This window comes from Pseudomonas sp. B21-036, assembly GCF_024748925.1.
Taxonomy (GTDB): Bacteria; Pseudomonadota; Gammaproteobacteria; order Pseudomonadales; family Pseudomonadaceae; genus Aquipseudomonas; species Aquipseudomonas palmensis.
In genome coordinates, this window is the sequence record NZ_CP087178.1 from 2,330,023 (window position 1) to 2,445,365 (window position 115,343).

99 protein-coding genes and 1 tRNA gene (2 of these 100 only partly in view) are annotated in these 115,343 nt (G+C 65.6%); 56 read left to right on the forward strand and 44 right to left on the reverse strand.

Annotated features, from left to right (window positions below):
- The 4 genes from LOY33_RS10410 to LOY33_RS10425 all read right to left on the reverse strand — a co-directional run.
- Positions 1-2,647: the 5' portion of an efflux RND transporter permease subunit gene (locus LOY33_RS10410; RefSeq protein WP_054914324.1), read on the reverse strand. It extends 533 nt beyond the left edge of the window; the window shows 2,647 of its 3,180 coding nt (coding positions 1-2,647); the start codon lies at positions 2,645-2,647; the stop codon falls past the left edge of the window.
- Between the two features lie 12 nt (positions 2,648-2,659).
- Positions 2,660-3,892 (reverse strand): multidrug efflux RND transporter periplasmic adaptor subunit MexE, encoded by a 1,233-nt coding sequence (gene mexE, locus LOY33_RS10415; protein ID WP_043864073.1) that lies wholly within the window; start codon positions 3,890-3,892, stop codon positions 2,660-2,662.
- A gap of 198 nt (positions 3,893-4,090) precedes the next feature.
- Positions 4,091-5,404, reverse strand: coding sequence for an MFS transporter (locus LOY33_RS10420; RefSeq protein ID WP_104572569.1), 1,314 nt, complete (start codon positions 5,402-5,404; stop codon positions 4,091-4,093).
- Positions 5,405-5,474: 70 nt separating this feature from the next.
- Positions 5,475-6,785, reverse strand: a complete 1,311-nt coding sequence (locus LOY33_RS10425) for an L-fuconate dehydratase (protein WP_043864071.1) — start codon at positions 6,783-6,785, stop codon at positions 5,475-5,477.
- 101 nt (positions 6,786-6,886) lie between these two features.
- Here LOY33_RS10425 and LOY33_RS10430 point away from each other — a divergent pair, with 101 nt between their 5' ends.
- The 8 genes from LOY33_RS10430 (at position 6,887) to LOY33_RS10465 (ending at position 16,424) form a co-directional block, all read left to right on the forward strand.
- A complete protein-coding gene (locus LOY33_RS10430) occupies positions 6,887-7,834 on the forward strand; it encodes a LysR substrate-binding domain-containing protein (protein ID WP_054914325.1) in 948 nt (315 codons plus the stop codon).
- Between the two features lie 38 nt (positions 7,835-7,872).
- Positions 7,873-8,844, forward strand: a complete 972-nt coding sequence (locus LOY33_RS10435) for a LysR family transcriptional regulator (protein WP_043864069.1) — start codon at positions 7,873-7,875, stop codon at positions 8,842-8,844.
- 158 nt (positions 8,845-9,002) lie between these two features.
- The gene (locus LOY33_RS10440; protein ID WP_043864068.1) at positions 9,003-10,553 is read left to right on the forward strand and encodes a UxaA family hydrolase; all 1,551 of its coding nucleotides are present in this window, start codon (positions 9,003-9,005) and stop codon (positions 10,551-10,553) included.
- 36 nt (positions 10,554-10,589) lie between these two features.
- Positions 10,590-12,176 carry an aldehyde dehydrogenase (NADP(+)) gene (locus LOY33_RS10445; RefSeq protein WP_258662568.1) on the forward strand — a complete coding sequence of 529 codons (1,587 nt, stop codon included), beginning with the start codon at positions 10,590-10,592 and terminating at the stop codon, positions 12,174-12,176.
- Positions 12,169-13,227, forward strand: coding sequence for an Ldh family oxidoreductase (locus LOY33_RS10450; RefSeq protein WP_054914328.1), 1,059 nt, complete (start codon positions 12,169-12,171; stop codon positions 13,225-13,227). Before LOY33_RS10445 ends, LOY33_RS10450 begins: the two co-directional genes overlap by 8 nt.
- Positions 13,228-13,253: 26 nt before the next feature.
- Entirely contained in the window at positions 13,254-14,471 is a 1,218-nt protein-coding gene (locus LOY33_RS10455; protein ID WP_123753253.1) for a fumarylacetoacetate hydrolase family protein, read from the forward strand.
- An 86-nt stretch (positions 14,472-14,557) separates the two neighbouring features.
- Positions 14,558-15,871 (forward strand): MFS transporter, encoded by a 1,314-nt coding sequence (locus tag LOY33_RS10460; protein ID WP_054914329.1) that lies wholly within the window; start codon positions 14,558-14,560, stop codon positions 15,869-15,871.
- A 172-nt stretch (positions 15,872-16,043) separates the two neighbouring features.
- A complete protein-coding gene (locus LOY33_RS10465) occupies positions 16,044-16,424 on the forward strand; it encodes a hypothetical protein (RefSeq protein ID WP_043864065.1) in 381 nt (126 codons plus the stop codon).
- A gap of 46 nt (positions 16,425-16,470) precedes the next feature.
- Here the strand turns inward: LOY33_RS10465 and LOY33_RS10470 are convergent, their stop codons facing one another.
- The 6 genes from LOY33_RS10470 to LOY33_RS10495 all read right to left on the reverse strand — a co-directional run bounded on the left by LOY33_RS10470 (position 16,471) and on the right by LOY33_RS10495 (position 22,235).
- The gene (locus tag LOY33_RS10470) at positions 16,471-17,691 is read right to left on the reverse strand and encodes a zinc-dependent alcohol dehydrogenase (protein WP_116053687.1); all 1,221 of its coding nucleotides are present in this window, start codon (positions 17,689-17,691) and stop codon (positions 16,471-16,473) included.
- A 74-nt stretch (positions 17,692-17,765) separates the two neighbouring features.
- Positions 17,766-18,560 carry a DUF3618 domain-containing protein gene (locus LOY33_RS10475; protein WP_258662572.1) on the reverse strand — a complete coding sequence of 265 codons (795 nt, stop codon included), beginning with the start codon at positions 18,558-18,560 and terminating at the stop codon, positions 17,766-17,768.
- Positions 18,557-18,985: a phage holin family protein gene (locus LOY33_RS10480; protein ID WP_078481157.1), complete on the reverse strand. Its 429-nt coding sequence runs from the start codon at positions 18,983-18,985 to the stop codon at positions 18,557-18,559. Before LOY33_RS10480 ends, LOY33_RS10475 begins: the two co-directional genes overlap by 4 nt.
- A complete protein-coding gene (locus LOY33_RS10485; protein WP_258662574.1) occupies positions 18,985-19,566 on the reverse strand; it encodes a hypothetical protein in 582 nt (193 codons plus the stop codon). The genes LOY33_RS10480 and LOY33_RS10485 overlap by 1 nt, the downstream gene beginning before the upstream one ends.
- A gap of 185 nt (positions 19,567-19,751) precedes the next feature.
- Entirely contained in the window at positions 19,752-20,225 is a 474-nt protein-coding gene (locus LOY33_RS10490) for a hemerythrin domain-containing protein (protein ID WP_043864060.1), read from the reverse strand.
- Between the two features lie 219 nt (positions 20,226-20,444).
- A complete protein-coding gene (locus LOY33_RS10495; RefSeq protein WP_043864059.1) occupies positions 20,445-22,235 on the reverse strand; it encodes a thiamine pyrophosphate-requiring protein in 1,791 nt (596 codons plus the stop codon).
- 176 nt (positions 22,236-22,411) lie between these two features.
- Here LOY33_RS10495 and LOY33_RS10500 point away from each other — a divergent pair, with 176 nt between their 5' ends.
- Both LOY33_RS10500 and LOY33_RS10505 read left to right on the forward strand, forming a co-directional pair.
- A complete protein-coding gene (locus tag LOY33_RS10500; protein ID WP_244988720.1) occupies positions 22,412-23,452 on the forward strand; it encodes a GlxA family transcriptional regulator in 1,041 nt (346 codons plus the stop codon).
- Between the two features lie 124 nt (positions 23,453-23,576).
- A tRNA-Gln gene (locus LOY33_RS10505) sits at positions 23,577-23,651 on the forward strand.
- Positions 23,652-23,806: 155 nt separating this feature from the next.
- On the opposite strand, the gene LOY33_RS10510 is transcribed toward LOY33_RS10505, so the two are convergent.
- A complete protein-coding gene (locus tag LOY33_RS10510) occupies positions 23,807-25,036 on the reverse strand; it encodes a DUF3422 domain-containing protein (RefSeq protein ID WP_054914334.1) in 1,230 nt (409 codons plus the stop codon).
- A 5-nt stretch (positions 25,037-25,041) separates the two neighbouring features.
- Positions 25,042-25,644, reverse strand: coding sequence for a TetR/AcrR family transcriptional regulator (locus LOY33_RS10515; protein ID WP_054914335.1), 603 nt, complete (start codon positions 25,642-25,644; stop codon positions 25,042-25,044).
- Positions 25,645-25,741: 97 nt separating this feature from the next.
- On the opposite strand from LOY33_RS10515, the gene LOY33_RS10520 reads away from it, so the two are divergent.
- The 9 genes from LOY33_RS10520 (at position 25,742) to LOY33_RS10560 (ending at position 37,682) form a co-directional block, all read left to right on the forward strand.
- Positions 25,742-26,491, forward strand: a complete 750-nt coding sequence (locus LOY33_RS10520) for an SDR family NAD(P)-dependent oxidoreductase (protein ID WP_043864056.1) — start codon at positions 25,742-25,744, stop codon at positions 26,489-26,491.
- Positions 26,484-27,242: an SDR family oxidoreductase gene (locus tag LOY33_RS10525; RefSeq protein WP_078481155.1), complete on the forward strand. Its 759-nt coding sequence runs from the start codon at positions 26,484-26,486 to the stop codon at positions 27,240-27,242. The genes LOY33_RS10520 and LOY33_RS10525 overlap by 8 nt, the downstream gene beginning before the upstream one ends.
- Before the next feature lie 160 nt (positions 27,243-27,402).
- A complete protein-coding gene (locus tag LOY33_RS10530; protein ID WP_043864054.1) occupies positions 27,403-29,478 on the forward strand; it encodes a hydantoinase/oxoprolinase family protein in 2,076 nt (691 codons plus the stop codon).
- 40 nt (positions 29,479-29,518) lie between these two features.
- Positions 29,519-31,171, forward strand: coding sequence for a hydantoinase B/oxoprolinase family protein (locus tag LOY33_RS10535; protein WP_236171901.1), 1,653 nt, complete (start codon positions 29,519-29,521; stop codon positions 31,169-31,171).
- Positions 31,172-31,174: 3 nt separating this feature from the next.
- The gene (locus LOY33_RS10540) at positions 31,175-32,377 is read left to right on the forward strand and encodes an aminotransferase class I/II-fold pyridoxal phosphate-dependent enzyme (protein ID WP_043864052.1); all 1,203 of its coding nucleotides are present in this window, start codon (positions 31,175-31,177) and stop codon (positions 32,375-32,377) included.
- 33 nt (positions 32,378-32,410) lie between these two features.
- Positions 32,411-33,223 carry an NAD(P)-dependent oxidoreductase gene (locus LOY33_RS10545; protein ID WP_043864051.1) on the forward strand — a complete coding sequence of 271 codons (813 nt, stop codon included), beginning with the start codon at positions 32,411-32,413 and terminating at the stop codon, positions 33,221-33,223.
- Positions 33,224-33,256: 33 nt separating this feature from the next.
- Positions 33,257-34,453 (forward strand): FAD-binding oxidoreductase, encoded by a 1,197-nt coding sequence (locus LOY33_RS10550; protein ID WP_258662577.1) that lies wholly within the window; start codon positions 33,257-33,259, stop codon positions 34,451-34,453.
- 27 nt (positions 34,454-34,480) lie between these two features.
- The gene (locus LOY33_RS10555; RefSeq protein WP_258662578.1) at positions 34,481-36,166 is read left to right on the forward strand and encodes a thiamine pyrophosphate-binding protein; all 1,686 of its coding nucleotides are present in this window, start codon (positions 34,481-34,483) and stop codon (positions 36,164-36,166) included.
- Positions 36,167-36,230: 64 nt separating this feature from the next.
- The gene (locus tag LOY33_RS10560; RefSeq protein ID WP_043864048.1) at positions 36,231-37,682 is read left to right on the forward strand and encodes an NAD-dependent succinate-semialdehyde dehydrogenase; all 1,452 of its coding nucleotides are present in this window, start codon (positions 36,231-36,233) and stop codon (positions 37,680-37,682) included.
- 27 nt (positions 37,683-37,709) lie between these two features.
- On the opposite strand, the gene LOY33_RS10565 is transcribed toward LOY33_RS10560, so the two are convergent.
- Positions 37,710-38,435, reverse strand: a complete 726-nt coding sequence (locus tag LOY33_RS10565) for a FadR/GntR family transcriptional regulator (RefSeq protein WP_043864047.1) — start codon at positions 38,433-38,435, stop codon at positions 37,710-37,712.
- A gap of 363 nt (positions 38,436-38,798) precedes the next feature.
- On the opposite strand from LOY33_RS10565, the gene LOY33_RS10570 reads away from it, so the two are divergent.
- From LOY33_RS10570 to LOY33_RS10590, 5 genes are all read left to right on the forward strand, one after another.
- Positions 38,799-39,947: a branched-chain amino acid ABC transporter substrate-binding protein gene (locus tag LOY33_RS10570; RefSeq protein ID WP_052504315.1), complete on the forward strand. Its 1,149-nt coding sequence runs from the start codon at positions 38,799-38,801 to the stop codon at positions 39,945-39,947.
- Between the two features lie 143 nt (positions 39,948-40,090).
- The gene (locus LOY33_RS10575; protein ID WP_043864046.1) at positions 40,091-41,029 is read left to right on the forward strand and encodes a branched-chain amino acid ABC transporter permease; all 939 of its coding nucleotides are present in this window, start codon (positions 40,091-40,093) and stop codon (positions 41,027-41,029) included.
- 12 nt (positions 41,030-41,041) lie between these two features.
- Entirely contained in the window at positions 41,042-42,283 is a 1,242-nt protein-coding gene (locus LOY33_RS10580) for an ABC transporter permease subunit (RefSeq protein WP_236176178.1), read from the forward strand.
- Positions 42,280-43,053, forward strand: coding sequence for an ABC transporter ATP-binding protein (locus LOY33_RS10585; RefSeq protein ID WP_054914344.1), 774 nt, complete (start codon positions 42,280-42,282; stop codon positions 43,051-43,053). Before LOY33_RS10580 ends, LOY33_RS10585 begins: the two co-directional genes overlap by 4 nt.
- A gap of 2 nt (positions 43,054-43,055) precedes the next feature.
- On the forward strand, positions 43,056-43,772 hold the full coding sequence (locus tag LOY33_RS10590) for an ABC transporter ATP-binding protein (protein ID WP_088514428.1): 717 nt from the start codon (positions 43,056-43,058) through the stop codon (positions 43,770-43,772).
- Positions 43,773-43,779: 7 nt separating this feature from the next.
- Here LOY33_RS10590 and LOY33_RS10595 read toward each other — a convergent pair whose 3' ends face one another.
- On the reverse strand, positions 43,780-44,454 hold the full coding sequence (locus tag LOY33_RS10595) for an SOS response-associated peptidase (protein ID WP_078481144.1): 675 nt from the start codon (positions 44,452-44,454) through the stop codon (positions 43,780-43,782).
- Between the two features lie 92 nt (positions 44,455-44,546).
- Positions 44,547-45,731, reverse strand: a complete 1,185-nt coding sequence (locus LOY33_RS10600) for an acyl-CoA dehydrogenase family protein (RefSeq protein ID WP_258662580.1) — start codon at positions 45,729-45,731, stop codon at positions 44,547-44,549.
- Between the two features lie 246 nt (positions 45,732-45,977).
- On the opposite strand from LOY33_RS10600, the gene LOY33_RS10605 reads away from it, so the two are divergent.
- On the forward strand, positions 45,978-46,943 hold the full coding sequence (locus LOY33_RS10605) for an ABC transporter substrate-binding protein (protein WP_213085786.1): 966 nt from the start codon (positions 45,978-45,980) through the stop codon (positions 46,941-46,943).
- A 14-nt stretch (positions 46,944-46,957) separates the two neighbouring features.
- A complete protein-coding gene (locus LOY33_RS10610; protein ID WP_253086918.1) occupies positions 46,958-47,920 on the forward strand; it encodes an aliphatic sulfonate ABC transporter substrate-binding protein in 963 nt (320 codons plus the stop codon).
- A gap of 191 nt (positions 47,921-48,111) precedes the next feature.
- Here the strand turns inward: LOY33_RS10610 and LOY33_RS10615 are convergent, their stop codons facing one another.
- A complete protein-coding gene (locus LOY33_RS10615) occupies positions 48,112-49,695 on the reverse strand; it encodes a rhodanese-related sulfurtransferase (protein ID WP_258662581.1) in 1,584 nt (527 codons plus the stop codon).
- Positions 49,692-50,300, reverse strand: coding sequence for a cysteine dioxygenase (locus LOY33_RS10620; RefSeq protein WP_123753128.1), 609 nt, complete (start codon positions 50,298-50,300; stop codon positions 49,692-49,694). The genes LOY33_RS10615 and LOY33_RS10620 overlap by 4 nt, the downstream gene beginning before the upstream one ends.
- A gap of 253 nt (positions 50,301-50,553) precedes the next feature.
- On the opposite strand from LOY33_RS10620, the gene LOY33_RS10625 reads away from it, so the two are divergent.
- The 4 genes from LOY33_RS10625 (at position 50,554) to LOY33_RS10640 (ending at position 54,744) form a co-directional block, all read left to right on the forward strand.
- Positions 50,554-51,636: an LLM class flavin-dependent oxidoreductase gene (locus LOY33_RS10625; protein ID WP_078481137.1), complete on the forward strand. Its 1,083-nt coding sequence runs from the start codon at positions 50,554-50,556 to the stop codon at positions 51,634-51,636.
- Between the two features lie 83 nt (positions 51,637-51,719).
- Complete coding sequence (locus LOY33_RS10630) at positions 51,720-52,220, forward strand: tripartite tricarboxylate transporter TctB family protein (protein WP_235593657.1); 501 nt, start codon at positions 51,720-51,722, stop codon at positions 52,218-52,220.
- 10 nt (positions 52,221-52,230) lie between these two features.
- Positions 52,231-53,733: a tripartite tricarboxylate transporter permease gene (locus LOY33_RS10635; protein WP_258662582.1), complete on the forward strand. Its 1,503-nt coding sequence runs from the start codon at positions 52,231-52,233 to the stop codon at positions 53,731-53,733.
- A 36-nt stretch (positions 53,734-53,769) separates the two neighbouring features.
- Entirely contained in the window at positions 53,770-54,744 is a 975-nt protein-coding gene (locus tag LOY33_RS10640) for a tripartite tricarboxylate transporter substrate binding protein (RefSeq protein WP_043864034.1), read from the forward strand.
- A 39-nt stretch (positions 54,745-54,783) separates the two neighbouring features.
- On the opposite strand, the gene LOY33_RS10645 is transcribed toward LOY33_RS10640, so the two are convergent.
- From LOY33_RS10645 to LOY33_RS10660, 4 genes are all read right to left on the reverse strand, one after another.
- A complete protein-coding gene (locus tag LOY33_RS10645) occupies positions 54,784-55,674 on the reverse strand; it encodes a LysR family transcriptional regulator (RefSeq protein WP_054914352.1) in 891 nt (296 codons plus the stop codon).
- Positions 55,675-55,763: 89 nt separating this feature from the next.
- Complete coding sequence (locus tag LOY33_RS10650) at positions 55,764-58,163, reverse strand: response regulator (protein WP_258662584.1); 2,400 nt, start codon at positions 58,161-58,163, stop codon at positions 55,764-55,766.
- A 9-nt stretch (positions 58,164-58,172) separates the two neighbouring features.
- Entirely contained in the window at positions 58,173-58,634 is a 462-nt protein-coding gene (locus tag LOY33_RS10655) for a response regulator (protein WP_043864031.1), read from the reverse strand.
- Between the two features lie 18 nt (positions 58,635-58,652).
- Positions 58,653-60,908 (reverse strand): ATP-binding protein, encoded by a 2,256-nt coding sequence (locus LOY33_RS10660; RefSeq protein ID WP_054914354.1) that lies wholly within the window; start codon positions 60,906-60,908, stop codon positions 58,653-58,655.
- 295 nt (positions 60,909-61,203) lie between these two features.
- Between LOY33_RS10660 and mqo the strand changes: the two genes are divergently transcribed.
- The gene (gene mqo / locus LOY33_RS10665) at positions 61,204-62,850 is read left to right on the forward strand and encodes a malate dehydrogenase (quinone) (protein WP_058540324.1); all 1,647 of its coding nucleotides are present in this window, start codon (positions 61,204-61,206) and stop codon (positions 62,848-62,850) included.
- 34 nt (positions 62,851-62,884) lie between these two features.
- On the opposite strand, the gene LOY33_RS10670 is transcribed toward mqo, so the two are convergent.
- The 8 genes from LOY33_RS10670 to LOY33_RS10705 all read right to left on the reverse strand — a co-directional run bounded on the left by LOY33_RS10670 (position 62,885) and on the right by LOY33_RS10705 (position 70,114).
- The gene (locus tag LOY33_RS10670) at positions 62,885-64,252 is read right to left on the reverse strand and encodes a sensor histidine kinase (RefSeq protein WP_058540323.1); all 1,368 of its coding nucleotides are present in this window, start codon (positions 64,250-64,252) and stop codon (positions 62,885-62,887) included.
- Positions 64,249-64,911 carry a response regulator gene (locus LOY33_RS10675; protein ID WP_054914356.1) on the reverse strand — a complete coding sequence of 221 codons (663 nt, stop codon included), beginning with the start codon at positions 64,909-64,911 and terminating at the stop codon, positions 64,249-64,251. Before LOY33_RS10675 ends, LOY33_RS10670 begins: the two co-directional genes overlap by 4 nt.
- 11 nt (positions 64,912-64,922) lie before the next feature.
- A complete protein-coding gene (locus LOY33_RS10680; protein ID WP_258662586.1) occupies positions 64,923-65,567 on the reverse strand; it encodes a tetratricopeptide repeat protein in 645 nt (214 codons plus the stop codon).
- The gene (locus LOY33_RS10685) at positions 65,564-66,373 is read right to left on the reverse strand and encodes an SDR family oxidoreductase (RefSeq protein WP_258662588.1); all 810 of its coding nucleotides are present in this window, start codon (positions 66,371-66,373) and stop codon (positions 65,564-65,566) included. Before LOY33_RS10685 ends, LOY33_RS10680 begins: the two co-directional genes overlap by 4 nt.
- Complete coding sequence (locus tag LOY33_RS10690) at positions 66,360-67,031, reverse strand: TenA family transcriptional regulator (RefSeq protein ID WP_210014125.1); 672 nt, start codon at positions 67,029-67,031, stop codon at positions 66,360-66,362. The genes LOY33_RS10685 and LOY33_RS10690 overlap by 14 nt, the downstream gene beginning before the upstream one ends.
- A complete protein-coding gene (locus tag LOY33_RS10695) occupies positions 67,028-68,509 on the reverse strand; it encodes an AMP-binding protein (protein ID WP_054914360.1) in 1,482 nt (493 codons plus the stop codon). Before LOY33_RS10695 ends, LOY33_RS10690 begins: the two co-directional genes overlap by 4 nt.
- Positions 68,499-69,176, reverse strand: a complete 678-nt coding sequence (locus tag LOY33_RS10700) for a thermostable hemolysin (protein WP_258662591.1) — start codon at positions 69,174-69,176, stop codon at positions 68,499-68,501. The genes LOY33_RS10695 and LOY33_RS10700 overlap by 11 nt, the downstream gene beginning before the upstream one ends.
- A gap of 119 nt (positions 69,177-69,295) precedes the next feature.
- Positions 69,296-70,114, reverse strand: coding sequence for a LysR family transcriptional regulator (locus LOY33_RS10705; protein ID WP_054914362.1), 819 nt, complete (start codon positions 70,112-70,114; stop codon positions 69,296-69,298).
- 101 nt (positions 70,115-70,215) lie between these two features.
- Between LOY33_RS10705 and LOY33_RS10710 the strand changes: the two genes are divergently transcribed.
- A complete protein-coding gene (locus LOY33_RS10710) occupies positions 70,216-70,941 on the forward strand; it encodes an SDR family oxidoreductase (protein WP_043864027.1) in 726 nt (241 codons plus the stop codon).
- Between the two features lie 18 nt (positions 70,942-70,959).
- Here LOY33_RS10710 and LOY33_RS10715 read toward each other — a convergent pair whose 3' ends face one another.
- The 6 genes from LOY33_RS10715 to LOY33_RS10740 form a co-directional block, all read right to left on the reverse strand.
- A complete protein-coding gene (locus LOY33_RS10715) occupies positions 70,960-73,464 on the reverse strand; it encodes a TonB-dependent receptor (protein WP_258662593.1) in 2,505 nt (834 codons plus the stop codon).
- Positions 73,465-73,590: 126 nt separating this feature from the next.
- Entirely contained in the window at positions 73,591-74,571 is a 981-nt protein-coding gene (locus LOY33_RS10720; RefSeq protein WP_054914364.1) for a FecR domain-containing protein, read from the reverse strand.
- A 55-nt stretch (positions 74,572-74,626) separates the two neighbouring features.
- Entirely contained in the window at positions 74,627-75,124 is a 498-nt protein-coding gene (locus tag LOY33_RS10725) for an RNA polymerase sigma factor (protein WP_043864025.1), read from the reverse strand.
- Between the two features lie 147 nt (positions 75,125-75,271).
- Positions 75,272-75,802 (reverse strand): cupin, encoded by a 531-nt coding sequence (locus LOY33_RS10730; protein ID WP_258662594.1) that lies wholly within the window; start codon positions 75,800-75,802, stop codon positions 75,272-75,274.
- Positions 75,803-75,893: 91 nt separating this feature from the next.
- The gene (locus LOY33_RS10735; RefSeq protein WP_054914367.1) at positions 75,894-76,724 is read right to left on the reverse strand and encodes an alpha/beta fold hydrolase; all 831 of its coding nucleotides are present in this window, start codon (positions 76,722-76,724) and stop codon (positions 75,894-75,896) included.
- A 146-nt stretch (positions 76,725-76,870) separates the two neighbouring features.
- Positions 76,871-78,730, reverse strand: a complete 1,860-nt coding sequence (locus LOY33_RS10740) for an ABC transporter ATP-binding protein (protein WP_054914368.1) — start codon at positions 78,728-78,730, stop codon at positions 76,871-76,873.
- Between the two features lie 220 nt (positions 78,731-78,950).
- On the opposite strand from LOY33_RS10740, the gene LOY33_RS10745 reads away from it, so the two are divergent.
- Together LOY33_RS10745 and LOY33_RS10750 are read left to right on the forward strand one after the other, a co-directional pair.
- Positions 78,951-79,736 carry a PhzF family phenazine biosynthesis protein gene (locus tag LOY33_RS10745; RefSeq protein ID WP_043864020.1) on the forward strand — a complete coding sequence of 262 codons (786 nt, stop codon included), beginning with the start codon at positions 78,951-78,953 and terminating at the stop codon, positions 79,734-79,736.
- 81 nt (positions 79,737-79,817) lie between these two features.
- Positions 79,818-80,036, forward strand: coding sequence for a hypothetical protein (locus LOY33_RS10750; protein WP_258662596.1), 219 nt, complete (start codon positions 79,818-79,820; stop codon positions 80,034-80,036).
- 45 nt (positions 80,037-80,081) lie between these two features.
- Here the strand turns inward: LOY33_RS10750 and LOY33_RS10755 are convergent, their stop codons facing one another.
- On the reverse strand, positions 80,082-80,957 hold the full coding sequence (locus tag LOY33_RS10755; protein WP_052504313.1) for a helix-turn-helix domain-containing protein: 876 nt from the start codon (positions 80,955-80,957) through the stop codon (positions 80,082-80,084).
- Between the two features lie 218 nt (positions 80,958-81,175).
- Between LOY33_RS10755 and LOY33_RS10760 the strand changes: the two genes are divergently transcribed.
- The 7 genes from LOY33_RS10760 to LOY33_RS10790 all read left to right on the forward strand — a co-directional run bounded on the left by LOY33_RS10760 (position 81,176) and on the right by LOY33_RS10790 (position 88,345).
- The gene (locus LOY33_RS10760; RefSeq protein ID WP_213607376.1) at positions 81,176-82,030 is read left to right on the forward strand and encodes a hypothetical protein; all 855 of its coding nucleotides are present in this window, start codon (positions 81,176-81,178) and stop codon (positions 82,028-82,030) included.
- A gap of 163 nt (positions 82,031-82,193) precedes the next feature.
- Positions 82,194-83,429, forward strand: a complete 1,236-nt coding sequence (locus LOY33_RS10765) for an MFS transporter (protein ID WP_258662597.1) — start codon at positions 82,194-82,196, stop codon at positions 83,427-83,429.
- A 186-nt stretch (positions 83,430-83,615) separates the two neighbouring features.
- Positions 83,616-84,446 (forward strand): dihydroorotate dehydrogenase electron transfer subunit, encoded by an 831-nt coding sequence (locus LOY33_RS10770; protein ID WP_229590188.1) that lies wholly within the window; start codon positions 83,616-83,618, stop codon positions 84,444-84,446.
- Positions 84,446-85,381: a dihydroorotate dehydrogenase gene (locus LOY33_RS10775; protein ID WP_043864015.1), complete on the forward strand. Its 936-nt coding sequence runs from the start codon at positions 84,446-84,448 to the stop codon at positions 85,379-85,381. Before LOY33_RS10770 ends, LOY33_RS10775 begins: the two co-directional genes overlap by 1 nt.
- Positions 85,378-86,634 (forward strand): Zn-dependent hydrolase, encoded by a 1,257-nt coding sequence (locus LOY33_RS10780; RefSeq protein ID WP_258662600.1) that lies wholly within the window; start codon positions 85,378-85,380, stop codon positions 86,632-86,634. Before LOY33_RS10775 ends, LOY33_RS10780 begins: the two co-directional genes overlap by 4 nt.
- Complete coding sequence (locus LOY33_RS10785; RefSeq protein ID WP_258662603.1) at positions 86,631-87,989, forward strand: dihydroorotase; 1,359 nt, start codon at positions 86,631-86,633, stop codon at positions 87,987-87,989. The genes LOY33_RS10780 and LOY33_RS10785 overlap by 4 nt, the downstream gene beginning before the upstream one ends.
- Positions 87,990-88,015: 26 nt before the next feature.
- Positions 88,016-88,345 (forward strand): hypothetical protein, encoded by a 330-nt coding sequence (locus tag LOY33_RS10790; protein WP_054914373.1) that lies wholly within the window; start codon positions 88,016-88,018, stop codon positions 88,343-88,345.
- A 39-nt stretch (positions 88,346-88,384) separates the two neighbouring features.
- On the opposite strand, the gene LOY33_RS10795 is transcribed toward LOY33_RS10790, so the two are convergent.
- Entirely contained in the window at positions 88,385-89,287 is a 903-nt protein-coding gene (locus LOY33_RS10795) for a LysR substrate-binding domain-containing protein (RefSeq protein WP_058540305.1), read from the reverse strand.
- 148 nt (positions 89,288-89,435) lie between these two features.
- Between LOY33_RS10795 and LOY33_RS10800 the strand changes: the two genes are divergently transcribed.
- From LOY33_RS10800 to LOY33_RS10845, 10 genes are all read left to right on the forward strand, one after another.
- On the forward strand, positions 89,436-91,019 hold the full coding sequence (locus LOY33_RS10800; RefSeq protein WP_210014135.1) for an amidohydrolase: 1,584 nt from the start codon (positions 89,436-89,438) through the stop codon (positions 91,017-91,019).
- A gap of 93 nt (positions 91,020-91,112) precedes the next feature.
- A complete protein-coding gene (locus tag LOY33_RS10805) occupies positions 91,113-92,849 on the forward strand; it encodes an amidohydrolase (protein WP_043864009.1) in 1,737 nt (578 codons plus the stop codon).
- 14 nt (positions 92,850-92,863) lie between these two features.
- Complete coding sequence (locus LOY33_RS10810; RefSeq protein ID WP_100632656.1) at positions 92,864-93,865, forward strand: GTP-binding protein; 1,002 nt, start codon at positions 92,864-92,866, stop codon at positions 93,863-93,865.
- Between the two features lie 186 nt (positions 93,866-94,051).
- Positions 94,052-95,653 carry a 5-guanidino-2-oxopentanoate decarboxylase gene (locus tag LOY33_RS10815; RefSeq protein WP_258662604.1) on the forward strand — a complete coding sequence of 534 codons (1,602 nt, stop codon included), beginning with the start codon at positions 94,052-94,054 and terminating at the stop codon, positions 95,651-95,653.
- Positions 95,654-95,699: 46 nt separating this feature from the next.
- The gene (locus LOY33_RS10820) at positions 95,700-96,506 is read left to right on the forward strand and encodes an ABC transporter ATP-binding protein (RefSeq protein WP_054914376.1); all 807 of its coding nucleotides are present in this window, start codon (positions 95,700-95,702) and stop codon (positions 96,504-96,506) included.
- 80 nt (positions 96,507-96,586) lie between these two features.
- Positions 96,587-97,363, forward strand: a complete 777-nt coding sequence (locus tag LOY33_RS10825; RefSeq protein WP_116053755.1) for a transporter substrate-binding domain-containing protein — start codon at positions 96,587-96,589, stop codon at positions 97,361-97,363.
- A 36-nt stretch (positions 97,364-97,399) separates the two neighbouring features.
- Positions 97,400-98,113, forward strand: a complete 714-nt coding sequence (locus LOY33_RS10830) for an ABC transporter permease (RefSeq protein WP_043864005.1) — start codon at positions 97,400-97,402, stop codon at positions 98,111-98,113.
- 10 nt (positions 98,114-98,123) lie between these two features.
- On the forward strand, positions 98,124-98,813 hold the full coding sequence (locus LOY33_RS10835) for an ABC transporter permease (RefSeq protein ID WP_043864004.1): 690 nt from the start codon (positions 98,124-98,126) through the stop codon (positions 98,811-98,813).
- 44 nt (positions 98,814-98,857) lie between these two features.
- Positions 98,858-100,039, forward strand: coding sequence for a pyridoxal phosphate-dependent aminotransferase (locus LOY33_RS10840; RefSeq protein ID WP_043864003.1), 1,182 nt, complete (start codon positions 98,858-98,860; stop codon positions 100,037-100,039).
- A gap of 21 nt (positions 100,040-100,060) precedes the next feature.
- Positions 100,061-101,521 (forward strand): aldehyde dehydrogenase family protein, encoded by a 1,461-nt coding sequence (locus LOY33_RS10845; protein WP_258662607.1) that lies wholly within the window; start codon positions 100,061-100,063, stop codon positions 101,519-101,521.
- A 315-nt stretch (positions 101,522-101,836) separates the two neighbouring features.
- Here LOY33_RS10845 and LOY33_RS10850 read toward each other — a convergent pair whose 3' ends face one another.
- From LOY33_RS10850 to LOY33_RS10880, 7 genes are all read right to left on the reverse strand, one after another.
- Complete coding sequence (locus tag LOY33_RS10850) at positions 101,837-102,145, reverse strand: hypothetical protein (RefSeq protein ID WP_054914380.1); 309 nt, start codon at positions 102,143-102,145, stop codon at positions 101,837-101,839.
- Positions 102,146-102,177: 32 nt separating this feature from the next.
- Positions 102,178-102,591, reverse strand: a complete 414-nt coding sequence (locus tag LOY33_RS10855) for a hypothetical protein (RefSeq protein ID WP_054914381.1) — start codon at positions 102,589-102,591, stop codon at positions 102,178-102,180.
- 51 nt (positions 102,592-102,642) lie between these two features.
- Complete coding sequence (hxsA, locus tag LOY33_RS10860) at positions 102,643-103,251, reverse strand: His-Xaa-Ser repeat protein HxsA (RefSeq protein WP_054914382.1); 609 nt, start codon at positions 103,249-103,251, stop codon at positions 102,643-102,645.
- Entirely contained in the window at positions 103,248-104,477 is a 1,230-nt protein-coding gene (gene hxsC / locus LOY33_RS10865) for a His-Xaa-Ser system radical SAM maturase HxsC (protein ID WP_258662610.1), read from the reverse strand. Before hxsC ends, hxsA begins: the two co-directional genes overlap by 4 nt.
- A 5-nt stretch (positions 104,478-104,482) precedes the next feature.
- Positions 104,483-105,970, reverse strand: a complete 1,488-nt coding sequence (hxsB, locus tag LOY33_RS10870) for a His-Xaa-Ser system radical SAM maturase HxsB (protein ID WP_258662612.1) — start codon at positions 105,968-105,970, stop codon at positions 104,483-104,485.
- A complete protein-coding gene (hxsD, locus tag LOY33_RS10875) occupies positions 105,967-106,266 on the reverse strand; it encodes a His-Xaa-Ser system protein HxsD (protein ID WP_054914385.1) in 300 nt (99 codons plus the stop codon). Before hxsD ends, hxsB begins: the two co-directional genes overlap by 4 nt.
- Before the next feature lie 342 nt (positions 106,267-106,608).
- A complete protein-coding gene (locus LOY33_RS10880) occupies positions 106,609-107,523 on the reverse strand; it encodes a LysR family transcriptional regulator (protein WP_043863986.1) in 915 nt (304 codons plus the stop codon).
- 198 nt (positions 107,524-107,721) lie between these two features.
- Between LOY33_RS10880 and LOY33_RS10885 the strand changes: the two genes are divergently transcribed.
- The 5 genes from LOY33_RS10885 to pgm form a co-directional block, all read left to right on the forward strand.
- Positions 107,722-108,744 carry a zinc-dependent alcohol dehydrogenase family protein gene (locus LOY33_RS10885; protein ID WP_043863985.1) on the forward strand — a complete coding sequence of 341 codons (1,023 nt, stop codon included), beginning with the start codon at positions 107,722-107,724 and terminating at the stop codon, positions 108,742-108,744.
- Between the two features lie 547 nt (positions 108,745-109,291).
- Positions 109,292-110,701 (forward strand): hypothetical protein, encoded by a 1,410-nt coding sequence (locus LOY33_RS10890; RefSeq protein WP_082405692.1) that lies wholly within the window; start codon positions 109,292-109,294, stop codon positions 110,699-110,701.
- A gap of 71 nt (positions 110,702-110,772) precedes the next feature.
- A complete protein-coding gene (locus LOY33_RS10895) occupies positions 110,773-112,425 on the forward strand; it encodes a VRR-NUC domain-containing protein (RefSeq protein ID WP_078481719.1) in 1,653 nt (550 codons plus the stop codon).
- Positions 112,422-114,683: an ATP-dependent DNA helicase gene (locus tag LOY33_RS10900; protein ID WP_258662617.1), complete on the forward strand. Its 2,262-nt coding sequence runs from the start codon at positions 112,422-112,424 to the stop codon at positions 114,681-114,683. The genes LOY33_RS10895 and LOY33_RS10900 overlap by 4 nt, the downstream gene beginning before the upstream one ends.
- Before the next feature lie 95 nt (positions 114,684-114,778).
- A protein-coding gene (pgm, locus tag LOY33_RS10905; protein ID WP_258662621.1) for a phosphoglucomutase (alpha-D-glucose-1,6-bisphosphate-dependent) crosses the window boundary here: on the forward strand, positions 114,779-115,343 show its beginning. It continues 1,076 nt past the right edge of the window; the window shows 565 of its 1,641 coding nt (coding positions 1-565); its start codon is at positions 114,779-114,781; its stop codon lies off the right edge, out of view.

The following is a 115,343-nucleotide window of genomic DNA, read 5'->3' on the forward strand; positions in this document are numbered from 1 at the left end:
GCGCGGTGTTGCCGGCCAGGATCTGCTGATAGGTCAGCTCGGTCCATTCGAAGGTCATGCCGTTGGGCAGCTCTTCCTTGAGCAGTTTTGCCATGGCCTGTTCGGCCTGGCCGGAGCTGTAGCCGGGTGCTGCGCCACCGTTGATCTCGGCGGTGATGAAGCCGTTGTAGTGCATCACGCGGTCCGGCCCGGAGGTGTCGCTGACCTTGATGAAGGTCGCCAGCGGGATCATCTCGCCCTGGTTGTTGCGCACCTTGAGCTGGCCGATCTGCTCGGCATCCAGGCGGAACTGCTGCTCGGCCTGCACGTTGACCTGGTAGGTACGGCCAAAGCGGTTGAAGTCGTTGGCGTACAGCGAGCCCAGGTAGATCTGCAGGGTGTCGAAGATATCGTTGATCGCCACACCGTGGGTCTTGGCCTTCTCACGGTCGATGGCGGCATCCACCTGCGGCACATTCACCTGGTAGCTGGTGAACAGCCCGGCCAGCTCCGGCACGTTGTGGCTCTTGGCGATGATGTTCTGGGTTTCCTTGTACAGCGCCTCGTAGCCCAGGTTGCCACGGTCTTCGATCTGCAGGCGGAAACCGCCGATGGTACCCAGCCCCTGAACCGGCGGTGGCGGGAAGATCGCGATGTAGGCTTCCTGGATGTCGGCGTACTGCGCGTTCAACGTGGCGGCAATCGCCGCGGCCGACTGGCTGGGGTCCTTGCGCTGGTCGAACGACTTGAGTGCGACGAACACGATGCCGCTGTTGGGGCTGTTGGTGAACCCGTTGATCGACAGGCCCGGGAAGGCGATGGAATCGGCCACACCCGGTTGCTTGAGGGCGAACTCGCTCATCTTCTTGATGACCGATTCGGTGCGGTCAAGGCTGGCCGCATCCGGCAGTTGCGCGAAGGCCACCAGGTACTGCTTGTCCTGGGCGGGCACGAAACCGGTCGGGGTGGCGGCAAAGCCCATCCAGGTCAGCACCATCAGCCCGGCGTACACGAACAGGGCGATGCCGCTGCTGCGGATCACGCGGCCCACGGTGCCCACGTAGCCATGGCTGGCACGCTCGAAGAAGCGGTTGAACGGCTTGAACAGCCAGCCGCCGAGCAGGCGGTCGAGCAGTTTCGAGAAGCGGTCCTTGGGGGCGTGATGGCCCTTGAGCAACACCGCAGCCAGCGCCGGCGACAGGGTCAGCGAGTTGAACGCCGAGATCACCGTGGAAATCGCGATGGTCAAGGCGAACTGCTTGTAGAACTGCCCGGTCAGGCCGGAGATGAACGCTGCCGGGATGAACACCGCGCACAGCACCAGCGCGGTGGCGATGATCGGCCCGGTCACTTCGCTCATGGCGCGCTTGGTCGCCTCCAGCGGGTTGAGCCCCAGCTCGATGTTGCGCTCCACGTTCTCCACCACCACGATGGCGTCGTCCACCACGATACCGATGGCCAGCACCAGCCCGAACAGCGACAGCGCGTTGAGCGAGAAGCCGAACAGGTGCATCACCGCAAAGGTGCCGATCAGCGAGACCGGTACCGCCACCAGCGGGATGATCGAGGCGCGCCAGGTCTGCAGGAACAGGATCACCACCAGCACCACCAGGATCAGTGCCTCGAACAGGGTGTGCACCACCGCTTCGATCGAGCCGCGCACGAACACGGTGGGGTCATAGACGATGCTGTAGTCCATGCCCTCGGGGAAGTCCTTCTTCAGCTCGGCCATCTTGGCGCGTACTTCGTCGGAGATCTCGATGGCGTTGGAGCCAGGGCGCTGGAAGATCGGGATCGCCACCGCCGGCTGGTTGTTGAGCAGCGAACGCAGGGCGTACTGGCTGGAGCCCAGCTCCACCCGGGCGATGTCCTTGAGGCGGGTGATTTCACCGTCGGCGCCGGAGCGGATGATGATGTTCTCGAATTCCTCTTCGCTCACCAGGCGGCCCTGGGTGTTGACCGACAGCTGGAAGCTGGTGGCCCCGGGGGCGGGCGGCGAACCGAGCTGGCCGGCGGCCACCTGGCGGTTCTGCTCGCGAATGGCAGCCACCACGTCGCTGGCAGTCAGGTTGCGCGAGGCGGTCTTGTTCGGGTCCAGCCATACGCGCAGCGAGTAGTCGCCCATGCCGAACAGCTGCACGTCACCCACGCCACCCAGGCGAGCCAGCTCATCCTTGATGTTGAGGATCGCGTAGTTGGACAGGTAGAGCATGTCGTAGCGGTTGTCCGGCGAGGTCAGGTGCACCACCATGGTCAGGTCGGGCGAGGCCTTGTCGACGGTGATACCGATACGCGTGACTTCCTCGGGCAGCTTGGGCTGGGTGCGGGTCACACGGTTCTGCACCTGCACCTGCGCGTTGTCCAGGTCGGTGCCCAGGGCGAAGGTGATGGTCAGGGTGATCTTGCCGTCGGCGGTGGACTGCGAGGACATGTACAGCATGTTCTCGACACCGGTGATGGCCTGCTCGAGCGGCGCGGCCACGGTTTCGCCGATCACCTTGGGGTTGGCACCGGGGAAGTTGGCGCGCACCACCACGGTGGGCGGTACCACCTCGGGGTATTCGCTGATCGGCAGCTGGAACAGCGAGATGCTGCCGGCGATCAGGATCAGCAGCGACAGCACGGCGGCGAAGATCGGCCGGGTAATGAAGAACTGGGAAAAATTCATCGGTCTGGTCCCTTAACCGCGTGGTGCCGCGGCACTGGCGAGCTTGACCGTGACCGGCTTGCTCGGGGTGCTGGCTTCCAGGGCCTGGCGTTGCTGGGCGAGGGCGGCGAGGGTGGTATCGCTGGCCATCGGGGTTTCTTCAGGGCTGACCGGCGAGCCAGGGCGTACACGCTGCAGGCCCTTGACCACGATGCGGTCTTCCTTGCTCAGGCCGCTGCGCACGATACGCAGGCCTTCGAGTTTGGGGCCCAGCTCCACGGCGCGGTAATCGGCCTTGTTGTCCTTGTCCATCACCAGCACGAACTTCTTGCCCAGGTCGGTGCCCACGGCCTCGTCGTTGATCAGCACGGCCGAATAGGTGGCGCTGCCGACCAGTTTCAGGCGCGCGTACAGCCCGGGGGTGAACTGGCCGTCGCTGTTGTCGAACACCGCGCGACCGCGAATGGTGCCGGTCTTGGGGTTGACCTGGTTGTCGACGAAGTTCATCTGGCCCAGGTGCGGGTTGCCGGTTTCGTTGGACAGGCCCAGGTACACCGGGGTGCTCTGGCCGCGCTGGCCGTCGCGGGCCAGCTGGGTGTACTTGAGGTACACGCGCTCGTCGGCGTCGAAGTAGGCGTAGACCTTGTCGGTGGACACCACGCTGGTGAGCGCGGTGACATCGGCGGTGACGATGTTGCCGGCGGTGAACTCGGCGCGGCTGACACGGCCGCTGATGGGCGCGGTCACGCGGGTGAAGCTCAGGTTCAGCCTGGCCAGGTCCAGTTGCGCCTGGATCGCGGCCACCCCGGCGCGGGCTTCGGCGGCGGCACTGGTGCGCGACTCGGCGAGTTCGGCGGAAATCGCATTGCTGCTGCGCAGGCGCTCGCCGCGCTGGGCTTCGGTCTGGCTACGGGTGGCGGTGGCGCGGGCTTGTTGCAGTTGGGCTTCAAGTTGGCGTACCTGAGCCTGGAACGGGCGCGGATCGATCTGGAACAGCAGGTCGCCTTTCTTGACCTGGGCACCTTCGGTGAAGGCTACCTGGTCGATCTGGCCGGAAACGCGCGGGCGTACTTCGACGGTTTCGGGGGCTTCGAGGCGGCCGGTGAACTCGTCCCATTCGTTGATGGGCTGCTCCAGCACCTTGGCCACCGTGACTTTCGGCGCACCGGGCGCTTGCGGGGCCTCCGGGGTACGACCACAGGCACTCATCACCACCAGTGCCAGGGCAGCAAGGGGATAGCGCAAGGGTTTGAGTGAGTGTTCCATGGATAGATCCGCCAATGTATTGAGAGTGGGCGGATTCTGCGATTTGTAACTATTAACAACGAATCGAATGGGGCGAAGGTAACTATCATTCGGAATGATATGAACACCATCGCGGGTCAAGCCCGCTCCTACACGGACCGCGATGATCCTTGTGGGAGCGGGCTTGACCCGCGATGCAGGCAGCGCCGATTCGAGATGTCAGGCCTGAACCTTCTCCTCCTGCCCCTGACGCAACCGCGTGCTGATCAGCGCCGCCAGCACCAGCAGGCCGGCGATCACCCACAGCCCGTTGCGCGTGCTGCCGGTGGTCTGCTCGATCAACCCCATCACCGACGGCCCGACGAACCCGCCGAACAGCCCGCACATGGTCACGAACGCCAGCCCCGCCGCCAGTGCACTGCCGCTCAGGCGGCTGGACGGGAACACGAAGATGATCGACTGCACCACGAACAGCATCAGCGCCGTCAGCGAAAAGCCCACCAGCCCGATGAACGAGTTGGAGAACGAGGCAATCACCAGCCCCGCCGCCATGGTCAGCAAGCCGAAGAACATGATCATCCGGCAGCGGGTGGGGGTGGTGGCCAGGCGCGGGAAGGTCGCGGCGCCAATGGCGGCGGCAATCCACGGTACCGAGGTCAGCAGGCCGATCTGGAACGGCGACAGGTTGCCATAGGTGCCGATGATGCCCGGCAGAAAGAAGATCACCGTGTAGATGGTGATCTGGTGCACGAAGTACACCGCGATCGCCAGCCAGATCTGCTTGTCGCGAAACATCTGGCTCAGGCGGGTCTGTGGCGGCGCGGCGGCTTTTTCGGCGCTCAGGCGCTGCTCGATGTCGCGCTTGTCGGCCTCCGACAGCCATTTGGCCGAGGCCGGCCCGTCAGGCAGTTTCTTCCACACCACATACGCCAGCGCCACCGCCGGCAGGCCTTCGATCACGAACAGCCACTGCCAGCCATGCCAGCCCAGCAAGCCGTCCATCTGCAGCAACGCACCGCCCAGCGGCCCGCTGAGGATGTTGGCCAGGCACACGCCCAGCAAAAAGTAACCGGTGGCGCGTGCCCGCTGTTCGCGGTCGAACCAGTAGGTCAGGTACAGCATCACCCCCGGGAACAGCCCGGCCTCGGCCACGCCCAGCAGCAGGCGCATGATGTAGAACGAGGTCTCGCCCTGCACGAACGCCATGCCCGCCGACAGCAGGCCCCAGGTGATCATGATGCGGGTGATCCAGAAACGTGCGCCCACCCGGTGCATGATCAGGTTGCTCGGCACCTCGGCCAGCGCGTAGGTCAGAAAGAACAGCCCGGCGCCGAGGCCGTAGGCAGCGGCCGACAGCCCCAGGTCGATGCCCATGCTGGCCTTGGCCAGGGCAATGTTGGTGCGGTCCAGAAAGCTCATCACGTAGACGATGACCAGCAGCGGCAGCAGTTTGCGCAGCAGCAGGCTGTTCAGGCGTTGTTCGGCAGGCACGGCGGGCGCGGCCGCCGCTGTCGCGGTATTGAGGATTGTCATTATTGTTAACCCCGGTATTGATGGTGCGGCCCGCCGACGCGCAGGGCGCGGCGGCGGGCTTGGGTGTCGATCAGGTGCGGGCGATGTCCAGCCACACCGGGCCGTTCGGGTACTGGTAGCGCTCCAGGGTGTCGGCGTGCATCTCGATGCTGTAGCCGGGGCGCAGCGGTGGCATGTAGCGGCCGCGGCGGATCACCACCGGGTCGATGAAGTGCTCGTGCAGGTGGTCGACGTATTCCAGCACGCGGTTGTGCAGCGAGGCCGAAACGCCGATGTAGTCGAACAGCGCGATATTCTGCACGTATTCGCACAAACCCACACCCCCGCCATGCGGGCACACCGGCACGTCGTACTTGGCCGCCATCAGCAGCACGATCAGCACCTCGTTCAGCCCGCCCAGGCGCGCCGCGTCGAGCTGGCAGAAGTCCAGCGCACCGGCCTGGAACATCTGCTTGAACATCACCCGGTTGTGGCAGTGCTCGCCGGTGGCCACGCCGATCGGCGCGATGCGCTGGCGAATGGTGGCATGGCCGAGGATGTCGTCGGGGCTGGTCGGCTCCTCGATCCACAGCGGTGCGAAGGCGGCCAGGCGGCGCATGTTCTCGATCGATTCGTCCACGCCCCACACCTGGTTGGCGTCCATCATCAGGGTGCGTTCCCAGCCCAGCTCGTCACGCAGGATGCCGGCGCGGCGAATGTCGTCTTCCAGGTTGGCGCCGATCTTCTGCTTCACGTGGGTCCAGCCATCGGCCACGGCCTCGCGGGTCAGCTGGCGCATCTTCTCTTCGCTGTAGCCCAGCCAGCCCGGTGCGGTGGTGTAGCCCGGGTAGCCTTCGCGCAGCATCTGCGCCTCGCGCTCGGCCTTGCCCGGCGCATTGCGGCGCAGCAGGGCGATGGCTTCCTCGGGGGTGATCACGTCGGTGACGTAGCTGAAGTCCAGGCAGCGCACCAGCTGCTCGGGGCTCATGTCGGCCAGCAGCTTCCACACCGGTTTTTCTTCGTGCTTGGCCCACAGGTCCCACACGGCATTGATGATGGCGGCGGTGGCGAGGTGGATCACGCCTTTTTCCGGGCCCAGCCAGCGCAGCTGGCTGTCGCCCACGGTGAAGTTGTGCCAGAAGGCGCCCATGTCGGCGGTGATCTCTTCCAGGGTCAGGCCCACCACCATCGGTGCCAGCGACTGGATCGCGGCCACGCAGATCTCGTTGCCGCGGCCGATGGTGAAGGTCAGGCCGTGGCCTTCCAGGGGGCTGTCGGTGTGCAGCACCACGTAGGACGCCGAATAGTCCGGTGCGCTGTTCATCGCGTCGGAGCCGTCGAGCGACAGCGAGGTAGGGAAACGGATATCGCGAACGCTCAGGTGGGTAATTCGAATGCTCATGGCGGGCTCTTGTTCTCGGTGACCACTTGGAGACCCGACTGTAGGTTGCCGAGCGATACGTGCATAATCGCGGTTTCCTAACCAGGGATACCGAATTCGATATGTCTGCGAGCCCTGAAGCCGATCCGCTGCTGCCACGCAGCCTCGGCGCGCTGAAAATTTCCAGCCGCCAGATCACCTTGCTCAACGCCCTGGGCGAGTTCGGCAACCTGCGCCGCGCCGCAGCGGCCATGCACACCACCCAACCGGCGGCGAGCCTGCTGTTGCAGCAGTTGGAGGAGCGCCTGGGCGTACGCCTGTTCGAGCGCCTGCCCCGGGGCATGCAGCCCACCCTGTATGGCGAGGTGATGATCCGCTATGCCCAGGGCGCGCTGCACGAGTTCGAGCACGCCCAGGCGCAGATCGCCGAACTGGCCCGCGGTGCCATGGGCCTGGTGCGGGTAGGCACGGTGATGGGCCCGGTGCCGCGCCTGCTGACCGGCGCGGTGCTGGCCTACAAGCGCGACCACCCCAAGGTGCGCATCAGCATCGAGGTGGGCACCAGTGATACCTTGCTGCCGGCGCTGCTGCGCGGCGACTTCGACGTGGTGCTCGGGCGCCTGCCCGACCAGGGTGACAGCCAGGACCTGGACATCGAGCTGTTCGACATCGGCGAGCAGATGCGCGTGATCGCCAGGGCAGGGCACCCGCTGGCCGGCGCCGCGGCGCTGCAGCTGGCCGACCTGGTCAGCCTCACCTGGATCCTGCACCCGCTCGGCAGCCCCATGCGCCGGCGCGTGGAAAGCGCGCTGCAGGCCGGCGGCATGGTGCAGTCGCTGGACATCGTCGAGACCGCCTCGATCCTGGCCACCACCGCCATGCTCGAAGCCTCCGACATGATCGCGGTGGTGCCCAACGACGTGGCCGAGCATTATGCGCGCTATGGCATGGTCGCCATCCTGCCGGTGGAGCTGCCCATCAGCATGGTCAACCTGGGCCTGCTGACCCTGCGTTCGCGCCCACGCTCGGTGGCGCTGAACACCCTGCTGCATTACCTGCGGGCGCAATGACATGACCTGCGCCGCCACCTTCAGGAGGCACTGAGCCGATGCCCTCGGACATTACCCATTCCAGCTTCTGCAACTGGGTGCGCTTCAAGCACCTGGTGCTGATCGACACCCTGGCGCGCACGCGCAACATGCACGCCACCGCCTCGCGCATGAACCTCAGCCAGCCGGCCCTGAGCAAGATGCTGCGCGACCTCGAGGAGCAGTTCGGCTTTGCCCTGTTCGAACGCCTGCCGCGCAGCATGCCGCCCACCGAGCTGGGCGAGTACGTGGTGCGCTATGCGCAGAACGCGCTGGCCGACTCGCACACCTTCGTCGACCAGGTCAATCGCCTGCGCAAGGGCGGGCACGGCTTCATCAAGGTGGGCGGCATCTTCGCCGCCACCTCGGTGGTGCTGCCCCAGGCCATTGCCGCGATCAAGGCGCGCAGCCCGCTGCTGTCGATAGAAGTGGTGGAGCAGTCCAGCGACTACCTGCTGGCGATGCTCGAACAGAACAAGCTCGACCTGATGATCGGGCGCTTCACCGAACCGCGCTTCGCCCAGTTGTTCGACTTCCAGGCACTGGAGCCGGAGCCCTTCTGCCTGGTGGTCAACAGCAGCCACCCGCTCAACCAGCTCGAGATCACGCCGCTGGAGGCCCTGGGCGACTGGCCGTGGGTGCTGTACCCGGTCGGCACGCCGATCCGCGACCGCCTGGAGCGGGCGTTTCGCGCTGCCAACATCGCCACCCCCGCCGACAGCGTGGATACCATCTCGATGCCGATGTTCCTGCAACTGCTGCAGTCGGGGCCGATGATCGCCATGCTGCCGCGCTCGATGGTGGCGGCGCAGCTGGCCAGCGGTCAGTTTCGCGAGCTGCAGACCCCGCTGCACCTGGCACCGCTGGAGTACGGCATCATCACCCGCAAGGACCAGCCGCTGACCGGCTCGGCGCAGGTGTTCGCCGATATCCTGCTGGACTTCGCCCGCCAGCGCCGTCAAGCCGAGGGTCATAAAACGATCTATAAATGAAACAAGAATTCGCACTTCGATAACCCAGGGTTATCGCTTGATCGGATCATCTCATTGGGAATACGCCGGCCGGCTCCTTACAGTTGGTGCAGATTCGCCCGCACAAGACGGGCGTGATGCCATAACAAGAAGCTTGCCGTAGCGCCCTGAGAGGTCCCATGCACCTGATTGCCAGAACCCGCAGCAGCGAAGACCCTGCGGTCATCCGCCTCAACCCGCTGGACAACGTGCTGATTGCCCGCCAGGTGCTGCCCGAGGGCCTGCACCTGGACGCCGAGGCGGTCACCGTGCGCCAGTCGATCCCTTCGGGGCACAAGGTGGCCAGCCAGCGCGTGGAGCAGGGCGAGGCGCTGCGCCGCTATGGCCAGATCATCGGTTTTGCCTCGCAGCCCATCGAGGCCGGCGAACACGTGCATGTGCACAACGTGGAGATGGGCGACTTCGCCCGTGACTACGCCTTTGGCGAAGACGCCCACAGCGTGCCGGCCAGGGAAGCCTTCTTCGAAGGCATCGTGCGTGCCGACGGGCGGGTGGCCACCCGCAACTACGTGGGCATCCTGACCTCGGTGAACTGCTCGGCGACCGTTGCGCGCGCCGTGGCCGACCATTTTCGCCGCGATATCCACCCCGAGGCGCTGGCCGACTACCCCAACGTCGATGGCGTGGTGGCCCTGACCCACGGTGCCGGTTGCGCGGTCGACCCCAGCGGCGAAGCCCTGGGCCTGCTGCGCCGCACCCTGGGCGGCTATGCCGTGCACCCCAACTTCGCCGCCGTGCTGATCATCGGCCTGGGCTGCGAGACCAACCAGATCGAAAGCCTGATGCAGACCCAGGGGCTGACCGCCGGCGCCCAGTTGCGCGCGTTCACCATCCAGGGCATTGGCGGCACCTCCAAGACCATCGCCGCCGGTATCGAGCAGGTCAAGGCGCTGCTGGCCGACGCCAACCAGGTGCGCCGCGAGCCGGTCAGCGCCCGGCACCTGATCGTGGGCCTGCAATGCGGCGGTTCCGACGGCTATTCGGGCATCACCGCCAACCCCGCGTTGGGCAATGCGGTAGACCGCCTGGTGGCCGCGGGCGGCACCGCGATCCTGTCCGAAACCCCTGAAATCTACGGCGCCGAGCACCTGCTGACGCGCCGTGCGGTCAGCCGCGAAGTGGGCGAGAAGCTGATCGCGCGCATCCACTGGTGGGAAGACTACTGCCAGCGCATGAATGCCGAGCTCAACAACAACCCCTCGGCCGGCAACAAGGCCGGCGGCCTCACCACCATTCTTGAAAAATCCCTGGGCGCCGTGGCCAAGGCCGGCTCCAGCAACCTGGTGGACGTGTACCAGTACGCCGAGGCCGTGCGCGCCAAGGGGCTGGTGTTCATGGACACCCCCGGCTACGACCCGGTGTCGGCCACCGGCCAGGTCGCCGGCGGTGCCAACCTGATCGCCTTCACCACCGGTCGCGGTTCGGCCTACGGCTGCGCCCCGGCGCCGTCGATCAAGCTGGCCACCAACAACCGGGTGTTCGAGCACCAGGAAGAAGACATGGACGTGAACTGCGGCGGCATTGCCGACGGTTCCACCAGCATTGAAGAACGCGGCGCCTACATCTTCGAACAGATGCTGCGCATCGCATCGGGCCAGCGCAGCAAGAGCGAGCAACACGGCTACGGGCAGAACGAGTTCGTGCCGTGGCAGATCGGCGCCGTGACCTGATTGACCTTTCCGCACCCTTACAGAGGCGAAATGCACATGAGCTTTTCCGGACACAACTTCATCGCAGGCCAGCGCAGCGCCCTGGGCGACACACTGGTCTACAGCGTCGACGCCCACACCGGCGAACGCCTGCCGGGCGGTTTCCACCAGGCCACCCTGAGCGAAGTCGACAGTGCCGTTGCCGGTGCCAGCGCGGCCTTCCCGGTGTTTCGCAGCCTGCCGGCCGTGCGCCGGGCCGAATTTCTCGACGCCATTGCCGATGAACTCGACGCCCTGGGCGAGGACTTCGTGGCGCTGACCTGCCGCGAAACCGCGCTGCCAAGCGCACGCATCCAGGGGGAGCGCGGTCGCACCAGCGGCCAGATGCGCCTGTTCGCCAAGGTGCTGCGCCGTGGCGACTTCTACGGTGCGCGCATCGACCAGGCGCTGCCCGAGCGCACGCCGCTGCCACGTCCGGACCTGCGCCAGTACCGCATCGGCGTGGGCCCGGTGGCGGTGTTCGGCGCCAGCAACTTCCCGCTGGCATTCTCCACCGCTGGCGGCGACACCGCCGCAGCGCTGGCAGCCGGTTGCCCGGTGGTGTTCAAGGCCCACAGTGGCCACATGGCCACTGCCGAGCGCGTGGCTGAAGCGCTGCTGCGTGCGGCCGACAAAACCGGCATGCCGGCCGGCGTGTTCAACATGATCTTCGGTGGCGGGGTGGGCGAGGCGCTGGTCAAGCACCCCGGCATCCAGGCCGTGGGCTTCACCGGTTCGCTCAAGGGCGGCCGTGCCCTGTGCGACATGGCGGCGGCGCGGCCGCAGCCGATCCCGGTATTTGCCGAGATGTCGAGCATCAACCCGGTACTGGCGCTGCCGCAGGCACTGGCCAGCCGTGGTGCGCAGATGGCCAGGGAACTGGCCGCCTCGGTGGTGCAGGGCTGTGGCCAGTTCTGTACCAACCCGGGCCTGGTGCTGGGCATCCGCTCGCCGGCCTTCACCACCTTCATCGAGCAACTGGGCGGCCACCTGGCCGAACAGGCGCCGCAGACCATGCTCAACGCCGGCACCCTGGCCAGCTATGGCAAGGGCCTGCAGGCACTGCTGGCGCACCCCGGCATCCAGCACCTGAGCGGCCAGGCACAAGCCGGCAACCAGGCCCAGCCGCAGCTGTTCGGCGCCGATGTCAGCCTGCTGCTGGAACACGACGAGTTGCTGCAGGAAGAGGTGTTCGGCCCCTGCACCATCGTGATCCAGGTGGCCGACGACGCCGAGCTGCTGCGCGCCGTCAGCGCCCTGCGTGGCCAGCTCACCGCCACGCTGCTGGCCGACGGTGACGACCTGCCGGCCTTCGCCCAGCTGTTCTGCGTGCTCGAAGACAAGGTCGGCCGCGTGCTGGTCAACGGCTACCCCACCGGTGTGGAGGTGTGTGACGCGATGGTGCACGGCGGCCCGTACCCGGCCACCTCCGATGCCCGCGGCACCTCGGTCGGCACCCTGGCCATCGACCGCTTCCTGCGCCCGGTGTGCTACCAGAACGTGCCCGACGCGCTGCTGCCGGACGCCCTGAAGGACGCCAACCCGCTGGGTATCCAGCGCCTGGTCGATGGCCAGTACAGCCGCCAGGGCCTGGGCGATGTCTGAAGCCCGGCGCTACGACACGGCCACGCTGACCCGGTTCGTCGAACAGTTGTTCGAGGGTGCCGGGGCCGACGCCGAGGTGGCCCGGGTGGTGACCCGCGTGCTGCTCGAGGGCGAGCTGCTGGGGCACCGCACCCACGGTCTGAACCTGGTCAGCCGCTATGTCGGTGGCGTACAGCGCGGTGAGGTCAAGGCACGTGCCGCCGACCTCGAACACCTGCAGGGCAGCGGCATCGCCACGCTGTTCGACGGCCACTACGTGCTCGGGCCGTACTGCGTGGAGCGAGCCCTGGCATGCGCCGCGCAGGGTGCCCAGGCGCAGGGTATCGGCATCTCGGTGGTGCGCCGTGCCTCGCACATCGGCTGCCTGGCGGCCTACCTCAAGCCCTACACCGACCGTGGCCTGGTGGCCCTGCTGTATTCCTCCGACCCGTCGGTGGGGCTGGTGTGCGCCCAGGGCGGCATCGACCCGATCTACACCCCCAACCCGATTGCAGCGGGTATTCCGACCCAGGGCGAGCCGATCCTGCTGGATGTGAGCATGTCCAGCGTCACCCTGGGCCTGGTGGGCCAGTGCCGCGATGCCGGCACCACCTTGCCCCACGCCGTGCTGATGAGTAACGACGGCACGCCGAGCAACGACCCGCGCGACTTCTTCACCACGCCCCAGGGCAGCCTGCTGCCATTGGGCGGGCAGGCCTTCGGGCACAAGGGCTTTGCCCTGGCCCTGCTGGTCGAGGCGCTGACCTCGGGCCTGGCCGGGCACGGGCGCAAGGACGCGCCGCAGCAGTGGGGCGCCTCGGCCACCGCAGTGGTGATCGACCCGCGCTTCTTCGGCGGGCTTGAGGCCTTTACCGCCGAGAGCAGCTTCCTTGGCCAGTTGGTGCTGGCCAGCCGTCCGCTCGACCCGCAGCGCCCGGTGCGCCTGCCGGGCCAGGCCGGGCTGAAACTGCGCGAGCAGGCGTTGCGCGAGGGCCTGGGCCTGTCGCCGGCGGTGCTCGATGCGCTGAACCAGACCGCTGCGCAGTTGCAACTTGCGCCGCTTTCGCAATGACCGACCACCACAACAAGAGTGCACACATGACCAACCAGAACCAGGCGCACGCGCCTCTCGCACTGAGCAACGATCTCGCCGTGTTCGCCACCGGCAGCTGGGTAGGGCGGGTGTGGCTGCCCGAGCAGGGCCCGGCCGTGGTGCTGGTCAGGGCCGGCGCCGTGCATGACATCAGTGCCCATGTGGCCACCGTCTCGGCCCTGCTCGAACAACCCGACCCGGCCGCCTACCTGCGCGCACTGCCGCTGGGCGAGGCGTTGATCGAGCTGCCCGCGCTGCTGGCCAACAGCGACCCGCAGCAGCGCGATGCGCGCCTGCCATGGTTGCTGGCCCCCATCGACCTGCAGGCGGTCAAGGCCGCCGGCGTGACCTTCGCCGCCAGCCTGCTGGAGCGTGTGGTCGAAGAGCAGGCCAAGGGCGACCCGGCCAAGGCCGACGCGATTCGCGACACCCTGGTCAGCCGCATCGGCGCCGACCTGTCGCGTATCGTGCCCGGCTCGGCCCAGGCCGAAGAACTGCGCGTGCTGCTGGTGGAGCAGGGCATGTGGTCGCAGTACCTGGAAGTGGGCATCGGCCCGGACGCCGAAGTGTTCACCAAGGCCCAGCCGTTGTCGGCGGTCGGCCACGGCGCCGATATCGGCCTGCACCCCAAGTCCAGCTGGAACAACCCCGAGCCCGAGGTGGTGCTGGCGGTGTCGAGCAACGGCACCATCCACGGCGCCATGCTGGGCAACGACGTGAACCTGCGCGACTTCGAAGGGCGCAGCGCGCTGCTGCTGTCCAAGGCCAAGGACAACAACGCCTCGACCGCCCTCGGCCCGCTGCTGCGCCTGTTCGACGAGACCTTCAGCCTGGAGGACGTGCGCGCCGCCGAAGTCGACCTGCGCGTCGAAGGCCGGGATGGCTTCGTGCTGCAGGGGCGCAGCTCGATGCGCCAGATCAGCCGCGACCCGGTCGACCTGGTGCAGCAGACCCTCAACGAGAACCACCAGTACCCCGACGGCCTGGTGCTGTTTCTGGGTACCCTGTTCGCGCCCAAGCAGGACCGTGACCAGCCCGGCAGCGGTTTCACCCACAAGCTGGGCGATGTGGTCACCATCAGCAACCCGCTGCTGGGCAGCCTGTGCAACCGCGTGACCACCAGCGACCAGGCGCCACAATGGGCATTCGGCCTGCGTGCGCTGATCGAAAGCCTGAGCCGTCGTGGCTTGCTGGAGGTGGCAGTGACTGCACGCCAGCCCTGAGCGGGCGTGCGTATTCCAGGGATGACGTGTGGATGAAGGATCGCCTCGGCGTTTGACGCTGCAACAACAATAATAAAGGCCATCAGATGAACGCACTGAAGAAGTACCAACGCATCACCGTCGTGTTTCTGCTGTTGATCGGCATCGTCAACTACCTGGACCGCAGCGCGCTGTCGATTGCCAACACCTCGATCCAGCGCGACATGCTCATCAGCCCTTCGCAGATGGGCATCCTGCTGTCGGCCTTCTCCGTGGCCTACGCCTTTGCGCAGTTGCCACTGGGCCTGATCATCGACCGCCTGGGCAGCAAGATCGCCTTGGGCGCCTCGTTGCTGGCCTGGTCGGTGGCGCAGTCGCTGTGCGGGCTGGTCAACAGCTTTGGCGGTTTCATGGGCCTGCGGGTGCTGCTGGGGATCGGCGAGGCGCCGATGTTCCCCTCGGCGGCCAAGGCGCTGTCGGAATGGTTCGACGCCAACGAGCGGGGCACGCCGACCGGCATCGTGTGGTCGTCGACCTGCCTGGGGCCGTGCCTGGCGCCACCGTTGCTGACGCTGTTCATGGTCAACTTCGGCTGGCGCGGGATGTTCATCATCACCGGCGTGATCGGCATCGTGCTGGCGCTGTGCTGGTTGACGTTCTACAAGAGCAAGGCCAGGTACCTGGCCGAACTGGCGGCGCAGGGCCAGGCGCTGCCAAGCGAACAGCCGGCGCCGCGGGCTGACGCGGTGCAGGCGCCCAAGGCGTCGTACTTTGCCGGCTGGCTCGACCTGTTCAAGCACCGCAGCACCTGGGGCGCGGTGCTGGGCTTCATGGGCGTGATCTACATGCTGTGGCTGCACCTGACCTGGCTGCCGGGCTACTTCGAGCGCGAGCACGGGCTGAACCTGTACGACACCGCGTGGGTGGTATCGCTGGCCTATGGTTTCGGCGCGGTGGGCACCATCGTGGCGGGGCGGTTCTGCGACCTGCTGGTACGGCGTGGCATGAGCGTGCTGGCCAGCCGCAAGTTCAGCGTGATCACCGGGCTGGTGCTGGCGGCGCTGTTCACCTTGCCGCTGTCGTATGTGAGCGGGTTGACCGGGTGCGTGATACTGCTGTGCCTGGCGCTGTTCAGCATCAACATGGCCAGTGCCACGGCGTGGATGATCGTCAACACCATCGTCGACAGCCCGCGGGTGGCCTCGTTTGGTTCGATCCAGAACTTTGGCGGCTACATTGCAGGGTCCGTGGCGCCGATCGTGACCGGGTTCAGCATCCAGTATTCGGGCTCGTTCAATACCGCGTTCATGATCAGTGCGGTGGTGGCGCTGTGCTCGGCGCTGGCGTACTTCCTGTTGCTCAAGGCGCCGATCGGCGGGGCGGATGAGCCGGCGGGGCAGATGGCCGGGGCTACCCAGTAGGACAGGTGGCGAGCGCTTCGCGCTCGTTCGCTGGCGTGCCAGCGAAGAGGCCGGTGGTCTTCGCTCCTCTGCCATTCATCCACCCAATCGCACCCTGGCGCACCCGGGCCCTCAAACCCCCTGAATGGCCCGTGACACGGGCCCGCATTCAACCGGATCGAGGGTGAGCACCATGCCCCAGGGAAGCAAAGCCAAGTACACCGCCGAGCAGAAACGCAAGGCGCAGCACATCGAAGAAAGCTACGAGCAAAAAGGCACGCCCAAAGCCGAGGCCGAGGCGCGTGCCTGGGCCACGGTGAACAAGCAGTCTGGCGGTGGCGAGAAAAAGGGCGGCTCAGGTCGCAGCACCCCGGCCGGCGAAAAGCACGCCGCTGCCTCCGACTCGGCCAAACGCGCCGCCAGCACCCGCGCCGGCCACGCGCGCACCTCCACCACCTCGTTGGCCAGCCAGACCAAGCAAAGCCTGCTCAAGGAGGCGCGCAGCAAGGACATCAAGGGGCGCTCGAGCATGACCAAGGCGCAGCTGATCGAAGCGCTGCACGCCCACCACTGAACCCGCCCGACGCTGACCGGCGAGGCTGCCGGCCAGCGTCACGGGCTCAGGCCACCACGCCGTCGTCGACGATGGCCATCGGCAACTCGATGCTGCTGTCGCCAGGCGTGAGGATGACCTTGCGGCACTCCTGCTCCTTCTTGTCGAAGATCCTGTAGCCCTCGGCCGCCTGCTCCAGCGACAGGCGGTGGGTGATGATGGTTTCCGGCGTGAGCGCGCCGGTTTCGATGTAGCCCAGCAGTTCGGGCAGGTAGCGCTGCACGTGGGTCTGGCCCATGCGAAAGGTCAGGCCCTTGTCGAACGCATCGCCGAACAGGAAGCCGTGGATGAACCCCGAATACACCCCCGGCACACTGACCACACCGCCGCGCCGGGCTGCCGCGATGCACTGGCGCAAGGCCTTGCCGCTGCTGCCCTCGAGCTTGAGCGCGGCCAGTACGGTTTCGGTGGTGCTGCCCTTGGCCTCGAAGCCCACCGCATCGACCACACCATCCACCCCGCGCATGCCCGGGGTCTGGCGGATGATGGTATCGGCCGGGTCGTCGTCATCGTCGAAATTGATCGGGATCACGCCATACGCCTGCTGCGCATAGGCCAGCCGGTAGGGGTGGTGGTCGACCATGAAGATGCGTTCGGCGCCGAGCATCCGCGCCACCGCCGCGCACAGCAGCCCGACCGGCCCCGCGCCGTAGATGGCGAGGCTCGAACCCTGGCCGATCTCGGTGTTCTTCACCGCCTGGAAGGCCGTGGGCAGGATGTCGGACAGAAACAGCACCTTCTCGTCGCTCAGCGTGCCCGGCACGCGGAACGGACCGGTGTTGGCCTTGGGTACGCGCACGTACTCGGCCTGGCCGCCGGGTACGCCACCGTACAGGTGGCTGTAGCCGAACAGCGCTGCGCCAGAGGGGATGAGCTTCTTGTTGAGGATCGCCCCGCGCCCGGTATTGGTGGTCTCGCACGCGGCGAACAGGTCCTGCTGGCAGAAGAAACAGCTGCCGCAGGCAATCACGAACGGGATCACCACGCGATCGCCCGGCTGCACCGCGGTCACCCCGGTGCCGACTTCCTCGACCACGCCCATGAACTCGTGACCGAAGATATCGCCGTCTTCGACCGCCGGGATCTTGCCGCGGTACAGGTGCAGGTCCGAGCCGCAGATGGCGGTGGCGGTCACCCGCAGGATCAGGTCGTCGGGTTCTTCCAGAATGGGGTCGGTAACGGTATCGACCCTGACGTCGTGGGCGCCGTGGTAGGTGAGTGCTCTCATGGTCTCTCCAGCTTCGCGTAAGTAGGTGCAACACAGAGGGGCGCGCCCCGGCGCACAGGGCGCCGGGGCGACACTCAGGGCCTGAAGCCCAGGCCGTCGGACAGGTCGGCAGGCCCCTCGCGGGGGGCCTGCGCGGCAGCTGCCGGCGCGCTGGCGTCGGCGTTGTGCACGGCCTGGGTGGCGTCGGCGTACAGCGCCTTGCCGGTGCGGGTAACCTTGTCGGCCAGGGCATCGCGGGTTTCGCCCATCAGTTCGTCCTCCTTGCGCGTGCCGGGCAATGCCGCGCCCAGGGCCGCGCCGAGGGCGATGCCGATGGCGGCCAGCACCAGCGGCTGGTCCTTGAGCAGGTGGTCGAACTGGCCCTTGAGCTGCGCGGCCTGGGCCTGCACCCGGTCGCTGGCGTGATGCGCGGCCTGGCGCACCTTGTCGGCCGAGCTGCCCAGGCTGTCGCCGGCGTCGCGCGCCTTGTCGTGGGCCACGTCCGAGGCGTGGTGCAGGTGCTCGCCGGCCTGGGCCATGGCGCCCTTGATGCCGCTGGCAGCGTCGCCCAGCGTGTCGGCCAGGCCGCTGCCGCCAAAGGTCGGGGAGCCGGGTGAGAAGGGGCGGTTCTGGTTCAGTGCCAGCCACGCCAGGCCCACGCCGGTGAGCACGGTGGGCACCGGGTTGTTCTTCAGGGTGGTCCCCAGGTTCTGGAAGAACTCGCCGCCGTTGCCCTTGAAGTACGCCATGCCCTGGTCGATCAGCTGGCCGGGGGTGAGGCGGTGTTCCAGCGAGTCCACCAGGTGGCTGATGCTGGCGCGCTTGGCGTCGATCTCCTGCTCCAGGGTTTCCGGGCTCTTGTGCGATTCGGCTTCGAATGAGGTGCTCATGAGACTTTCCTCTTCAGTGCGTCCTTGTCCTGTTGCAGGGCATGCAGGGTGCGGTCAGGGGTGAGGTTGGACGGGTCGAACTGCTTCTTGCCGGCCTGCAGCATCATGAAGCCGATGACCAAAGTCACCGCGCCCACGATCAGCGCCGCCAGCCAGGGCGCGACCACGTAGGCCAGGCCGTACACCGCCGCCATCAGCAGGATGATCAGGCCCGCCAGCAGCACCATGGCGCCGCCGGCCACGGCGGCTGTACCGGCCTTGAGGGTGGTCAGGCTGCGTTGCAGTTCGGCCTTGGCCAGTGCCAGCTCTTTGGTGAACAGCTCGGGCACTTCACGGGTGAGCTGGCGCAGCAGGCTGCCGATGCTGGTGTTGTCGTGCTCGCCCGGTGGCGCGGGGGGCAGGGTATCGAGTGGGTCGCGTTCCATCACACACCTCCCTTGAAGCTGTCCAGGGTGTTGGGGCCATCGGCCAGGGTGCGGCCGAGCGGGTCGGCGGGCACGGGGTTGTCGCGCAGCGGCGGTACCGAGCTCTGGTAGGGCGCGCTGGCACCGTAGGCCTGCGTGGGGGGGCCCGACGCGGTCGGGTGGCTGCTGCTGGCGCGCAGAAAGCGCGACAGGCCAAAGCCGATGGCGACGCTGCCGGCCAGGAACAGCGTGGGGTTGTCGCGGGCCAGTTGCGCGCCCTTGTGCACCAGGTCCTCGATGCTGTTGTCGCGGACCTGGTCGGCAAAATCGCCCAGCCCGCTGGCCAGTTGCGCCATGTACTGCGCCAGCCCGAGGGAATCCTTGCCTTCAAGGGCCGAGGCTGCCGACTGGGCGCCTTCGACCAGCGAGTCGAGCTGTTCGGCGGCCAGGTCGCGATACTGCTCGTACTGTCTGGCGCCGTGTTCCCTGGCGTCGTCGAGCAATGCCCCGGCGTCTTCGGCCAGGGTGTGCAGGTGTTCCTGCGGGGTGCCCTGGGGCGACTGCGAGGCGTCGCCGTGGGCCGACTGATCAGTCCCGTTCATTGTGGTTCTCCCTTACGTTCGGATAAACGCCGGGCACACTGCGCTGATTGCCAAGCACTGTTTTACGGACTCTCAGGCGGATGACGATGGACGTGGCGGCAGAGTTCAAGGCAAGTGACAGGTGACTGCCAAGGGCACGACCAAAGGTGGGGCGGGCCCGCCCGGCGGCGGGCCTGGGGAAGGGGTCAGTGGCTGGTGGTATTCTTGAGGGCCTTCATGTAGTTGGCCTTGAACGCCTGCATCTGTTCGCCAAGGGCCTCGAGTTCGGCCTTTTTCAGCAGCTTGCGGGCCTGCGGGAACATCTCGGACTCTTCTTCCTCGATATGGTGTTCGAGCAGCTCTTTCACCACCTTCACGCGGCCGGTGAACTCCGGGGTCGACGGGTCGGTGGTCTTGAGGTCGGGCAGCACCAGGGAGTCGACGGTGCGGTGCTCTTCCTTGGCCTCGTAGTACATCACGTCCTGTTCCTTGCCGCCGGCCTGCTTGAACGCCGGGTAGAGGATCTGCTCCTCGATCTCGGTGTGCACGGTGATTTCCATCTCCAGTTCGGCAAGCAGCTGGGTGCGCGTCTTGACGCCGCGCTCGGTGGATGCGCTCAGTTTTGCCAACAGGGCCTTTACGCGCTTGTGATCGGCTTCGAGCAGTTCAATGGCATTCATGGTGATCTCCGGTGGCGGGTACGGTGGCGTGTTCGCCTCGGTAGTCGTTGCATCAACGGTGCCAGCCTGCACCGCTGGAAAAACCTCGCTGAATCAACGGCGTCGCCCGCGCATGGGCAGCGTCAGGCTTGCAAATTGCCCGAAACGGCCACCGGATCATGCAGTTTGGATGAAGGCACACTGCCCACGCTGCCTCAGCGAAGTGGCGTGGGCATGCAATCAGCGCTTGCGCTTGGGCAGCACCGCGCTGAGCACCTGCTTGGCGGTCTGGGTGATCACGCCGGCTTCGTCGGGGTCGCCCTTGAGCAGGGTGGTGGCGAAGTTCTTCGCCTGTTGCACGGTGATGTGCGGCGGCAGGGGCGCCACGTTGGGGTCGGTCTTGAACTCGATCAGCACCGGGCAGTCGCTGGCCAGGGCCTGCTCCCAGGCGGCGGCAACGTCTTCTTCACGCTCGACGAAAATGCCCTTGAGCCCGATGGAGATGGCAAACAGGTGGTAGGGCACGTCGGGAATGTTCTGCGAAGCCTCGAACTTGGGGTCGCCCTCCATTACCCGCTGCTCCCAGGTGACCTGGTTGAGGTCCTCGTTGTTGAACACCGCGCAGATCCAGTTCGGGGTCTGCCACTGACGCCAGTACTTGGCCACGGTGATCAGCTCGGCCATGTTGTTCATCTGCATGGCGCCGTCGCCCACCAGCGCGATCACCGGGCGCTCGGGGTGGGCGAACTTGGCCGCGATGGCGTAGGGCACGGCCGCACCCATCGAGGCCAGGCCGCCGGACAGCGAGCACTGCATGCCGCGACGGATCTTCAGGTCGCGGGCGTACCAGTTGGCGCACGAACCCGAGTCGCTGGTGATGATGGCCTGGTCGGGCAGCCGCGGGGACAGCTCGTGCACCACCCGCTGCGGGTTGATCGGGTTGGCGCTGACCAGGGCGCGTTTTTCCAGGGTCTTGTCCCAGCGGGCGCGCCAGCCTTCGACCTTCTTGCGCCAGCTGCGGCTGGTCTTGCTGTCGAGCAGCGGCAGCAGGGCGCTCAGGGTTTCGGCCGCATCGCCCACCAGGTTGACCTCCATCGGGTAGCGCAGGCTGAGCATGTCGGGCTGGATGTCGATCTGCACCGCGCGGGCCTGGCCCTCCTTGGGCAGAAACTCGGCGTAGGGGAAGCCCGAGCCGATCATCAGCAGGGTGTCGCACTCCTGCATCAGCTTGTAGCTGGGCTCGGTGCCGAGCAGGCCGATGGCGCCGGTGACCCAGGGCAGTTCGTCGGGCAGGGCGGCCTTGCCCAGCAACGCCTTGGCCACGCCGGCGCCGAGTTTTTCGGCCACGGCGATGACCTCGTCGGTGGCGTTCAGCGCGCCCGCACCAACCAGCACGGCGACCTTCCTGCCCGCATTGAGGATGTCGGCGGCGCGTTGCAGGTCGGCCTCGTAGGGCACCACCCTGGGCTTGCTGTAGCCGACGCCCGAATGCAGGGTGCCGTGGGCACGGGCGGGTTCTTTATAGGGCAGGTCCTGCAGGTCGTTGGGCAGGATCACCGCCGTGACGCGGCGCTCGCCCACCGCCGTGCGCACGGCACGGTCGATCAGGTGGCGTACCTGGGAGGGTTCGGAGGCCTGCTGCACGAAGGCGCCGGCCACGTCCTTGAACATCGACAACAGATCCAGTTCCTGCTGGTAATGGCCGCCCAGCGCGGTGCGGGCCTGCTGGCCGACGATGGCGAGCACCGGCATGTGGTCCATGCGCGCATCGTAGAGGCCGGTGAGCAGGTGCGAGGCGCCGGGGCCGGAGGTGGCGATGCACACCCCCAGCTCGCCGGTGAACTTGGCATGGGCTGCGGCCATGAACGCGGCCATTTCCTCGTGCCGCGCCTGGATGAATTCGATCTTGCCCCGGGCCCGGTCGAGCGCGCCGAACACGCCGTTGATGCCATCGCCAGGGTAGCCGTAGATACGTCGCACGCCCCATTGATACAGCCGCTCAACCAGGAAGTCGCCCACTGTCGTCGTCATTCGATCCCTCACGTTTACAAGTGATAGTCAGAGGTCTGGACCGGGCGCGCGCGCAGAAAGTTTCAACTGTCGAGCGTGGCGACGACTATCGCGGCGGGGGCATTTGAAGGCATATTGCCGTGCCACCCGGCGTGCGCTGCACGCTTTACCAGAACAACCAGAAGAGGCAGAACGTGGTGCAACGGCGGCAGTTCAGCGGTGCCCTGCAGGGCTCGAACCTGCGTTTTGTAGGCGGGCAGGGTCACGGCAGCGGGCCCCGAGCGCGGGTGGGCTTTGTGCTGCTCGAACATTTTTCGTTGCCGGCCTTCACCCAGGCGCTCGATACCCTGGTCACCGCCAACCTTATCCAGGCCGATGCCTTCGTCACCACCACCTTCAGCCTTGACGGTGCCTCGGTGGTCAGCGACCTGGGGCTGGTGATCTGCCCGGATGCGCCGCTGGGTTTGAAGACGCTCGAAGGCCTGGACCTGCTGGTGGTGTGCGGTGGCCTGCGCACCGTGCTGCGCCCGCTGCCGGAGCTGGCGCTGTTGCTGCAACGGGCTGCGCAGGTGGGGGTGGCGTTGGCGGGGCTGTGGAATGGTGCCTGGTTTCTGGCCCAGGCCGGCCTGCTCGATGGCTACCAGTGTGCGGTGCACCCGGAGAACCGTGCAGCGCTGGCCGAGCTGGCCAGGCATAGCCAGGTGACAGGGGAGAGCTACACGGTGGACCGAGACCGCCTGACGGCGGGCAGCCCGGCGGGGGCGTTCAACATGGTGCTGGAATGGATCGGCCAGCGTCATGGGCGTGGCCTGGTGGATGCCGTGGTCGATATCCTGGCCTACGAGGCCTCGCGCTTTCGCCGGGTGCAGCCGACCGTGCACCAGAACATGAGTGCGCCGCTGCGCGAGGCGATCAAGCTGATGGGGGCCAACCTTGAAGAGCCGCTGAGCCAGGTGCAGTTGGCGCAGTATGTGGGGTTGTCCCGGCGTCAGATCGAGCGGCTGTTCCAGTCGCAGCTGGGGACCACGCCGGTCCGTTACTACCTGGAGTTGCGCATTACCGAGAGTCGCCGGTTGTTGCAGCACTCGGACCTGGCGTTGATCGATGTGGCCCTGGCGTGCGGCTTTGTTTCGCCCAGCCATTTCAGCAAGTGCTACACCTCTTTTTATGGGTACGGCCCGTCGAAGGAGACGCGATTTGGCTGTGTGAACGGGCCGCAAAAGCCGGATATGCCGTAAGCCATGCGGTAACCACCTGTTTTTTCGTTATTTTTTATCGTTGGGGGCTTCCCTGACGAAGCGAAAGTTGGTACATTTCCGCTCATTCCTGCCGAGGCCTTTCATGGGCCTCCAGTTGCATCACAGGGGCGTCGCCAAGCGGTAAGGCAGCAGGTTTTGATCCTGCCATGCGTTGGTTCGAATCCAGCCGCCCCTGCCATTTTTCTCGTATCAACCTTCCCCAACTATCAAAAAAACTGCTTTATTGCGGTCGGCTTCCGTTCGTGCTGCGTTTCGCTGCCGGGCCAGCGGCGCCAAGGCTGCAGGCCATGGCGCTCGGTTTAAACAACGCAGGTTCAAACGCTGGTCGCAGGGCTAGTGATCGTTGTGCTTGACCTTGCGCACCCGCACCAGAATCAACCCCAGCACGCCGATGGCCAGTGGCGCCATGCCCAGCAGTGCGTCCCGTGCGCTGACCTGCAGCCCCATTACCGTCAGGCCTGAATAGATCAGCTTGAACAGGTTGAGCAGGTAGTAGGTGATGGCGATGATCGACAACCCTTCCACTGCGCGCTGGATCTTGATCTGGGTGTCAGCGCGGGTGCTCAGGCTCTTGAGGATCTCCGCGTTCTGCTCCTCCATTTCCACCTGCACCCGTGCCTGCAGCAGGTCGCCCAGGTTGGCCACGCTCTTGGCCAGCTGGTCCAGGCGCTGTTCGGTCACGGCGCAGTAGCGCACCGTGGGCTTGAAGCGCCGTTCGATGAAGATACCCAACCGCTGGCAATCGCCCAGGTGGCTTTCGCGCAGCTCGCCCAGGCGCTCGAACACCAGTTGCGCATAGGCCTGGGTGGCGCTGAAGCGGTGGCGGGTCTTCGCGGCGCTGCGCACCATCTGCGCCGACAGCCCGGCAATGTCGCCCAGCAGTGCCTTGGCGTTGCCCGGCTGCGGGTCGGCGTTGCGCTCGGACAGGCTCACCAGGGTTCTGTCGTAGGCATTGAGCTCCACGCTCAGGGCCTTGGCGGTGTCCAGCGACAGCGAGGCCATCATGCGGTAGGTCTCGATCTCCAGCAGGCGCCGGATCATGCGGCCCTGGCGGTAGGCATTGAGGCGCCTGTTGACGAACAGGAAGCGGTTGGTGCCGTCCTCGCCCAGGCGAAAATCGCTCCATACCCGCGCATCGCCCCCGCCAATGCACGAGCCGCACGGGTCCTTGAAACCGTAGCGCGACAGCTCGCCGGCAAATGCCGCGTCGTTGTGCACCATGATCTGCACGGCATTGATCAGGTACGGCAAAAAGGCATCGACCCTGTCCATCAGCAGCGCGGGCAGGGGCTGCCAGGCCGGCGTCTGCTCGGTGGTGGTGACCACCAGGGTGAGGGTGACGAACTCGGCGTGCCGTTCCCATTTCAGGGCGTGGCCTTGCAGTCGGGTGATGCCCTGCACGGCGCCTGGGCTCACCGGCTCCGGGCAGCACTGCTGCAGCAGCGCCTCGCAACGTGCGTCGTCGCTGAGAAAGGCCAGGTGGTAGACGTGGGCGGGCTCGTCGAAGTACAGCGAGGGGCGGGCGTGCAGCTCGTTGTGCAAGGTCTTGCGCTGTGGGTGCATGTAGATCAGGCCATGTTGGAATTGTTCTTGGCGCTTTCGATGATGCCCGTGACGAAGGTGATCAGGGCCTGGGTCAGGCCCTGTTCGCTGACCTGCACCCCGCGCCACTGCGCGTGCCCGTACAGCATGCCGATGACGGCATGGGTGACGAGGCCGATCGCGCCTCCCTGGCGCCCGTCGCGTGCACACTCGCTAGCAATGATGCCGCTCAGGATCGACGCATGGCTGCGGTTGAGCGCGTCAATCTGCAACTGCTGTTCGTGGGACAGGTTGACGTACTCGCGAGTCACCAATTGCACGCGATGGGCGTGCGCCAGGTTGAACCGCACAAACGCCTGGACGAAGCGCTGCAGGCGTTCTTCGGGGGTTCTGGCGCCTTTCATGCAGCGTTTTGTGTCGAACACCAGGTCGGCCAGGGTCGACTCGATCAGCTCGAACAACAGGCACTGCTTGTTCTCGATGTGGTGGTACAGCGAGCCGGCACGCAGGCCCAGATGGCTGGCCAGGTCGCGCAGGCCGATGGCCTGGTAGCCGCGGGTGGCGAACAGTTCGGTGGCCGCGTCGAGCAGGCGGTCCCGGGGCGAGCAGGCAGTAGCGGCAGCGGGCATGGCGCAGTCCTGTATGGGCATCGAGCGGGGCAAATTCGGTTTGACCAAATGTAAGACAACAGGCATCTTACGTAAAGACTAATGCGCGGAGGTGGTTATGGAAGGTCAGACGGTCGTAATCGTTGGCGGGGCTTCGGGTTTGGGCCTGGAGACCGCCAGGTTGATGGTCAAGCGTGGGGCACGAAAAATCGGCTTGATCGATCGCAATGAGCAGTTGATGGCCGAGGCGGCAAGCACCTTGCGCGCCCTGGATTGCGAGGTGGCCACGGCGGCGGCGGACATTTCGCGCCAGGCCAGCGCCCATGCAGCCTTCGGGCAGGTCGTCGAGGCGCTGGGGCGGGTGCACTGCCTGGTCAACAGCGCGGCGATCTACCCGCGCCAGGACATCTTCGAGATCACCGACGAAGAGTGGGACCTGGAAAACGCGGTCAACATCAAGGGCACCTACCACATGATGGTCGCCGCCGTGCGCCACATGCAGGGCTTCGTCGCGGCGCCGCAGGTGACCGGGCGCATCGTCAACGTGACCTCGGTGGACGCCTTCAAGGCGCACCCGCAGAACGCCCACTATGCCGCCACCAAGGCGGCGGTGGTGAGCCTGACCAAATCCTTCGCCCAGGCCTGTGCCAAGGACCAGATCCTGGTCAACTCGGTGGCGCCGGCCGGCTTTGCCACCGAGCGCGCCCGCCAGCTGGGTTTTCTCGGCGAGCTGGCCGCCGCCAACCCGCTGGGCCGCGCGGCGGAACCTGCAGAGATCGCCGAATGGATCGTGATGATGGGCAGCAGCCGCAACAGCTATGCCACGGGTGAGAACGTGATTGTCAGCGGGGGTTACATCTATGCCTGAAGCAGCCGCATTACCGGCGTCCTACCGCTGTGCACTGGTGACCGGTGCCACCAGCGGCATCGGCAAGGCCATCGTGCTGGCCCTGCGCGATGCCGGCCTGCAGGTGATTGCCGTGGGCCGCAGCCGCGAGGCGCTGCAGGCGCTGGGCCAGGAGCAGGGCGTGGTGACGGTGGAGGCCGACGTGCGCCAGGCCGACGCCTTTGCCCAGGTGCTGAGCCAGTACCCGGTGGACGTGCTGGTCAACAATGCCGGGGTGCTGTCGAGCCGAGCCGCGTTCCAGGACATGGACCCGGCCGAGATCGACACCATGCTCGACATCAACCTCAAGGCGCCCCTGCACCTGACCCGTCAGGTGCTGCCGGGCATGGTGCAGCGCGGCCATGGCCACCTGTTCTTCATCGGCTCGAGTGCCGGGCGTGCGCCGCACCCCGGGGCGGCGGTGTATGGTTCGTCGAAGGCCGGCATCAGCCTGTTCTGCGACGCGCTGCGCTGCGACCTGCTGGGCAGCGGGGTGCGGGTGACCGAAATCGCCCCGGGTCGCGTGCAGACCCAGCTGTACCGCACCGCCATGGGCATGCAGGCCGCGGGCAGCGAGCTGTATGACGGCTACGCCTCGATCATGCCCGAGGACATCGCCCAGCTGCTGCTGGCGGCCTTGCGCCTGCCCGAGCAGGTGGACGTTTCGCGTCTGGAGGTGTTCCCCACGGCCCAGGCCGTGGGCGGCGCGCGGATGGTCAAGACGCTCGGCTGAGGCAGGCGGTGCCGGTGCGCACGGCGCATCGGCACGCCAGCCCGGGCGAGGGTGGAAAAGCGTGGTGTTAGTGCTTGACCACCTGTAAGACAACATATAACTTACATTAAGCCCGCCAACCAGTCGGGTGTGACAAGCACAAGAATTCAGGGGAACGACGATGACTGCTACAGCATGCCGAGTCGGCGTGGACATAGGTGGGACCTTTACGGATATCGCGCTGGATGTCGGCGGGGTGTTGCACTCGACCAAGATTCTGACGGACTACGCATTGCCCGAGCGTGCGATCCTCACGGGTGTGCAGGCGGTCGTCGACGCGGCAGGCCTGAAGCTGTCGGATATCGAGCAGCTGATCCACGGCACCACCCTGGCCACCAATGCCCTGATCGAGCGCCGCGGCGCGCGCACTGCGTTCATCACCACCGAAGGTTTTCGCGACACGCTGGAGATGCGCACCGAAAACCGCTTCGAGCAGTACGACATCAACATTGCGCTGCCACCGCCGCTGATCGAGCGCGAGCACCGCTACACCCTGCGCGAGCGCCTGGACGTACGCGGCAACGTGCTGATCGCCCCGCAACAGGCCGATATCGACGCGCTGGTGCAGCGCATCGGCGAGGGCGACTACCAGAGCGTGGCCATCGGCCTGATCCACAGCTACATCAATGGTGCCCACGAGCGCCTGTTGCGCGACGCCCTGCAGGCGCGCCTGCCACACCTGTCGATTTCGATCTCCAGCGAAGTCTCGCCGCAGATGCGCGAGTTCGAACGCTTCAACACCGTGTGCGCCAACGCCTACGTCAAACCCCTGATCAAGTCGTACCTGGACCGCCTGGTGGTCACCCTCAAGGCCGCCGGCGCCGATTGCCCGGTGTTCATGATCCATTCCGGCGGCGGCATCATCTCGGTGCAGAGCGCCGCCGAGTTTCCGGTGCGCCTGGTGGAGTCGGGCCCGGCGGGCGGGGCGATCTTCGCCGCCGACATTGCGCGCAAATACGCGCTCGACGCGGTGGTGTCGTTCGACATGGGCGGCACTACGGCCAAGATCTGCCTGATCGAGAACCAGGTGCCCAAGACCGCCAAGACCTTCGAGGTGGCGCGCACCTACCGCTTCAAGAAGGGCAGCGGCATGCCGATTTCCATCCCGGTGGTGGAGATGGTCGAGATCGGCGCCGGCGGCGGTTCCATCGCCAGCATCGACAGCATGCGCCAGATTCGTGTGGGCCCGCACAGCGCGGCGTCCGAGCCGGGCCCGGCCTGCTATGACCGCGGTGGCCTTGAGCCGACCATCACCGATGCCAACCTGCTGCTGGGCCGCCTGGATGCCGACAATTTCGCCGGCGGCGCGCTGCGCCTGTCGGTCGACAACGCCGCCAGCGCGGTGGACCGGGTGATCGGCCAGCCGCTGGGCATGGACCCGCGCACCGCAGCCTTCGGCATCTGCGAAGTGGTCGACGAGAACATGGCCAACGCCGGCCGGGTGCACGCGGTGGAGAGCGGCAAGGACATTGCCGACTACACCATGATCACCTTTGGTGGCGGTGGCCCGCTGCACGCTGCGCGCCTGTGCGAAAAGATGGGTGTGTCGCGCTTTCTGGTGCCGGCCGGTGCCGGGGTAGGGTCGGCCATCGGTTTTCTGCGTGCGCCGTTCGGCTATGAAGCGGTACGCAGCGCCTTCGTGCGCCTGGCCGAGTTCGAGGCGGGGCAGGTCAATGCACTGATCGACGACATGAAGGCCGAGGCCCTGGGCTTCCTGCGCCAGGGCATGCCCGAGGGCGAGCCGGAGATGGAGTGCACCGCGTTCATGCGCTACGTCGGCCAGGGCTGGGAGATCCCCGTGAGCCTGCCGTTCAAGGCTTTCAGCAACAGCGACACGGCGCAGTTCAAGACGCTGTTCGAGGCGGCCTACACGGTGTTCTTCGGCCGCCCGATCGAAGGCCCGGACGTGGAGATCGTCAGCTGGTCGGTCAAGGCCAGTTCGCCCTTGCCGCCCGTGGCGCTGGCCAGCCAGGTCAAGGCCTCGCACCGCGCCCACGAAGTGGCGCGTCGCCAGGTGTTCGACGTGGTCGCCGGCGGTTTCGTCGATGCCGGCATCTACCAGCGCGAAGCGCTGCAGGCCGGTGCGCGCATCGATGGCCCGGCGATCATCGCCGAGCGCGAAACCTCGACCTTCGTGTCGTCCTCGTTCACCGCCACGGTCCAGCCCGACGGCTGCCTGCTGGTCGTCCGGCGCTAAGCCGCATTCGTTTGGAAGGCGATAACCCATGAGCGAAACAATGATCGATATTCAAATGCAGGTGATGTGGAACCGCCTGGTGTCGGTGGTCGAAGAACAGGCCCTGACCCTGATCCGCACCGCGTTCTCCACCAGCGTACGCGAAGCCGGCGACCTCTCGGCCGGGGTGTTCGATCGCGCCGGCAACATGCTGGCCCAGGCCGTTACCGGCACCCCCGGCCACGTCAACACCATGGCCGAGGCGGTGGTGCACTTCATCAACGACATCGGCCCGGACAACATCTTCGAAGGCGACGTGTACGTCACCAACGACCCGTGGAAGGGCACCGGGCACCTGCACGACATCACCATCGTCTCGCCCTCGTTCTACAAGGGCCGGCTGATCGGCTACTTCGCCAGTACCGCCCACGTGGTGGACATCGGCGGGCGCGGTTTCGGCCCGGATGCCCGCGAGGTGTACGAGGAAGGCCTGTTCATCCCGATCATGAAGCTGTTCGAGCGCGGCCAGGTGAACCGCGACCTGATCAACATCCTGCGCAACAACGTGCGCGAGAACGACCGCGTGGTCGGCGACTTCTACGCACTGTCGGCCTGCAACGAGACCGGGCACAAACGCCTGCTGAGCATGCTCGACGAGTTTGCCCTGGACGACCTGGAGCACATCGGCGGGTTCATCCTGGAGCACAGCCGCCGCGCCACCCTGGAATGCTTCAAGTCGCTGCCCCATGGCACCTACCACAACAGCATGACCCTGGACGGCTACGACGTGCCGGTGACGCTGGCTGTGACCCTGACGGTGGGCCCGGACGGCATTCTCACCGACTTCAGCGGCACCTCGGGCATGAGCCAGTTCGGCATCAACGTGCCGCTGGGCTACGCCAAGGCCTATGCCTGCTACGGGCTCAAGTGCATCGTGGCGCCGGAGATCCCCAACAACAGCGCCTCGCTGGAGCCTTTTGCGGTCACTGCGCCCGAGGGCTGCATTCTCAATGCCAAGCACCCGGCGCCGGTATCGGTACGCCATGTACTGGGCCACTTCGTGCCCGACCTGGTGCTGGGTGCGCTGCACAAGTGCCTGCCCGGCCAGGTGCCGGCCGAGGGCGCCAGCGCACTGTGGAACCTGCACCTGAGCGTGCGCCCGCTGGACAGCAACCCGACCGGGCGCAACGCCGAGATGCTGATGTTCAACAGCGGCGGCATGGGCGCGCGCTCCGGCATGGACGGCCTGAGCGCCACTGCGTTCCCCAGCGGCGTGCACACCATGCCGGTGGAAGCCACCGAACAGGCCGGCCCGGTGGTGGTGTGGCGCAAGGAACTGCGCGAAGGCTCTGGCGGTGCCGGCCTGCTGCGCGGCGGCCTGGGCCAGGAAATCGAGGTGTCGGCCGCCGAAGGCTACAGCTTCCGCTTCAGCGCCATGTTCGACCGCATCCAGTACCCGGCGCGTGGGCTCGAGGGGGGCAAGGAGGGGGCCCAGGGCTACGTGGGCCTGGACGACGGCACCCTGCTGCGCGGCAAGGGCCAGCAGTTCGTGCCGGCCGATCGGCGCCTGGTGCTGCGCCTGCCGGGTGGCGGCGGTTACGGCGACCCGCGCCAGCGGCCACGCCACGAGGTGGCGCGCGACCTGCGCTTTGGCTACATCAGTGCCAGCCAGGCACGCGACGACTACGCCTTCGAACCCGGCCAGGAGGGCTGACCCATGGACTTTCAGAGTGCCCGTGTGCGGGCGGTGAAAAGCTCGCCGAGCATGGCGGTATCGGTGCTGGCCAAGCAGATGCTGGCCAAGGGCGAGCCGGTGATCAACCTGAGCCTGGGCGAACCGGACTTCAATACCCCGGCCCACGTGATCGAGGCCGCGCACCAGGCGATGCTCGAGGGCAACAACCACTACACCGCGCCCAATGGCCTGGAGGTGCTGCGCCAGGCCATCGTCGACAAGTTCGAGCGGGAAAACGGCCTGCGCTACGCACTGGACGAAATCTGCGTGGGCAATGGCGCCAAACAACTGTTGTTCAATGCGTTTCTCGCCACCCTGGAGCAGGGCGATGAAGTGCTCACGCCAGCGCCGTACTGGGTGTCGTACACCGACATGGCGATGCTCAACGGTGGCGTGCCGAAGGTGGTGCCGTGCGGCGCCGAACACGGCTTCAAGCTGGATGCCGCGCGCCTTGAGGCCGCCATCACCCCGCGTACCCGCTGGCTGATGCTGAACTCGCCGAACAACCCCTGCGGGGCGATCTACAGCCGTGAAGAGTTCGCGGCCCTGGGCGCCGTGCTGGAGCGCCACCCCCGGGTGCTGGTGATCTCCGACGAGATCTACGAGCACATCGTGCTGGGCAGGCAGCCGTTCGTGTCGTTCGTCAGCGCCTGCCCACACCTGCGCGAGCGCACCCTGCTGATCAACGGCGTGTCCAAGGCCTACGCCATGACCGGCTACCGCCTGGGCTATGCGGCCGGGCCACGCGAGCTGATCGTGGCAATGAACAAGACCCAGTCGCAGACCACCACCTGCCCGTCGACCATTTCGCAACTGGCGGCTGCTGCGGCGCTCAACGGCCCGCAGGATTTCGTGCGCCAGGCCAATCGCGAGTACCAGGCCCGAGGGGCGCTGGTGGTCGAGGGCCTGGCGGCCATCGAGGGGCTGAGCCTGCAGATGCCCGAGGGCGCGTTCTATGCCTTCCCGCAATGCGCCGCGTTCATCGGCAGGCGCACGCCGGACGGGCAGGTGATCGAAACCGACGCCGACCTTGCCAGCTACCTGCTGCGGGTGGGCAAGGTGGCCACGGTGCCGGGCTCGGCCTTTGGCCTCGAACCCTACATTCGCCTGTCGTTCGCCACCTCGCGCCAGGAGCTGGAGCAGGCCCTGGGGCAGCTGCGCGATGCGTTCGCGGCGCTGGCCTAGTAACGACAAACCGACTTTCACGAGGTTTCAAGCATGAGCAAGCCGTTCAAACGTTTGTTGATCACCGGTGCAGCCGGCCGCCTGGGCAGCGTGTTGCGCAAGCACATGCAGGCCTTTGCCGACGAGCTGCGCCTGACCGATATCGCCGACATGGGCAGCGCCGCGCCGCACGAAGAGCTGGTGCGCTGCGACCTGGGCAACCTGGCCGATGTGCTGCCGCTGGCCGAGGGCGTGGATGCCATCATCCATGCCGGCGGCGTGCCGGTGGAGGACACCTTCGCGGCGATCCTCAACGGCAACATCGTGGGCACCTACAACATCTATGAAGCGGCGCGCCAGCATGGCGTCAAGCGCGTGATCTACACCAGCTCCAACCACGCCATCGGCTTCTATGACCGCACCGAAACCATCGACGCCAGCGCAGCGCACCGCCCCGACAGCCTGTACGGGGTGAGCAAGTGCTTTGCCGAGGACCTGGGCCGCTACTACTGGGACAAGTTCGCCATCGAGTCGGTGAACCTGCGCATCGGCTCCTCGTTCCCCGAGCCGCTGGACCGGCGCATGCTCGCCACCTGGCTGTCGTTTGCCGACTTCGCGCAGCTGTGCGAGCGCTCGCTGCTGGCGCCACGGGTCGGCCACATGATCGTGTACGGCATGTCCGACAACCGCGAAACCCTGTGGGACAACCGCCTGGCGTCCTCCCTCGGCTACGTGCCCAGGGACAGCGCCGACGACTACCGCGAGAAGGTCCTGGCCGAGCACCCGCCGCTGGACCCGAACGAGCCGGCAGCGCGCTACCACGGCGGCAACTTCGCCGGCGCCGGCCACTTCGAAGACCCGAAATGACCTTTTCCGAGCACTTTTGAAGAGACCCCAGCCATGGCTTCGACAGCAACAAAGCAGCATTACGATGTGGTGATCGTCGGCGGTGCGGTGAATGGCAGCGCCACCGCGTACTTTCTGGCCAGCAACCCGGACTTCACCGGCTCGGTGCTGGTGGTGGAGCGCGACTGGACCTATGCCCAATCGGCCACGGCGTTGTCCAGCAGCTCGATCCGGGTGCAGTTCTCCAACCCGATCAACATCCAGATCTCGCGCTTTGGCGCGCAGTTCATCCGCGACTTCCCCGAACTGATGGCGGTCAATGGCGACAGGCCCGACCTGGCCTTCAAGGAGAACGGCTACCTGTTCCTGGCCGACCAGAAAGGCTTCGACGTGCTCAAGCGTCTGCACCAGACCCAGCTGGACAACGGTGCCGACGTCACGTTGCTGGACACCGAGGCGCTGATCCGCCGCTTCCCGTGGGTCAACCCGGACAGCCTGGCCGGCGGCACCTATGGCGAGAGGGACGAGGGCTGGTTCGACAACTACGGGATCATGAACGGCTTTCGCAGAAAGGCCCGCAGCCTGGGCGTGGAGTATGTCGAGAACGAAGTGGTCCAGGTGCTGCGCGAGGGTGATGTGATCACCGGTGTGCGCCTGGGCGATGGCCAGTTGATCGGCTGTGGCCAGCTGGTCAACACCGCCGGCACCCGTGGACGCCAGGTGGCGCGCCTGGCCGGGCTGGACATTCCGGTGGAGGCGCGGCGCCGTTCGCTGTTCGTGTTCGACTGCCATACGCCGCTGCCCGGCACCGTGCCGCTGACCATCGACCCCACCGGGGTGTTCTTCCGCCCCGAAGGCCACCTGTACCTGGGCGGCACCTACCCACGCCACGACCCGGAGGTGGATTTCAGCGACTTCGACGTGATGCACGACGAATTCGAGGAAGAGGTGTGGCCGGTGCTGGCCGAGCGTGTGCCGGCGTTCGAGGCGATCAAGGTGGTCAACGCCTGGGCCGGGCACTACGACTTCTGCGTGCTCGACCACAACGCCATCGTCGGCCCCCATGACCAGGTGCGCAACTTCCTGTTCTGCAACGGTTTCAGTGGCCACGGCCTGCAGCAGGCACCGGCCATCGGCCGCGGCCTGAGCGAGCTGATCATCTACGGGGGCTACCGCACCCTGGACCTGAGTGCCCTGAGTTATCAACGGGTGATCGAGAATCGTCCTTTCCTGGAAGACTCGGTCATCTGACCGCGCCGCCTGATGGAGAACAACAAGATGAACACTGACAACAACGGGCTGCGCACGGGCGGGCAGGTGCTGGTCGATGCCTTGCGCATCAACGGCGTGGAACGCGCGTTCTGCGTGCCCGGCGAGAGCTACCTGGCGGTGCTCGATGCCTTGCACGATGCCAGGGACGACATCGAGCTGATCGTGTGCCGCCAGGAGGGCGGCGCCGCCTACATGGCCGAAGCCTACGGCAAGCTCACCGGCAAGCCGGGTATCTGCTTCGTCACCCGCGGGCCGGGGGCGACCAATGCCTCGGTCGGCGTGCACACCGCCTTCCAGGACTCCACGCCGATGATCCTGTTCATCGGCCAGGTGGCCCGCGACCAGGTGGAGCGCGAAGCCTTCCAGGAGATCGACTACCGCCGCATGTTCGGCCAGATGGCCAAGTGGGTGGTGGAGGTCGACGATGCCGCGCGCCTGCCCGAGCTGCTCAGCCAGGCGTTCCACCGCGCCACCAACGGCCGCCCCGGCCCGGTGGTGGTGGCCCTGCCCGAAGACATGCTGACGGATCGGGTGGCAGTGGCCGATGCCGGCCCGGCCCGGCGGATCGAAGCGGCGGCGGCATCTGCCGACCTGCAGCGCCTGCAGGCTCTGCTGGGCGAGGCACAGCGCCCGTTGGTGGTGCTGGGCGGTGGCGGCTGGACCGCCGCGGCGGTGGCCGATGCGCGGCGCTTCATCCAGGCCCAGAACCTGCCTGTGGCGGCTTCGTTCCGCTGCCAGGACCTGTTCGACAACACCTTGCCCCAGTACGCCGGCGACCTGGGCCTTGCCGCCGGCCCCGAGCTGGTGGAGGCGGTGAAAAGCAGTGACCTGCTGCTGGTGATCGGTGCACGCCTGGGCGAGATGAGCACCGGCGGCTATGCCCTGGTGGACATTCCGGTGCCCAGGCAGGCGCTGGTGCACATTCACCCCGGCATCGAGGAACTGGGCCGGGTGTACCAGCCGACCCTGGCGATCAACGCCGGCATGCCGACCATCGCCGCGCAACTGGCGGCGCTGGCGCCGGTCAAGCCGCAGGCATTCGCCGAGTGGGTACAGCGCCTGAACAGCCGCTACCGGGCCAACTTCGAATGCCCGCGTTCGCCCGGTGCGGTGCAGATGAGCGAGGTGATCGCCTGGCTCAACCAGCACCTGGCCGCCGACAGCATCATCACCTGCGGTGCCGGCAACTACACCGGCTGGGTGCACCGCGGCTACCAGCACCAGGCGTTTCGCACCTTGCTGGGGCCCACCAACGGCTCGATGGGCTATGGCGTGCCGGCGGCGATTGCGGCCAAGCTCACCGCGCCGCAGCGCAGCGTGGTGGCGTTCGCCGGTGATGGCTGCTTTCTGATGAACGGCCAGGAGCTGGCCACTGCCGCGCACTATGACGCCCGGGTCATCGTGGTGGTGGTGAACAACGGCATGTACGGCACCATCCGCATGCACCAGGAGCGCAGCTACCCGGGGCGGGTGTCGGGTACCGACCTGCACAACCCCGACTTCGCCGCGCTGGCACGGGCCTATGGCCTGCATGCCGAAACGGTGAGCGCCACCGAGCAGTTCGCGGGTGCGTTCGAGCGTTGCGAGGCGTCGGGCAAGCCGGCGCTGATCGAGGTGCAGATCGATCCCGAGGCGCTGACCCCGCGCATGACCCTCAGCCAGATCCGCGAAAAGGCCCTGGCGTCGCGTTGACCCTCCAGGCGGGGGCAGGGTCTGCCTCCCGCCGTTTCCCCCATTCCCCTGCGAGCCCATCAGCATGAACCTTGCCGATCCTGATCTGCTGCGTGAACGTTGCTATATCGATGGAACCTGGGTGGGCGCCGACAGCGCCCGCAGCATTGACGTGACCAACCCGGCCACCGGCCAGCGCCTGGGTGGCGTGCCGCGCATGGGCGCCGACGAAACCCGCCGCGCCGTGCTCGCCGCCCAGGCGGCGCTGCCGGCCTGGCGCGCCCTCACCGCCAAGGAACGCGCCAGCCGCTTGCAGGCGTGGTTTCGCGAAATTCTCCTGCACCAGGAAGACCTGGCGCGCATCATGACCGCCGAGCAGGGCAAGCCCCTGGCCGAGGCCCGTGGCGAGATCGCCTTCGCCGCAGCCTATGTGGAGTTCTATGCCGAGGAGGGCAAGCGCCTGTATGGCGACGTGATCCCCTCGCCGCAGGCCGACCGGCGCCTGCTGGTGACCAAGGAGCCGATTGGCGTGTGCGCGGCGATCACGCCGTGGAACTTCCCGGCGGCGATGATCACGCGCAAGGCCGCCCCGGCCCTGGCGGCCGGGTGCACGCTGGTGCTCAAGCCCGCCTCGCAGACCCCGTTCAGCGCCCTGGCGCTGTGCGTGCTGGCCGAACGCGCCGGCATACCGCGTGGCGTGCTCAACGTGGTGACCGGCGACTCGGCCGCCATCGGTGGCGAACTGACCGCCAACCCGGTGGTGCGCAAGCTGTCGTTCACCGGCTCCACGCCCATCGGCATCCAGTTGCTGCAGCAGAGCGCGGCCACGGTGAAGAAGGTGACCCTGGAGCTGGGCGGCAACGCACCCTTCATCGTGTTCGACGACGCGGACCTTGAAGCGGCGGTGGAGGGCGCACTGGTAGCCAAGTTCCGCAACAGCGGGCAGACCTGCGTGTGCGCCAATCGCTTCTACATCCAGGACGGCATCTACGAGCGCTTTGTCGAGCGTTTTGCCCAGCGGGTCGGCGAGCTGGTGGTGGGCGAGGGCAGCCAGGCCGGCACCACCGTCGGCCCGCTGATCGATGCCAAGGCCGTGGCCGGGGTCGAGGCGATGGTGAGCGACGCACTGGAGGGTGGTGCGCGACTGGTCGCCGGTGGCCGGCGCCACCCCCTTGGCGAGGCGTTCTACCAGCCCACCGTGCTGGCCGAGGTGACACCGGACATGCGCGTGGCCCGCGAGGAGATTTTCGGGCCGGTGGCGCCGCTGTTTCGCTTTCACAGCGAAGAACAGGTCATCGCCCAGGCCAATGCCACCGAGTTCGGCCTGGCCTGCTACCTGTATGCACGGGATGTGGGGCGGATCTGGCGGGTCTCGGAGGCCCTGGAGTACGGCATGGTCGGCGTCAATGTCGGCGTGCTGGCCACCGAGGTCGCACCGTTTGGCGGTGTGAAGTCATCGGGGCTGGGGCGCGAAGGCTCGCGCTACGGGATCGAGGATTACCTCGAGATCAAGTACGTGTGCCTGGGCCTGGGCTGACCCGCCAGGGCAGGGCGACAGCGCCGCTCAGTCGCCGCTGTCGACCAGGCGCTGGTAACGCGACAGGCTTTCTTCCAGGTGCTTGCGCACCGCCGAACGGGCGGCGTTGACGTCGCCCATGCTGATGGCCGAGAGAATCGCGCCGTGTTCGCGGCCGATCTTCTTGATGTGCGCCAGGCGGTTCTTGCCGGTGGACTGGCCGTGCTTGAGGTTGAGGTCGAAGATGATGTCCGGGCCCAGGGCTTCGAGCAACTGCGGGAAGTGCGGGTTGTTGGTGGCGCGGGCAATCGCCAGGTGGAACTCGAAGTCGGCACGGGCCTCTTCCTCGAGGTTGGAGCCATCCAGCGCGTTGAAGCGGTCGAAGGCCTCGGTGATCTGCGCCACGCTGGTGGGGCTGCGGCGCTCGGCGGCACGCGCGACCGACTCGGTCTCGATGCCCAGGCGCAGTTCCAGCACGTGGGCGGCGGCGCGCACGTCATCGACTGCGGTGCTCAGGGCAAAGCCCAGGCGCTTGACGTCCTGCTCGACCACGAATACGCCTACACCCTGGCGGGCGATCAGCCGACCGCCCAGACGCAACGAGGCCACGGCCTCGCGAATCACAGGGCGGCTGACGCCGAATTCCTTGCACAGCTCCTGTTCGGACGGAAGCTTCTGCCCCGGCCCGTATGTGCCATTGTCGATCCGGTTGGACAGCTCGTGGATCACTGTCTCCGCCAGATTGGCCCTGCGCGTTCCAAACGACGCATTCATAGTTGTGTAGCTCCTGAAACTGATGTGCTCATCACGATGGATTGAATGGTTGAACAGGTTGGCGCATCCGTCAAACGCGATCTGCGTCGATTTCACCCGACCCGCTAAAAACCCGAAGTAGCGGCGAAAATGTAGCCATATGTTATCAAACATCTGACTTGTTATGGTGCAAGCGCCTGATTCTACTGCAATCCCATGCCTCGTTAAGGTGCATGGATCAAGGCGTGCGTGGCTTTTGTCAGCATTTTCATTTTCCTCAAGCATACACCCATTGACAGTTGCCTGCTGACTGTTATCTTACAAGTGCGCCGGCGAGGTTGGCCAGGCGTGTGCAGTTCGTCCAATGATTACTGGGAGCTGAGAATGAATAAGAACAACCGGGGTTTGACCGCCCTTGCTGCACTGATGGCAACACTGATAGGGGCTGGCACGGCGAACGCGGCGGACACCCAGCTGGTACGGATCGGCTTTGCCGGCCCGCTGACCGGGCCCTCTGCGCACCAGGGGCTGGATGTGGAACATGGCGTGAGCATCGCCATCGAAGAGGCCAACCAGCAGCAGTTGAAGCTGGGCGACAAGGTGGCCCAGTTCAAACTGGTGTCCGAGGACGATGTGGCCGACCCGCGTACCGGTACCGCCGTGGCGCAACGCCTGGTGGATTCGAAGGTGGCGGTGGTGATCGGGCATTACAACTCGGGCACCAGCATCCCGGCCTCGAAGATCTACGCCGATGCCGGCATCCCGCAGATCTCGCCGTCGGCGACCAACCCGGCGCTGACCCGCCAGGGCATCAAGACCGTGTTTCGCGTGGTCAACGACGACGCCACCCTCGGCCGCTATGCCGGCAACTACCTGGTCAAGACCCTGCAGGCCCAGCGCATCGCGATCTTCGACGACCGCACCGCCTACGGCCAGGGCCTGGCCGACGAAGTGACCAAGGCGGTCAAGGCCGCCGGTGGCAACGTGGTGGTACGCGAATACACCAACGACAAGTCCACCGACTTCAATGCCATCCTCACCACCGCCAAGTCGCAGAAGGTCGATGCGGTGTTCTTCGCCGCCCTCGACTACCAGGCCGCCCCCATGGCCAAGCAGATGAAGAACCTGGGCCTGAAGGCCAGGTTCATGAACATCGGCAACCTGCCCAACGACGAGTTCAAGAAGATGGCCGGCAGCGCCGCCGAGGGCGTGTACGCCTGGAACTACGGCACCCCGTTGCTGGAGATGCCCAAGGGCGCGGCGTTCGAGCAGAAGCTCAAGGCCAAGTTCGGCACGGGCGTGGTGCAGTCCTCGCCGGCGGCGTACGACGCCACCTGGGCGGCGATCACCGCCATGGTCAAGGCGCAGTCGGCCGACCCTGCCGTGTACCTGCCGGTACTCAAGAGCGAAAGCTACGAGGGCGTCACCGGCACCATCGCATTCGATGAATTCGGCAACCTGAAAAGCCCGGCCGCCACGGTGTTCCAGTTTGCCGACGGCGGCTGGAAAACCCTCTCGGTCGAGCGCGACTGAGCCGTTGCTCTACCTCGAATAACAAGCGGGCCGCCCGGCTCGCAACAATAAGAAGCGTTCATTTCTGACCTGCCAGGCATGCCGCCGCGTCGCTGTTGCCAGCGCACGCGGTGAGCGACAACGCAGTTTTGAGGATTCAGCTCGTGGAAGGCAATTTCGATATCTTGTTGCAGCAGGTCCTCAACGGCCTGGTGCTGGGCAGCATCTATGCCCTGGTAGCCCTGGGCTACACCATGGTCTATGGCATCATCGGCCTGATCAACTTCGCCCACGGCGAGGTGGTGATGGTGGGCGCCATGGTGACCATCTCGGTGCTGAGCATGCTCGCGGGCATGGGCTTTGCGCCCGGCATCCTGACCCTGCTGCTGGCGATCATGGTGGCGGCGGCGGTGTGCATGCTGATGGCCCAGGGCATGGAGAAGTTCGCCTACCGGCCCTTGCGCAAGGCCCCGCGCCTGACCCCGCTGATCCTCGCGATCGGCATCTCGATCGCCTTGCAGAACCTGGCGATGATGATCTGGGGGCGTGGCTACAAGACCTTCCCCGAAGTGGTCGAAACCCGCCCGATCGAGGTGTTCGGCGCCACCGTCACCAACGTGCAGATGAGCATCATGATCATCTCGGTGGTGATCATGCTGGGGCTGTGGCTGCTGGTCGACAAGACCCGCCTGGGCAAGGCCATGCGCGCCACCGCGCAAAACCAGGAAGTGGCCGGGCTGATGGGTATCAACATCAACCGGGTGATTTCCGCGACCTTCCTGATCGGTGCCGGGCTTGGCGCCATCGCCGGGGTGATGCGCGCGGTCAACTACGGCCAGGCCGACGCCTACATGGGCCTGCTGCTGGGGCTCAAGGCCTTCTCGGCGGCGGTGCTGGGCGGCATCGGCAACCTGTTCGGGGCCATGGCCGGCGGGCTGCTGCTGGGCCTGATCGAGTCGCTGGCCGCCGGCTACACCGGCCACCTCACCGGGGGCTTCCTGGGCGCCAACTACCAGGACATCTTCGCGTTCGCCGTGCTCATTCTGGTGCTGCTGTTCCGACCCAACGGCCTGATGGGCGAACGCCAGGCCGACCGGGCCTAGGAGGCAACGCACATGAAAAACCAAACCGCACAGTACCTGCTGCTGATCCTGGCGTTCGTGGCCTTGCCCTTCGTCGTCGACAGCATTCCGTTCCTGGGGCCCACCTGGGTACGCATCCTCGGCTTTGCCATGCTCTACGTGCTGCTGGCACTGGGCCTGAACATCGTGATCGGCTACGCCGGCCTGCTCGACATGGGCTACATCGGCTTCTACGCCATCGGCGCCTACCTGTATGCCTTGCTGGCCTCGCCGCACCTGAACATGGCCGGCCTGGTGGACGGCGTGCTGAACTGGCCGCTGTGGGTGATCATCCCGCTGGCAGCGATTGCCGCGGCCATCTGCGGGGTGCTGATCGGCGCCCCGGTGCTCAAGCTGCGCGGCGACTACCTGGCCATCGTGACCCTGGGCTTTGGCGAGATCATCCGCATCTTCATGAACAACCTCGACCAGCCGGTGAACATCACCAACGGACCGCAGGGCATCAGCAACATCGCACCCTTGCACATCGACGGCGGGGCCTGGTCGCATGCCGCAGGGCAGGCGCCCGAGGCGCTGCTGTCGCTGCAGACCTCATGGAGCCTGTTCGGGCTCAAGGTCACCCCGGTGATCAGCTACTACCTGTTCTTCCTGGTGGTGGTGATCTTCGCCATCGTGCTGTCCAAGCGCCTCGAAGTCTCGCGCATCGGGCGGGCCTGGATGGCCCTGCGCGAGGACGAGGTGGCGGCCGAAGCCATGGGCCTGAACAAGCGCAACCTCAAGCTGCTGGCATTTGCCATGGGCGCGACCTTTGGCGGGGTGTCCGGGGTGCTGTTTTCCAGCTACCAGGGCTTCGTCAGCCCCGAGTCATTCACCCTGATGGAGTCGATCATGGTGCTGGCGATGGTGGTGCTCGGCGGCATGGGCTCGATTCGCGGCGTGGTGCTTGGGGCGTTGATCCTGTCGGTGATGCCCGAGGTGTTCCGCGACCTGGTCAACTGGATACAGCCGTTCGTGATGGACAACGTGACCTTCGTCAGCCGCGAGGTGCTGCGCAACGTGCTGGATGCCTCGACCCTGCGCATGCTGGTGTTCGGCCTGGCGCTGATTCTGGTGATGCGCTACCGGCCCGAGGGCCTGTGGCCGTCCAACCGACGCCGCGCCGAGCTGCATGAAGGCGACCCCGAGCCCACCCCGGCGGCGACCGCGCTGAGCACCACGGTGCCCGCGAGCACGCCGGCCTTCGATCACCCGGCCCAACAGGCGGACAAGGTATGAGCGACGTATTACTGGAGCTGCGTTCGGTCAGCAAGTTCTTTGGCGGCCTGCAGGCCCTGCACGGCATCGACCTGTCGATCCGGCGCGGCGAGATCCGCGGCCTGCTGGGCCCCAACGGCGCGGGCAAGACCACCCTGTTCAACGTGCTTACCGGGCTGTACCGGGCCGAAGAGGGCAAGGTCGAGTTCGACGGCAAGCCGCTGAACATCAGCAAGCCGCACAAGGTGGTAGAGGCGGGTATCTCGCGCACCTTCCAGAACATCCGGCTGTTCCACAACATGACCGCGCTGGAAAACGTGATGATCGGTCGCCATGTACGCACCCGCTGCGGGGTGTTCGGGGCCGTGTTCCGCACCCCGGCCTGCGTGCGCGAAGAGCGCGAGATTCGCCAGGCTGCGCGGCACTGGCTGGCCTACGTGGGCATCGGGCACCTGGCCGGGGAGCTGGCCAAGAACCTCTCCTACGGCGACCAGCGGCGTCTGGAAATTGCCCGCTCGCTGGCCACCGAACCCTTGCTGATTGCCCTGGACGAACCGGCGGCCGGCATGAACGCCTCCGAGACCGAAGGCCTGCGCCAGCTGATGTGCAAGATGAAGGCCGACGGCAAGACGGTGCTGCTGATCGAGCATGACGTGAAGCTGGTGATGGGCTTGTGCGATCACGTCACCGTGCTGGAATTCGGCAGGAAGATCGCCGATGGCCTGCCGGCCGATGTGCAAAGGGACCCTCGGGTAATCGAGGCCTATCTGGGTTCGGAGGCGGTGGCCTGAACATGAAGAACATTCTTGAAGTACGCGACCTGCAGGTGTCCTACGGGGCCATCCAGGCGATCAAGGGCATCGACCTGCACATCCGCGAGGGCGAAATGGTCGCGCTGATCGGCGCCAACGGCGCCGGCAAGACCACCACCCTCAAGACCCTGGCCGGCCTGCTCAGCCCGGTGGCCGGGCAGATCACCTTCGATGGCAAGGCGCATGCGGCGATCAAGAGCTACGACCTGATCCGCCAGGGCCTGGCGCTGGTGCCGGAAGGCCGCGGGATCTTCCCCAAGCTGACGGTGTACGAGAACCTGGAGATGGGCGCGTTCTCGCGAACCGACGGCAAGGACGCGATCCAGGCCGATATCGAACGCATGTTCGGCATCTTCCCGCGGCTCAAGGAGCGCGCCTTTCAACTGGCCGGCACCATGTCGGGCGGCGAGCAGCAGATGCTGGCGATTTCCCGGGCATTGATGGGCAGGCCCAAGCTGCTGTTGCTCGACGAGCCGTCGATGGGCCTGGCGCCGATCATCGTGCAGAAGATCTTCGAAACCATCGTCGAGGTGGTCAAGGGTGGCGTGACCCTGCTGCTGGTGGAGCAGAACGCCAGGCTTGCCTTGCAGACCTGCCAGCGCGCCTATGTGATCGATGGCGGGCGCATCGCGCTGGAAGGCCAGGCCAGCGACCTGCTGCACAACGAGCAGGTGCAGAAGGCGTATCTGGGCGAGTAGGCGCCGTTCAGGGGTGCCGGCGCTGCACCAGGGCCGGGCCCTGGTTGCGACTGTTGCCCACGGCGCTGTCCACGGGGTACCACTCGAACACCTGGGCGGGCTCGGCGAGGTCCAGCAGCAGCTGTTCGGCGTATGCCTTGGAGGTGGCGGGGTCCAGCCAGTGGCGTGCCGCATCTGCAGCCAGCACCACCGGGCGCCGGTCATGCACATCCAGCAGGCCGCCCTGGCTGTCGGCCGTGATGATCACGCAGCCGTCCTGTTCGCCGGGTGGGTCGCCCAGCTGGCCGATGGCCGCGCACAGGGCAGGGCGTCCATCGCGGCGGCGGATCAGGTAGGGCTGCTTCTTAGGCCCGCCTTCATCGACCCATTCGAACCAGTTGTCGACCGGCACGATCAGCCGGTGCGGCCAGATGGCGCGAAAGAACGGGCCGTGGGCCACCTTCTCGACGCGGGCATTGATCGGTGCCGGCTTGTCCTGCGCCCAGTGTGGCCGCCAGCCCCAGCGCAGCAGGTCGGCGTGCAGGGTGTCATGCTGCACGCCGAGTACCGCCAGCTGGGTGGTGGGGGCCACGTTGTAGTGCCCAAGCGGCGCATCGCCCACGCGGTTGACCAGTGGGTTGGGCATGCTCAGGGCGTCCACGAACTCGTGGATGCCGTGGTACTGGCTCAGTCGTCCGCACATGTGCACCTCCGCCGGCAGGCCTGTTTGAGCATAGGCCGATTTGGAGAGTGGCGGTGCGTGGCCGGTCGGCCGCTGTCAACCGGGGGCGAGGGTCACGGCGCTTCCTGGCTCAGCGCCGAGCGCCCGGCACTGTGGAACACCACGTCATCCTGCGGGGTGTGGATGCGGCTGCACAGCACGTTGCGGTAGTGCCGCTCCAGCGGGTTGTGCCGCGAAAGCCCTGGGTTGCCGCTGGCCTCGATGGCCAGCTCCACGGCCTGGATGGCGTTGTGCGTGACCAGTTGCTTGAGCTGCCCGGCGTGCTGCGCGGTGACCTGGCCGCTGGCCGCGGAGTCGAGCAGGTTGCGGTTGGCGAACAGCAGGGTATCGATGCGCCCGACCCGCTCCTGAAAGCGCGGCAGGCTGGCCAGCGGCTGGCCGAGGTTGGACGGCACCCGCTCGCGCAGGAAGCTCACCAGCCAGTCGCGTGCGGCCTGGGCCACGCCGTCGTAGAGGCTGGCCAGCAGCACCGCCATCCACAGCTGAGCTTCGCCATCGAGCTCGGCGCGCGGTGCGCTGGCCGGGCTGACGGCCACGGCGTGCTCCAGCGGCAGCAGCACATCGTCGAACTCGACGCGGTGGCTGCAGGTGGCACGCATGCCCAGGTGATCCCACTCATCGACGATGCGGATGCCGGGGCTGTCCTTGTGCACCAGAAAGCCGCCCACCAGCGGGTCGGCATCGTCGCTGCGCGCCCACACCAGGTACCAGCTCAGGCCGTGGCTGCCGGTGGAGTAGAGCTTGGTGCCGGACAGGCGCCAGCCTTCGGCGGTACGCCGCGCGAGGGTTGCGGGCAGGCCGCCACGGGCCGGGGTGCCCAGCTCGGGTTCGACCCTGAAGGCATTGATCAGCGCGCCGTGCTCCACCGCTTCGCGGGCCAGGCGCTGGCGCAGCGACACCGGCCAGCGCTGGTCGTCCTGCAGGCGCACGTGCTGCAGGTACTGCATGACCAGAATCAGTGCGGTGGAGGGCTCGCCCTTGGCCACGGCGGCCACCACCTTGCGCGCGGTGGCGAGGTCGGCACCGGCACCCCCCAGCTCGCGCGGCACGGTGAGCGCGAGCAGGCCATGGCGATGCAGCAGGGCAAAGTTGGCGGCGGGGAAGGCACCGCTGCGGTCCACCTCGGCGGCGCTGGCGGCCAGCTCGCGGGTCAGGGTAAACAGCAGTGGGTCCAGGTCGGCCAGGGCAGGGGCCGACTCGATCGAACGGTACGGCGCGGCAATAGAAGACAGGCTCATCAGGCACTCATCGCAGAAAATCCAGGGAGCACCCGGGGGTGCCGTCGTCCCGCCCCGAGTTGTGTGTGCAGATCGGCGGGCTTATGACCGTATGCGTTAAACTTTCTGATGTAAAATTCTTTATGGTTATAAGCTAATGGCGATAATTAAACGTTATTTGCATATTAGGATATTCATAAAATGCACTTCACTGATTTATGACGAGCCGGTAGAGTCGCTCTACAATCGCCTTCAGGAGTGCACTGCATGCCACCCATTTCACGACTTCTCGCCCTCGCTGGCGCCTTGCTGCTGGCCGGGCAGGTGCTGGCCGAACCGCGTATCGAACTGCGTATCGGCGACCAGAAGGGCAACATGCGTGCCCAACTGGAGGCCGCCGACGGGCTGCGCGACCTGCCGTATGACATCAAGTGGGCGGAGTTTCCGGCTGCCGCGCCGCTGGCCGAGGCGCTCAATGCCGGCGCGGTGGACGCCGGCATCATCGGTGATGCGCCGCTGCTGTTCGCCCTGGCGTCCGGCGCGCAGGTCAAGGCGATTGCCGTGGACAAGTCCGACGCCTATGGCACGGCGGTGCTGGTGGACCCCGGGTCGGCGCTGCACGCGGCGGCCGACCTCAAGGGCAAGCGCATCGCCACCGGGCGCGGCTCGATTGGCCATTACGTGGCGCTCAAGGCGCTGGCCAGCGCGGGGCTGAGCGAGAAGGACGTCGAGTTCCGCTTCCTTGGCCCGGTGGATGCCAGGATGGCCCTGGCCAACGGTTCGGTGGATGCCTGGGCGACGTGGGAGCCCTACACCGCGCTGGCCGAAACCACTGGCCAGGGCCGGGTGCTGGTCAATGGTCGCGGCTTGTCCAGTGGCAACAGCTTTCTGGCGGCGACCGACAAGGCGTTGGCCGACCCGGCCCGGCGCGCGGCCCTGCAGGACTACCTGGCGCGCCTGGCCAAGGCCCAGGTGTGGGCCAACCAGAACCTGGACAGCTACTCCAAGACCCTGGCGCAGATCATCGGCTTCCCGCAGGACGCGGCCCGGCTGCAGTTCGAGCGTCGCCAGTTGCGCTGGCAGGTCGTGGACGCCGGCACCATCGCCGAGCAGCAGGAAACCGCCGACTTCTACCAGGCCCACGGCCTGATTGCCCAACGTCTGGACGTGGCGCCGACCTTTGCCGGCGGCTTCGTGCTGCCCGCCAGGGTCGCCGTGACCCAGGCCCACTGACAGGAGCTGACCCCATGCAACCGTTCAAACGTCTGCGACAACTGGCCATCGGCGCGCTGCTTGGCGCCAGCCTGATCGGTAGCGCCAGCGCGGGGCAAACCCTGCGCATCGGTTACCAGAAATCCTCGACGCTGCTGATTCTGCTCAAGGCCCAGGGTACGTTGGAGCAGCAGCTGGCGCAGCAGGGCATACAGGTCAGCTGGCATGAGTTCGCCAGCGGCCTGCCGCTGCTGGAGGCCCTGAACCTGGGCAATGTCGATGTGTCAGCGGATGTGGCCGACACCGTGCCGGTGTTCGCCCAGGCGGCGGGGGCGCGGTTGACCTATTTTGCCCGCGAGACGCCATCGCCACTGGCCCAGGCCATTCTGGTGCCGGCGGATTCGCCGCTGCACAGCCTGGCGGATCTCAAGGGCAAGAAGGTGGCGGTGACCAAGGCCGCGGGGAGCCATTACCTGTTGATACAGGCCCTGGCCAGGGCCGGGTTGACCTTCAGCGATATCCAGCCGGCCTACCTGATCCCGGCCGATGGCCGTGCGGCGTTCGAGAACCGCAAGGTCGATGCCTGGGTCACCTGGGACCCGTTCGTGGCCAGCGCCCAGCGCCAGCAGCATGCGCGGGTGCTGAGCGATGGGCAGGGGCTGGCCAGTTACCAGCGTTACTACCTGGCGGGCAGCGATTACGCCAAGGCGCATCCGCAGGTGCTTGAAACTGTATTCGGTGCGTTGCAGAAGGCGGGGCAGTGGACCAAGGCCAACCCCACGCAGGCGGCGCAGGTGCTGGGGCCGTTGTGGGGCAACCTGGATGTGGCCACGGTGGAGCAGGCCAATGCGCGGCGCAGTTACGACGTGCAGTTGGTGAAGCCGGAGCATCTGGCCGAACAGCAGCAGATTGCCGATGTGTTCTTTGCCCAGGGTCTGTTGCCGCGCAAGGTGGATGCGGCGGCGGTGTCGTTGTTCCAGCCAGTGGCAGGGCGCTGATTGCGGCTCGGCGGGTGAGGGCTGCCTGATCCACGGTGGGTTCAGGTTGTACGAGCGCTTCGCGCTCGATTCGCCGGCAAGGCCGGCGCCTACTGTGCTTGTGCCCGAAGCAAGCAGGAGCGGGCCTTGCCCGCACCTGCGTATGCGGCCTGTCGGCCAGGGGCAGACCTGATACGGTCTGCTCAGGAGGTTCAGATCACCCGGAACCCATGGGTGCCATCACGCCCCAGCTGCGCCACCAACCCGAACTCCCAATCCAGGTACCCCTGCATCGCCTCACGCGGGTTGTCGGTGCCTTCATACGGCCGGCGGTAACGGTCGCTGCGCGGCACCGCCAGGTGCGTCTCGCCCGACTCCAGCGGCCGCCCCTCGGCAATCCAGCGGCCCGTACCACCCTCCAGCACGAACACCGGCACTCGGGTCAGGCGTTGCAGGTCCTGCGCCGCAAACCGCGCCAGCAAGCTGCTGCCGCAGGTCAGCACGTAACGTCCCGCCACCGGCAAGCGCTCCAGTGCCTGCTCCAGCTGTGCCCTGATCGCCCAGTGCGCACCCGGTATGTGCCGCTGCACGTAATTGGCACTGGTGGTGAAGTCGAGCAGCACCGTGTCGGCGTCGGCCTGCCACTGCACCAACTGCTCGGGGTCGATGGTCGAAGGCTGCGGCAACGCCGGCAACGGCGGCTGCCAATCACCCGTTTCGCTGAAGTCGCCTGCGCCCAAGCCATCGAGCACCGCCACCTCCCAGCCCATCTGCGCCAACCACGACGCACTCATGTTGGCACGCACGCCATCGTCATCGATCAGCACGATGCGCGCCCCGCGCACACTGGCCACATGGTCGGTTTCCTGCATCAGCTGACCACCCGGCGTCGAGCGGCTGCCTGGCAGGTGGCCCCGGGCAAATTCCTCGGGGGTGCGCACATCGAACACATAAGTACTGCGATCGGCCTGGGCGCGCCACGCCGCCAGCGTCTGGCTGTCCGCACGCACGACGCCGGCCTTGTCGGCCACGGCCCGGGCCTGTTCGGCGGCGCGCTGCCGGTTGGCCGGGCTCACGTCGCCAAAGCGCCGCGATTGGCCATGGGCCAGGGTCTGCCCCGCCAATGTCCAGCCAATGGTGCCGTTGCGCAAAGCCGATACCGGGTTGGGAATGCCGGCGTTGACCAGCGACTGGGTGCCGATGATGCTGCGGGTGCGCCCGGCGCAATTGACGATCACGCGGGTGGCCGGGTTCGGTGCCAGCTCGGCCACCCGCAGCACCAGTTCGGCACCCGGCACGCTGATGCCGCCCGGAATGCTCATGGTCTGGTATTCGTCGAAGCGACGCGCATCCAGCACCACCACGTCGGCCTTTTCGTTCAGCAGTGCGTGCACTTCTTCGGCCGCCAGCGAAGGGGTGTGGCGCTGGCTTTCCACCAGTTCGCCAAACGCCTTGCTCGGTACGTTCACATCCTGGAACAGCTCGCCGCCGGCCTCGCGCCAGCCGGCCAGGCCGCCTTCGAGCAGGGCCACGTCGCTGTAGCCAAGTTGACCCAGGCGCTGGAGCGCAATCTGCGCCAGGCCCTCGCCATCGTCATACACGGTGATCGGTGTATCGCGCCGGGGCACTCGCGCGTAGATTTCGATTTCAAGCCTGGACAGCGGGATGTTGGCCGCGAACAGCGGATGTTCCACGGCGAAGGGCGCTTCTTCGCGCACATCGATCAGGGCCAGTTCATGCCTGGCCAGCAAGTGCTGGCGCAGGTGGGCGTAGGTGCGGGTGGTCGGGGTGCTCATGGCGCAAGGTTCTCTTTTGACAGGTCCCACAGATTGGGCAGTTGGGTGTTGGAATAACCGGAAATGAAGGGTTTCTCGCTGCCGTCGGCCAGGTACACGGCACGCCTGACCGCGCCGATGTTGGCGCCGTACACGTGGATGCTGATCGACACCTGGTCGTCGAAGGCATTGCTGACCTGATGGATGTCGCCGATGCGCGGCGACACCGCCTCGACCTGGCCGCGCTCGAGGCGCACCGGGCTGCCGGACGGCAGCAGCGCGCCGTGCTCGTTGCGGGCAAAACCCTGGGCGTATTCGGCGCCGCGCAGCATGCCGATCAGGCCCCATACCCGGTGGTCGTGGACCGGCGTGGTCTGCCCCGGCCCCCACACGAAGCTGACGATGGAGAAGCGTTGGCGCGAATCGCAGTGCAGCAGGTACTGCTGATAGCGTTCGGGGCTGGGCTGGGCCAGCTCTGGCGGCAGCCAGTCGTCATGGGCCACCAGTTGCTGCAACAGGCGCTGGCCATCATCGAGAAGGGCCGCTTCATCGGTTTCTCGGTCGAGCAGGCTGGCCAGTTCGTCGATGAACTGACGCAAGCGGTCCAGGCGAAGGGGGTCGGTCATGGTCGGGGCTCTGGCTACGGTTTCGAATCACCCTAGCAACCGCCTGATGATTCTCAAAATTCAAATTGAGCATAAGCTAATATGCGCAAAGTGAATTTTAAAGCTGTTTCGATATAAATCATTTTTTATATTAGGTTATGCCTAAAATGAATTTCACAAGGGGTGGCGGGCTCGGTAGCTTATAAGCGTTCGTTTTGAAGAAAGAACCTTCTATAACCAATAAGCTTTCTTCGCCCTCTTCAAGGAGCCCCCCATGAGCGTTCAATTCATCGGCATGATCGGCCACCGCCTGTCTTCGGAGACCCTCGATCCGGCTGGCCCGATCTTCGACAAGGCGTACATCACCCGTTTTGCCCAGGTGCACGAGCAGGCAGGCTTCGACCGGATTCTGGTGGGGTACTGGTCGGATCAGCCCGACGGCTTTCTGGTCACGGCCCTGGCCGGGCTGGCGGCGCCGCGTATCGGCTTTCTGCTGGCGCATCGCCCCGGCTTCGTGGCGCCGACCCTGGCCGCGCGCAAGCTGGCAACCCTCGATCACCTGCTCGACGGACGCCTGGCGCTGCACGTGATCAGTGGCGGCAATGACGGCGAGCAACGCAAGGACGGCGACTACCTCGACCACGACCAGCGCTATGCGCGCAGCGACGAGTTTCTGGAGGTGGTGCGCAAGGTCTGGACCCAAGACACCCCCTTCGATCATCACGGCACCTTCTACCAGGCGCAGAACGCCTTCTCTGCCATCAAGCCTGTGCAAAAGCCGCACCTGCCGGTGTTTTTCGGTGGTTCTTCGGCGGCGGCCCTGGAAGTGGCCGGCAAGCATGCCGATGTGTTCGCGCTGTGGGGCGAGTCGCTGGAGCAGACCCGCGAAACCATTCAGGCAGTACGTGCCCAGGCGGCCTTGCACGGGCGGCAGGTGCAGTTCAGCGTGTCGTTCCGGCCCATCATCGCCGATACCGAAGCTGCGGCCTGGGCCAAGGCCGATGCCATTCTCGATACCGCTCGCCAGCGCCTGGAGCGCGCCGGCCCGGTGGTGGCCAACAAGCCGCAGAGCGTCGGTGCGCAGCGCCTGCTGGACACCGTGGCGCAAGGCGAGCGCGTGGATGAGCGCCTGTGGACCGGTATGGCCGCACTGGTTGGCGGGGGGCACAACTCCACCGCGCTGGTGGGAACCCCCGAGCAGGTGGCCGATGCCTTGCTGGCGTACTACGACCTGGGCGTGACCACCTTTCTGATTCGCGGGTTCGACCCGATCAACGACGCCGCCGACTACGGCCGCGAGCTGATCCCGCTGACCCACGCCAAGGTCGCGGCGCGCCAGGCACAACGCAGCGCCTGAACGGCGCAGCTACCCCAACCCCACCCCGAGACCGCACGCGCGGATCGCCTTGCCTTGTGCCGTACCGGCACCTGGAGACCTGCGTGCGAGATGCTCTGCAACGGGCCGCCACTGCGCGCCCGCATTCCCTGACCCTGAACCTCGATGCCCGCGAAGTGCTGGCCGGCTGCCTGTTCCTGGGCTTCGGCCTGACCGGGCTGCTGGTGGGCAGCGCCTATGCCAGCGGCACGGCGATGCGCATGGGCGCAGGCTACTTTCCCTGGCTGGTGAGCCTGGCCCTGTGCGGGCTGGGCGTGGCCTTGCTGGTGCGCGGCCTGTGGCTGGGCCGCGAGAAGGTCACGCTGGGCGGGTTGTTCATCGTCCGCCCGGCGCTGGCCATCAGTGCCAGCGTGGTGGCGTTCGCTCTGCTGCTGCCCAGCCTTGGCCTGGCGCTGGCGACCCTGTGCATGACGCTGCTCAGCGGCCTGGGCCGGCACAAGGCGCACCTGGGCGAACTGCTGGCGGTGGGCAGCGCGCTGGGGCTGTTCAGCGTGCTGGTGTTCGGCTACGGGCTGGGCCTGAACCTGCCGGCCTGGCCTGTCTGAGGAGCGACCCATGGAGCTGTTGGCACACCTGGGTATCGGCCTTGAAGCCGCCTTCACCCTGAACAACCTGCTGTACTGCCTGATCGGTGTGACCCTGGGCACGCTGGTGGGGGTGCTGCCCGGCCTGGGGCCGGTGGCCACCATCGCCATGCTGCTGCCGATCACCTATGGCCTGAGCCCGGCGGCGGCGCTGATCATGCTGTCGGGCATCTATTACGGCGCCCAGTACGGCGGCTCGACCACGGCGATCCTGGTCAACCTGCCGGGCGAGTCGTCCTCGGTGGTGACCTGCCTGGACGGCCATGCAATGGCACGCAAGGGCCGGGCCGGGGCGGCCCTGGCCATTGCCGCGATCGGTTCGTTCATCGCCGGCAGCCTGTCGATCCTGCTGCTGGCCGCTGCTGCCGCACCGCTGGCCGAGGTGGCGCTGAAGTTCGGCCCGGCCGAGTACTTCTCGCTGATGCTGCTGGGCCTGGTGGCCGCCGTGGTGCTGGCCCAGGGCGACGTGCTCAAGGCCGTGGCCATGACCCTGCTGGGGCTGCTGCTGGGCCTGGTGGGCACCGACGTGAATTCCGGGGTGGAGCGCTTTACCTTCGGCCTGCCCCAGTTGAGCGACGGCATCAGTTTCGTGGTGATCTCGATGGGCATCTTCGGCATCGCCGAGATCATCGCCAACCTGGAGCGCAGCCGCGGTCAGCCGCCCCAGGTGGCGCGGGTGGGCAGCCTGATGCCGACCCGCGAAGACTACCGGCGCAGCTGGAAGCCGATGCTGCGCGGCACCGGCCTGGGCGCGGTACTGGGCGTGCTGCCGGGGGGCGGGGCGATGCTGGGCGCGTTTGCCTCGTACATGGTCGAAAAGCGTATCGCCAGGCACCCCGAGCGCTTCGGCCAGGGCGCCATCGAGGGCGTGGCCGGGCCGGAGTCTGCCAACAACGCCGGGGCGCAGACCTCGTTCATCCCGATGCTGGTGCTGGGCCTGCCTTCCAACGCGGTGATGGCGCTGATGGCCGGGGCCATGATGATCCACGGCATTGTGCCGGGCCCGCAGGTGATCGACGAGCGCCCCGAGCTGTTCTGGGGGCTGATCGTGAGCATGTGGACCGGCAACCTGTTGCTGCTGGTGCTCAACCTGCCGCTGGTGGGGATCTGGGTGCGGCTGCTGTCGGTGCCGTACCGCCTGCTGTACCCGTCGATCCTGCTGTTCTGCTGCATTGGTGTGTACAGCGTCAACAACAGCCTGTTCGACGTGCTGCTCACGGTGGCGTTCGGGTTGCTGGGCTACCTGTTCATCAAGCTGCGCTGCGAGCCGGCGCCACTGCTTCTGGGCTATCTGCTCGGCCCGTTGATGGAGGAGAACCTGCGCCGGGCGATGCTGCTGTCGCGGGGCGACCCCACGGTGTTCGTCACCCGGCCATTGAGCCTGACCCTGTTGATTCTGTGCGTGCTGGCGGTGGGGCTGATGCTCATCCCGCGGGTGCGCGCCACGCGTCATGTGGCCTTCAGTGAAGACTGAGGGCTGCTTCAACCCTGACTGTTCCAGGACCTTTGCATGAAAATCATCCTACCGCTCAAGTTTGCCCTGGCCGCACTGGCCCTGGGCGTTGCCGCACTGGCCCAGGCCGATACCTACCCGAGCCGCGCCGTGACCCTGGTGGTGCCGTTCCCGCCGGGCGGCGCTGCCGATACCGTGGGGCGCTACTACGCCGAGCAGTTGTCGGCCTCGCTGGGCCAGCCGGTGGTGGTCGACAACAAGCCCGGTGCCGGCACCGCAATCGCCGCCGAGGCCGTGGCCAAGGCCAAACCCGATGGCTACACGCTGTCGCTGGCCACCGCCGGGCAGCTGACCATACTGCCCAACCTGCAGAAGGGCCTGCGCTACGACCCGCTGCAGGACTTCACGCCCGTGGCGGTGCTGGCCTCGGTGCCCAACGTGGTGGCCGTACCGGCTGCCAGCAAGGTCGACACGCTGCAAGCGCTGATCGACCAGGCCAAGGCGCGCCCGGGCGCGTTGAGCTATTCGTCGTGCGGCAACGGCACCCTGTGCCACCTGTCCGGGGAGTTGCTGAAGAACCTGGCGGGCATCGACCTGCTGCACGTGCCGTACAAGGGCAGTGCGCCGGCGGTCACGGCGGTGCTGGGCGGCGAGGTGGATGTGGCGGTGGATACCCTCACCGTGCTGGCCCCGCAGATCCAGGCCGGCAAGCTCAAGGGGCTGGTGCTCAGCAGCGCGCAGCGCTCGCCGTTGCTGCCAGGGGTGCCGAGTGCCAGCGAGGCAGGCCTGCCGGGGTTCGAGGCATCGGGCTGGTTCGGCCTGGTGCTGCCCAAGGGCGCTTCGCCGCAGCTGGTCGAGCAGTTGAGCGCGGCGATTGCCGCGATTGCCCAGGCGCCGCAGACCGCCGAGCGGTTCGCGCAGAACGGGATCAGCGTCGAGCACAGTACCCCGGCGGGGTTTGCCAAGCTGATTGCCGATGACGGCGCACGGTGGGGCGAGGTGATCCGGGCGGGCAACATCACGCTGGAGTGAGGCCCGCTGCCTTGGCTGATGCGGGGCAGGGCGGGGCTGCTACAGCGCCAGCCGCTGCGCCGTGACGCTGCCGAACAGCTCCACCGGCTCCTGCAGGTTGCCCAGGTAGCTGGGGTGAAACAGCCACAGGTCGACCTGGGGCTTGAAGTCGCTGACGTTGACCACTTCAAGCAGGTCGCGATGACGGCTGGCGGCCAGCAGCGGCTCGGGCACCAGCCCCAGGCCCTGGCCGTTGGCGACCAGGCCCAGTTGCAGTTCGGTGCCGAAGGTTTCCAGGTTGATCTGCAGCGACAGCCCCTGCTCGCTCAAGGCGCGCTGCAAGCCGGCGCGAAACCCGCAGCCGTCGGGGTTGAGCACCCAGCCCTGGCTGTAGCAGTCCTTGAGCTTGTAGCTGCGCTTGCTGGCGCTGCCCTTGGCGGCCACCACCCGCAGGTGCATGCGGCCGATGGAACGGCTGGCGATGCCTTCGGGGAAGATCTTGCCGGAGGGGAACAGCGCGGCGGCCGCATCCAGCTCGCCGTTTTCCATCCTGGCGATCAGCGCGCTGCCCCAGCCGCTGGCGACCTGGGTCCGCAGCTCGGGGTAGGCCTGGCGAATCTGCGCCAGGGCATCGAGCAGCACCACATCGCCGATGGTCTGCGGCACGCCCAGGCGCAGGGTGCCGCTGGGCGAGCCGTGGCTGGCCACCAGCTCGCGCAGGGTGTCGATCTCGCGCAGGATGGCCTTGCACTGTTCGTACACGCGCCAGCCCATGGGCGTGGGCTTGAGCGGCTTGGTGTTGCGGTCAAGCAGGTTGGTGCCCAGGTCTTCCTCGAAGTTCTGCACGCGTCGTGTGATGGCCGGCTGCGTCAACTGCAGCGACTGCGCCGCAAGGTTGGTCGACTGGCAGCGGATGACGGCGACGAAGGCGTCCATGTCATCGATCTTCATATTCGGCTCTCACATAGTCTGGCGTTGAAAAATGTCATTCAAGAATAATCTTTTTTGCTCGGCCAGGTAGAAAGCGTGTACAGGTTTTTTCAACGCGCCAGCGCTGCCCAGATCTTGCTGCGCAAGTCGCGCTCGCTGAACGGCTTCTGGATCACCGTCGAATGGCTCAGCCCCAGCACGTCGGTATTGGCATAGCCAGTCACGAACACCACCGGCAACTGCGGGTAGGAGCGCTTGACCAGGGCCGCCAGCTCGCCGCCGGTCATGCCGGGCATGGCGTAGTCGGTCAGCAGCAGGTCGATCTCGGGGCTCAGCATGTTCAGTGCATCCGGGCCGTTGCGCGCCTGCACCACCTTCAGGCCAAACGATTCCAGCAAGGTGGCCGTGAGGGTACGCACGGTGCTGTCATCGTCCACCAGCAGGATGGTCGAGCCCAGCGGCTGATGCGGTTCACTCACCGGCGAAGGGCTGGGCAGCACGGCCACGGCGTCGCCCTGGATCCGCGGCAGGTACACGCTGACCGTGGTGCCGACATCCAGGGTGGTTTCGATGCGCACCCCACCACCGGACTGCTTGGCGAAACCGAACACCTGGGCCAGCCCCAGCCCCGATCCATGCCCCACCGGCTTGGTGGTGAAGAACGGCTCGAAGGCCCTGAGCAGGGTGTCCTCGTTCATGCCGCTGCCTGAGTCGACGATGGAGAACACCACGTAGTGGCCGGGTTCCGGGTCTTCGGGCCGCAGGGGCGCGGCCTCCACGGTGACGTTGTGGGTACGCAGCAGCACCGAGCCGGGCCCGTTGGCCATGGCGTCGCGGGCGTTGATGATGAGGTTGAGGATGATCATCTCGGTCTGGGTCAGGTCCGCCGAGGCGGTCCACAGGTCCGGGGCCAGCGACATCTCTACCCAGATATTGGCCCCCAGCGCCTTGTTCAGCAGGCTCTGCATGCCGCGCACGGTGGCGTTCAGGTCCACGGGGCGCGGTTGCAGGCGCTGGCGGCGCGAGAACGACAGCAGCTGGGCCGTGAGCCGGGCGCCACGTTCACCGGCGTCGGTGATGTGTTCCAGCCGGGTGCGGGCCTTGTCCAGGTTGCCGCGGGCAATGTCGCGCGTGGCAAAGGTCGCGCTGGTGAGGATCACCGTGAGCAGGTTGTTGAAGTCGTGGGCCACTCCAGCCGTCAGCTGGCCGACCACTTCCAGGCGCTGCATCTGCTGCAGCGTGGCTTCCACGCGTTCCTTCTCGTCGATCTGTTCGCGCAGGCGCTTGTTGGTGGCGGCCAGTTCCTCGACCACCGCACGCTCATCGGTGATGTCGCGCACGGCGGCGTACATCAGGCCGTTCTCCGGCACGATGGTCCAGGACAGCCACCGGTAGTCGCCGTTGGCGTGGCGCATGCGGTTGACGAAGCGGGTCGATACGTTGCCGCTGGCGATGCTGCGGGTTTCCTTGATGGTGGCGTCCAGATCGAGGGGGTGGATCAACTCCCACAGGCGCAGGCTGCCGATCTGGTCCCGCGACCAGCCCAGCGCCGCCTCCCAGGCCGGGTTGAAGTTGATCGGGGTCATGTCGAAGCGCAGCACCCCCAGCAGTTCACGCGACAGCTCCCAGGTGCGGTCGCGCTCGCGGGTGCGTTGCTCTACGCGCTCGCCCAGGGTTTCGGTCAACTGCACCAGGGCCTGGGTGGCGACCTTGCGCTCGCTGATGTCCTGCATCACCCCGCTGAAACGCACGCAACGGCCATCCTTGAACAGCGAACGGCCGTTGGAGTTGATCCAGCGCAGGCGACCGCCCGACAACTGCACGCGGTATTCGGCATGGAACACCGATTCGCAGCTCAGGGCCTGCTCGACCTTGGCCCGCAGCATAGCCCGGTCGTCGGGGTGGCAGTGCTCCAGCACCTGGTCAAGGTGCAGGTTGCAGCTGGGCGTGACTTCGTACAGGGCGCGGCAGCGCTCGTCCCACAGCACCGAGCCGCTGGGCACGCTCAGTTCCCACACGCCCATCTCGGCAGCCTGGATGGCCAGGCGGGCGCGGGTCTCGACCTCTTCGAGGGCGTTTTCCGCAGCGCGGCGCTTCTCGCGTTCGCGCACTTCGAGCACGGCGCGGCGGATGGCCTTGGGCAGCACCTTGAGGTTCTGCTTGAGCACGTAGTCGACCGCGCCCAGGCGCATGGTCTCCACCGCCTGCTGTTCGCCGAAGATGCCGGACAGGAAGATGAACGGCGTTTCCGGGGCCGCCCGCTGGGCCACCTCGAGCACCTGGATGCCCGACGAGGAGGGCAGCAGGTAGTCGCACACGATCACGTCGAAGGTGTGCTGCTGCATGGCCTCGCAGGCGCCGATGTGATCGTGCACCACCACCGGGTCGACCTGCAGGCCATAGCGCTCCAGCGTCAACAGCGTGAGCTCGACGTCGTGGGTGCTGTCTTCGATCAGCAGCAGCTTTATTCTGGGGAGCGGCGTCGGCGCTCCGGGCTCTCGTCTAGGCATGTCTTGTCATCATGACTTGGGGCGACGCACGACCCGGGTGGAACCGGGCGGTGGCTCGTTGAGCACGGCCCAGAAAATCCCCAGGTCGGAGATGGCGCCGACGAACTCCTTGAACTCCACGGGTTTGACCACGTAGGCATTCACGCCCAGCTGATAGGCGCGGTCCAGGTCCGGCTCTTCGCGGGACGAGGTCAGCATCACCACCGGAATGCTGCGCAGGTCGGCCGAGTCGCGCACCTGTTCGAGCACCTCCAGGCCATCGACCTTGGGCAGCTTGAGGTCGAGCAGCAACACTGCCGGGTTGCCTTGCGGGCGGTCGGCATGGCTGTTCCTGCGGAACAGGTAGTCCAGCGCCTCGGCGCCGTCGCGTACCACGATCACCTCGTTGGCCAGCTGGCTGCGCTCGAGCGCGAGCAGGGTCAGTTCGAGGTCGTTGGGGTTGTCTTCTACCAGGAGTATCGGTTTGAGCATGGAGCGCCCTCGTGTGGGTCATGCAGTGGGCATGAGGGTTTTCTTTGGAAGTGAAAAATAGAACGTCGCGCCCTGGTCCGGGACACCGTGGGCCCATACCGTGCCACCATGGCGCTCGATGATGCGCCGCACATTGGCCAGGCCGATGCCGGTGCCTTCGAACTCCTCCATGCGGTGCAGGCGCTGGAACACGCCGAACAGCTTGTTGGCGTACTGCATGTCGAAGCCGACGCCGTTGTCGCGCACGCTGATCACGTGGGCGTCGTCGCGTTCCTGCACGTCGACCTCGATCAGCGCCACCGGCCGGCCGCGGGTGTACTTGATGGCGTTGGCGATGAGGTTGCGCAGGGCCAGGTGCAGGAAGGCCGGGTCGGCCACCACGATCGGCAGGGCGTTGAAGGTCCAGCGGATGTCGCGGCCCTCGTAGTCGGGCAGCATCTCCAGCTTGATGGAGGCGACCATCGCCGACAGGTTGACGTCGGACAGGTGCATGGCGCACCGGCCCATCTGCGAGAAGCTCAGCAGGTTGTCCACCAGGGTGCCGGCGAACTTGGCGGAGTTCTCGATGGTGCCCAGAAAGCGCAGGCTGCGCTCGGACATGTTGGCGCCTTCGGCATCGCTGAGCAGCTCGGCGTAGCCGGCGATATGACGCAGCGGCGCGCGCAGGTCGTGGGAAACGCTGTAGGAGAAGGCTTCCAGTTCCTTGTTGGTCTTTTCCAGGGATTCGGACAGTTGCGCCAGTTCTTCGGCCTTGCGCAGCACGATGCCGAGGATGGCCTGGCGCAGCTCCTGCACGCCCTCGATTTCGCTGGGGTCCCAGGGGGTCGAGAAGCCTTCGACGATCTGCTGCCACTGCTCGAAGCTTTCGCGCGGGTTCAGCGAGCCGCTCTGGGCGATGCTTTTTTCCGGGCGGCCGGCCCAGTGCACCACCTGGGACTGCTGGGGTTTGAACCAGATCAGGTAATGCGGGTGCAATTCGGAAATGGACACGGCAAGGATGCCGCTGGCCATGTCGGCCAGCCCTGCCAGGTGCGGGATATCGCGCCCGGCGTTGTCGGTATGGAACACCTCGGCGTCGCCGCGGGCGGTCAGCCAGCCCACCAGGGCCATGATCCGCGCCTGGGGCGGGGTGTGCCCGTAGGTGTCGCAGCCGGTGCTGGACACCACTGCGGCACCGGCGGCGCCGACGAAGTCGGTGAAGATGTCGGGCAGGGCGCGCAGGCCCAGGCGCACGCTGTCCTGGTCGGCGATGGCGCCCAGCAGCTGCACGATGCGCTGGCGGATCTCGAGCATGCGCGCGTGGCGCAGGTGGGCTTCGCGGGTCTCGATCTGCAGCGACAGCACCCGGCCCAGCAGTTCGCAGGCGGTACGCACCTGAAAGCTCACGCTGCGCGGCGTGCGGTGATGACACGACACCAGCCCCCACAACCGGCCCTCGACCACGATGGAAACCGACATCGAGGCCCAGGTCTGCATGTTGCGCATGTATTGCAGGTGCACGGGCGAGACGCTGCGCAGGGTCGAGAAGCTCAGGTCCAGGGGTTGGCCGGTGAGCAGGTTGGCGGCCGGCAGCAGGCGCGCCGGCTGGTAGTCGGCATCCTCGATCACGCGGATGCGGTTGGCACAGTACAGCGCCCGGGCCTGCGCCGGGATGTCCGAAGCAGGGAAGCACAGGCCCTTGTAGCTGGGGTAGTCGTCGTCGACCAGCTCGGCGTTGACCAGCCCGTTGCCCTCGGTGTCGAAGCGGTAGGACTTGACCCGGCCGAACCCGGTCAGGCGCTTGATCACGCGCACCGCCCGCTCGCACAGCTCGTCGATGCTCTCGCTGTCCGGTGCGCCGCCAACGAAGGAGCGCACCAGCGGGTACAGGCGCGAGCTTGGCGCCGGCACGGCGGCCGGGCGCTGGAATTCGGCGATCAGCACCTGGTCGTGGCGGTGCAGCATCATCGGCAGGCGCTGCGCCTGCTGGCCGATCAGAAACTGTACGTCGGCCACGTGATAGGGCTGGGACTGGTCTTCGTCGAGTTCGCCCAGCTGCTCGACGAAACTGCAACCGTCCTGCACCACCGCATCGAAATGCACGCCCAGCAAGGCGTCGATCTCCACCCCCAGCCAGTCCGGCAGGTTCTCGCTGACCTGGCGGATCAACATGGCCGGCTCCTGCACCACGACCATGAACCCCTGGGGCTGAATGCTGCCGGGGGTACGGATCTGTTCACGGGCGCAGTTGGCCAGGGCGATCTGGAAAGCGTCGCTGGGGTGGGTGGTGGTCACAAGATCCCTCCTGAAGGCGTGTTGGCAGGCCGTGCAGGGGAAGGGCACAAGCGATCCCGGCCAAGTGTAGAAAGCGCGGACAAGGTATCAAATCCTGTGGTTTCACGATGCTAAAACTGATCCTTAGCTGATGAATTGGTTCAGTTTGATAGCGTTTTGCCCGTGCCCTGGCGCCGCCGCGGCCCGATCCAAGGGAACCCCACTGACTGCATCGGGTCGCTTGTACGGCTTGTCATGCGCGATCCATGAGCCACACTCACTGGATCGTCTCGTAATGCAATTGGGGGGATATGCCATGAAGTTCGCAAGGAACGTGGCCACATTGGGCCTGGCCGTGTCACTGGCGGCCGGCCAGGCGCAGGGGGCGGAATCGAAGAAGGTCGATGTACTGCTGGTGGGGGGCGGCATCATGAGCGCCACGCTGGCAATCTGGCTCAACGAGCTGGAGCCGGGCTGGTCGATGGAGATGGTCGAGCGCCTGGACGGGGTGGCCGAGGAAAGCTCCAACGGCTGGAACAACGCCGGCACCGGGCACTCGGCGCTGGCCGAGCTGAACTACACGCCCGAGGACAAGGACGGCAAGATCAACATCACCAAGGCGGTGGAGATCAACGAGGCGTTCCAGGTGACGCGCCAGTTCCTGGCCTGGCAGGTCAAGAACGGGGTGCTGAAGAACCCGCGCTCGTTCATCAATTCCACGCCGCACATGAGCTTCGTGTGGGGTGACGACAACATCAGTTTCCTCAAGCGCCGCTACGAGGCGCTGCAGGCCAGCCCCCTGTTCCGGCCGATGCAGTACTCCGAAGACCCGGCGCAGATCCGCAAGTGGGTGCCGCTGATGATGGAGGGCCGCGACCCCAACCAGAAGATCGCCGCCACCTGGACGCCGATCGGCACCGACGTGAACTTCGGCGAGATCACCCGCCAGTTCGTGGCGCACCTGCAGCAGCAGGAGAATTTCTCGCTCAAGCTGTCCAGCGAGGTCGAGGACATCCGTCGCAATGACGACGGCTCCTGGCACGTGGAGTACAAGAACCTCAAGAGCGGCGAGAAGTCGACCGCCGATGCCAAGTTCCTGTTCATCGGTGCCGGCGGCGCGGCGCTGCCGCTGCTGCAGAAGTCCGGCATTCCCGAGGCCCAGGACTACGCGGGCTTCCCGGTGGGCGGCTCGTTCCTGGTCACCGACAACCCCACCATCGCCCAGCAGCACATGGCCAAGGCCTACGGCATCGCCGCCACGGGCGCGCCGCCGATGTCGGTGCCGCACCTGGATACCCGGGTACTCGATGGCAAGCGGGTGATCCTGTTCGGGCCGTTCGCGACCTTCTCCACCAAGTTTCTCAAGGAAGGCTCGTACCTGGACCTGTTCTCCAGCATGACCACCCATAACCTGTGGCCCATGACCAAGGTGGGGATCGATCAGTTCGACCTGGTGCAGTACCTGGCAGGCCAGCTGATGCAATCGGACGACGACCGCTTCGAGGCGCTGCAGACCTACTTCCCCCAGGCCAAGAAGGAAGACTGGCGCCTGTGGCAGGCCGGGCAGCGGGTGCAGATCATCAAGCGCGACAAGGAAAAGGGCGGGGTGCTCAAGCTGGGCACCGAGGTGGTGAGCGCGGCCGATGGCAGCATTGCCGGGCTGCTGGGCGCATCGCCCGGCGCATCCACGGCGGCGCCGATCATGCTCGAAGTGCTGCAGAAGGTGTTCAAGGACAAGGTCGCCAGCCCGGCCTGGCAGCAGAAGCTGCACCAGATCGTGCCCAGCTACGGCACCCACCTGAACGACGACCCGGCCCGGGTGCAGCAGGAGTGGGCCTACACCAGCGAGATACTGCAGCTTGCGCCGCCACCGGGCATCGATACCCAGGCGCCGCAGCAGTCGCCGGCCACCGACCCGATCGGCCAGAAGCACAGCGACTCGGACCCTGACCTGGCGCCATGACCGTCGATGGCTACCTGTCAGCGGGGCGGCGGGTTCAGTCCAGCGCAATCTCCAGGGTTGCGCACAGCCCGCCGGTGGCCATGTTCTCCAGCCGGACCTGACCGCCCAGCCGCATGGCGACCGCTTGGACGATGGCCAGGCCAAGGCCGGCGCCCTGTGCATTGCCACGACTGTAGAAGCGTTCGAACAGGCGCTCGCGTTCAGCTTCGTCGATACCAGGCCCCTCGTCCTGTATCGACAGCACGAAATGCGTCGGCTGGCGGCTCAGGCGAACGCTGATGATCCCTCCCTCGGGGGAGAAGTTCGCGGCATTGGTCACCAGGTTGTTGAGTGCGATATCGATCGCCCCGCCATCCACTCGGGCAAGGTAGTTGCCCGGGGCGGCCTCGAACACCAGTTCAAGGCCCTGGTCCAGTAGCCATGGGGTCATCTGCACCAGGCTGTCGCGCACAGTGTGTTCAAGGTCGATTCGCGGGGCATGGGCATGACCCGGCTGCGGTTCAAGGCGTGCCATGGTGAGCAGCTGGTTGACCAGCCGGCTGGCGCGGTCCACCCCGTGTATCAGGTGCGCCAGCGATTCACGGTGCTCCTGTTCGGTCCCGGCCTCCTGCAGGTTTTGCGCGTGCACCCGCAGGACCGCCAGGGGCGTACGCATTTCATGAGCCGCGTCGGCAATGAAGCGGCGCTCGCGTCCCAGCACTTCCTGGATCTGCGCCAGCATGCGGTTCAGCGCGGCCTGCATCGGTTCGAGTTCTGCAGGCAATGGCATCAGTTGCAGAGGTTCAAGCGACCCTGAATGACGGGCACGCAGGGTGGCTGCCATGTTGGCCAGGGGTTTGAGCCCCCAGCCAATGGCCAGCCAGACCATTGCTGCCAGGATCAGGCTGCCGAGCATATTGGGCCACAGGGTGTGGCGTACGATGCGGTTGACCAGGTCAGTGCGTACGTCGTCGCGCTCGCCCACCCAGATCCGCACCTGGTTGATTTTGTCTTCGAGCAGGAAGGCGCGCCACTGCCGGCCATGCAGGTCATGCACGTCACTGAAGCCCGGTGCCGACGGTGGCGAGGTGAAGGCAGGGGCGCTGTTGGTATGTACCAGCACCTGGCCCTGCGCATCCCACACCTGAAACGCGATCTTGCTTTCATAAGGGTGGCCGTCAAGCCTGGGTGTGGCTTCGCTCAGGGCCTGGTTGAACGCCTGGTACAGTTCGGTGTGTTGGTCGCCAGCCAGCGGCATGCGCATGACGCCCTGCAGAAGCCGCGCGTTCTGGGCCAGTTGTGCGTCATACACCTCGGCTATTTCATGGTTGCTGTCATGCAGGTTGAAGGCGCTGAGAATCATCAGGCCGGTAAGCATCAGGCCGATGATCAGGGTCAGGGTACGGCGTCGGATCGACATCATCGGCGCTCCTCCACCAGATAACCCACGCCGCGTACGGTTCGGATCAGGTCGGCGGAGAATTTTCTGCGCAGGTGATGGATGTGCACCTCCAGGGTGTTGCTTTCTGCTTCTTCGTTCCAGCCGTAAAGCAACTGGGTCAACCGCTCGCGGGTCATGACACGCCCCGGCGGTGAAAGCAGCTCATGCAGCAGCTGATATTCCTTGGGCGTCAGGGGCACGTTCTGCCCATGGAAGGACACCTGCTGAGTGCCGGGGTCCAGGCTGATGCCTGCATGCTCGATTCTTGCCTTGGCCCGCCCGGCGCTGCGGCGCAGCAGGGCCCGCAGGCGCGCCTTGAGCTCCGCCAGGTCGAAGGGTTTGATCAGGTAGTCGTCGGCACCTGCATCCAGCCCGGCAATGCGGTCTTCGGTGGCATCGCGCGCGGTGAGTATCAGCACCGGCAGGGTGGAGCCGCTATGACGCAGGCGACGCAGCACCTGGAGGCCGTCCATACGCGGCAGCCCCAGGTCGAGCACCGCCAGGTCGAAGGTTTCACTGAGCAGCGCATGCAGGGCGCTGCTGCCGTCCCGGAGCCAGTCGACGGTGTAGCCTTCGCGCCCCAGGGCCTGATGAATGCCTTCACCCAGGGCCACGTCATCTTCTATCAGCAGCAAGCGCACGGTGACTCCTGTCAGTCGAGTTTCTTGTCGATGTCCGCCAGCAGCGCGTTGATTTCATGGCGACGTCCGCTATCGGCGATTTCACGCCCTGGCCTCGGGGTGGCTTGCAGTGCCTTGAGCAAGGCTGCCCTGGCCTCGGGGTAACGCTTTTGACGGTAGAGGTGATCGCCCCAGAAGTACAGGCTGTCGATGCCATCGGGATTGATCAGCAAGGCCTGCTTGAGCAGCTGTTCGGCCTTGTCGGCGTCACCAAAGCCGATTGGCCAGCCTGGTACGCGATCATACAGGGCTGCAAGGCTGGTGTAGGCGGAGCCCTGCAGCGCCCTGGAGTCCAGCGTCAGCGCCTTTTCAAGGTCGGCCTTGGCCGTCTTGGCCTTGCCCAGCGCGCCCAGCCCGCCCTGCGCACCGGCCCAACTGCTGGTGACGATGCCCGACCAGATCCAGGCTTCAGCCGTGGTCGGACGTTCCCGGGTAAACGCCGAGGCCTGGCTGGACAATTGCTCGAAGGCTGTCGCGCGTTGGTCTGGCGGCAATTGGTATTGGATGTGTGCCCAGCTTTGCTGAAGCATGTTCAGGCGTTGCTGGTCGGCATTGTCCAGGGCCCAGGCGCCTTGGCTCAGGCCCCAGACCAGCAGGCAGGTGGCAATCTTTTTCATGGTTTGGGCGGCTCGCGGTCGGTCTTGTGGCTGAGGCGGCGGATCAGTGGCAACTGCTTGCGCAGACCGCGGTCCACCAGGTGCGGCAGCAGGTTGTTCAGGCGCACGAAAAAACGCTCCTGCCAACCCAGGTAAAGGTCGCGCCGATCACCGGCAATGGCGTGAATCACGGCGCTGGCCACGGTTTTCGGATCATCGACATTGGCCTTGAGGGCAACGTTCAGGGCCTGCGCCGCCGGGCTGTTCATGGGGGTGCGGGTGGCCCGCGGGGCGACGTACAGGACGTTGACCCGGGTGTCGGCCAGTTCCCGGCGCAGCGCTTCGGAAAACCCGCGCAGGGCGAACTTGCTCGCGCAGTAGGCCGCGTAGCCGGGGTAGCCGATCGAACCGTAGGTAGACCCGACATTGACCACCATGGCGCTGTCGGCCTGTTTGAGCAGCGGCAACAACAGCCTAGTCAGGCACATGGGGGCACTGATATTTACTGCCAGCATGGCATTGATGTCACTGTCGTCCAGTTGCTCGAACATGGCGAAATGGTTCACGCCCGCAGCATTGATCAGCAGGTTCGCGCCGCCCAGGGCCTGGGCCGCGTTGAGCACCTTGCGCCTGTCCACGAGAAAGGTCAGGTCGGCGCCCATCCAGGTCAGTTGCGCGGGGTACTCTTGCAGCAGCGATTGCAGGGGTTCGGCATGCCGGGCCACCGCCAGCACGCGGGCGCCGTTGGCGCAAAGGGCGGCGGCTATGGCCAGGCCGATCCCGCCACTGGCACCGGTCAGGACCACGCGGGCGTTAGACAGGCGCATGCTGTGCTCCATCGTGCGGCAGGCCGCGAAACATGTCGGCATACAGGCGGTAGACCACGCGCGACGCATCGATCACCGCGGCCTGGTCATCAGGGGCCTGCAGGGTGTTCATCAAACGGCGATAGGTCTGCATGTGCTCGAGGTCCAGCGAGCCATGGGAACTGAGGTAGCTGAAGGCGGCCTCCGGCAGCGCCAGGCGCGCGCGGATGCTGTGCGCGGCATGGGTGGCCAGGGCGATACTGGTACCTTCCAGCACATTGACCATGCCGAACAGCCCTACCGGGTTGCCCCGCGCGATCAGGTCGTAGAGGTAGGCGACCATCAGCTCGATCGGCAGTGAAGGCCGACCTTCGCGCACGGCATCGCTGTCACCGCCGCAGGCAGCAATGTCGTTGAGTATCCATTGCTCGTGGCCATACTCCTCTTCGATGTACTCGCACACGGCTTTGCGCAGCCACTCCAGCCGCGAGGGCAGGCGGGCGCCGCATGCCATCATCAAGGGTACGGTGTGACGCACATGGTAGTAGGCCTGGGCCAGGAAGGCCTGGTAGCTATCGAGGCTGACCTTGCCTTCGAGGGCATCGCGAATCACCGGCAGGCTGAACAGCGCATGGCGTTGCTGATGGGTTGCTTCTTGCAGCGTGTCGAAAAAGCTCATGGTCGGGTAGCCTCGCAGGCAAGGGGGTCGGTGAGTTGGGAGCGGTAGCGCTCGACGATGGCATCGCGGCGCGGGCGGCCATTGGCCGTGAGCAGGCCATTGGCGGTCGTGAACGGTTGTTCCAGGCGCGTCCAGCGATGCACCTGGGCGTAATCGGGCAGGGCCTGATTGGCCTGGGCCACGGCCGCTGCCAGTTCGGTGTCGGTGCAGCCCGGTTGATGTGGCCACAGCAATGCGTGGTTGTAAGCCATGGCTTCGCCATAGACGAAGGCCTGGGCGAACACCCCTCGCTGGGTCAGTTCGGCTTCGACCCATTCGGGGTTGATGTTGCGGCCGAAGCTGGTGACGAACTGGTGTTTCTTGCGCCCCTTGATGTACAGGAACCCTTCGGCGTCCAGCTCGCCCAGGTCACCGCTGGGCCACCAGGCGTCGGTGTGCGGCGGTTGGCCCAGGTAGCCGAGCAGGGCCGAGCCCTTGATCAGCACCTCGCCGTCTTCGGCCAGCCTGACCTGCAGGTGGGGCAGTGGCTGACCCACGCTGCCGGGGCGATGGGCCTGTGGCCGGTTCAGGCACACCACCGAGGCGCATTCCGACAGGCCGTAGCCTTCATACACCGGCAGGCCGATGCGCTGCGCGCGGATCAGCAGTTCGGTGGCGACCCTGGCCCCGCCCACCGCGGCAAAGCGCAACGTGCGCGGGTCGAAGGCGCGCTGTTCAGCGGCGCTGACCAGCACCAGCAGCAGTTGCGGCACCAGGATCAGGCTGTGGGGCGCACGGTCGGCGAGGGTGCCGAGCAGGCGCGCAGCATCGACGCCACTTGCGCCCTGGATGCCCAGAGCCGCCAGGCTGGGGACACTCACCGTGGCCCCGGCCATCAGCGCGGCGTAGCCACCCAGGTTCTCCAGCAGGATCGCCAGCGGCAGCAGGGTCAGGTGGTGCTGTGGCGCGGTGATTCGGCTGGCCTGCTCCAGCGCCCGGGCAACGCGCAGCATGCTCTCGGCGCCCAGGCATACGCCCTTGGGGGTTCCGGTGGTGCCGGAGGTGAAGGTCAGCTTGGCGGTGCCCTCGGGCATCAGGTCGGGCCCCGACCATTGCCTGCGCCAGAACGCGCCGTCTTCGACATAGCCGCACGCCAGCAGTTCGGGGGCCAGGGCCGGCTCGGCAATCACCAGGCTGGCCTGGCTCTGCGCCAGGCAATGGCTGCGCTGTGCGGGGCTGAAAAAGGGCGGCAGCAGCACGCAGGTCACGCCTGCAAACAGCAATGCCAGATCCCACAGCATGGCTTCCACACCGTTATCCAGGGCCAGTGCCACGACCCTGGCCGACTCATCGCGCAGGCGTTGCTGGCGGTACTGCACCTCGGCCTGCAGCGTGGCGTAGTCCAGCTTCAACTGGTCGCCCCACAACGCAATGGCGTTGGGCGTGTGTTCGGCGTGCCTGCGCAGCACCTGTTCGAAATGCTGCAGTTCAGGCGACATGACAGGCCTCCCCGGCGGCGGTAGGCAGGCCCAGGCGTGTGTACACGCCCATGTTGCGCAAATGGATGAAGCCTGCACGGATGTTGCCAACATGCACCTGGGGCTGGCTCTGGTAGTAGCTGCCCCAGTTATGGCGTTCTTCGCCCAGGCGCAGGGGGTCGGCCGTGCACAGCCTCACTGGCTTGAGCCCAAGGCGGTGGAAGCTGTTTACCAGGCCGATGCTGCCGGTGAACGCTACCCATTCCAGACCGCCCATGGCCAGCAGGTAGGTAACGGCAATGATGCTCAGGCGCGCGCTGCCGGTATCGGCGGCCGCCAGGTTGCCGACCTCGACGATGGCGCTGCGATCGACAGGGTTGTTCTCGGTGGCGCTGATCAGGGGGGCGATCGGCTCGTCCAGGTAGCGCTCCAGAAACAGCGCCTCACTGCTGGCCAGCCGCACACCGGCCACGGCGCACAGCGCGCCGGAGGCATCGCTGATGCCGAACAGCTGCGGCATGAACTGTGCGATATGCGCACCATGGGCCTTGCGAAAGCGCTGCTGGATGAAGGCCTCGTAGGCCGGGCGCAGGCTATCGCCGGGCAAGGCCCTGGCAAGGCTCATCACCGAACCGCCTGCGGCTGCGAAGTGCAGGGGCAGGGGGATGTTCCAGTCAGAATCGGGCATCGATCACGCCTCCCAGGGTGTGTGTCGGGAGGAGTATCCGAGGCAATTCTTAACGGAGTCTGAAGATCGCGAAAACAGCCAGCGGTCCGTTCAGACCGCGGCTTTCGATGCCTGTCGCATCATTGCCAGGTACCGGCCGGGGCGTCGCGCAGCGCGGCGTGCAGCAGGCGCAGCACCGGGTGCTCCAGCGCAGTGCCGCTGTAGCACAGGCCCACCCGGCGACTGGGTAGCGGGCTGTTGAGCGCATGCACCTGCACCCCTTGTGCCGCGCTCACCAGCGAGTGCGGCAGCGCCGCCACGCCGACCCCGGCCGCCACCAGCAGCAGCGACTGTTGCAGCGAGCCGCTGCTGGCCACCGCCGACGCGGTGGAGTTGCCATACAGCGCCATCAGGCGCTGGTGGGAGGGGTGTTCGGGGCAGATGACCCAGGGGTACAGGCTGGTGACCGTGCCCGGCTGCCTGCCGGCTGCGCTCACCAGCACGAACGGGTCGTCCCACACCGGCAGGAACAGCTCGTCTTCGCAGCACTGTTCTTCCACCGCCAGGCGCGCATCGCCGGCACAGCCCTCGTGCAGCGTGATGTACAGGTGCGCCACCACCTGGTGGGCAAAGCGCAGAAACGCAGCGACCTGCGCGGGACTCAGGTCCGGCTCGATGCCCAGGCTCAGGTGCTGGCGCGCATCGCTGGTGCGAAAGCGCTGGCGCAGGGCCTCGGCCTCGCTGACCAGCGCGCAGGCCTGCGGGTACAGCGAACGCGCCGCCTCGCTCACCTCCACCCCTCGCGACTGGCGGTTGAACAGGGTGGCGCCCAGGGCTTCTTCGAGCTGGCGGATGGTCACCGACAAGGTCGGCTGGCTGATGCACAGGCGCTGGGCGGCGCTGGTGATGTTGCGTTCTTCGAACACCGCCACAAAGGCTTTGAGGTGCCGGATATCCATAGGTAAGGCCGATGTCTGCAAGAGGAATTAAGCATTTTATCTGCTGTGGGCGGCACTATACGCTTTGCGTCATCTGATAAACCAATGACGGAAGCACTTTCATGAACAAACCCCTGATCATCGTGACCGGCGCCAGCTCGGGCATCGGCGAAGCCGTCGCGCGCCTGTTCTCTGCCCAGGGCCACCCCCTGCTGCTGCTGGCCCGGCGCGTGGAGCGCCTGCTCGCACTGGGCTTGCCCGCCACCCTGTGCAAGGGTGTCGACGTCACCGACCGCGAGGCGCTGCTGGCTGCGGTGAAGGAGGCCGAGGCGCAGTACGGCCCGGCCGATGCGATCGTCAACAATGCGGGTGTGATGCTGCTGGGTGATACCGCCACCCAGGCCCCCGAGCAGTGGGAGCGCATGCTGGATGTGAACGTCAAGGGCCTGCTCAACGGCATCCATGCGGTACTGGGCGGCATGATCGAACGCAACCACGGCACGGTGATCAACGTCGGCTCGGTGGCCGGGCGCAAGACCTTCCCCAACCATGTGGCCTACGTGGGCACCAAGTTTGCCGTGCACGCGATCTCGGAAAACTTGCGCGAAGAAGTGGCGGCGCACAACGTGCGGGTCATCACCATCGCGCCGGGTGCGGTGGAAACCGAGCTGCTCGGCCACACCACCGATGAGGCGATCAAGTCCGGCTACCAGGACTGGAAGGCCGGCATGGGCGGTGTGGTGCTGTCGGCGGACGATGTGGCCAATGCGATCCGCTACGCCTACGAACAGCCTCAGGGCGTGTGCATCCGCGAGATCGTGCTGGCGGCGACCCGCCAGCAGGCCTGATGGCGTGCGCGTTGCGCGTCAGAAACTGTACCTGACGTTGAACATCACGTTGCGCGGGTCGCCGTAGTAGACCGAGTAGTAGTTGCCGATGCCGCTGTAGTACGTCTTGTCGAACAGGTTGTTGAGGTTGGCCGACACCTTCAGTTGCTTGCTCACGTCATACGCGGCCATCAGGCCGACCACGCCGTAGGCGTCCTGGAAGAACTTGTGGCTGGGCAGCGCCACGTCGTTGACGTCGTCGTAGAAGGTGTCGTCGACGAAGTAGGTGCGGCTCTGCCACTGCCAGTTGCCGCCCACGGTGAGCTTGTTCAGCTCGGCCGGTAGGCGGTAGCTGGTGGCGACCTTGAGCAGGTGCTGGGGCTGGTTGGTCGCCACGCGCCGGTGATCGGCGTCGTAGGAGGCCTGATAGACGTAGCCGGCGTTGATGTTCCAGTCGGGCAGGATCTCGCCGGACATTTCCAGCTCCACACCGCGGGTGGTGGCGCCCTGCACGGCGCGCATCACTTCATTGCCGAACTCCCCGGTGGTGCCGGTCGACTGCGCCAGGTTGTCCTGCTTGAGCTCGAACAGCGCCAGGCTGGCATTCAGGCGACGGTCGAAATACTCGCCCTTGATTCCCACTTCGTAGCTTTGCCCGGTGAGCGGGTCCAGCGGCTTGTTGTCGGCACCCCGGTTGTAGGGCTGCGGCTTGAAGATGTCGGTGTAGCTGGCGTACACGGTGTGCTGGTCGTCGAGGTCGTAGGTGATGCCGGCATAGGGGATCACTTCACCGGTGTCGCGGGTGGCGGTGCGGCTGCTGCGCGGCAGCGCGTTGATGCTGTCCAGGCTCCACGCGTAGTCGGTGACCCGCGCCCCCAGCACCAGGTTGAGTGCGTCGGTGGGCTTGAGCACGACCGCAGCGTAGCCGACCTTCTGCGTGGTCTTGATATCGAAGGTCGACCACCAGGCCCAGTCGGTGGGGTAGGCGGCGTTGTTGTTCCAGTCGAAGGCATCGGGTGCCACGGCGTCGGTGCTGCCGTCGGTACGGTCCGATTGCGCGGTGGTGTGGGCATAGGTGTAGCCCACCACAAGGTCGTGGCTTCTGCCCAGCAGCGAGAACGGGCCCTTGGCGTAGATATCGAAGGACTTCTCGTCGGTATCGGTGTTGAACTTGGCCGCACCGCCCGGGTAGTAGCCGTGGGCGACGCTGTTGTCGTTCGGGTCGACATGGGCGGTGGCCAGGCCTGCGATGATCTCGCGCGAGGCATAGTTGCGGTAGCTGGCGGTGGCCTTGAGCGACCACTCGTTGTCGAACTGGTGATCGATGCTGGCGAATGCGCGCTGGGTGCGATGGTTGCGGTAGGCCCACTTGTCCGCCGGGTTGGTGGAGCGCGAGAAGCGCACCGGCGTGCCGTTCTTGTAGAAGGCCGGCAGGTGGGTGGTGGAGGACGCGTCGTTGTCGTTCTGCTGGTACTCGTAGCCCACGCTCAGCACGGTGGCGTCAGACAGGTCGCCGTCGAGCACGCCGTAGAAGATGTCCTGTTGCTGCTTCTGGTAGTCGATGAAGGTGTGCTGCTGTTCACGGGCCGCGACGAAACGCCCGCGCAGGGCGCCGCTGTCGAGCAGCGGTCCGGACACGTCCAGCTCGGTGCGGTAGTGATCCCACGAGCCTGCGCCGGCGGACACATGGCCCTGAAACTGGGCAGTGGGCCGCTTGCGCACCAGGTTGATCACCCCCGACGGGTAGCCGATGCCGTTGACCAGCCCGGTGGCACCCTTGAGCACCTCGACGCGGTCGTAGATCACCGAGTTGGTGATGCTGTAGTTGTCGCGCAGGTTGCCGGCGTCGGTGCTCAGGCTGGGCACGCCGTCATACTGGAAGTTCTGGATCTCGAAGCCGCGCGAGTAGAAGGTGAAGCCTTCGGAGTTCTCGCGGTTGACGGTGATGCCCGGGGTTTGCTGCATCACCTCGGACAGGTTGTTCAGGCCCTGGTCGTCCATCTGCTGGCGGGTGATCACGCTGATCGACTGCGGGGTCTTGCGCAGCGACATGTCCAGGCGCGTGGCGGTGCTGGTCTGCCCGGTGGTGTAGGAGCCGCTGCCCTCGGTGGTGCTGCCCAGGCTCCAGGCGCTGTTGATGGTGGTGGCACCCAGTTCGATGTTGTTGCCGGCGCTGTCTGGCAGCGGTACCAGGTACAGGGTCGAGGCGTCACTGCGCCCGAAGGTGAAGCCGCTGCCGGCCAGCAGTTGGGCCAGGGCCTGATCGGCGGAGTAGCTGCCCTTGACCGGTGCGCTGCGCAGGCCGGCGTCCAAGTTGCCGTCGAGCATCACGTTCTGCCCGGTCTGCTGGCTGAACACCAGCAATGCCTGGCGCAGATGCTGGGCGGGGATATCGAATGCCGTGTGCACGCTGACCGCCCCTGTACCGGGCGCGGGCACCTGGGCCTGGGCCGGTTGTGCCAGCAGCGCGCAACTGATCGCGGCGCCCAGCGCCGACATGCGCCAGCATGAACCCTGGGGGAACAACGTCTGGGGTGTTGCCATTTCCTTGACTCCTCGGCAGAACGACTTCGCCTGTTTGCGAATGGGTTTCATCTGCTGGTGATGACGCACGAGGAGTGCAAATGTCTGATGGGTACTGCAAATAATTTTCAATCAGCCATCGGCGGGTCAGGCAGGGCGGATGATGGTCACCAGGTCGGTGTAGCGGCTCAGGCGGATCGGCAGGGTGCGCGCCAGCACATCGAGCATCTGCTCTGGGTGCTGGCGATTGAGGATCAGGCTCACCGGGCGTGCCGCCAGGCGCTCGTCGGCGATGAAGATGCGGCCCTCGCGCCAGCGCTGCAGGTGATTGACCACCTTGGCCAGGGGCGTGTCGAAGAACACCAGGCTGCCGTTGCGCCAGGCCAGCACCTGGTCGAGTTCGGCGCGCTGCACCGGGCCGAGCCCGGCGGCGCCGAAGGTCACGGCCTCGCCCTGGCCCAGTTGTGCCTGCTGGCCGGGGATTTGCACCCCGGCATTGTGCTCACTGACGGCCAGGTCGGCGCTGCCGGCGTCGCAGGACAGGCAGAACGCACCCTGGTGGCTGACCACGGTGCCGGCCTCGGTGTCGATGCGCAGCGGGCGGGTATCGGCGGCCACCTTGAAATAGGCCTGACCACGCAGCATGCGCAGGCGCCGCGTGGTGCCGGAAAAGTCGAGGTCCAGGGCGGTGTTGCCGGCCAGTTCGATCACGCTGCCATCGGGCAGGCGCTCGGTGCGGGTTTCACCCACGCGCGTGTGCAGGTCGGCAAACGACAGGCCGTCGCCCTTGAGCCACAGCGTGGCCGAGCCGGTGGCCACTGCGGCGGTGCACGCCGCCATGGCCAGTTGCATGAAGCGCCGCCGCGAGACGCCGCGGGCCTTGGGGGCAGGCGGCGCCTGCACGGCAGGCAGCTCGGCGGCCAGGGCCCACAGCGCTTCGAGTTCCAGGTAGGCCTTGGCATGGCGCGGGTCGGCCAGCATCCACTCAAGCCATTGCTCGTGCTCGGCCTGGCTGGCCGAGCCTTCGAAGATCAGCGCGAACCAGGCGCAGGCCTGCTGCGAGATGGGGTCGGCCTGGGGCTCGTCGGGCGAGGCCGGGGCCGGCGTGGGGAAGGGCGGTTCAGCCATGGGTCGGGTCACTGTGCGGGCGGTGAGGTGTACAGGGGCGCATGATAGTCCACTCTCACTCGGACATGCCCAGCTTGAGCAATTCCAGTGCCCGCACCATGCGGCTGTAGGCGGTCTTGGGCGAAATGCCCAGGCGTTCACCGATCTCCACGTAGGTCAGGCCTTCGCCGCGCGCTAGCAGAAACACCTCGCGGCAAGGCTCGGGCATGCGCTGCATCACGCGGTTGAGCGTGGCCAGCTGGTCCTGGGCGATCACCGTGCGTTCCAGGCTCGGGGTCTTCTGCTCCAGCGCCTGCAGCTCGGTGGGCTCGACCACCTCGCCCTTGCGGTGGCGCTCGCGACGCAGGTAGTCGATGAACAGGTTGCGCGCGCACAGAAACAGGTATGCGCGAAAGTTGTCGATGGGCGTGCGCCCCAGCTGTTCGGACAGGCGGATGAAGGTTTCCTGAGTCAGGTCTGCGGCGGTGTCCTTGCAGCGCACCTGACGATTCAGGTAGTCCTGAATTTCTTCACGGTGGGCAAGGTACAACGCCTTGAGGTCTGCGCTTGACACGAAACACCTGCGAGCTGGGGGTCAGGGAGCGCAGGAAGATAACAGGAATTAATATCATTTAAAACAACGCGGCCGAGGCGCTGGGGTAGCGTCTCTAGCGGTTCGGGAGCAATCGGGTCTGGGCCCGCTGGAGCCAGACGCTGCCCTTCAACGCTGGTTGAGCCAATGCTGCTGGTAGGTCCCTTGCGGGTCCTGCACCGGGCCGTGATCGGGAAAGGGCAGGTTGGCGATGCACGCAAGCTGGGCCTGGGTTGGCGCTTCGCGTCGGATGTCTGCGTGCTGCCCGGGCGGGTAGGCCCCCACCACCAGAAAGCCCGGGCTGCAATCGAGTTTGCAGTGGCCCGTGCCGGCGGGCAGCAACAGCACATCGCCTGCACTCACCTGTACTTCGCGGCCCCGCGGGCCGCCCAGCATCAGCCTTGCCTGGCCACACACCACGCCGAGCGCTTCGTGGCCCTCGGTGTGGTAGTGGTGGTAGGCGTAGATGCCATCGCGCCATTGCGCCGGCCAGCCATTGGCCTCGAAAGTGCGTTCGATTTGCGCCGCCGGATCACTGCCATGCAGCGCAATCGCGTGGGGGTAGATCAGCACCGGCAGCCGGGTATTGTTGGGCACCCAGTCATCGGGTTGCAGCCTCAGTACCTGCGAGGCCGTTGAAGGTGTGTGTCGAGTGTTCATGGTCGACCCTCGGCGATGAAGCCGGGGCGGCATCGGGTTGCCAGCCCGGCGTGGTGAGAGGGAGGGGCAGGTGGATGCCTGCCCCGGTCGTCTAGCTTCGCAGGAACGCGAGCAGATCGGCGTTGATCGTGTCGGCGTCGGTGGTCGGCATGCCATGCGGCAAGCCCGCATAGGTTTTCAGGGTGCCGTTCTGCAACAGCTTCGCTGACCGCGGCCCTGAGTTTGCATAGGGCACGATCTGGTCATCGTCCCCGTGCATCACCAGGACGGGAATCGTGATGCGCTTGAGGTCGTCGGTGAAGTCGGTCTGGGAGAAGGCCACGATCCCGTCAAGGTGTGCCTTGGCGCAGCCCATCATGCCCTGGCGCCACCAGTTCAGGATGGTACCCTCGCTGGCGTTTGCGCCTGGGCGGTTGTAGCCATAGAACGGGCCCGACGGCAGGTCATGGTAGAACTGTGCGCGGTTGGCCTTGAGCTGCGCCTGCAAGTCATCGAATACCGACCTGGGCAAGCCGTCCGGATTGTTTGGGGTCTGGACCATCAGCGGTGGCACGGCACTGATGAGGGCAGCCCTCGACACACGCTCCTGGCCATGGCGAACGATGTAGCGGATCACCTCGCCGCCGCCGGTGGAGTGCCCCACGTGGGCTGCACCCTGCACGCCAAGATGGTCGACCACGGCCGCAACGTCGTCCGCATAGTGATCCATGTCGTGCCCGTCCCACACCTGGCTGGAGCGCCCGTGGCCGCGGCGGTCGTGTGCGACGACCCGGTAGCCGTGATCAAGGAAGAACAGCATCTGCGCATCCCAGTCGTCGGCACTGAGTGGCCACCCGTGGTGAAAGACGATCACCGGGGCATCGCGTGGGCCCCAGTCCTTGTAGAAGATCTCGACACCGTCCCGCGTAGTGACATACCCCATGTTCGTGGCTCCCGAGTGAAGTGGAGGGCGTGGTCAGTATCGTGTTGTGATCATGACCAGGTGAACAAAGTGCAGATCAGCGGATGAACGGCCTGCGCCGACGCTGCGATAGCCGTTGACCACGGACCATCGCAGGCTTGTACGGCTCAGTCCTGATGCATGGCCTGTGCTACCCCCTGATCCTCACCCAGGAACCCGCCACTCTGGTGATGCCACAGCTGCGCATAGGTGCCATTTCTGGCAAGCAACTCGGCGTGGGTACCCTGCTCGATGATGCGCCCGTCATCCATCACCACCAGCCGGTCCATGGCCGCAATGGTGGACAGACGGTGGGCGATGGCGATCACGGTCTTGCCCTGCATCATCTCGTCGAGGCTCTCCTGGATGGCCACTTCGACCTCGGAGTCGAGCGCGCTGGTGGCTTCGTCCAGCAGCAGGATCGGGGCGTTCTTGAGCATCACTCGGGCGATCGCGACGCGCTGGCGCTGGCCTCCCGACAGCTTGATGCCGCGTTCGCCCACCAGGGTGTCGTAGCCGCTATGGCCTTGCTGGTCGCTCAACTGGCTGATGAAACCGTCGGCCTGGGCACTGGCGGCTGCGCTGCGGACCTGTTCGTCGGTGGCGTCGGGCCGGCCATAGGCGATGTTGTCGCGAATGGAACGGTGCAGCAGCGAGGTGTCCTGGGTGACCATGCCGATGGCGCTGCGCAGGCTGTCCTGGGTCACATGGGCGATGTCCTGCCCGTCGATGCGGATCTGGCCGCTGTCGACGTCATAGAAGCGCAGCAGCAGGTTGATGAGCGTGGACTTGCCCGCGCCGGAGCGCCCCACCAGGCCGATCTTTTCACCCGGGCGAATGCTCAGGCTCAGGCCGTCGAGCACCTGGCGCTCGCCGTTGTAGTTGAAGCTCACCTTGTCGAAGGTGACCGCGCCGCCGCGGGTCTGCAGCACCTTGGCGTCCGGGGCATCCTTGACCTTGGGGCCGCGGGTCAGTGTGGCCATGCCGTCCTGCACGGTGCCGATGTTCTCGAACAGCGAGGTCATCTGCCACATGATCCAGTGCGACATGCCATTGATGCGCAGCGCCATGGCGGTGATCGCCGCCACGGCACCTGCGCCGACCTCGCCCTGGTGCCACAGCCACAGGGCATAGCCGCCGGCGGCCATGATCAGGGCCACCACCAGCGCCTGGTTGACGATCTCGAACTGGCTGACCAGGCGCATCTGGCGAAAGCCGGTCTGCTTGAAGTCTTCCATCGCCGCACGGGCGAAGTGCGCCTCGCGGTTGGAGTGGGAGAACAGCTTCACCGTGGTGATGTTGGTGTAGGCGTCGGAAATGCGCCCGGTCATCATCGAGCGGGCGTTGGCCTGCTCCTGTCCGACCTTGCCCAGGCGCGGCACGAAGTACAGCATGGCCAGGCCGAACAGCACCACCCAGGCAACGAAGGGCAGCATGAGCTTGAGCGCGAAGCCGCCGGCCAGCGCGATGATCGCGATGAAGTACACCCCGATGCCGGGGGCGATCTCGATCAGGGTGAACAGCAGGTCGCGCACCGCCAGTGCGGTCTGCATGACCTTGGTGGTGACGCGCCCGGAGAATTCGTCGGAAAAGAACGACAGGCTCTGGCGCAGCATCAGGCGGTGGAAGTCCCAGCGCAGGCGCAAGGGCAGGTTGATTGCCAGTATCTGGTGCTGAACCATGGTGCGCAGGGCCACCAGCCCGACGCTGCACAGCATCACGATGCCGATGCCCCACAGCACGCGGCGTTCCTGCGCTGCCGCATCGCCCCCGGCCTGCCAGGTGGAGAGCAGGTCCACGACCTGGCCCAGGAACGAAAACAGCCAGGCTTCATAGATGGACACCGCAGCGCTGAGCAGTGCGAACGCCAGAATGTAGCCGCGCGCACCCCGCGTGCACGCCCACAGAAAGCGTGCCAGGCCCACGGGCGGCGGGGGCACCTCGTCAGGAGGGAAAGGGTCGAGCCTTCGTTCAAATGCACGAAGCATGGTGGTCTCCAAAACGATCGAATGGGGGCAATTCTGACATCGAACGGCGGGCTTGCGGGATTTGTGGGGAGTGAAGAGGCGGTGGTGGTTTGCTGCGCTGGTTGAGAGAAAGCCGCAATCGACCCAACGCGGGTTCCCGCTTCAGGATTTCAACAATAAATTGATAATTCAACGCCTGGTTGATATTTTCTAGGCCCGACGATCATTACTTGGGTGCCCGATGCAACTCGATATTTTCCAGGTGGACGCTTTTTCTTCCGAGACGTTCGGCGGCAACCCGGCGGCTGTGTGCCCGCTGGACGCCTGGCTGCCTGATGCAACGCTGCAACGGATCGCAGCAGAGAACAATGTGTCCGAGACGGCCTATTGGGTACGTAACGGTGAGGTGTTCGAGCTGCGCTGGTTTACCCCCGCAGTGGAGGTCGATCTGTGCGGGCACGCCACGTTGGCCGCCGCCTGGGTGCTGTTCGAACAGCTTGGTGAATGCCGCGACACGCTGCGGTTTTCCACCCGCAGCGGTGAATTGCGAGTGCGCCGCGAAGGCGGTCGCCTGGCCATGGACTTTCCGGCCAAGCAGCCTGAAGCCGTAGCCCTGCCGCCTGGCCTGCTGCAGGCCCTGGGGCTGCAACAGGCCGAGGCGCTGTATCGCACGGACGATTACCTGGTAGTGGTCGAGGATGAAAGCATCGTCGCCGGGCTCGACCCCGACTTTGCCGCCCTGGCCGCATTCGAGGTGCGCGGGGTTGCCGTGACCGCGCCGGGTCGTCACATGGACTTCGTCTCGCGCTGGTTCGGGCCGCGAGTGGGGGTCAACGAAGACCCTGTCACCGGCTCGGCCCACACTTCGCTGGCGACCTACTGGGCCCAACGCCTGGGCAAGCGCAGCCTGAGTGCCGAGCAGGGCGGGGCGCGCAAGGGCCAACTGCACTGCGAAGTCCTGGACAACGACCGGGTCATCATCAGCGGTCACGCGGCGCTCTACCTGCGCGGCACCATCTTCATCTGAGGCCGGCCGGCCAAATCACTTCAAACTTTTCCTACCTCACGGGTTCTGCTTAGTAACACCCCGCACTCGAAGGAGAACCCGATGAAACCCACCGATACCAAACAGGGCGACAAGGTCCCGCGGCCACTCTCGTCGGACCAGGCGCAGAAGGGCACGCCATCCCCCGACCCGGTGCTGGAACAACCGGACCCGGATACCGAGGCAGTGGACAAGTTGATCACGCCGACGTCCATCAAGGAGCAGGAAGAAAAGACCCGCGAAATCCAGCGGCGCCTGGCCGAGGCGCAAGGGAAGGGCTGAAAGCGGCCCTGCCGGGTCCTGCGTGCCTTGGCGTGCCAGCGCCAGTCACAGCTTGGCGAGCAGGTGCTGCAGTTTTTTCGTGGCTTCGCGCCCGGAACAGGCGCGGCTGAGCAGGTCGCTGGACATGTTCTTGTACATGTCCACGGCCTGGGCAGAGGAGGTGACGCTGGCAATGCCCACATGCAGGTTGGGCAGCTCCCCTAGCCGGTAAGGGCTCACCGCCACGTAGCTGGTGGTCTTCTGCTCGAAGATCTGGAAGGTGGCGCTGGGCAGTGCCTCGTCGATCAGGTAGATACCCGGGTGATCGCTGTTGGTCTCGACGATGGAGATCAGGTTCTCGATTTCCTTGCGTGCCAGCAGGGCGCGCTCCATTCGCACGCTGGGGGGCAGGTCCAGGCGGCCTACCAGGCCGATGTGCAGGTAACGCTCGATCTGACGCAGGCTGACAATCGACCTGACCTGGAATTTTTCGCGAAAGAAGGTGGATTTGCGCTCGTCCAGAATGCTCAGAATCTGGCTCTCCATCGCTTCCTGTGCCGGGCTGAAGCCCTGCGGTCGAGCCTCGTGGAGCATGGTCTGAAACAGCGCCGAGTATTCGGGCGTGGTCAGCAGGTAGGAAAACGGGTCGAAGTAGGAGATGACGCTGCTGGAACGGGCCTCCAGCTGGCGCATGCGCTCGAAGTAGCCGAGGGCGTTGTCGAAGTACTCCGTATCGGAACCCAGCAGGCTGGTCAGCGACACCTTCAGCAGGTCGGCCAGGCGCTCCAGTGTGTCGAGTTTGACGATCTTGCCCAGTTCCAGGCGGTACACCGCAGCCCGCGAGATGCCGAGCTTGTCGGCCACCTGGTCGGCGTTGAGCTGGCGGCCGATGCGAAAGGCCCGGAGGCGCTCGCCGATTGCCTGGTAATCAATCTGGTTCACTGGGGGATCCTTGTCGTTTTTCGTGGTGGCATGTTCTACCAGATCGGCTTGACGAGGCCATGGCGCGAGTGTATCAATATTTAGACATGAACTGTTGCTTGTCCAAAAAATATAAAAAAGGCCGACACATGTCCACACCACCCTGCAGCTGCTGCGGCATCGCCTGCGCTGCCACCTGATACCACAACCCCACCCCCCACCTGATAGGAGCTTCCCTGATGAAGACTCGCATCGGCGCGCCCGCGTTCGCGCTTTTCATGACCCCGATGGTGATGGCTGGCCCGCCGCCAGCCTTCAGCGATACCTTTATCGGCTATCGCTACAGCAGCCATTTCTCGGACCCGGGCAAGCGCCAGGACATAGCCAAGCACATTGTCCAGCTTGCCCATGTGAGCAGCTACGCCCTGGGCCAGCAGTTCGCCAACGTGGATGTGTTCAAGTCCGACCGCGATGACCCGCGCAAGGACAGCAGCAGCGGCGCCACCGAGGTCTACCTGACCTACCGCAATCAGTTGCAGCATGCACGGGTGTTCGATCGGCCGCTGGCGTTCGGGCCGGTGAAGGACGTCGCGCTGACCCTGGGCCTGGACTGGAACACCAAGAACAACGCGTTCCAGTCGCGAAAGCGCATGATTTTGATAGGCCCGACCCTCAAGTTCGCGCTGCCGGCAGGGTTTCTCGACCTCAGCCTGTTCTATGCCAGGGAATGGAACCACTGCGGGCTCGACAGCTGCCGGCAGCCGGGCAACCATTCGCGCATGGCGTTCGACCCGTTCTACCAGCTGAACCTGACCTGGGGCATACCGTTCGCGCTGGGCAGCCTGCCGATGAAGTTCCAGGGCTTCTACAGCTACAGCGGCGAGAAGGGCGATGACTACCGGCGCAACCCGACGGCGGATGAACAGCTGATGCGCACCTCGCTGATGCTGGATGCAGGGGCTGTGCTGGGCGGCGCAAGAAACACGCTATGGATCGGGCCCGGATACGAGTACTGGCGCAACAAGTTCGGCAACCGCCGTGGCGACGGGATCGACGTGGACGCCTTGTCGATCAACCTGGAGTGGCATTTCTGAGCGCGGCGTTTTTTTTTGCGAGCCCGCAATCTAAATATTTAGACAATCGCGCAGGCTGGCAGTACGCTTTGTGAAGCCTTGCACGGGCGGACCGGCGGCGATCCTGGGCGGGTTCAGGCGTCAGCTGTCTAAAAAACCATACAAAAACAAGAGGTAAACCAAGATGGCTTCTTCCGAAAAGCGTCCGAAGAAGGACGCGTCACCCAAGAAGGCCCTGATAGCCAGCGTGACCGGCTATGCGATGGACGGTTTCGACCTGCTGATTCTCGGGTTCATGCTGCCGGCGATCACCATCGGTCTCGGTCTGAGTTCCTCGGAGGCTGGCTCGCTGGTGACATGGACGTTGCTGGGCGCCGTGGCCGGGGGGCTGATCTTCGGCCAACTGAGCGACCGCTATGGCCGGGTACGCATGCTGACCCTGTGCATCCTCACCTTCTCGATATTCACCGGGCTGTGCGCATTCGCCCAGGGCTACTGGGACCTGCTGATCTATCGAACCCTGGCCGGGTTCGGCCTGGGCGGGGAGTTCGGCATCGGCATGGCACTGATCGCCGAAACCTGGCCGGCCAACCGGCGCAATCGTGCTTCTTCCTATGTGGGCATGGGGTGGCAGGCCGGCGTGCTCGCCGCTGCATTGCTCACGCCATTGCTGCTGCCCTACATCGGCTGGCGCGGCATGTTCCTGGTCGGGTTGCTGCCGGCGTTCGTCTCGCTCGTGGTTCGCCATACCATGAGCGAGCCGGCAGAATTCGTGAAGGCCGCAGCCGACCCGGTGCCTTTCGCACGGCGCTTCACCGACCTGTTCAAGGACCGGCAGACCAGCAAGGCGAGCCTGGGGGTGATGGTGCTCACCTCGGTGCAGAACTTCGGCTACTACGGGCTGATGATCTGGATGCCCAGCTACCTGTCGAACAAGTTCGGCTTCTCGCTGATGGCCTCCGGAACCTGGACCGCAGTGACGGTGCTGGGCATGGCGTTCGGTATCTGGCTGTTCGGGCACCTGGCCGACCGTTTCGGACGCAAGCGCATGTTCCTGCTGTATCAGGCCGGCGCAGCGTTCATGGTCATCGCCTATGCCAACCTCGACAACCCCACGGTCATGCTGTTTGCCGGCGCGATCATGGGCATCTTCGTCAACGGCATGATCGGTGGCTACGGCGCATTGATCTCCGATCTGTACCCCGCGCAGATCCGTGCCACGGCGCAGAACGTGCTGTTCAACGTGGGCAGGGCCGCCGGTGGCTTCGGGCCGCTGTTGGTGGGCGCCGTAGCGCTGCACTATTCGTTCTCGGCGGCCATCATGCTGCTTGCCTCGTTGTATGGGGTGGCGATGCTCGCGACGGTGTTGCTGCTTCCCGCCTGCCAGGCCCACGACGTGCCGAAGCCGCAGCCGGCCTAGCCCGGCGGGATGGTTATGAATTTGCCCTGGCTTATTCGTATCAAAAATTAGACAGAAACACCGAGCTGCAGTACAGTCAGCTTACGCAATCGCTGAAACACCGCTTCATCTGCCGCTTCATCACTGAGGCGGCATTTAATTTTGACCGTGCTGTATAAAAATTTAGACAAATGCGAGGCCACCTCAATGAACGTGATTTCCGGCTGCTGCCAGGCGAGTGCCCTGACTCCCCCAGACGACACCTTGGCGGTCGTGATTTCCAACCAATGGGTCAACGATGAATACAAGCGCCTGGTGCTACAGGCCGACGGCGCCGCCAGCCAGTCGCTTCCGGGGCAGTTCTTCAACCTGCTGTGCCCGAGTGAAGGCGAGCACAAGCCGTACTTCCGTCGCCCCATGAGCACCTACAAGGCCGACCCGGCCACGGGCCAGGTGGAGTTTCTGTACAAGGTGACCGGCAAGGGCACCTATGGCCTGGAGACGCTTGGCCAGGCGCAGACCGTGGAGATCCTAGGCCCGCTGGGCAAGGGCTTCGACCTGCAGCCGGGGTGGCAGCACATGATCATCGTGGCCCGGGGCGTGGGGCTGGCCACCCTGGCGCCGCTGGCCGAAGCGGCGCATCGGCTGGGCATCCGCCTGACCGCAGTGCTGAGTGCCCGCAGCGAGAAGAGCCTGCTTTCGCGCGAGCGCTTCGCCTCGCTGGGGGCCGACGTGCGGGTGGTGCTGGATGAGGATGGCAGCAGCTCGCCCGAACGGCTCGAACCGCTGCTGCGCCAGATCATCGCCCATGAAGGCACCGATGCGCTGTTCACGTGTGGCTCCAGGCGGCTGACCCAGTTGCTGAAGAAGCTGAGCGCCGAGCTCGGCCTGGTGGGCCAGGTAGCGCTGGAGCAACAGATGGTGTGCGGCCTGGGCATGTGCCAGTGCTGCGTCGAGGTGTTCGAGGTGGACGGGCTCAGGGTGGGCAAGCGGGTATGCCTCGAAGGCCCTGTATTCGACCTGGCGGAGGTGGTGTGATGATCAATCTGAGCGTACAGGTCGGCGGGTTGCGCCTGAAGAACCCGGTGATGCCGGCATCGGGCACCTTTGCCGAAGAGCTTGCCCACCTGCTGGACTTCAACCAGCTGGGTGCACTGGTGACCAAGACCATCACCACCGAAAAGCGCAGCGGCAACCCGATGCCGCGGGTCTGCGAGCTGAACGACGGGATGATGAATGCCATCGGCATTCCCAGCAAAGGCGCGCAGCTGTTCATCGACAAGGTGGTGCCGTTCTACCGCGACTACGACGCGCCGTTGATCGTGAGCATTTCGGCGCCCACGGCCCAGGGCTTTGCCGACCTGGCGGCGCGGCTGAGCGATGTGCCAGGCGTGGCCGGCATCGAGGCCAATATCTCGTGCCCCAACCTGGAAGCGCATGGCCAGTCGTTCGGCATGCAGGCTGAAAGTACCCGCGACGTGGTGGAGCTGATGCGCCAGGTCACCTCGTTGCCGCTGTGGGTCAAGCTGACCCCCAATGCCGGCGAGGTGGTGCCGGTTGCCCTGGCTGCGCAGGAGGCCGGGGCCGATGCCGTCGTGGTGGGCAACACGCTGCTCGGGTTGTCGGTGGACATCGAGCGAGGCCGCGCGCGGCTGGGCAACTTCATGGGCGGCATATCCGGCGCCGCCATCCGCCCGCTGATGGTGCGCCTGACCTATCAATGCGCCCAGGCGCTGGAAATTCCGGTGATTGGCTGCGGTGGCATTGCCACGGCCGACGATGCGCTGGAGTTCATCTATGCCGGCGCCTCGGCGGTGCAAGTGGGTACGGCCACCTTCCTGCACCCGAAAACCATGAACACCATGGTGTCTGAACTGGAGGCCTATTGCCGGCGCAAGGGCGTTGCCTCGATCAGCACCCTGATCGGCGCCCTCGACGATTTGCCCGCCGAGCCGTTTGGAGCCTTGCCATGATCGCGCAATGGCCTGAACAGGCCGCCAGACTGTTCGACACCATCGCCGCCTTGTCACGCGATGCCCAGGAGGGGATCACCCGCGAAAGCTACGGCCCCGGCGAGAGTGACGCCATCGCCTGCCTGAGCGACTTCGCCTTGACCCAGGGGCTGGAGGTGGCAACCGACCGTGCGGGCAACGTGATCTTCACGCGCAAGAGCGACAATGGCCAGCCCGCACTGTGGTACGGCTCGCACCTGGACTCGGTGCCCCAGGGCGGCAACTACGACGGCCTGGCCGGCGTTGTGGCGGGCCTGCTGTGCCTGTGCCGGCTCGACCGCGAGGGCGTGGCCACGGCGCAGCCGGTGCGGGTCATCGGGCTGCGTGGCGAGGAGAGCGCCTGGTACGGCAAGTCGTACATCGGTTCGCGTGCGCTGGTCGGCGGGTTGAGCGAGCACGACCTGCAACTGACCAACCGCTTCAGCCAGCGCACCCTGGGCCAGGCCATGCAGGCCGTGGGGGCCGACCTGACAGCGATTGGCCGTCAGCAGTGGCTGGTCGATCGCACCCAGTTTGCCGGCTATCTGGAAGTGCATATCGAGCAGGCGCAGTCGCTGGAGCGCATGGGGCAGGCCGTGGGGATCGTGCCCGGCATCCGCGGCAACCTGCGCCATAACCAGGTTCGCTGCCTGGGCGAAGATGGCCATTCGGGCGCCGTGGCTCGGGAGGACCGCCACGACGCCGTGTTTGCCGTGAGCGAGCTGGTGGCCCGCATCGACCAATGCTGGCGTGAGTACCTCGCCGCCGGGCGAGACCTGGTGGTTACCGTCGGCACACTGGGGACCAACGCGGCGCACCATGCCGTCTCGCGTATTCCCGGCGAGGTCAGCTTCAGCCTCGAGATGCGCAGCCTCGACATGGCCACGCTCGAGGCCTTTCACGCGGTTGCGCTGCACGAGGCAAAGGCCATCGAGCAGGCCCGCCAGGTTCGCTTCGAGTTCGACCTGCGTATCGACACGGCCCCGGCGGCCATGCACGCCCCCTGGGTCGAGGCGCTGGTGCGCCAGGCCCGCCAACAAGGCTGGCAGGGCGTGCTCACCCCCAGCGGGGCCGGCCATGACGCTGCGGTTTTCGCCAACGTCGGCATCCCCAGCGCCATGCTGTTCATCCGCAACCAGCACGGCTCGCACAACCCCCACGAGGCCATGGCCCTGGACGACTTTCTGGTGGCCACCGAGGTGCTCTACCACACGACACTGGAGCTGACACCATGAGCGTACCCCGCAATGCCTGGTTGATCCGCAACGCGACCCTGGTGAATGAAGGCCGCACCTGGGCGGCCGATGTGCGGCTGCGCGAGGGCCGCATCGACTGCATCGGGCAGGCCCTGCAGCCGCTTGCCGGGGAGGGCGTGATCGAGGCGCACGGCCTGTGGCTGCTGCCGGGAATGATCGACGATCAGGTGCACTTCAGGGAGCCCGGCCTGACCCACAAGGCGGACATCGCCAGCGAGTCGCGGGCCTGTGCAGCGGGCGGCATCACCAGTTTCATGGAGATGCCCAACACCAACCCGCCCGCGCTCGATCGGGCCAGCCTGGAAGCCAAGTACGCCATCGCCGCCGCATCGAGCGTGGTCAACTACGCCTTCTACATGGGGGCAAGCAACGACAACCTGGCCGCCATTCGCGCCATCGACCCGGCCAGCACGCCAGGGCTGAAGGTGTTCATGGGGGCCTCGACCGGCAACATGCTGGTGGATGACCCCGAGGTATTGAACGAGATCTTTCGGGTTTCGCCGGTGCCGATCATCACCCATTGCGAAGACACGCCCATGATCAATGCCGAGCTGGAAAAGGCCAGGGCGCGCTTTGGCGAGGACATTCCGGCCCGCGAGCACCCGCTGATCCGTTCGCGCCAGGCGTGCATCAGGTCCACTCGGCTGGCCATCGAGCTGGCGCGCAAGCACGGCACGCGCCTGCATGTGCTGCACATCTCCACGGCAGAAGAGCTGCAGCTGTTCGAGCCCGGCCCCCTCAGCGGCAAGCGCATCACCGCCGAAACCTGCGTGCACTTTCTGCACTTCACCGATCACGACTACGAGCGGCTGGGCTTTCTGATCAAGTGCAACCCGGCGATCAAGTCGGCCAGCGACCGCGACGCCATCGTCAAGGCGCTGGCCGAAGGTCGGCTCGACGTGCTGGCGACCGACCATGCCCCGCACCTGCTCGAAGAAAAGCGCAGCACTTACGCCAAGGCGCCGTCAGGCATTCCGTTGGTGCAGTACGCGCTGCAGGCCGCCCTGGAGCGCGTCTTCTGCGGGGAGCTGAGCCTGGAGCGCCTGGTCGAGGTAGTCAGCCACGCACCGGCGCAGCTGTTCCAGGTCAGTGGCCGGGGCTACCTGCGCGAAGGTTACGCCGCCGACCTGGTGCTCGTCGACCCGCAGCGCCCGCACCGGGTGAGCAATGACCAGGTGCTGTCCAAATGCGGCTGGACGCCGTTTGCCGGTACCGAGTTCTCATCGAGCATCGTCGCCACGTTCGTCAATGGCGAACGGGTGTGGGACGGCGCCACGGTGAACAGTGCAGTCCGTGGGCAACGACTTTCCTTCAACCGCGCCACGCCTGCCTAGTGGCGCAACAAGAGGTACGAACAACGATGAATTTTCATGAAATGGTGCAACGCTTCGCCGCCGCGCTGCCGGGCACCGACTCGTTCAAGCAGGCCAACGCCGACTGTGAGGCCATCATCCGTGACCAGCCGTTCCAGGCCGGCGCGGCCTTTCTGGTCGCGGGCTTTTGCCGCAGCTACGTGCTCATCTACGAGGATCAGGGGCTGGAGCACGACTTCGCCCTGCGCAACCAGCGCCAGCTGCTCGAGTACATGAACAGCCTGCAGGCGGCACTGGCGACGTGCGATCACGCGATTGCGCACCAGGCGCTGATCGAGGTGGTAACCCATTACGCCAGGAGCGAGCGGATTTTCTAGGGCGGCGGCTGGCGGCGCCAGCAGGCCGGAGCCAACGGCCTAGAGCGCCGTCCAGGACTGCCTCGAAGCCTGCAGCTGGTTCTTGATCCAGTTGGTAAAGGCCCGCACGGCGGGCCGTTCGCACTTCTGCAGGTCGGTGACCAGGTAGTAGCCGCGGTGCGAGTGGATGACGATATCGAAGGGGCGCACCAGCAGCCCCTTGGCCATGGAGTCGCCACACAACAGGTTGTCGCCCATGGCAACGCCCTGGGCCGCGATGCACGCCGCCTGTGCGCAATGTGCATCGGAAAACAGGATGCCGGTGGCCACGTTCAGCTCCGGGGTGTTCGCCGCCGCCTGCCACACCCGCCAGTCGCTGTAGTCGCTCATGTGCAGCAATGGGAACGCGGCCAGGTCCTGCGGGGTCTTGAGCCCGCCCAGGGCGTTGATCAGCCGCGGGCTGCAGACCGGAAAGTAGTTCAGCGCCGCTATCTGTTCCACCTGCATGCCAGGCCAGTCGCCGATACCGTAGGAGATGAACAGGTCGGCGTTGTGGTTGCTCACATCATCCGCCGTGGTCGGTGTGACCATGTGCAACTGGACCTGGGGGTATTCCTTCACGAAGCCGCCGATGTGATGGCACAGCCAGTAGGTGGAAAACCCCGAGCTGCAACTGATGGTCAACTTGCCATACACCTCCTGGTCATCGACCCGCCGGCCTGCATCCTCCAGGTTGGCCAGCAGGCGCTGGATCTCCCGGGCGTAGCGTTCGCCGCGAAACGTCAGCGAGATACCCCGGCCCTGGCGCTCGGTCAGGGCAAAGCCGAGGGTGTCCTCCATGCCCGTGATCTGATGGCTGATGGCGCTGCGGGTGAGGTTGAGCTCAAGCGCCGCGGCAGTCACGCTGCCCAACCGGGCAACCGCTTCCAGGGCACGTAACGCGGGCATCGAGGGTAGACGCATGGGGCGCTCCACTGACTTATTGTTGAGCAAATATAAACATTAATGGCGAAATAAATCGATTGTCGTATTTTCTGGTTCAACAATACTAGGCAGGCCCTGCGGGTCCGAGCCGCTCAGCGGGGTCACATACCAATAAGGAATGCCCTGCATGATCGAGCCCAAGGCCTTTGCCCAGAACTGGGTGGACCAACAGCAAACGACCCTGTCCGACTGGCACCAGGTGATCTGGCACTATGCCGAGCCGGCCTTTCGCGAGTACAAGTCCTGCGCCTGGTACGTCGAGCTGCTGCGCAGGCAAGGGTTCGAGGTGGAGGAGGGCAGCGGCGGCATGCCTACCGCTTTCTGTGCCACGTTTCGCAACGGCGACGGCCCTGTGCTGGCGACCTACGCGGAGTACGACGCGGTGCCGGGCAACAACCAGGCGGCGACCACCCGGCGCCAGCCGCGCGAAGGGCTGTCGCGTTTCGCCCCGGGGCATACCGACCCTCATTCGGCGCTGGGCATCAGTGCCCTGGGGGGCCTGCTGGCCGCCAAGGCCGCCATGCTCGAACATGGCCTCGCGGGCACGCTGAAATTCTTCGGCGAGCCGGCGGAAAAGCTGCGCGCCTCCAAGCCGGTGCACGCGGCCAAGGGCTATTACGATGACCTGGACGCGGCCATCAGCTTCCACCCCACGTACATGCTGCCGCTGAACAACACCACTACCTGGGATACGCACTGCGGCATCGCCTACGCCTACATCTATACCTTCACCTGCGATTCGCCCCAGGACTGGATCGCAGCGGACAAGTACAGCCCGATCCCGCAGAACCACCTGGCCGCCAGGGCGCCTGGGGCCAACGACGCGCTGGTGCACTTCTATACCCTGAACGAGAGCATGCGCCGCTCCACGTTGCCGTTCACCGGGCTGTGGAGCTACAACGAGGCGATCCTCACCGCCGGCCAGGCCACGGCCGACAACCTGCCGCCGCACATCGCGCAGATCCAGTACCTGTCGCGCTGCGACTCGCTCGAGCAGGCCGAGGCCATCTCCCAGGTGATGGACAACAACGCTGCCGCCGCCGCCCTGGCCACCGGCTGCCAGTGGAACAAGACCTGGGTGTGCAAGTCCCGTGGCGGGCTGCCCAACCATGTGCTGGCGCAGGCCACCTACGACAACCTGCAGGCCATCGGCGCCCCCACCTGGGACGACGAGGCCATCGCCATCGCGCAGCAGATCCAGGGCAACCTGGGGCTCGAACCCATGGCCCGGCCGTTTCTGCCCGAAACCGAAACCCTGATCGACCCACAGGAGTGCGAGCGCCTGCTGCGCCAGCAGATGCCCGCCTGGCAAAAGCACCTGACCTCGGACGACTACCCCGAATACACCTGGCATTGCCCGACCGTGCGCCTGCTGGTGGCCCGCCCGATGCTCTCGGCACCGCCTGGCTACACCTACCCGGACTGGGTGCCCAATGCCCTGGGCGGCATCCGCCAGACCATCGACCCGATGATCCAGGTGGCGGCCAAGACCATCGGTGCCACCCTGATCGACCTGCTCACGCGGCCCGAGCTGCTGGCCGCCGCCCGCCAGGAATTCACCGAGCGTACCGGCGGCGGCATTGGCGGCACACGCTGGCAGGCGCCGCTGCTGCCCCGGGACTTCAAGGTCCCGCATGACTTCCGCTGGCCCGAATACATCCGCACCGCCCGTGGCGAGGAGTGGTGGATTCCGGCCCGGGACGACGAATAGCCGACCGGCGACGGCGCCTGCGGCGCCTTTTACCCAACCTGGTTTTCTTGGACTGGTGCCGCGCGGCGGTGCCATGCAAAGGTGTTCCCTGCGATGAGTGCGATGACCGATTACCGCTCCAGCCATGTGCCCGGCCCCCAAGGCGCCGCCGACCTGGTGTTTCTGAATGGCCGCATCTATACGGTCGATGAGTCTGCCCCCTGGGCCGAAGCCGTGGCCATTCGCAATGGCAGCTTCGTCGCGGTGGGCAGCAACGACGAGGCGAAGGCGTTCGTCGGCCCGCGCACCCAGGTGGTGGACCTGGACGGCCGTTTCGTGATGCCGGGTATCTACGACATGCACACCCACCCGGACCTCAAGCTTGCGCCCGGGTACTCCGGCTACCTCGAAGTCGGCGTCAGCGATCCGACCCCGGAGCAGGTGCGCCAGGCCATTCTCGACTATGCGGCCGAGCACCCGGGCGACGGCTGGGTGTATGGGCAGTACTTCGTGCGCTACACCTTCAAGCAGGCCGGGCTGGTGCCGTCGCGGCAATGGCTGGACAGCGTGCTGCCGGACCGCCCGGTGGCGATCCTGGATCGCTCCTGGGGCTGCATGATGGTCAACTCCAGGGCGCTCGAGATCGCCGGGATCGACGCCGACACCATCGACCCGCGCCACGGCTACATCGAGCGCGACAGCGTCACCGGCGAGCCGACCGGCATCCTGGTGGACGGTGCCTATGCACTGATGCACGCCGCCATGCCGCCCACGCCGCAACACGCCCTGAAGCGTGCCTATCGCGAAGGGGTGTGGTTCCAGAGCGGTCATGGGGTGGTGGGCACCAAGTATGTGCACGTGTGCGAGCACCGTCTCAATGCGCTCAAGGCCATCGACCAGGCGGGCGAGCTGTCGGTGCGCGTGGAGGCCGCGATCAGCTGGCAGGACGACATCTTCCCGGTCAAGCGTCGCTGGGAGCTGCTGGCGGGTGAGCGTCACTTCTATCGCAGCGCACGGCTCAACGCCAATGCGGTCAAGTTCCACTTCGACGGCACCCACGAATCGCGCTCGTCGTACCTGTCCAGCGCATGGCCGGGCGAGGAGCGCTGGCGCGGCCACCTCAACCTGACCCCCGAGCACATCACCGACATGGTGGTGGACATGGACCGCCGGGGTATCCGGGTCATCGCCCATTGCACCGGTGACGGCGCCTCCGACCTGTTCCTCGATGCCGTGGCTATGGCGCGGGCCAAGAACGGGCCCGACGGCGTGCGCCACCAGTGCGCGCACAGCACCACTTTGCTGGATGCCAACCTGCCGCGTTTTGCCGCGCTCAACGTCACCGCCGAGTTCTCCCCGGTGGGCTGGTTCCCTTCATCGTTCGCCAACGCCCGCGCCGTGTTCGGCGAGGACCGCATGCAGCGCGCCTACAACTTCAAGGGCGTGTTCGAGCATGGCGGCGTCGCGGTGATGGGCACCGACTGGCCGGTGTCCAGCATCAACCCCTGGATCGGCTTCGAGGCCATGGTCACCCGGCAGAACCCGTTCGGCGAGGAGCAGGGCAGTTTCTACGGCTCGCCCATCAGCCTGGAGCAGGCCATGCGCGTGATGACCATCAACGGGGCGTGGTGCATGGGTATCGAGGACAAGGCCGGCTCCATCGAGACGGGCAAGTCCGCCGACCTGATCGTGCTCGATCGCAACCTGTTCGAAGTGGAGCCCAAGGGCAACATCCACAACACCCAGGTGCAGATCACCGTGCTCGAAGGTGAAATCACCTGGGACCGCAACGGCGAGTTCGATGCCGGCACCCACGCGGCCACCTGGCGCCGTGAACTCCCCAACTTCTGAGGCGGGCCGTTTTGATGAACAAGCAGTCTCCCATTCCGGTGACGCTGGTGTCGGGGTTTCTCGGCTCCGGCAAGACCACCCTGCTCAACAAGATCCTGGGCAGCGATCACGGCTTGCGCATGGCGGTGATGGTCAATGACTTTGGCGCGATCAACATCGACAGCGAGCTGATCGTCAGCCAGACCCAGACCACCCTCAGCCTGGCCAACGGCTGCATCTGCTGCACGGTTGAAAGCGACCTGATCGAGCAACTGGGGCGCCTGCTCGGCGACCGGCAGAACCGCCCGGAGTACATTCTGATCGAGGCGAGCGGGGTGTCGAGCCCGGGCAAGATCGCCCGCACGCTGAAGTACCCGCAGTTTCGCGATGCGCTGTCGATCGACAGCATCATCACGGTGGTGGACACCGAGCAATTCGGGCAGCTCGAGGGCGAGATGGCGCAGTTGGCCATGGACCAGCTGGACGTGGCGGACATCATCGTGCTGAACAAGGTGGACCGGGTCGAACGCAGCCAGATCGAGGCGCTCAAGAGCCGCTGGCTGTACCCCCGGGCGCGAATGCTCGAATGCCAGTATGGCGATGTGCCGCTGGAGCTGGTGCTGGGCGTGGGGCGCGGCAACCCGCTGGCGTCGTTCACGCCGGTCAAGGCGGCCTCAGCGCCGAGCCTGGGCGGGCACGCGGCAGATCACGCCAGCGTGTTCGAGTCCTGGAGTTTCGCCAGCGACAGACCGATGGCACTCGACACGCTGCGCGCGACGCTGGCGCAGCTGCCGGCGTCGATCTATCGGGCCAAGGGCACGCTGCACATCGCCGAAGTGCCGGGCAAGCGGTTCATCATGCACCTGGTCGGCAGCCGCTGCGAGATCCTGCCCGACCGCGCCTGGGGCGATGAAACGCCCCACACCCGGCTCGTGTGCATCGGCAAGCGCGGCACCCTGGCCCCCGAGGCGCTCGAGGCAGGCTTCCAGGCGTGCGTTGTCCACACAAATGACAAGCTTTATTCACATCATGGGTGAAGCGGAGTTGGCGACGGCCTCTAGCAGGTTCAGCAATGTGGGTGGTAGTGGCCTTCTGGCCTGTGCGGAGGGGGCAGGAGTGGTGAGCAGATATCAACAATCAGCCAAATTTAATTCGATTGTGGTTGCCCAGCATCTACTGAAAAATGCCTCGGCGGTCTGGTAAAAATAACAGGAGAAGACCCAATGACTAGTTGTGCTCAGGCGCTCGTCAAACTGCTTGAAGGTTATGGTGTGGACACCGTGTTCGGTATTCCGGGCGTGCACACTGTTGAGTTGTATCGCGGATTGCACGGTAGCCGGCTTCGCCATATCAGCCCTCGCCACGAGCAGGGCGCAGGGTTCATGGCGGACGGCTATGCCCGAGCCAGTGGCAAGCCGGGGGTGTGCTTCATCATCACAGGCCCCGGCATGACCAACATTCTGACCGCCATGGGCCAGGCCTACGCCGACTCGGTGCCGATGCTGGTGATTTCCACCACCAGCCGTCGCGAGCACCAGCGGCTGGGGCACGGTTACCTGCACGAGCTGCCTGACCAGCGCGCGATGGTGGCCGGCGTGTGTGCCTTCAGCCATACCCTGCAGCGCCCGCAGGAACTGCCGGAGGTGATTGCCCGTGCCTTCGCGCTGTTCGGTTGCGCCCGGCCGCGCCCGGTTCATATCGAGATCCCGCTGGATGTGCTGGAAATGCCGGCCGATGGCCTGGACCTGAGCCCTCGCGCATTGCCGCTGGCCAGCGCGCCTGCCGAGGCGGCTGTACAGCAGGCCGCCGCCCTGCTGGGCGCGGCACGGCGGCCGCTGATTCTCGCCGGCGGCGGCGCGCGCGGTGCCAGTGATGCACTGCGGGCACTGGCCGAGCGTCTCCAGGCTCCCGTTGCGCTGACCACCAATGCACGCGGCATCCTGCCGCCTGCGCACCCGCTGCTGCTCGATGGCGTGCAATCGTCCGCCCATGGCCGTGCACTTTTCGCCCAGGCGGATGTGGTGCTGGCGGTGGGCACCGAGCTGGGCGAAACCGACTACGACTTCTTCGGCCTCGGGCCACTGGCCCTGCAGGTGCCGGTGATTCGCCTGGACATCGACCCGATGCAGATCCTGGGCGTGCAACGCGCAGCCGTCGGGCTGCTTGGCGACGCACGGTTGGGGCTGCAGGCCCTGATCGCAGCGCTGCCCGGGGCGGCCGCAGACAGTGACTGGGCCGCGTTGAACGTGCCGCGGGTCAATGCCGCCGAGCGCGGCAGCTGGACCGGCAGGCAGCAGGCCATGCAGGCGCTGCTGGATACGCTGCGCGACAGCCTGCCGGCGCCGATCCTGGTTGGCGATTCGACGCAGCCGGTGTACCAGGGCGCGCTGGGCTACCGCGCACCGGCCCCGTGCACCTGGTTCAACGCCGGTACCGGGTACGGAACGCTGGGCTACGGCCTCCCGGCGGCCATCGGTGCCAAGGTTGCCCTGCCTGAACGTGCCGTGGTGGCGCTGGTGGGCGATGGTGGTTTGCAGTTCTCGAGCGCCGAACTGATCGCGGCGCGCGAGCACGGCATCGGGGTCATCCTGGTGCTGTGGAACAACCAGTGCTACGGCGAAATTCGCGACTACATGACGGCGCGCGACATTGCGCCCCTGGGCGTGGACATCCTCACGCCGGACTTCGCGGCGTTCGCACGCTCCTGTCATGTGCAGTACCACACCGCCGGCAGCCTGGACGGGTTGCGCGATCTGCTGCAAGGCCTGGAGAGCGGCGAGCCGCATGTCATCGAACTGAACGCCTCGGACTTTCTGCCTGCCTGACGGGGCTGTCCGGTCGGGTTGATCAACAACAATGGGACATCGAAGCATGATCCACGAAAAAGGGCTGCCAAGCGTGCAGTCGACCCCCGTCGTCGCCATCGATGACCTGCACAAGAGCTACGGCGACCATCACGTCCTCAAAGGGATCTCCCTGCGTGCCCATGAGGGGGACGTGGTGTCCCTGATCGGTTCCAGCGGCTCGGGCAAGAGCACCTTGCTGCGCTGCATCAACCTGCTGGAGATTCCCAACGCCGGCAGCCTGCGCGTGAACGACGAGGAAGTCAGGTTCAGGCAGGGGCGTGGCGGGGTGCGCGAGATCGCCGACCTGCGCCAGGTCGAGCGGCTGCGTGCGACCCTGAGCATGGTGTTCCAGAACTTCAACCTGTGGCCGCATCGCACCGTGCTGGAGAACGTGATCGAGGCCCCGGTGCATGTACTGGGTGAGAAGCGCCAGGACGCGATCGCGCATGCCGAGCAGTTGCTGGAGAAGGTCGGGCTGGCCCACAAGCGCCACGACTACCCCTCGTTTCTGTCCGGTGGCCAGCAGCAACGGGTCGCCATCGCGCGGGCACTGGCGGTACGGCCCAAGGTGATGCTGTTCGACGAACCTACCTCGGCGCTGGACCCGGAGCTGGTGGGCGACGTGTTGAAGGTGATCCGCGACATCGCGCAGGAGGGCCGCACGATGATCCTGGTGACCCACGAGATGGCGTTCGCGCGGGATGTCTCCACCCAGGTCGTGTACCTGCACCAGGGCCAGATCGAAGAGCAGGGCCCACCGCAACAGGTGATGCTCGACCCGCACAGCGAGCGGTGCCGCCAGTTCGTGATGGCGCAGAACAATCGCTCATAACAACACTATTCATCCGCGGGGGCGTGCCCCTGCATTGTCCGCTGCCAAAAACCAAACAATAGCTGCATAAGGACTGTTAAATGAAAAAGACACTCGTTGCTGTCGTGCACTCGCTCCTGCTGGCCGGGGCGATCAATGTCGCTCACGCCCAGGACAAGGTGGTGTTCGCGATTTCCCAGGAACCCTACCCGCCGTTTTCCTTCAGAAACAGCAATGGTGCGTGGAGCGGTTTCGAGCCTGACCTGATCAGCGAAGTGTGCAAGCGCATGCAGGCCGAGTGCTCGCTCAAGGGAATGGCCTGGGACGGCCTGATTCCGGCGCTGCGCTCCAAGCAGGTGGACGTCATCATGAACTCGATGTCCATCACCCCCGAACGCGAGCAGGTGGTGGACTTCAGCGACCCGTACATCGAGACGCCCGCGCTGTGGGTCGGGGATGCCGCCCTGGAACTGACGCCCACCCCGGAAGGGCTCAAGGGCAAGATCATTGGCGTGCAGGGCTCGACCAGCCATTCGGCCTACGTCAAGGAGTACTTCGGCAAAGGCTCGACCCTCCGCTACTACAACGACCAGGACGACCTGCTGGCCGACCTGCGCAGCGGCCGCATCGACATCATGCTGGCCGACAAGATCTCGGTGGAGCCGATGCTGGCACTGCCCGACAACGCGATGCTGGCCGGCAAGGGCATCGCGCCGGCCGACCCGCTGTTCGGCAAGGGCATCGGCGCGGCGGTGCGCAAGGGCGACGATGCCCTGCGCGAGAAGCTGAACCAGGCGCTCAAGGCCGTGCGTGAAGACGGCACCTACGACGCCATCGGTGCGCGCTACTTCAAATCCAGTGTCACAGCCGCCCAATGAGGCGGTTGAAACCTGCGCGGGTGATCGGGTGCCTGTATGACCATTTCTGAAATGTCCAATCTGCTGTTCGCCGAGGGCTGGATTCAAACCCTGGCCCAGGGCGCGGTGAAAACCCTGGGTATCTCCCTGGGGGCTTTCGCGCTGGGCCTGTGCATCGGCCTGCTCGTCGCGCTGATCAAGCTCAGGGGGCCACGCTGGATGGTCGCCTGTGCCAACTGCTACACCACGCTGTACCGCGCCGTGCCGGAACTGCTGCTGATCCTGCTGCTGTACTACGCAGGCACCGACCTGCTGAACCTGGCGATGGCCGCGATGGGCCGGCCCAGTGTCGAGATCAACGGTTTTCTGGCTGCGGTCGTGGTGCTGGGGATTGTCCAGGGCGCCTACTCGGGTGAGGTGATTCGCGGCGCCGTCGAGGCCATTCCTGCGGGGCTGGTGGAGGCCGGCAGGGCCTACGGCATGTCGCGGGCAAAGCTGTTGAGCCGGATCATCCTGCCGTGCATGTTGCCGTTCGCCATCGCGGGCCTGTCGAACCTGTGGCTGGTGCTGGTCAAGGAAAGTGCGCTGATCAGCGTGGTGGGCTACAGCGAACTGCTGACCGCCGGGCGTCAGGCGGCGGCCAGCACCAAGCACTACCTGCTGTTCTACCTGGTGGTCGCGGCGTTCTATTACGTCATCACCCTGGTTTCCAGCATGGTGTTCCGCAAGTTCGAGGCCGGCTTCGAACGCTGGATGCCCAGGAACGTATAAGGGGACGATCATGGATTTGACTTGGCTGAATGATTTTTCCAGTGAACTGCTGCGCGGTGCCGGCCTGACCGTGCAGTTGCTGCTCATCTCGGCAGGCTTCGGGTTTGTACTGGCCATCGCGATGGCCCTGGGGCGCCTGTCCAACAGCGTCGTGCTGGCCAACGCCTGCCGGTTTGTCAGCAGCGTGATTCGCGGCACGCCGCTGCTGGTGCAGATCTACATCCTGTATTACGGCGTCGGCAGCGTGCTGGCCAGCTACCCGCTGATCAGGGGCGGGGTGTTGTGGCCCTACCTGCGCGAAGGGTTCTGGTATGTGGCCCTTGCACTGACCTTGAGCGTGGGGGCGTATGTGGGCGAAGTGCTGCGCAGTGGCCTGCGCGCCGTACCCAGGGGCGAGCTTGAAGCGGCACGCGCCTATGGCATGCGCCGCGGGCAGATCCTGCGCAGGGTGTGGTTGCCGCGGGCATTGCAGATGGTCAGGCCGACCCTGGCGGGGGAGAGCGTGATGCTGCTCAAATCCACGGCGCTGGCCTCCACCGTCGCGGTTACCGACCTGCTCGGCGCCGCCAACATCGTGCGTTCGCAGACCCTGCGGGTCTATGAGCCGCTGCTGTTGGTGGCGATCACCTACATCGTCCTGGCCCTGATCATCGAAAAGAGCTTCAAGTTGATGGGCACCACCTCGCAGCGTCGAGTCTAGTGGCTAACGTATTGGCGTCGGTCTGTACGCCACAAGGAATTCAAATGAAGTATTCATCTCTGGTTCAACGCATCAGCGGCGAGAGCGTAGCCGCATGGGACATTCACTATGCTGCCTGCCAGGCGCAGGAGCGGGGCGAGAACGCGATCATCCTCAGCATCGGCGACCCCGATTTCGCGACGGACGATGCGATCTGCGAGGCCGCGATCCAGGCCCTGAAGGCCGGCGATACCCACTACACCCCGGTAGTGGGCCGGGAAAAGCTGCGCGAAGCCATCGCGGCCAAGCAGCGCAAGCTGCTGGGCATACCGGTTGCCGCCGAGAACGTCGCGCTGGTGGCCGGTGCGCAGAACGGCCTGTACGCCGCAGCCATGTGCCTGTTCGAAAGCGGCGATGACGTGCTGGTGCCCGAGCCGATGTACCTGACCTACGCTGCCAGCGTGCAGGCATCCGGTGCGCGGCTGGTGTGCATCGAGCAGCCTGCCGAGAAAGACTTTCGCCTCACGGCCCAGGCGCTTGAAGCCGCACTGACCCCCAACACCCGTGGCATCGCCCTGGCCACGCCGAACAATCCCACCGGCAACGTCTACACCCGCGAGGAGCTGGAGGCGGTGGCGCAGGTGGCCCGGCGTCACGACCTGTGGGTGATCTCGGACGAGGTCTACTGCCAGCTGACCTACGACGCGCCGCACATCAGCATCGCCAGCCTGGAGGGCATGGCCGAGCGCACGGTGGTGCTCAACAGCCTGTCCAAATCCCACGCCATGACCGGCTGGCGGGTCGGCTGGGTGGTGGCGCCCACGAGCCTTGTCCAGCACCTGGACAACCTGCTGCTGTGCATGCTCTACGGTCTGCCGGGCTTTGTTCAGGAAGCCGCGCTCAAGGCCATCGAGCTGGACGATGAGATCGTCGCCTCGGCCCGCGAACTCTACACCCGCCGCCGTGACCTGATCGCCCGGGAGCTGGACGGGGTGCCGCTGATCAAGGGCAAGGTGCCCGAGGCGGGCATGTTCATGCTGCTGGACATTCGTGCCACGGGCCTGTCGGGCGTCGATTTTGCCTGGGCGCTGTTCCGCGAGACCGGCGTCTCGGTGCTCGATGCCCAGGCCTTTGGCGCCAGTTGCGCGGGCTTCGTGCGGGTGTCGTTCACCGTCGCCGACAAGGACCTGCTGGACGCCTGCCAGCGGATCCGCCAGTTCATCGAGAAGCTGCAGGCCGGCCTCTGAGCCGCTTGCGAAGGAATGACGATGCTCCCTCCTGAATGTTCATCCGAAGTGCTCGCCGGCGTGCTGATCGGCGAGCAATGGTTCGCCGACGGCCCGCCGCTCGAGGTCATCAACCCCTCCACCGAGGCGCTGATCGCCACGGTAGGCGGGGGCAATGCTGAAACCGTCGAGCTTGCGGTGCAAAGCGCCGCTGCAGCGTTTGCGCAGTGGTCAACCAGCACTGGCGCGTTGCGTGCCCAGGTGTTGCGCCGCATTGCCCGGGGCATACAGCAGAACCGCCAAGCCCTGATGACGCTGCAATCGCGCAACAACGGCAAGCCATTGGCCGAAGCGGGGCTGGACGTGGACGACGTGATAGCCACCTTTGACTATTACGCCGACCTGGCCCAGGGCCTTGACGCTGCGCAGGACCGCGATGTGGAGCTGCCTGCCAGCGACTATGCCGCGCGCTTGCGCCGCGAGCCGTGTGGCGTGGTTGCGCTGATCGTGCCGTGGAACTTCCCCATGGTCACCACGGCCTGGAAACTGGCGCCGGCCCTGGCGGCGGGGTGCACGGTGGTGCTCAAGCCATCGGAGGTCACGCCGTTGCCGGAGCTTGCACTGGCGCGGATCATTCTCGAGGCGGGCCTGCCGGCGGGCGTGTTGAACATCGTGTGTGGTACCGGCCTGGCCGTGGGCGCACCCTTGTCGGCGCACCCGCAGGTGGCCAAGATCTCTTTCACCGGCAGCAACGCGGTGGGGGTTCAGGTAATGCAGCGCGCGGCAGAGACAGTGAAGGGTGTCAGCCTGGAGCTGGGCGGCAAGTCTGCGTTGATCGTGCTGGAGGATGCCGACCTGGAGCTGGCGGTCGAGCTGACCTGTGGCGGCGGCTTCTACAACGCCGGCCAGATGTGCTCGGCCACCAGCCGGGTGCTGGTCGCCGAGCACCTGACGGACGCCTTCGTGGCAAAGGTCAGGGCCCGCGCCCAGGCGATCACCGTTGGCGACCCCTTTGTCGACGGGGTGCAGATGGGTGCGCTGGTCAACCGTGCCCAGTACGAGCGTGTGCTGGCGCACATCGCGCGCGGGCTGGCTTCGGGCGCCCGGCTCGAGTGCGGCGGTGGGCGCCCGCAGGGCTTGGCGCAGGGGTTCTACGTTGCGCCGACGGTGTTCACCGACGTGGCGCTGGACAGCAGCTTGTGGAACGAGGAGATCTTCGGCCCGGTGATCTGCATCCGCCGTTTCGGCACCGAAGCCGAGGCCATCGCGCTGGCCAACCAGGGTGATTTTGGCCTGGTGGCCACGGTGGTCGGCCGCGACCGCGTTGCGGCCAACCGGGTAGCGGATGCCTTGCAGGCCGGCATGGTCTGGATCAATGCGCCTCAGGTGATCTTCCCGCAGACCGCCTGGGGTGGGTACAAGCAGAGCAGCATCGGGCGCGAGCTCGGCCCCTGGGGGCTGGCAGCGTTTCAGGAGTTGAAGCATGTGGTGAGTGCTGGTTGATTGGGGGGGCTGATGGCGTGCTGTTGCGTCGATGATTCACTGCATCGGCAGCTTTGAGGGGCTGCATCCTGTCGCTCGGTTGCCAGCTGGTACTGGCGGTCCGTCTGTGGCTTGTCGTGATGTGGCAGGCCGGCAGGAGGCTGTTGCAGGCTGTCAGGGGGGGCACAGAACATTTTTGACAAGGCTCTAGGCAGGCAGAAAAATTTAAATGAGTTTGCAAAGTGTCTAGAGAGTCCGGGGCGATTAAGTACCTCTTGTTCTGCCAGCTCAGGCAGATGACCCCGTGGCGGCCCTTCAAGCCACCACGCGTTCAGCTTATTTAGTTGGCACGAATGGCGAATCAATCGGCTGGCAGACAATTCGCCACATCCCGCGTACGCCGTCTTCGACCCAAGTGCCTTCCAGCACATTCGAGCCTTCGAAGCGGTGCAGCGTTGCTCTACCGTCGAAGCCTTCTGCTTGCAGTTCGTAATGCCCCGGGCCTTTTGCCTGGCCTCGGTATTGCCAGGTCTGCCCCGCGTCGTCATAGGAGACGGTGATAAACTCGATGTCGATCGTAACCTTGCAGGGTTGATCGAACGAAGCGGCACTGCCGGGGCGGAAGGTGTCCATTTTGGCGTACATGTTGGCGTCCTTGTAAAGATATCAGCAGCGGTTCAGGGCAGCAGCCAAGTGCTGTTTGGGGTGGTTGACCGGATGCCGACTGCCTGGCACTGCTCCAGAATCGGCAGAATGTAGGTGATGTTGGTAGGGCCCGGCTGGCCTTCTGCTCTATAACGAGCCGCCCGGCAGAGTGGGCCAGCTTCTTCGTAGTTGTGATTGGAGCCGATTTGCACAGCGTGTGCTTGGCCGAAATGATTGTTACCGGCGAGGTAGTCCAGCGTTTGCTGAAAAGCTGCTCGAGTCAGCGCCAACTGCGAGTCTTCCGATCCGGTCTCAATCACAACACGATTTGCATCAACGGTCGTGATCCGGAAACGGGCGCGACGCGACGGTGTTTGCAGTTCCTTGCCTTGTAGGCGGCTGATCAATGCCCAGAGAGTGTTGTCGACTTGAATGATGTGCTGCATTGGATAACTCCTTCGTTGCTGAATGGACGCTAGCTTTAGCCCTGAGGCGACTTATGGAATCTTGATACCCAACGCATTCAGCGATGGCGTATCCATCCGACCATTCACGGTCAGCCCACTGTCCATCTGAAAGGCCATCAGCGCACCACGTGTCGCCTTGCCCATCACCCCATCAATGGCGCCTTGGTAATACTGACGCACCATCAGCGCGGTCTGCACACGGGTGACCAGGTTGCTTTTCTGCTCATTGGTCGCGCGGCTCTTTGAAGTGCTCGAACTAGTCCCGCTGGTAGTGCCAGTCGACTGATAAAGGCTGTTGCTGCTGGACGTGCCGCTCGAAGCACTCGGCGCGCTGTAGCTTCGGGTGCTGGTAGCGGGTGGGCTGTAGTAGCGAGGTGCGCTATAGCCACCCGAGCCGCTGTAGTGAGAACTGTGCGAGCTGTGGGACCGGTGTGAACTGTGCGAGCGATGTGCCGCATAGATGTTGACGGTGTCTGGCGCATTGAGCGTATCGGCAAATACTGGGGGCTGTAGCTTGTCGTTGGGTTGCCAGTTCGCATCGGCGAGCGACAGATGGCCTGCCTGTGCCAGGGTGGTACCTGCCATTGGCAGCAAACTGATCCCACTGATCAGGACTTTCCAGCGGTCGAGCAATTTCACTGTGCACTCCTTGCATAGGCGCTAAAGGCCTCGGTCGATAGTAGTTGTATGCCGCGGCTCTGCCAGCGGTCGGTGTGCGATTTGAAGAAGCCAGAGCAATGTTTCACCGCAGCGCATTGCTGGCAGGTATCGATGAACAGGTTCTTCCAGTCTGAGATGCTCTGGCGGGCGAAATGCGAGAGGTGTGCCGGGATCAGGCACAGGGGCAAGTTGTAGATCGAAACCGGCACTCCGCGGTTGAACAGGAAATACACGGCCTGGCTCAATGATTCCTGATAGTCCAGCGGGTCAATCCACAGTTCTTCGTAGTTCTTCCTGGCCAGGCCGGTACTTTCGATACCCATCAGTGCAACGTGCCGCACGAAGGGCAGGTTCCTGAACACGTAGTGGGCGAGTTCTGGCAAGCGTGGCGTGGTCAGGCGGTTGAGCACCACGCGTACCTCGATGATCTGGTTGGCGCGCGCCAGATTGTAAAGACCTTGCAGGGTTTCGCTGAACGCGCCTGGAGCCTGCACTACATGGTCATGGTCTTCGGCATTGTCGGCATACAGTGGGATGCCCCAGCTCAACTGAGGGTGGCCGATTGCAGAGAGCGCTGCGATCCAGTTCGTGTCGTGGAACAGACGCCCGTTGCTGAGCACATGAATGGATTTCTGCGGCAAGACGGCTTTGCACTTGGCCAGGATTTCGAGCAGGCCGTCGCGATAAAGCGTTGGTTCTCCGCCGCTGATTCCCAGATTTTCCTCGCCCGGGTCCATCAGGTCGATCAGCCGTAGGTTCTCTTCGATGTGCCAACGGTCATCGATATCTTTGGGCGGCTGCGAGCACATCAGGCAGAGGCTGTTGCAACGATCGGTCATGAACAGCAGGTTGCTGTCTGAGCCTCGTCGATAGAGCACTCGCACCATCGCGTTGCCTGGTGTGATGGCAATGACATCGCCGGGCTGCACGACATCCGCATCTTTAGGGGTGTGCAGGTGTGGCCGCGCGCTGTCGAAGTCGCCGATCAATGGCTCCGGGATCAGGAATCCACCCACTGGTAACGAGAGCAGATGCGGGCTCCGTAGCCGTTCTTCGTTTGGCAGCCAAAGCAGCAGGTCACCGAACTCAGCACTTCCGGCACAAACAGCCAGGCCTTGTTCGATGAACTCATCCAGAGTGATGACCTTGAGCAGTTTCGGCTCATTCAGGTTATGGATTTCGAAGTGGGTATCTTTTCGCAGCATCGCCTTCAGCCCTTGTACCCCGGGAACCGGACATCACTGTAAGAGCGCCTGTTCAACCAAGACAGCAGCACCCTCTGCACGTTGTCGTCGCCATCGCGAAGCAGGCCGAAAAGATGCTTCAGCAGCCCCATGTTCTTCTTGCAGAAGCTGCTGAACACTCGGTGTCCGATCGGGTCAGCTTGGCGGGCATAGTGTTCGATGGGGTCAGCGCCACAGTACGGGACAAGTGCGCAATCGGAGCAGCCCGGCAGCGCCTCTGCAACACCACTGGCGAGCAACGCATTCATGACGGGCGATGTGAGTAATTCAGACAAGGGTTGCTGCACGGTGCCGAGCCTCAAGCCTTCTTCACCCATCTCCAGCAGCATTCGGGCTTCGTCCGAGGGATAGACGTAACCGTCATAGTTGTAAACCAGCGCCGCAGTGCCAGCGCCAGCAGGGGAACGCAGGTCTACGTAGCCGGAGGAAAAGGGTGTCAGGATATTTTTCAGCAACAGGCTCGTATAACTTTCGCAAAGGTATACGCCCTGTTGATTGATATTCAGCAAATAGGCCAGTGCCTTCTTGTAGAAGACTAGGTATCGCTCAATAGGGTAATCAAGTCGATGGGCACTCTTGGTGGCAAAGCCATAAGGGCTAAGAGGCCGAAGCGAAATGCTGGAGAAACCCTGGCTAACATACTCATCGATGATCGCTTCAGGCTGTTCGAGGCTTCTGGAAGTCAGCGTGGTCAGCGCGGAAACTGCATCTTGGCCAAGGCGCTCACGGACCCACTGGATGCCTTTTACAGTGCGTTCGTAGGAGTCTCGTGACGGGGTAGGGCGGTTGGCATTGTGCAAGGGCGCCGGCCCATCGAGCGAGGTCGAAAACTGGATGCGATGTTGTTCTGCGAAGTCGAGTATTTGCTCCGTCAGGTGGTGCAGCGTGGTTGTAATGACGAATTGGATATCCCGCTGTTCGACCACGTTCCGTTCAACGACCCATTCGACAATCTGGCGGACGCGCTCGAAGGCCAGAAGCGGCTCGCCACCCTGAAACTCCACAGTCAGTGCGGGAGCGTTCGATTCGAACAGGCGATCGACCGCCGCCTGCGCATCCGCTTCCGACAGGTCGTGTCCGGATCCTCCCAGAGGGGCCCGCGACACCTGGCAGTACTGACAGGTGTGGTTACAGCGCAATGTAACCACGAACAAGTGCAGTGCAGGGCCCTGGAAGAGGAAGTCCTTGCGGCTGCGATACTGCGCTGCCATTTCCGGGAACGGGTCGTGGCAGCCTGGTTCGTAGATGAAGTGGCGGGCCAGCAGGTCCTTGTAAAAAGGCGTACTTGCTTGAACGTCGAAGTAACTGAGGGCTCGTAATTGCGCGTCGTTCACGTGCATGTACTCACCGGTATCGGAGGTGAGCAGGATGTCACGGTCATGTCCCGTGTTCATGCGCATGAATCGAAAAGGCAGCAAGCGGTAGTGCTTGGCGTCTGTCGCAATCAGTGTCACTGGGAAATCCCACATCCAGCGAGCGCGGCTCGGGCCAGGACTTCGCGCAGCCCTGCTGTTTCGCGGTTGATATGGTCGCGTAGGGCGAAGTCGTTCAGATGCTGAAGGATCTGCGAGTGGGCCTGCTCCGGGGAAAGCATTAACCTTGCTTTAGCGGGGTGGGCCATGAGGCTTATCTGATTGGCTTCAATGCCGACCTGGATCGTGAAAGTATCGGCAAGGGAATAAGCGGTGCGTTGTACCACGTTGAGCGGGTAGGCTGCGCTGTCGAGTTTCAGCGTGACTGGCCATGTCATCGGAACCGGTCCTTCAAATCCTTTGGGGGCGTGTGGATTTTGCCGATTGAAGAGGCATTATGCCATCATAATTTTTTACATTTGCACGCATTTGTTCAGCGTGGTGGATGGCGCGCTCACAACGACTCGGCCATTGATGCGGGTAGGGGCGGGGGCTCATATCCCTTCAGTCCATTCATCCTCATTAATAGCCTGCTTGCCGCCAGACTGGGGGCATCCTTTTCAAACCATCCAAAGCATGCCCTCAAATATGCCCAAAATGTAGCAATTAGCTGGAAGTAAATGGCTCTTTGAGGCTCGAAAAAAGTAGAAATGACCAGCTAACAAGCATGCGCGAAGCCCCTAAAGACTGTCAGGGTCGCCAAAGAACATCTGAATCCGCGACCGTAACCACCGCTCCCCCGGATCATTGTCCTGCGACCCGCGCCACGCCATATGCAGCTCGAAGCTCTGCACCTCCAGCGGCGGGTCTTCGGCGCGCAGGCCGCCGGCGGCGGTCAGCTGCTCGGCGGTGTAGTCCGGCACCGTAGCGAGGATGTCGGTGCCGGTCAGCAGGCTGCCCAGGCCGTTGAACTGCGGCACGGCCAGCACCACATGGCGCTTGCGCCCCAGCTTCTCGAGGATCTCGTCCATGAACCCGCTCAGGTCGCCGGCAAACGACACCAGGGCATGCGGGCGTGCGCAGAATTCATCCAGGCTGAGGCTGCCCGGCTTGCTGTCGGCACGCAGCACCTTGGGCCTGCTGCGGCGCAGCACCTTGCGCTTGGCGTTGGCCGGCAGGTCGCTGGTCCAGCTCACGCCCACCGAGATTTCACCCGACGCCAGCAGCGAGGGCATCAGCAGGTAGTTGACCCGGCGCACCACCAGCACGATGCCCGGCGCCTCGGCGCGCACACGTTTGAGCAGTTGCGGCAGCAAGGCGAACTCGGCGTCGTCGGAGAGGCCGATGCGAAACACCGCCGTGCTGGTGGCCGGGTCGAAGTCGGCAGCGCGGCTTACCGCCGTGGAGATGGAGTCCAGCGCGGGGGAGAGCAGGGCGAAGATCTCCACCGCCCGCGCCGAGGGCTCCATGCTGCGCCCGGTACGCACGAACAGCGGGTCGTCGAACAGGCTGCGCAGGCGCGACAGCGCCGCACTGATGGCCGGCTGGCCGAGGAACAGTTTTTCCGCGGCGCGGGTGACGCTGCGCTCGTGCATCAAGGTCTCGAACACGATCAGCAGGTTCAGGTCGACGCGACGCAAGTCGTTACGGTTCATCGGCTTCGCTTCATAGGTCTGGTCGGGGCAGGGGTGAATCTTAAGGGCAAAGACGGTACCCTGCACCGCATAAATTGCGCAGCAGGCGCTATCACCAATCAATGACAGGCATGTTGACTATTAATGGCCACTGATGGTCTAACCGCTATAGCCCCGATAGAGTTGCGGGTATTAGAGGTTCACTAGGCGAGGTTTGCGATGTCCCGCATGATCCGTTTTCACAAATTCGGCCAGGCCGAGGTGCTCAAGTGCGAGGACGTGGCCACGCCGCAACCGGCTGCCGGTGAAGTACAGGTGCGGGTGCAGGCTATCGGCATCAGCTGGTACGACGTGCTGTGGCGGCAGAACCTGGCGCCGTCCCATGCGCGCCTGCCGGCCGGCATCGGCCACGAAATGGCCGGTGTGGTGACCGCCCTCGGCGCCGGCGTCGACGACCTGGCCATCGGCGACAAGGTCGCCAGCTTTCCGGCCACCAGCCCCAACGAGCACCCGGTGTATGGCGAGGTCATCGTGTTGCCGCGCAATGCACTGACCCGCTACCCCGATATCCTCAGCCCGATCGAGGCCAGCGTGCACTACACGCCGCTGCTGATCGCCTATTTCGCCTATGTCGACCTGGCCCGGGCCAAGGCCGGGCAGACCGCCCTGGTCACCGACGCCAGCCACTGCGCCGGGCCGGCCTTCGTGCAACTGGGCAAGGCCCTGGGCCTGAAGGTGATCGCCGCAACCAAGGACAGCGCCGAGCGCGACAACCTGCTCAAGCTGGGGGCAGAGAAGGTCATCGTGACCGAAGAGCAGGACCTGCTCATGCAGATCAACAAGTACACCGACAACCGTGGCGTGGACATGGTGCTCGATGGCCTGGGCGGCCCGCAGATGTCGTTGCTGGGCGATGTGCTGGCGCCACGCGGCAGCCTGGTGCTGTACGGCCTGCAGGGCGGAAACCAGACGCCGTTCCCGGCCTGTGCGGCGTTCCAGAAGAACATCCAGTTCTTCGTGCACTGCGTGAGCAACTTCACCGGCAAGCCGGAGCTGGGCATCACCCAGGACCAGGTGGCGCTGCAGCGCGCACTGCGCGATATCAACCAGTTCACCGCCGACCGCCAGGTATTGCCACACATCATCAAGGCCTACCCGTTCGACGAGGTCGTCGCCGCACACCGCCACATGGACGAGTGCCCGTGTGGAGGCCGCGTGGTACTGGTGCTGCCTGACGCCTGACAGGCTGCGCGACACGCCAAGCCCGAGCCGAGTCTCGGGCTTTTTTGTGGAAATTTCTTATTAAAGTTTCAGATGTTTCCTATTTAACTTGTGCGGACTAAGTACGGCGCTTGCGTTATGTTGTGGGCGTGGGAATAAAGACTTTCCGGTGTCCGTAAAATTACATCTTCGCGTGGAAGGGCTGCTGTTTCCTATGGGCGTCGGGCACTGTCGTGCCTAAGGCGGCGCTGTTCATCCAACCATCAATCATCTCAAGGAGCGAGATATGGTGTGCCAGCTGTACTGTTCATGGAGGTGGGGCCCTCGCACGCAACGCGCCGGGGGGGCGCTGTCCGGGGCAAGGGTGGTCATCGGGCGATGCTGTTTCGACCTGAGTCGGAATAATCGTAGGAAGTTGTAAGAAACATCCTAAGACCATCATTCTTTTTTTAATTCACTTTGCCGTTGTTACGCAACGATGTCCTGTTACCCGCATCGGGTAACTTCCGGCTGCCGGCAGTCGTTATCGAATCAGGTATACACCATGAGTACCCTCCACGATCAAGCCATGACTCACATTTACCAGCAGGTCCTGCAGCGACTGCTCGAGTGCCTTACCCAGGGCCAGCGCGCGTCGCTGCAATTGCTTATCCAGCGCATGCTGGTGGCCGCCGGCGGGATCGAGCGCATAGGCGACTTCAAGGTGATGCTGGCCCATGGCGGCGGCAAGGACAGCTCCTTCGCCCTGGCGTTTCTGCGCGCCGCGCAGTTGAGCATTGCGGCGCGTGCGCCGGCCACCTTCGAGCTGCGCGTGGTCACCGCCCGCCATGTGGGCATGTCGACGGCGGTGATCGAGAACATCGAGCGTGGCTATTCGGCGCTGGTGCTGCATGACGACCTGCGGGTCGAGCTGCTGGTGCTGGACGACGGCGGCCTCCAGCACTTCGATGCACTCAAGCCGCTGTCGCCGCGTCAGCAGCAGGTCGAGCGCTTCGACACCCTGGTTGCCGGGCACCTGACCGCCGGCCAGGTGCGGCCGATGTTCTGCAATCGCTTCTACCTGGCGCTGGCCGAACTGTACCGCCAGGGCATGGGCTGGGAGGGCGGGGTGGACGCATTGATCAACGCCGACCCGATGCCCGAGCGCAAACGCTACCTGGCGTGGGGCCGCCGCATGATGCGCGAGGCCGGGTTGAGCAGTGCAAGGCCGGCCCACTCACACCCCGGCGCCCTGTTGCAGGGCCTTGGCCAACTGCGCCGCATCTACCTCAACGAGGTGCTGGGGCTGCCAGCCGAGCCCCTTCGGCAGGTCCCCGGCCCCCGCCGTATCCCGCGCTTCATCGACATCGCCGACCTGCTGCAGGACAGCCAGCAGGGGCAGAGCGTGCTGCTGCTCGAATTTCTCAGGTTTCGCTATGACGAGCTGGCCCTGGGTTTCAGCCAGTCGGCCTGTGCCAACCCGTTGCTGATGGCACACCTTGCCGGGCTGCGCGCGCAGTGGGTGCAGGGGCAGGACTATGCGCTGGGCATTGCCGAGCACCTGCAGCAGGTCAAGGCCCAGCTGCGGCGCAAACCGGTGCCGGCGGCGCTGCAGGCACTGGCCATGGAAACCTGGCAAGACCGCGAGCGCCACGGCCAGCGACGCCGCCTGGCAGACGACTTCGCCCTGCAGGGCTACAACCTCAACGAAGAACAGCTGGCCTGCCTGCTGTTCGCGCCCTTCGTCGACCGCGGGCGCAACCTGGAGCGCTTCGTACAGGCGCGGCACCCCGGCATGCAGGCGGCGCTGCCCTACCTGCACAAGGCACTCAAGGGCGTACCCTCGCCACAGCCCATGGTGCAATGGCTGGAGGAGATCAGCGGCTTGTCCCTGAGCACGCTGCAGATGCTCTACCAGCGCGAAAGTGAAGCGGCCGCCGGTGGACGTTCGCTGCTGGCGCGGGCCCGCGACAGCGATCCGGGCCGGTTGCGCCATTGATCCGCTGAAGTTGCCAAGCTCGCCTGTCTGTATGTATAACCAGTGGATTCCTTCTGCTGGTTACCCGCTCCGTGATCGCCCATTCCGTCGCCGACCCGTTCTATTACCTGTGCAACTTTCAGCAGGTACTGGCCTGGGTGCAACTGCGCTACGCCGACCTGCTCGATGAACACGAACACGCCTTCATTCAACAGTTCGCGACGCTGGGCCAGGCCTCCCAGGCCCTGCTGGTACGCATGGTGATGCGCAAGGGTGTGATGTTTCGCGCCAGCAAGCTGACCTACCTGGAAATCGGCGCAATCGAGCCTGCCGCCGCGCCGCTGGTGGCGCTGGGCTGGCTCGACGACCAGCCGAGCCTGGGCCTGGACCACCTGTTCCAGTTGCTGCGCAAGGACGAAATCGCCCGCTGTTTCGCCGACGTGCTGGAGCGCCCGCGGGCTGCCAAGGGCGAACTGCTCGAACAGTTGTCGGCGCTGTATGCCGAGGCCAGGCCCCTGCGTCAGTGGTGGCCCGAATTCGACGAACCGGTGTACGTGCTGCACCTGCAGGCGCTGTGCGATCGTCTGCGTCTGCTGTTTTTCGGCAACCTGCACCAGGACTGGTCGGAGTTCGTGCTCGCCGACCTTGGCCTGCTGCGCTACGAGCAGGTCGCGTTCGGCGAGGATTCCCGGGCGCTGCGCGAGCGCGCCGATATCGACCTGTGCCTGGCCCTGCACACCTGTGCCGAGCAGCTCGAGGCCGGGCAGCCGGTCGAGCAGGTGCTGGCACTGCTGGACGGCCTGCAGCCGAGCAACCCGTGGTTGGAACGGCGCCGCGCCAGGTTGCTGTTCCAGCTTGGCCAGCATTGCGAGCGCAGCGGCGACTGGGCCCAGGCCCTGAACATCTACCCCCGCAGCAACCACCCCCAGGCACGCATCCGGCATATCCGCGTGCTGGAGCGCAGCGCCGATCATGCCGCCGCCCTGGAGCTTGCCAGCGTAGTGGGCGCCAAACCAGCCAACGCGCTGGAGGTCCAGGCGCTGGCGCGCATCTTGCCCCGCCTGCAGCGCAAGCTGGGCGGCCCGCCACAGCGTCGGCGCGCCCCGGCAGCGATCAGCCGGCTGGACCTGTGCCTGCCTGTCGATCTGTCGACGCTTGGCGTGGAGCAGGCGGTGCAGGTGCACCTGGCGGCCGATGACGGGCCGGTGCACTACGTCGAGAACACCCTGTTCAACAGCCTGTTCGGGCTGCTGTGCTGGGAAGCCATCTTCGCGCCCGTGCCCGGCGCGTTCTTCCACCCGTTCCAGAGCGGCCCGCTGGACCTGCACGATGCCGGCTTCCAGGCGCGCCGCGCCGAGCATTTTGCCGCCTGCCTGGGGCAGCTGGACGATGAGCGCTACCGCCACACCATCCTGGCCAACTACCAGGCCAAGCACGGCCTGCAATCACCCTTCGTGTACTGGGAACTGCTGGATGCCACGCTGTTGCAGCAGGCCCTGGACTGCCTGCCGGCGGCGCACCTCAAGCGCTGCTTCGAGCGCCTGCTGGAGGATATCCAGGCCAACCGCGCCGGCATGCCGGACCTGATCCAGTTCTGGCCCGGGCAACGGCGCTACCGCATGATCGAAGTGAAGGGCCCGGGCGATCGCCTGCAGGACAACCAGCTGCGCTGGATCGCCTTCTGCACCGAGCACGGCCTGCCCGTCGAGGTGTGCCACGTGCAGTGGGCACAGCCGGCAGCATGAGCTACAAGGTAGCGGTGCGTGCGCTGTGCGAGTTCACCGCCAAGGTCGGTGACCTGGACCTGCGCTTCACCCCGTCGCCCTCGGCCCAGGAGGGCATCACCGGCCACCGCACGGTGGTCACGCGCCGGGGCCGGGGCTATGAGTCGGAGGTGGCGCTGGAGGGGCAGTTCGAGCAGTTGCAGGTACGCGGGCGCGCCGACGGCTACAACCCGGCGCTCAACCGCCTGGAAGAGATCAAGACCTACCGCGGCGACCTGGCCAGCCAGCCCGACAACCACCGCCAACTGCACTGGGCACAGGCCAGGGTGTATGGCTGGCTGCTGTGCCAGCAGCGAGAACTGGCCGAGGTGAACCTGGCGCTGGTGTACCTGGACGTGGACAGCGACCGCGAAACCCTGGTGGAGGCCCGCCATACCGCCGCCGAACTCGAGCAGTTCTTCATCGCCCAGTGCACGCTGTTCCTGCGCTGGGCCCAGCAGCAGATGCAACGCCAGGCCTTGCGCAACAGCGGCCTGCAGGCGCTCGCGTTCCCCCACGCCAGCTTTCGTACCGGGCAGCGCGAGCTGGCCGAAACCGTGTACAAGGCGGTAAGCACCGGCCGCTGCCTGATGGCCCAGGCCACCACCGGCATCGGCAAGACGCTGGGCACGCTGTTCCCGTTGCTCAAGGCGATGGTGCCGCAGCAACTGGACAAGGTGCTGTTCCTGACCGCCAAGACGCCGGGGCGGGCGCTGGCGCTGGAGGCCGTGCAGCGGGTCATGCACAGCAGCCCCGAGCTGGCCTTGCGTAGCCTGGAACTGGTGGCACGGGAAAAGGCCTGCGAGTTTCCCGGCACCGCCTGCCACGGCGAAGCCTGCCCGTTGGCCAAGGGTTTCTACGACCGCTTGCCCGCCGCCCGCCAGGCCGCCGCGCAGCAGCCGGTGCTGGACCAGGCCCGCCTGCGCGAGGTAGCCCTGGCGCACCAGGTGTGCCCCTACTACCTGGGGCAGGAGATGGCGCGCTGGGTGGATGTGCTGGTGGGCGACTACAACTACTACTTCGACCAGAGCGCCTTGCTGTTCGGCCTGGCCCAGCTCGACCAGTGGCGGGTGGCGGTGCTGGTGGACGAGGCGCACAACCTGGTGGAGCGTGCACGCCAGATGTACAGCGTGAGCCTCGATCAATGGCAATTGAAGGCCCTGCGGCGTGATCCCCCGGCAGGCATGGCCAACGCCTTGCAGCGCCTTGACCGGGCCTGGAACGCCGTGCACAAGGACCAGGACGTTCCCTACCGCGCCACCGGCCAGTTGCCCGAGGCCTTTCTCAAGGCGCTGCAGCGTTTTGTCAGCCATGTGCAGGACAGCATGAACCAGCAGCCTGCCAGCGTCGAAGGGCCGCTGTTGCAGCTCTTCTTTCAGGCTTCGCAGTTCCTGCGCCTGTGTGAGGTGTTCGACGAGCATTTCGTGTTCGACATCAGCAAGCGCGACGGCCCGGGCCGGCGCAGCCTGTCCACCCTGTGCCTGCGCAACGTGGTGCCGGCGCCGCTGATCGGCCCGCGCATGGCCGCTGCGCGCAGCGTCACGCTGTTTTCCGCCACCCTCAGCCCACGCCATTACTACGCCGACCTGCTCGGCCTGCCGGCCGACACCGCGTGGCTGGACGTGGCCTCGCCGTTTGCCGCCGAGCAGTTGCAGGTGCGCGTGATCAGCAGCGTGTCGACGCGTTTCCAGCACCGGCAGGCGTCACTGGCGCCGATCGTGGAACTGATCTCCGAGCAGTACCGCCTCCAGCCGGGCAACTACCTGGCGTTCTTCAGCAGCTTCGACTACCAGCAGCAGGTGGCGCGGCTGCTGGCCGAGCGCTACCCGCACATCGTGCAATGGTCGCAGTCGCCCGGCATGGACGAGGCGCAGCGCAAGGGCTTTCTCGAACGCTTTGTCGAAGACGGGCAGGGCGTGGGCTTCGCCGTGCTGGGCGGGGCGTTCGGCGAAGGGGTCGACCTGCCTGGCACCCGGCTGATCGGCGCCTTCGTTGCCACCCTGGGGCTGCCCCAGGTCAACCCGGTGAACGAACAGCTCAAGCTGCGCATGGGCGCTCTGTTCGACGCGGGCTTCGACTACACCTACCTGTACCCCGGCGTGCAGAAGGTGATCCAGGCGGCCGGGCGGGTGATACGTGGCACTGAAGATCGCGGTGTGGTCATGCTGATCGACGACCGTTTTGCCGAGCCCCGGGTGCAGCGGATGTTTCCCGGCTGGTGGGCACCGCAGTACAAATAGTCGCGGCGGGCGGGATCGCCGCCGTCGCGTTGTGGTCGAAGTGCCAGTAAACTGCGTATTTTCATCACCCTGTACATCTTTACTTGAGGTTTTGCATGAAGCTCAGTCCCTTGGCGGGTAAACCGGCGCCAGCCTCCGTGCTGGTCGATATCCCCCAGCTGCTGACCGCGTACTACACCGGCCAGCCCGATGCAGGCGTCGCCACCCAGCGCGTTGCCTTTGGCACGTCGGGGCACCGCGGCAGCTCCGTGGACCTGGGCTTCAACGAAGCGCATGTGCTTGCCATCAGCCAGGCCATCTGCCTGTACCGCAAGGCGCAGGGCATCGACGGGCCGCTGTTCATCGGCATCGACACCCATGCGCTGTCGACCCCGGCGGCGGCTACCGCACTGGAGGTGCTGGCAGCCAACGGCGTCGAGGTGATGCTGACCAAGGATGACGAGTACACCCCGACCCCGGCCATCTCCCACGCCATCATCTGCTACAACCGTGGCCGCAGCCGTGGCCTGGCCGACGGCATCGTGATCACCCCGTCGCACAACCCGCCGCAAAGTGGCGGCTTCAAGTACAACCCGCCCAATGGCGGCCCGGCCGACAGCGACGTGACCAAGTGGATCGAGGCCAAGGCCAACCAACTGCTGGCCGACGGCCTCAAGGGCG

Coding starts and splice junctions, on each gene's coding strand:
- LOY33_RS10735 (WP_054914367.1), bottom strand. CDS start 76,724: ATGGGGTATGTCACTACGCGGGACGGTGTCGAGATCTTCTACAAGGAC.
- LOY33_RS10720 (WP_054914364.1), bottom strand. CDS start 74,571: ATGGCTGAACCGCCCTTCCCCACGCCGGCCCCGGCCTCGCCCGACGAG.
- LOY33_RS10425 (WP_043864071.1), bottom strand. CDS start 6,785: ATGAGCATTCGAATTACCCACCTGAGCGTTCGCGATATCCGTTTCCCT.
- LOY33_RS10845 (WP_258662607.1), top strand. CDS start 100,061: ATGCTCCCTCCTGAATGTTCATCCGAAGTGCTCGCCGGCGTGCTGATC.
- LOY33_RS10515 (WP_054914335.1), bottom strand. CDS start 25,644: ATGCCCGCTGCCGCTACTGCCTGCTCGCCCCGGGACCGCCTGCTCGAC.
- LOY33_RS10445 (WP_258662568.1), top strand. CDS start 10,590: ATGAGCTTTTCCGGACACAACTTCATCGCAGGCCAGCGCAGCGCCCTG.
- LOY33_RS10670 (WP_058540323.1), bottom strand. CDS start 64,252: ATGATGTCGATCCGACGCCGTACCCTGACCCTGATCATCGGCCTGATG.
- LOY33_RS10625 (WP_078481137.1), top strand. CDS start 50,554: ATGAGCGTTCAATTCATCGGCATGATCGGCCACCGCCTGTCTTCGGAG.
- LOY33_RS10885 (WP_043863985.1), top strand. CDS start 107,722: ATGTCCCGCATGATCCGTTTTCACAAATTCGGCCAGGCCGAGGTGCTC.
- LOY33_RS10565 (WP_043864047.1), bottom strand. CDS start 38,435: ATGAATGCGTCGTTTGGAACGCGCAGGGCCAATCTGGCGGAGACAGTG.
- mqo (WP_058540324.1), top strand. CDS start 61,204: ATGAAGTTCGCAAGGAACGTGGCCACATTGGGCCTGGCCGTGTCACTG.
- LOY33_RS10495 (WP_043864059.1), bottom strand. CDS start 22,235: ATGACGACGACAGTGGGCGACTTCCTGGTTGAGCGGCTGTATCAATGG.
- LOY33_RS10820 (WP_054914376.1), top strand. CDS start 95,700: ATGATCCACGAAAAAGGGCTGCCAAGCGTGCAGTCGACCCCCGTCGTC.
- LOY33_RS10685 (WP_258662588.1), bottom strand. CDS start 66,373: ATGCGCCTGTCTAACGCCCGCGTGGTCCTGACCGGTGCCAGTGGCGGG.
- LOY33_RS10435 (WP_043864069.1), top strand. CDS start 7,873: ATGCCCTCGGACATTACCCATTCCAGCTTCTGCAACTGGGTGCGCTTC.
- LOY33_RS10700 (WP_258662591.1), bottom strand. CDS start 69,176: ATGCCCGATTCTGACTGGAACATCCCCCTGCCCCTGCACTTCGCAGCC.
- LOY33_RS10840 (WP_043864003.1), top strand. CDS start 98,858: ATGAAGTATTCATCTCTGGTTCAACGCATCAGCGGCGAGAGCGTAGCC.
- LOY33_RS10535 (WP_236171901.1), top strand. CDS start 29,519: ATGATCGATATTCAAATGCAGGTGATGTGGAACCGCCTGGTGTCGGTG.
- LOY33_RS10655 (WP_043864031.1), bottom strand. CDS start 58,634: ATGCTCAAACCGATACTCCTGGTAGAAGACAACCCCAACGACCTCGAA.
- LOY33_RS10610 (WP_253086918.1), top strand. CDS start 46,958: ATGCAACCGTTCAAACGTCTGCGACAACTGGCCATCGGCGCGCTGCTT.
- LOY33_RS10830 (WP_043864005.1), top strand. CDS start 97,400: ATGACCATTTCTGAAATGTCCAATCTGCTGTTCGCCGAGGGCTGGATT.
- LOY33_RS10810 (WP_100632656.1), top strand. CDS start 92,864: ATGAACAAGCAGTCTCCCATTCCGGTGACGCTGGTGTCGGGGTTTCTC.
- LOY33_RS10490 (WP_043864060.1), bottom strand. CDS start 20,225: ATGAATGCCATTGAACTGCTCGAAGCCGATCACAAGCGCGTAAAGGCC.
- hxsD (WP_054914385.1), bottom strand. CDS start 106,266: ATGACATGGCCAGTCACGCTGAAACTCGACAGCGCAGCCTACCCGCTC.
- LOY33_RS10880 (WP_043863986.1), bottom strand. CDS start 107,523: ATGAACCGTAACGACTTGCGTCGCGTCGACCTGAACCTGCTGATCGTG.
- LOY33_RS10780 (WP_258662600.1), top strand. CDS start 85,378: ATGATCGCGCAATGGCCTGAACAGGCCGCCAGACTGTTCGACACCATC.
- LOY33_RS10460 (WP_054914329.1), top strand. CDS start 14,558: ATGAACGCACTGAAGAAGTACCAACGCATCACCGTCGTGTTTCTGCTG.
- hxsC (WP_258662610.1), bottom strand. CDS start 104,477: ATGCTGCGAAAAGATACCCACTTCGAAATCCATAACCTGAATGAGCCG.
- LOY33_RS10680 (WP_258662586.1), bottom strand. CDS start 65,567: ATGAAAAAGATTGCCACCTGCCTGCTGGTCTGGGGCCTGAGCCAAGGC.
- LOY33_RS10585 (WP_054914344.1), top strand. CDS start 42,280: ATGAGCGACGTATTACTGGAGCTGCGTTCGGTCAGCAAGTTCTTTGGC.
- LOY33_RS10605 (WP_213085786.1), top strand. CDS start 45,978: ATGCCACCCATTTCACGACTTCTCGCCCTCGCTGGCGCCTTGCTGCTG.
- LOY33_RS10510 (WP_054914334.1), bottom strand. CDS start 25,036: ATGCACCCACAGCGCAAGACCTTGCACAACGAGCTGCACGCCCGCCCC.
- LOY33_RS10815 (WP_258662604.1), top strand. CDS start 94,052: ATGACTAGTTGTGCTCAGGCGCTCGTCAAACTGCTTGAAGGTTATGGT.
- LOY33_RS10465 (WP_043864065.1), top strand. CDS start 16,044: ATGCCCCAGGGAAGCAAAGCCAAGTACACCGCCGAGCAGAAACGCAAG.
- LOY33_RS10525 (WP_078481155.1), top strand. CDS start 26,484: ATGCCTGAAGCAGCCGCATTACCGGCGTCCTACCGCTGTGCACTGGTG.
- LOY33_RS10795 (WP_058540305.1), bottom strand. CDS start 89,287: ATGCGTCTACCCTCGATGCCCGCGTTACGTGCCCTGGAAGCGGTTGCC.
- LOY33_RS10800 (WP_210014135.1), top strand. CDS start 89,436: ATGATCGAGCCCAAGGCCTTTGCCCAGAACTGGGTGGACCAACAGCAA.
- LOY33_RS10705 (WP_054914362.1), bottom strand. CDS start 70,114: ATGGATATCCGGCACCTCAAAGCCTTTGTGGCGGTGTTCGAAGAACGC.
- LOY33_RS10475 (WP_258662572.1), bottom strand. CDS start 18,560: ATGAGCACCTCATTCGAAGCCGAATCGCACAAGAGCCCGGAAACCCTG.
- LOY33_RS10555 (WP_258662578.1), top strand. CDS start 34,481: ATGAACACTGACAACAACGGGCTGCGCACGGGCGGGCAGGTGCTGGTC.
- LOY33_RS10570 (WP_052504315.1), top strand. CDS start 38,799: ATGAATAAGAACAACCGGGGTTTGACCGCCCTTGCTGCACTGATGGCA.
- LOY33_RS10540 (WP_043864052.1), top strand. CDS start 31,175: ATGGACTTTCAGAGTGCCCGTGTGCGGGCGGTGAAAAGCTCGCCGAGC.
- LOY33_RS10825 (WP_116053755.1), top strand. CDS start 96,587: ATGAAAAAGACACTCGTTGCTGTCGTGCACTCGCTCCTGCTGGCCGGG.
- LOY33_RS10545 (WP_043864051.1), top strand. CDS start 32,411: ATGAGCAAGCCGTTCAAACGTTTGTTGATCACCGGTGCAGCCGGCCGC.
- LOY33_RS10520 (WP_043864056.1), top strand. CDS start 25,742: ATGGAAGGTCAGACGGTCGTAATCGTTGGCGGGGCTTCGGGTTTGGGC.
- LOY33_RS10775 (WP_043864015.1), top strand. CDS start 84,446: ATGATCAATCTGAGCGTACAGGTCGGCGGGTTGCGCCTGAAGAACCCG.
- LOY33_RS10450 (WP_054914328.1), top strand. CDS start 12,169: ATGTCTGAAGCCCGGCGCTACGACACGGCCACGCTGACCCGGTTCGTC.
- LOY33_RS10615 (WP_258662581.1), bottom strand. CDS start 49,695: ATGAGCACCCCGACCACCCGCACCTACGCCCACCTGCGCCAGCACTTG.
- LOY33_RS10750 (WP_258662596.1), top strand. CDS start 79,818: ATGAAACCCACCGATACCAAACAGGGCGACAAGGTCCCGCGGCCACTC.
- LOY33_RS10890 (WP_082405692.1), top strand. CDS start 109,292: ATGACTCACATTTACCAGCAGGTCCTGCAGCGACTGCTCGAGTGCCTT.
- LOY33_RS10620 (WP_123753128.1), bottom strand. CDS start 50,300: ATGACCGACCCCCTTCGCCTGGACCGCTTGCGTCAGTTCATCGACGAA.
- mexE (WP_043864073.1), bottom strand. CDS start 3,892: ATGGAACACTCACTCAAACCCTTGCGCTATCCCCTTGCTGCCCTGGCA.
- LOY33_RS10600 (WP_258662580.1), bottom strand. CDS start 45,731: ATGAGCCTGTCTTCTATTGCCGCGCCGTACCGTTCGATCGAGTCGGCC.
- LOY33_RS10790 (WP_054914373.1), top strand. CDS start 88,016: ATGAATTTTCATGAAATGGTGCAACGCTTCGCCGCCGCGCTGCCGGGC.
- LOY33_RS10730 (WP_258662594.1), bottom strand. CDS start 75,802: ATGAACACTCGACACACACCTTCAACGGCCTCGCAGGTACTGAGGCTG.
- LOY33_RS10650 (WP_258662584.1), bottom strand. CDS start 58,163: ATGCCTAGACGAGAGCCCGGAGCGCCGACGCCGCTCCCCAGAATAAAG.
- LOY33_RS10590 (WP_088514428.1), top strand. CDS start 43,056: ATGAAGAACATTCTTGAAGTACGCGACCTGCAGGTGTCCTACGGGGCC.
- LOY33_RS10855 (WP_054914381.1), bottom strand. CDS start 102,591: ATGCAGCACATCATTCAAGTCGACAACACTCTCTGGGCATTGATCAGC.
- LOY33_RS10560 (WP_043864048.1), top strand. CDS start 36,231: ATGAACCTTGCCGATCCTGATCTGCTGCGTGAACGTTGCTATATCGAT.
- LOY33_RS10745 (WP_043864020.1), top strand. CDS start 78,951: ATGCAACTCGATATTTTCCAGGTGGACGCTTTTTCTTCCGAGACGTTC.
- LOY33_RS10805 (WP_043864009.1), top strand. CDS start 91,113: ATGAGTGCGATGACCGATTACCGCTCCAGCCATGTGCCCGGCCCCCAA.
- LOY33_RS10530 (WP_043864054.1), top strand. CDS start 27,403: ATGACTGCTACAGCATGCCGAGTCGGCGTGGACATAGGTGGGACCTTT.
- LOY33_RS10645 (WP_054914352.1), bottom strand. CDS start 55,674: ATGAAGATCGATGACATGGACGCCTTCGTCGCCGTCATCCGCTGCCAG.
- LOY33_RS10640 (WP_043864034.1), top strand. CDS start 53,770: ATGAAAATCATCCTACCGCTCAAGTTTGCCCTGGCCGCACTGGCCCTG.
- LOY33_RS10765 (WP_258662597.1), top strand. CDS start 82,194: ATGGCTTCTTCCGAAAAGCGTCCGAAGAAGGACGCGTCACCCAAGAAG.
- LOY33_RS10470 (WP_116053687.1), bottom strand. CDS start 17,691: ATGAGAGCACTCACCTACCACGGCGCCCACGACGTCAGGGTCGATACC.
- LOY33_RS10455 (WP_123753253.1), top strand. CDS start 13,254: ATGACCAACCAGAACCAGGCGCACGCGCCTCTCGCACTGAGCAACGAT.
- LOY33_RS10440 (WP_043864068.1), top strand. CDS start 9,003: ATGCACCTGATTGCCAGAACCCGCAGCAGCGAAGACCCTGCGGTCATC.
- LOY33_RS10430 (WP_054914325.1), top strand. CDS start 6,887: ATGTCTGCGAGCCCTGAAGCCGATCCGCTGCTGCCACGCAGCCTCGGC.
- LOY33_RS10760 (WP_213607376.1), top strand. CDS start 81,176: ATGAAGACTCGCATCGGCGCGCCCGCGTTCGCGCTTTTCATGACCCCG.
- LOY33_RS10550 (WP_258662577.1), top strand. CDS start 33,257: ATGGCTTCGACAGCAACAAAGCAGCATTACGATGTGGTGATCGTCGGC.
- LOY33_RS10695 (WP_054914360.1), bottom strand. CDS start 68,509: ATGTCGCCTGAACTGCAGCATTTCGAACAGGTGCTGCGCAGGCACGCC.
- LOY33_RS10710 (WP_043864027.1), top strand. CDS start 70,216: ATGAACAAACCCCTGATCATCGTGACCGGCGCCAGCTCGGGCATCGGC.
- LOY33_RS10770 (WP_229590188.1), top strand. CDS start 83,616: ATGAACGTGATTTCCGGCTGCTGCCAGGCGAGTGCCCTGACTCCCCCA.
- LOY33_RS10480 (WP_078481157.1), bottom strand. CDS start 18,985: ATGGAACGCGACCCACTCGATACCCTGCCCCCCGCGCCACCGGGCGAG.
- LOY33_RS10785 (WP_258662603.1), top strand. CDS start 86,631: ATGAGCGTACCCCGCAATGCCTGGTTGATCCGCAACGCGACCCTGGTG.
- LOY33_RS10420 (WP_104572569.1), bottom strand. CDS start 5,404: ATGACAATCCTCAATACCGCGACAGCGGCGGCCGCGCCCGCCGTGCCT.
- LOY33_RS10635 (WP_258662582.1), top strand. CDS start 52,231: ATGGAGCTGTTGGCACACCTGGGTATCGGCCTTGAAGCCGCCTTCACC.
- LOY33_RS10485 (WP_258662574.1), bottom strand. CDS start 19,566: ATGAACGGGACTGATCAGTCGGCCCACGGCGACGCCTCGCAGTCGCCC.
- LOY33_RS10595 (WP_078481144.1), bottom strand. CDS start 44,454: ATGTGCGGACGACTGAGCCAGTACCACGGCATCCACGAGTTCGTGGAC.
- LOY33_RS10740 (WP_054914368.1), bottom strand. CDS start 78,730: ATGCTTCGTGCATTTGAACGAAGGCTCGACCCTTTCCCTCCTGACGAG.
- LOY33_RS10850 (WP_054914380.1), bottom strand. CDS start 102,145: ATGTACGCCAAAATGGACACCTTCCGCCCCGGCAGTGCCGCTTCGTTC.
- LOY33_RS10835 (WP_043864004.1), top strand. CDS start 98,124: ATGGATTTGACTTGGCTGAATGATTTTTCCAGTGAACTGCTGCGCGGT.
- LOY33_RS10580 (WP_236176178.1), top strand. CDS start 41,042: ATGAAAAACCAAACCGCACAGTACCTGCTGCTGATCCTGGCGTTCGTG.
- LOY33_RS10900 (WP_258662617.1), top strand. CDS start 112,422: ATGAGCTACAAGGTAGCGGTGCGTGCGCTGTGCGAGTTCACCGCCAAG.
- LOY33_RS10690 (WP_210014125.1), bottom strand. CDS start 67,031: ATGAGCTTTTTCGACACGCTGCAAGAAGCAACCCATCAGCAACGCCAT.
- LOY33_RS10715 (WP_258662593.1), bottom strand. CDS start 73,464: ATGGCAACACCCCAGACGTTGTTCCCCCAGGGTTCATGCTGGCGCATG.